The following is an 86,416-nucleotide window of genomic DNA, read 5'->3' as shown; positions in this document are numbered from 1 at the left end:
GTCGGCGGGCGGTTCCGCGCGTCAGTACAGGCTGTCGAGCGTGTCCTTGAACCGCTTCTCGATCTCGCGGCGGCGAGGCTTCAACGACGCGGTCAGCAGCCCGTCCTCGACGCTGAAGTCCTTCTCCAGCACGGCGAAGCGCTTGATCGTCTCGTGCCGCGCGAGCTGGGCGTTGACCGCCTCCACCGCGCGGCCGACCTCGGCCTCGGCGTCCTTTCCGGACAGTCCGCCGGCGGTGTCCTCGTCGAGCGTCACGAGGGCCACGCAGTACTTGCGGCGGTCGCCGTGCACGATCACGTTGCTGATGTACGGCGACGCGGCGTTGATCATGCTCTCGATCCGGGCAGGCGCGACGTACTTGCCGCCGGAGGTCTTGATGAGTTCCTTCTTGCGGTCGGTGATCCGCAACCGCCCCGCGTCGTCGAGCTCGCCGATGTCGCCGGTGTGCAGCCACCCGTCGACCAGCGTCTCGGCCGTCGCGTCCGGCCGGTTGTGGTAGCCGCGCATGACGCCCGGCCCCTTCAGGAGCACCTCGCCGTCCTCGGCGATCTTGACCTCCATACCGGGGATGGGCGGCCCGACCGTGCCGGCGCGGATCATGCCCGGCCGGTTGAAGAACGTCGCCGCGGACGACTCGGTGAGCCCGTAGCCCTCCAGGATCGTGATCCCGGCGCGGGTGAAGAACTCCGCGATCTCCGGTGCGAGCGGCGCCGAGCCGGACACGAAGTACCGGATCCGCCCGCCGACGCGGTCGCGGAGCTTGCGGTACATCAGCCGGTCCGCGAGCCAGGCGGTCGCGGGACCGTGCTCCCGGTCGGCCCACCGGAAGACCTTCTCGGTGAGCCCGCCCTTCTCCCGCGCGCCCGCGACAATCCGGCCGTGGATCTTCTCGAAGATGCGCGGCGCGGCGGCCACGATCGTCGGCCTGAGCTCGCCGAGGTTGTCGACGATCCGCTCGACGCTGCCGTCGACGGCGGTCGGCACGCCCGCGGCGATCATCGCCATCGTCAGCACCTTGCCGAACGCGTGGGACAGCGGCAGCCACAGGAAGTGCAGGTCGGTCTCCTCGAGGATGCCGAGCGACGCGATGGCCTCCGCCGTCGTCAGCCAGTTCTCGTGGGTGAGCTCGACGCCCTTGGGCGTGCCGGTCGTGCCGGAGGTGTAGATCAACGTCGCCAGGTCGCCGAGCCGGAGGTCGTCGACCAGCGCGTCGTAGTCGCCCTCGCCGCCGGGCACCCGGCCGAACCGCAGCACCTCCACGCCGTCCGGCACCAGACCCGCGTGCTCGTCGGTCTCGACGACCACCACGCGGCTGCCGGAGTCGCCGATGATGTGCGCGACCTCGGACTCGGTGCTGTTCGGGTAGATGGTGGTGGTGGCACCGCCGGCCGCGAGCACGGCGAGGTCGGTGATGATCCAGTCGATGCTTGTGCGCCCCATCAGCGCCACCCGGTCGCCCTTGCGCAGACCCAGCTCACGCAGCCCGAACGCCTGCTCCGCCACCCTCCGCTGGAGCCCGGACCAGGTGAGCGAGGCCCAGCCGTCGCCGTCGCGGTACCGCATCGCCTCGGCGTCGGGCGTGCGCGCGACTCGCTCGCGCAGCAGGCCGGGAATCGACAGCGCCATTGCTCTCCCCTTCTCTGGAGCGTCGCTCCAGAGCGGTACTCTAACCCTCGTGGCCGACCGACGACAGTCTCTCCTCGACGCGGCGCTCTCGCTCGTCTCGGAGGGCGGGCTGGACGCCGTGACGATCGCCGCCCTGACCGAACGTTCGGGAATGTCCAACGGCAGCATCTACCACCACTTCGGCAGCCGGGCCGGCGTGTTCGCCCAGCTCTACGCCGACAGCTACGCCCGCTGCGTGGCCGCGATGCTCCCGGCCCTGGACTCCCGCCCAGCCCGGGACGCCGTGCGCGACCTGGCGCTGCGCTACCTCGACTGGGTCACGGCGAACCCGAGCCGCGCCCGCTTCCTGTACGCGGCCCCCGACCACGCCGACCCGGCGGCGAAGCAGGCGGAGTTCGCGCCGGTCCTGACGTGGTTCTCAGAGCGGACGGCGGCCGGCGAACTGCGCCCGATCCCGCCGTGGGCGCTGGAACCGGTGGCGATGGGCCCGGCCCACGAGTCGGTGCGCCGCTTCCTGCTGGGCGTCTTCGACCTGGAAGCAGCCCGCGACCTGGTCGCCGACGCCGTGTGGGCCACGCTGTCGCCGTAGAACACACGTTCGATTATGCTGCGGTCCATGCGCCAGGGATCGCTGTTCGACCTGGAAGCGGAGCCCGAGCTGGCCCCGCTCGCACCGCGTCGCACCCGGCTGGACGACGGCGCGTGGATCGACGTGCAGCCGGGCTGGCTCTCCGGCGCCGACGCCCTGTTCGACGACCTGGTCGACCACGTGCCGTGGCGCGCCGAACGCCGCCAGATGTACGACACCGTGGTCGACGTGCCGCGCCTGCTCTGCTTCTACCCCGGCGCGCTGCCGTCCGCCGTGCTGACCACGGCCCGGTCGATGCTGTCCTCCTTCTACGCGGCCGAACTGGGCGAGCCCTTCACGACCGCCGGGCTCTGCTACTACCGCGACGGGCGCGACTCCGTGGCGTGGCACGGCGACACGATCGGCCGCGGCCAGACCGAGGACACGATGGTCGCCATCCTGTCCGTCGGGACGCCCCGCGCGTTGCTGCTGCGGCCCCGCGGCGGCCGCGGCGAGACGCACCGGTACGCGCTGGGGCACGGCGACCTGCTGGTGATGGGCGGGTCCTGCCAGCGCACGTGGGAGCACGCGATCCCGAAGACGTCGAAGGTCGTGGGACCGCGCATCAGCATCCAGTTCCGCCCGCACGGAGTCCGCTGACCGGCGCACGTGGCCGTCAGGCGGCCCGCACCCCGACCAGTTCCTCGGACTTCTCCCACACGCGCCGCGCCTCCTCGACCGACCGCAGCCGGCTGTACAGCTCGACCTCGGCGGGAGGACCGCCGAGACCGGCCAGCCCCTTCGGCCCGAAGAACACACCGGGCTCCCGGGAGGTCGCCGCGAGCACCGCCGGCAGCTGCGCCGACTCGACCGTGCCGACGACGATCCCCCGCGCCGACAGGAACCGGATGACCTTCACCCCCAGCGTGTCGGACGAGCGGGCGATCTCCGGCCGGGCCGCGAGCAGGTTCGTCGGCGCGATGCCGGGGTGCGAGAGGTTGCTGGTGATCCCCCACCCGCCCGCGGCGGAACGGCGGGCCAGCTCCAGCCCGAACAGGCCGAGGGCGATCTTCGACTGGCTGTAGGCCCTGCCGCCGTTGTAGGAGCGCTCCCAGTTCAGGTCGTCCCAGTTGATGGCGCCCTGGTTGGCGGAGATGCTGAGCTGCGAGGTCACGCGGGCGCGTCCCGCCTTCAGCAGCGGCAGCAGACCCATGACCAGGGCGAAGTGGCCCAGGTGGTTGGTGCCGAACTGGAGCTCGAACCCGTCGGCCGTGGTCTGGCGCTCGGGCGGGGTCATGACGCCGGCGTTGTTGACCAGGACGTGGATCGGCTCGCCCTCGTCCCGCATCGTCCTGCCCAGCTCGGCGACCGAACCGAGCGACGAGAGGTCGAGCGCCCGGAGGGACACCCTGGCACCGGGCACGTGACGGCGGATCTCCTCGACGGCCGCCGTGCCCTTGCGCTGGTTGCGGACGGGCAGAACGACCTCGGCGCCGGCGGCGGCGAGCCTGCGGGCGATGCCCAGGCCCATGCCGTCGCTGGCGCCGGTGACGACCGCCCTCTTGCCGGTCAGGTCCGGGACCTGGATGTCGAACTGCTTGCGGGCCATCGCACTCTCCTGCTCGTCGTGGGGTTGCCTCCACAGTGGCCGGACCCACCGATCCTCATCCAGGACCTGACGATCCGTGGCTACGGCGCCGCGGCAGCACTAGAAAGGGTGATGACACGGAGAGGAGGCCCCCGGTGATCGACAGAACGGGACTGGCGGAGTTCCTGCGGCTGCGCAGGGAGGCGGTGCAGCCGGAGGACGTCGGGCTGCCGCGCGGGCCGCGGCGCAGGACCAGCGGACTGCGGCGCGAGGAGGTCGCCGCCCTGTGCAACATGTCCGCCGACTACTACGCGCGGCTGGAGCAGGAACGCGGGCCGCACCCGTCGCCGCAGATGATCGCCGCCATCGCCCAGGGCCTGCACCTGTCGCTCGACGAACGCGACCACCTCTTCCGGCTCGCCGGGCACGAGGCGCCGTCGCGCGGCGCGCTCAGCGAGCACGTCAGCCCCGGTCTCGCCCGCATCTTCGACCGCCTGCGGGACACGCCGGCCGAGGTCGTCACCGAGCTCGGCGAGACGCTGCTCCAGACGCCGCTGGGCGCCGCGCTCGTCGGGGACACGACCCGGTACACCGGCCCGGCTCGCAGCCTCGGCTACCGCTGGTTCACCGACCCGGCCTGCCGGGCGCTCTACCACCCCGACGACCACGACTTCCTGGGCCGCATGTTCGCCTCCGGCCTGCGCGAGGCCGTGACGCGGCGGGGACCGCGGTCCCGCGCCGCGCACTACGTCGACCTGCTGCTGGCCGGGAGCGCGGAGTTCCGGACCGTGTGGGAGGCCCACGAGATCGGCCTGCGCCCCAAGGAGTCCAAGCGGTACGCGCACCCCTCGGTCGGAGCCCTGGAGCTGCAGTGCCAGACGCTCCTCGACCCCGACCAGGCGCACATCCTGCTCGTCTACACGGCCACGCCGGGCACCGAGAGCTACGAGAAGCTCCAGCTGCTGTCGGTCATCGGCACTCAGATCACGTCGACGAACACCGGGTTGGCGTAGAACCAGAGGTCGGCCCACGGGTCGGAGTTCGCGATCTCGTCGACCACCGGGTCACCGGCGGAGGTGAGGCGCTTGCCGTCGCTGCCCCGCAACCGCAGGTAGAACGACCGCTCGACGCCCTTGAACGTGTGCGTGAAGCGGATCTTGCCCTTGCGCGGCACCTCGAACGTCTTCGTGACGACCGTCTCCGGCGCCGAGAACACGTCGCGGTCGGCGGCGGGACCGGTGACGGGGCCCGAGATCAGGTCGACCTTCGCCGGCGACGGCACCGCGCCCGAGAAGTTCGGCCCGGACGCGCGGACGACCTCGATGGTCACCTCGACGTCGCCGCCGCGGCGCACGAAGGTCCGGCCGCCCAGCGTCACGCCGCGCAGGTCGTCCCGTGACCGCACGCGCAGCTCCAGGCCGTCGACCAGCCGTCCGTGCACGGTCAGGACCTTGCCGGACTGCAGGCCGCGCATGACGTCCACATAGGACCGCGAGCGCGCTCCCACGACGTTCGCGCCGTACTGGCCGGGGAAGAAGTCGCCGTAGCCGGTCTGCTTCACGCCCGAGTCGATCGGAGCGCCCCGCGACCCGGTCGTGGCGTGGTCCTGCCCGCCCTGCGTGAAGGTGTCGCCGAAGACCTGGTGCACGTCGGAGTTCGCGGTGATCCACCACGGCCGGCCCTCGGCGAGCAGCGAGTCCCACAGGCCGCCGACCTTCGCGGTCATCCAGTCGAAGCCGCCGTGCGTGCGGTAGGACTCGGCCGGGTAGGCGGGGAACGACTCGGGCAGCGGGGCGGCCGTGTCGTAGTAGCCGCGCGCACGGCCGGGGCCGCCCGCGGACTTGGGGATGCCGGCGGCCTGGTGGCCGGGCGCGCCCTCCATGCCGACCGCGACGCCGGGGGCCGCGTCGCGCCAGCCGCGGATCTCGTGCGGGCTGTCCACGCCGCGCCGGGACGGGTGGTTCGCGAACATCAGCGCGATCTCGGTCCGTCCGGAGAGGACCTGCGCCTCCAGGTACCGCAGCGCGGCCAGGGCGAGCGGTTCGGCGCCGCTCGCGATGCGGCCGTCGTAGGACAGCTCGAACGCCTTGAGGATGTCGACGGCGTGCTTGCCGGGCGGCAGGAACACGGTGGCGTGCTCCGCGCCGGGGATGTTCCACTCCAGACCCTGGTAGACCAGCACGTCGCGGTGCGCGCGGCGGGCGCGCTCGACGTCCGGCGTCACCTGGTCGATCGAGAACTTCTGGTGCGCGGGGCCGCCGTGGTCGGTGATGACGACCCAGTCGAGCCCGAACTCGCGGGCCTTCGCCACCTGCTGCTCGACCGTGTACTGGCCGTCGTCGGAGTACTGCGTGTGGATGTGGTGGTCGCCGGCGTACCAGCGGTCACCGCCGCCCCACGGGTTGACGGGCACGTGCGCCCGCGCCGTGCCCGTGCCGGCCGCGGCGGCCACACCGGCGGCACCGGCCGCGATGCCCAGGCCCGCCAGGAACCGGCGGCGCTCGACCGACGACGGGCGGTCGTCCCCGGCGTCGAGCCAGCTGCCCTCGACCGGCTCTACCTCGAGGTGGTGGTGCGCGTGATCACCGTGCGGGTGATCGTGTGAGTGGGACATGCGCCGATCTCAGCCGGTCGAGCTTGCCGGGCAAACGAACGGCGGGTGAACGCTCGGCCGGAAATTCACAGCCGCGTGGGAACGCTCACATCGCTTGGACGGCCAGCAGCGCGAGGTCGTCGTGGTCGTCGTGGTCGAGCCACTTCAGCACCGCCGCCTCGCAGTGCCGCGCGATCTCCTCCGCCGACAGCCCCTTGCACTCCTTGAGCACCGCCCGCAGCCGCTGCTCGCCGAACAGCTCGGTGCGGTCGGTGTGCGCGCGGGCCTCGGTGAACCCGTCGGAGTACAGCACCAGCGTGTCGCCGGGTGCCAGCGTGACCTGCTCGCCGGAGAACCGGACGTCCGCCAGGATGCCGACGATCGCGCCGGTCGCGCTGACCTCCTGGACGCTGCCGTCGGCCCGCAGGATCAACGGCACGGGGTGCCCGCCGGAGGCCAGCGACAGCCGCGCTCCCCCGGCCGCCAGCGGCACGAGCTCGCCCACGACGAGCGTGGTGAAGAGCTTGGACCCGGTGGCGCGCAACGACGTGTTCAGCAGGTGCAGCAGCCGCACCGGGTTCGTCTCGACGAGCGACAGCGCCTGCAGCGACTGCCGCACCCGTCCACTGTGGACCGCGGCCTCCAGGCCGTGACCGCAGACGTCGCCGAGCGCGAACGTGGCCGAGCCGTCCGTGCGCGGGTGCACGTCGTAGAAGTCGCCGCCGACCAGCGCGCGCTGGTGGGCGGGGATGAACACCGAGGCCAGCGACATGCCCCGCACCTCGGGCAGCGGCAACGGCAGCAGCGCCGACCGCAGGATCTCGATCGTCCGCTTCTGGTCGGTCAGCTTCGACGACGACTCCAGCGCCGCGGCGGCGTGCTTGCCGAACAGCCGGACGCGTTCGACGTCGTTCGGCGCGAAGTCGCCCTGCCGCAGCACCACCAGCGCGCCCCCCACCCCGAGCGGGACGGCCAGCGCGCAGCCGAAGTCCTCCGGCACGCCCCAGCTGCCTTCACCCAGAGAGGTGATCCTCGCGAACGTCGACTCGCCCGTCAGCACCTCGGTGATGGCCGACGCGCGGCGGGGCGTGCGGGTGACCGTCGGCTCGCCGCCGCCGCAGCGCCACCACTCCAGGCGGTCGCGGGTGGCGGGGACCACGGCGACGCAGTGCTCGCCCAGCAGTTCCGCGGCGAGCTGCACGATGGTCTTCAGGGTCGCCTCGCGCGAGGTGCCGCTCGCGAGCCGCAGGTGGGCGTGGTCGAGCGCCGAGTCGGTGAAGTACCAGGCGCTCCAGCCCTCGCCCAGGTCGTGCTGACGGCCCGCGACGTGCACGTCGAAGCGTTCGCCGAGGTGCAGGCGGGGGAACCGGTCGGCCGCGGCGGCGTTGCGGACGCGCACCACCCCTGCCGGGTCCACGACGAGGACGGCTTCGCGCAGCCCGTCCACCAGGCGCTGCCAGCCGTCCAGGTCGATGCCCACGGCGCTGCTCATCCGCTCTCGTCCTGCGCGGTCGGCCGGATCATCACGGCCTCCTGCGGGTAGTTGGCGTGCATCGCGGCATCAAGTTACCTCGCTCCCAACCTAACGTGGCAGGCTTGGCTGCGACCACCGAGGCACGGAGGCTTGGAGTGACCACGGCCAGCGAAGAGACGGACGCGACCCTCGACAGGGTTCTCTCGGCGATGAAGGACCTGCGTGACGGCAACTTCCGCCGCAGGCTGGTCGTGCCGGGAAACGGGCCCGTCTCCGCCCTCGCGGACGTGTTCAACGAGATCGCGGAGCGCAACCAGTGGCTCGCCGGTGAGCTGGGCCGGGTCCGGCAGGCCGTCGGCCAGGAGGGCAGGCTCACCGAACGGGTGGCGCCCGCCGGCACGGCCGGGGGCTGGTCGCTGATCGCGGACTCGGTGAACGGCCTGGTCGAGGACCTGATGCGGCCGACGACCGAGCTGAGCCGCGTGCTCGCCGCCGTCGCCGAGGGCGACCTGACCAAGCGCATGTCGGACCAGACGCTGCGCGGCGAGTTCGCCACGCTCGGCTCGACGGTGAACGGCCTGGTCGACCAGCTGTCGTCGTTCGCCGACGAGGTCACCCGCGTCGCCCGCGAGGTCGGCACCGAGGGCCGGCTGGGCGGTCAGGCGAAGGTCCCCGGCGTCGCCGGCACCTGGCGCGACCTCACCGACAACGTCAACTCGATGGCGAACAACCTGACCAACCAGGTCCGCAACATCGCCCACGTCGCGACCGCGGTGGCCAACGGCGACCTGACGCAGAAGATCACCGTCGACGTCTCCGGCGAGATGCTGGAGCTGAAGAACACGCTGAACACGATGGTCGACCAGCTGTCGTCGTTCGCCGACGAGGTCACGCGCGTCGCCCGCGAGGTCGGCACGGACGGCAAGCTGGGCGGCCAGGCGAAGGTCCCCGGCGTCGCCGGCACCTGGCGCGACCTCACCGACAACGTCAACTTCATGGCGGAGAACCTGACGACCCAGGTCCGCAACATCGCGCAGGTCACGACCGCCGTCGCGCAGGGCGACCTGACGCAGAAGATCACCGTCGACGCGCGCGGCGAGATCCTCGAGCTCAAGTCGACGATCAACACGATGGTCGACCAGCTGTCCGCGTTCGCCGACGAGGTCACCCGCGTGGCCCGTGAGGTCGGTTCGGACGGCCGGCTGGGCGGTCAGGCGCAGGTGCCGGGCGTCGCGGGCACCTGGCGCGACCTCACCGAGTCGGTGAACGTCATGGCGAACAACCTCACGACCCAGGTCCGCAACATCGCCCAGGTCACGACCGCGATCGCGCGCGGCGACCTGACGCAGAAGATCACGATCGACGCCCGCGGCGAGATCCTCGAGCTCAAGACCACGATCAACACGATGGTCGACCAGCTCAGCTCGTTCGCCGACGAGGCCACGCGCGTCGCCCGCGAGGTCGGCACCGAGGGCCGCCTGGGCGGTCAGGCGACGGTGCCGGGCGTCGCGGGCACCTGGCGCGACCTCACCGACAACGTCAACTTCATGGCGAACAACCTGACCAACCAGGTCCGCAACATCGCCCACGTCGCGACCGCGGTGGCCAACGGCGACCTGTCGCAGAAGATCACCGTCGACGCGCGCGGCGAGATCCTCGAGCTCAAGTCCACGCTGAACACGATGGTCGACCAGCTGTCGTCGTTCGCGGAGGAGGTCACCCGCGTCGCCCGCGAGGTCGGCACGGACGGCCGCCTGGGCGGCCAGGCGCGCGTGCAGGGCGTCGCCGGCACCTGGAAGGACCTGACCGACAACGTCAACCTGATGGCGGACAACCTGACCGACCAGGTCCGCAACATCGCCGCCGTCGCCACCGCCGTCGCGAACGGCGACCTGTCGAAGAAGATCACCGTCGAGGCGAAGGGCGAGGTCGCGACCCTCGCCGACACGCTGAACGGCATGGTCGACACGCTGCGCGCGTTCGGCGACGAGGTCACCCGCGTCGCCCGCGAGGTCGGTACCGAGGGCATCCTCGGTGGTCAGGCGCGCGTGTCCGGCGTCGCGGGCACGTGGAAGGACCTCACCGACTCGGTGAACTTCATGGCGGACAACCTGACCAACCAGGTCCGCAACATCGCCCAGGTCACCACGGCCGTCGCGAAGGGCGACCTGACGAGGAAGATCGACGTCGCCGCCCGCGGCGAGATCCTCGAGCTCAAGACCACGATCAACACGATGGTGGACCAGCTGTCGTCGTTCGCCGACGAGGTCACCCGCGTCGCCCGCGAGGTCGGCACCGAGGGCAAGCTCGGCGGCCAGGCCGAGGTCGACGGCGTGGCCGGCACGTGGTCGAAGCTGACCGACAACGTCAACCAGCTCGCCTCGAACCTCACCACCCAGGTCCGCGCGATCGCCGCCGTCGCCACTGCCGTGACCGCGGGCGACCTGACCAGGCAGATCACCGTCGACGCGTCCGGCGAGCTCGCCGAGCTCAAGGACAACGTCAACCAGATGATCGCCAACCTGAAGGAGACCACCCGCGCCAACCGCGAGCAGTACTGGCTCAAGACCAACCTCGCGCGGCTCTCGGGCCTGATGCAGGGCCACCGCGACCTGCGCGCGCTGGCGTCGTTGATCATGAGCGAGCTGACGCCGCTGGTCAGCGCCCACCACGGCGCGTTCTTCCAGATCGAGGAGGACGACTCCAAGCAGACCCTGGAGCTGACCGCCACGTACGGCTTCCGCCTCGACACCGCCCGCACCACGCACGTGGCGATGGGCGAGTCGCTGGTGGGCCAGTCGGCGCTCGAGAAGAAGACGATCCTGGTCAGGGAGGTGCCGGGCACCTACCTGACCGTCTCCTCGGCGCTGGGCGAGTCGGCCCCGGTCAACCTGGTGATCCTGCCGGTCCTGTTCCAGGGCGAGACCCTGGGCGTGATCGAGCTGGCGTCGCTGAACGAGTTCTCCGACGTCCACCTCGACCTCCTGGACCAGCTCAAGGAGGCCATCGGCGTCAACGTGAACACGCTGCTGGCCAACTCCCGCACCGATGCCCTGCTCGTCGAGTCCCAGCGCCTCACGACGGAGCTGAGGGCCGGTTCCGAGGAGCTGGAGGACCGCGCCCGCCAGCTGCAGACGGCGTCGAAGTACAAGTCCGAGTTCATGGCGAACATGTCCCACGAGCTCCGCACGCCGTTGAACTCGCTGCTGATCCTCGCCAAGCTGCTGGCCGACAACCTCGACGGCAACCTGAACGCGAAGCAGGTCGAGTTCGCCCGCACGATCCACTCGTCCGGCTCCGACCTGCTGCAGCTGATCAACGACATCCTCGACCTGACCAAGGTCGAGGCGGGCCACATGACCCTGCACGAGGACCCGGTCCGCGTGGACGAGCTGGTCCGCTACGTCGAGACCCTGTGCCTGCCGCTGACCGCGGAGAAGAACCTCGAGTTCTCCGTGCGGGTCGACCCGAACGTGCCCGAGACCCTGCGCACCGACGAGCACCGCCTGCAGCAGATCCTGCGCAATCTCCTGTCGAACGCCGTGAAGTTCACCCACGACGGCGGCATCCGCCTGCACGTGCGCATGGACGACCCGTCCACGGTGGCGTTCGACGTGCACGACACGGGCATCGGCATCCCTGCCGAGAAGCTCGCCGTGATCTTCGAGGCGTTCCAGCAGGCCGACGGCACCACGTCCCGCAAGTACGGCGGCACGGGCCTGGGCCTCTCGATCAGCCGCGAGCTGGCCCAGCTCCTCAACGGCGCCCTGCGCGTCCGTTCCGAACCGGGCATCGGCTCGACCTTCACCCTCTGCCTGCCGCTCGGCAAGGTCGTCTCGGAGGCGGTCGTCCTGCCCGAACCGACCCCGATCGTCACCCCGGCCCCGGTCCTCGCCGCGTCCGGCTCGATCCGCTTCCACGGCGAGAAGGTCCTGGTCGTCGACGACGACCTGCGCAACGTCTTCGCCCTGACGAGCGTGCTGGAGCTGGTGGGCCTGGAGGCCATCTACGCCGACAACGGCATCACGGGCGTGCGCGCGCTGGAGCAGTACGACGACGTGGCGATCGTCCTGATGGACATCATGATGCCGGAGCTGGACGGCAACGCCACGATCTCGGCCATCCGCGCCATGGAACGCTACTCGGACCTGCCGGTCATCGCCGTGACCGCGAAGGCGATGAAGGGCGACCGGGAGAAGTCGCTGGCTTCGGGGGCCACCGACTACGTGGCGAAGCCCGTGGACACCGAGCACCTCATCCGGTTGATCGCGTACTACCTGGGCGTGTCGGCGGAGGCGTGAGGGACCGCTGGCGGCCTTCGGCGGTCCGGCCGCGCTGCGGCCGGCCGTTCCCGCCCGTCCCAGCGCCTCGCCAGGGCCCTGAGGTCAAGCCCCGACCGCATCGCGACGAAGTCGCGACGAGCGAGCACACGCGGCTACGGCGCCACCGACTCCTGCACGGCCTCGTCCACCGACGAGTGCAGGCTCAACACCTCGGCCACGTCGGCCAGCTCGAACAACCGCCGCACCGGAGCCTGAGCCGAGGCGATCCGCAGCTGCCCGCCGGCCTCGGCCAGCCGCCGGTGCCAGTCGAGCACGAGCGCCAGCCCGGTCGAGTCCATGAACTGCAGGTGCGCCAGGTCCAGCACCGCGTGGGCGCCGCTGACGTCCGAATCAAGCCGTGCGGACAGCACGGGGACGGTGTCGATGTCCAGCTCACCGGCGACGGCGAGCACTCGCCATCCCCGCTGGACCTCGCTGTCGACGTTGAGCTCCATCGTCGCCGTTCCTTCCGCCACGCCCGACTCGTGCGACCCAAATCGTGCAGCACGACGTCCGGGCATGCGACCACCGGGGGGCTGAAAGATCCGAACGGGGCGCCGGATGTGCGACGATGCGCCTTGTGCTGAACGACCCACTGGCTGAGGTGCGGGTGTCCCTGACCCGCGAGGGCGGGTCCTGCGCACGCGCCAGGAAGGCGGTGCGCGACGCCGCCGGCTCGTGGGGGTTGTCCGACGACCTGGCCGACGACGCGCAGCTCGTGGTCACCGAGCTCGTCTCCAACGGGATCGACCACGGCGAGGGGGCGATCAGCCTCGCCGTGCGCCGCACGACGGGCGGGATGCTCCTCGAGGTGCACGACGAGTCGCCGAAGCAGCCCGTGCTGAGACCTGTCGACCCCGGTTCGGCGCGCGGGCGGGGCATGCAGCTCGTGCAGGCCCTGAGCGTCCGCTGGGGCACTACGCCGGACGGCGGAGGAAAAGTGGTCTGGGCTCAGCTAGAAGGCTGAAAAAGGGGGTACCTCACCCCGTATGACCGCAACCCCTCCTGACCCCGACCCGCTCCGCACGCCCGGCCTGGAGCCCGGTGGCGGGGTCGCGCCGGGTGACACGCCGCCCGACTCCGGGTCGACGACGACCGGGCTGACGCACCACGAGCAGAAGCCGCCGAGCAAAGCCGCGTCACGCATTGTGATCGGGCTCATCGTGCTGTTCGCCGTTCTGGTGGCGGCGATGTTCGTGACCAGGGCTTTCCTGCTGGGCTGAGGCCCGGGCGGAGGCCGCTGCGCTTGTGACCGTCACGGAAAGACGCGTACGGTCGGTCCGGACGGGAGTCCTATGAACGAGCTTCGACAGAGAACGACCTATGTCCAGTCCATCCCGATCGTCTCGCTGACCGGCGAGATCGACATGATGTCGTCGGCGCCGGTGACCAGCAGGCTCGCCGAGCTGCTCGACCGCAAACCGCCCGCCCTGGTCGTCGACCTGCGGGAGGTCCGGTTCTTCGGGTCGGAGGGCATCCGCGCCCTCGTGGAGACCCAGGCCCAGGCCGACGAGCTCGGCGTCCGGTTCGGCGTCGTCAGCGACACGAGAGTCGTGTTGCGGCCGCTCGAGATGACGGCCGTCGACCAGGTCCTGCTGCTGTTCGCCGACGTCGACGACGCCGTCACGGCGCTAGGCGGCTGACTCGCGCCGTCCGCGCGACCGCTCGACCAGTTCGAGCAGCAGGCCTTCCTTGGTGGACCACGGCGAGATGTCGACGACGTCGTGTCCCGAGACCTTCATCAACCCCTCCGCGACCACCGCGCCCGCCAACGACTGCTGGGCCCGGTGGCGCGAGATCCCCGGCAGCGCCGCGCGTTCGCGCACCGAGAGCTTCGCGAGCCGGGGAATCCACTTCTCCAGGTCCTTCAACCGCAGCTGCCGCGGCCCGTGGACGCCGTTGCGCGCGCCGGCGAGCCGGGCGAGCTGCTCGAACACCTTGGAACAGCCGACCGCGCGAGCGCTCTCGTCGCGCGGGAAGGCTTCCGCCAGCCGGTCGCGGACCTCGGCCCGCATCTCGTCCACGGCCAGGCCGCTTCGCGTCAAAGTCCTCGCGCCCAACGGCAACGACAGCGCGAACTCCGGTTCCGCGCCGAACCCGGCGGCCAGCTCCACGGTGCCGCCGCCGACGTCGAGGACGACCATCGGGCCGGCGCTCCAGCCGAACCAGTGCCGCGCCGCCGCGTACGAGTAGCGCGCTTCTTCCTTGCCCGACAACACCTTCAGGTCCACGCCGGTGCGTCTGGCGACCTTGCGCATGACCTCGGCGGCGTTCGAGCTGTCGCGCACCGACGACGTGGCGAACGGCAGGAAGGGGACGTCACCGGCCTTCTTGCGGGCGGCCCGGACGGCGGCGCAGAGCGACTCGACGCCGGCGGCGGTGATCGCGCCGGTGGAGTCCAGCTCCCGGTCCAGGCGCAGCCTGACCTTGTGGGACAGCAGCGGGCGTGTCAGGTCTCGTTCCACGACCACCAGGTGTGCGCTGAAGCACCCGACGTCGAGAACCCCGACCGCCATCCGCCACTCTCCTTCTCGTCAAGTTCCCTTTACCCCATCGGCACCATTCTGCGGGAACAGAGCACCCGATCAGGCGAAGTCGGCCTGATGAGATGCGTTACAGTCGCCCGATGTCACTGGTGGAGATACCTTCCCGGCTCGAACACGCCCTCAGCAAGGCTCAACGCGGCGTAATCGTCCTGGCCGTGGACGGTCTCTCGTCGGACGTGGCCAAACAGTCGTGGCTGGCCGCCTCCCTCTCCACCCTCTCCTCCACCGTGCCGTCGACGGCCGCGACGGCCTGGCTGACCGCGCTGACCGGTGTGCCGGCTGACGTCCACCGCGTCGCGGGAACGGTGTACCGCAACGGTTCCGGACTCGTGCACGCCATCAACGGCACGCCGGCGATCCCGGACCTGCCGACCGTGCTCGAACGGCACGGCGCGACGGTCCTGGCCCGCGAGATCGACCTCCTCGAGGGCACCTGGGCCAAGGCCCTGCTCCGGGGATGCACCCGGTTACCCTCGCCCCCTCGGCACAAACTCACCGCCCAGGCGGAGGATCCGCCCCTGCTCGTCGCGAACGTCGTGGCGGACGTGGACAAGGCGCTGCCCGACGCCCGGCTGCTCTGGACGTACGTCAACGTGGACGACCACGTGCACGCCAACGGGTACGACGAGTCGGTGCACGAGGCGATGCTCCGCCTCGACGCGCACGCTTCCCGTTGGGCCGCACAGGGTTGGACCGTCGTGGCCCACTCCGCGCACGGCCAGGTCGCCGTCGACCCCGACCCCGGCCTCGTCGAGGCGTGGGACGCGATCGTGCGCGAGGAGTGCGCGATCCCCTCCGGCGGCGCAGGCCGGATGCGCTGGCTCTACCCGGAACCCGGCCGCGAGGACGCCGTTTTCGACCGCGTCGCAACGACTCTGGGCTCGACGGCCACGGTGCACCACGCCACCGACCTCGGGCTTCCGCAGCCGGAGGCGGGTCCCGTCGTCGCGGTGGCGGCGTCGCCGGCGTTCCCGATCGCCGACCCCTCCAAGAAGTTCGAGCACGGCGGACTGAGCCGCGACGAGGTCGACGTCCCGTTCGCGGTGTGGCACAACGTGGAGTAACCGCACAAGCGTCGTTTTCTCAAGCCGCACAAGCAGAACCGCGCGCGACCCGACGCCTTCGCCCTTCTTCTCCGGACCGGGAACCGTTCATCCACATGAACTCTTCCCGGTCCCTTTTCGCTGTTCAGAAACATGAACGAAGCGGTGAGAACGAATTCTTGTCAGGCTTGCGACCACTCTGGCACTGTGGCCGTGGGCGCAAGGACATGAAAGGGACTGGACAGTCTCGTGAACCTGTCTCGACGCACCCTGCTGGCGTCTGCCGCGGCCACTCCCCTGCTCACCGGAACCGGAGTCGCGCTCGGCACCGGGGAAGCCGCGGCCTCCCCCGCGCGGCTGCGCACCGCACTCGACTACGCCCTCGCCAAGCTCGGGGCGGTCGCACCGGGCATCATCTCGTTCCCGGAGATCACCCGTGCCGAGAAGTGGACCTACGTCGCCGACGGCGGCTGGGTCGGCGGTTTCTGGCCCGGCACGCTGTGGCTCGCGCACCTCGACAGCGGCGACGCGCGGTTCCGCGCGCTGGCCGAGGCCGCGAACGACCGGCTGGCACCGCGCCGGCTCGACCCGCGCGACCACGACCTGGGTTTCCTGTTCTCCCCGTCCTGGGTCACCGCGTACCGGCTCACCGGCGACGCGAAGTGGCGCGACGGCGCGGTGGAGGCGGCGAACACGCTGACCAAGCGCTGGAACGCCGCGGGCAGGTTCATCCGCGCGTGGGGCGCGATCGGCACCCCGGGCAACGCCGGCCGGGTGATCATCGACACGATGATGAACCTGGACCTGCTCGCGTTCGCCACCGAACAGACCGGCGACAGCAGGTTCCTGGACATCGCGATCGCCCACGCCAGGACCACCCGGACGCACTTCCTGCGCGCCGACGGCTCGACCCCGCACGTGTTCGACTTCGACCCGGACACGGGTGCCCCGGTCGGCCAGAACACCGTCCAGGGCTACAGCCCGACGTCGTGCTGGGCACGCGGCCAGGCGTGGGGCATCTACGGCTTCACGACGATGTACCGCCGCACGGGCTTGAACGAGTTCCGCGACACCGCGCGCAAGATGGCCGACTTCGCGCTCGACGCCCTGACCCCGGACCACGTGCCGGTGTGGGACTACCGCTCGCCGTTGGGCGCCAACGACGTCAAGGACTCGTCGGCGGGCGCGATCATGGCGTGCGGCCTGCTCGACCTCGCGAAGGCGACCGGCACCGACCGCTACCGCGACCGGGCGCTGCGGATCCTCGACGGACTGGTGGCCACCTGCCTGACCACCAGGTCGACGCGGGCCGAGGCAGTGCTCGCGCGCGGCACGCGCAACCGGCCGGCCGAGGACGGCGTGGAGGTCTCGCTGCCCTACGGCGACTACTACCTCTTCGAGGCGATCCTGCGGGTGCTCAAGCCGGCACAGGTAGCGAAGGCCATCGGCCTGTGATCACTGCTCGATGACGCGCGCCGTCGGCCCGTCCGCCCAGGTGGCCTCCAGCCTGGACAACCGGCCGGCGGCGGTGCGGAAGTTCACCACGAGCGGCCCGCCCGGCTGCTCCACCGAGACCGACCAGCCGTCGGCGGGAGTCGCGGACAGCGCCGCCACCTCCCCGGTCGGGCGGTACCGGGCCACCACGTCACCGCCACGCAGGTGGAAGGCGTGCACGTAGGATCCGTCCGCCTGCCATTCCCCCTCCTGCGGTTGAGCCGTGGACGGACGCGCGTCCGTACTACTGGGAGGAGCCGGAACGGACGAGCTGACAACAGGAGGCCTGGTGGTCGTGGGCGTGGACGTGACGGGCGGGGTGCCGATCGAGGGCCCCGACTCGGGGACCGGCACGGTGAGCGAGGTGACGGTCGGCAGCGGCAGCACGGCGGCCCCGAGCGCCGGGTCCGCCGGGACCACCGGCGCGGGTTCCATCGCCGACCGGATCCCGAACCAGGACAGGCCGACGGCGACCGCGGTCACCACGGCCCACGCGGCCAGGTATCCGATCGCCCGTCTCACCTCGAAAACCCTCCTCTGACATGGCATCGGTACTTCTCGTCGAAGACGACCCGGTGGTGCGGGCGGCGGTCACGCGCGCCCTCACCGGTCAAGGCCACATGGTGCACGGTGTGGCGCTCGCGATCGAGGCTTTGCGCGAAGTCACCGCGACCGCGTACGACGTCGTGGTGCTCGACCTGGGACTTCCCGACCTCGACGGCGGCGACGCGCTGAGGATGATCCGCGGCGTCACGAACACCCCCGTGGTGATCGCCACCGCCCGCGACGACGAGGCGGAGATCATCCGCCTGCTCAACGCGGGCGCGGACGACTACCTCGTCAAACCCTTCTCCAGCGAGCACCTCGAGGCGCGGCTGCAGGCGGTGCTGCGGCGGGCGCGCGACACCAAGCAGCTCGTCGTCGGCGGCCTGGAGATCGACGTCAGCTCGCGCAGGGCCTCGGTGGACGGGCGGGAGCTCTCGCTCACGCACAAGGAGTTCGAGCTGCTCTCCTACCTGGCGGCCCGCCACGGCGACGTGGTGCCGCGGGCCGAGATCCTGGCGAGCCTGTGGCCGTCCAACCGCGACGACCAGACGCTCGACGTGCACCTGTCGTGGTTGCGCCGCAAGCTCGGCGAACGGGCCGCGCAGCCGCGTTATCTGCACACCGTGCGCGGGGTGGGTGTGCGACTGGTCGCGCCGAGGTGAGGCGGTCACTGGTGCTGGTCGCCCTCGCGGCGACCAGCATGGTGGCGCTGGCCTTCCTGATCCCGCTCGCGATCGTCGTCAAGAACTCCGCGTACACGCGGGCCCTCAGCGAGGCCGAGAAGCAGGCCAACGCGCTCACCCCGGCCCTGGTGATCACCAGGCGGCCGCAGGAGATCCGCCAGGCCATCCGCAGCACCCGCTACGGCGGCCAGCAACGGCTCGCCGTGCACATCGCCTCCCCGGCCGGCACCTACGGCACCTCGCACATCACCGCGGAGGACCTGGAGGAGGCACAGAAGCTCGCGACCGCGTCCACGGTCGAACGCCCCGACGGCGTCGCCTACCTCCAGCCGCTGGCCACCAGCGACAGCGGCATCGCGATCGTCGAGGCGTTCGTGCCGCACGAGGAGCTCACCCACGGCGTGATCGGCACGTGGTGGGTGCTCGCGGGCGTCGCGTTCGGGCTGGTCGCCGGGTCGGTGCTGGTCGCCGACCGGCTGGGCGCGCGGGCCGTGAAGGCCACGCGGGCGTTGGCGGAAGGCGCGCGGCGCATGGGACAGGGGGACATGTCCGCGCGCGTTCCGGTCAAGGGACCTCCCGAGGTGGCGGAGGTGGGGAAGGCGTTCAACGCCATGGCCGAACGCGTCCGCCACCTCCTCGCCGCCGAACGGGAGGTGGTGGCCGACCTCTCGCACCGCCTCAGAACACCCCTGACGGCCCTGCTGCTGGACGCGGACGCCCTCGGACAGGGGTCGGGTGCGGATCGCATCCGCACGGCCGTGCAGGGGCTCGAGAGAGAGGTCGGCGAGATCATCAGGGCCGCCCGGTCGGGTCTGCAGCCCAGCGAGCGCGCCACCGACGCGGCGGACGTCGTCCGCGACCGGCTGGTGTTCTGGTCCGCGCTCGCCGACGACCAGGAACGACCGTGGACCGTGCGCGGCGCCGACCGGCCCGCACACGTGCCGATCGCCCGCACGGAGCTCAGCGCCGCACTGGACTCGTTGCTGGGCAACGTCTTCCGCTACACGCCCGAGGGCACGCGGTTCGCCGTGACGCTCGTGCACCAGGCCGACCTGGTCGCGCTCGTCGTCGAGGACGCCGGTCCGGGCATCACGGACACCGCACGCGCGGTGCGCCGCGGTGCCAGCGGTGGTGGCTCCACCGGCCTGGGACTCGACATCGCCCGCCGTGCCGCCGAGGGCACCGGCGGTTCTCTCCACGTCGACCGCGGGCCGCTGGGGGGCGCACGCGTGCAATTGAGGCTCCGTCGGGTCTAGGTCGGTGGCGGCACCGCCACCGGGGCTCTTTCGGGAGAGCCGGGAAGAACACCGCCGACGGCGTGCGGACCGTGGGACTGGTCCGACGCCGCCGGCGGGCACCGGCAGGCCGCGGCGCACCGCTGCCGCACCACCGGGCTCCGAGCAGGAGGGAGGAACCCGGTGAGCAGTGCGCGCTTGCCTTTTCCCACACCGGTGAAACGAGGTGGATCAGCCGGGGCTCTCGGCGTTGGTGTGGGGGTCCGGCGTATTCAGCAGGGTCTCGGTTCGTTTCTCGATCTGACACAGAAGTTAGCCGACCACCCCCGGCCGCCAATCCACCGTTCAGACGATTAATCGGACTTAAATATCTTTAAGCTCGGCCGCCGAATCGGCGGCGGCTTAATTCGATTTAAGATTGCGGCGTTGATTCCGCGCCGCGGGGGCGGCCCCGGCCCAGGAGCACCCGCGCCGGCGTCCCGACGCCTCGCGACGTGGCATACCGCACGGAACGTGAACACCGCAGCCGTTGCTTCACGAATTCGTCGAAGCGGTTCGCCGGACGGCGATGCAGACCCGAAACGATCACCGGGAGCACAGGACGCTATACTCACGGTGAGCAGAATCAAGCGGTATCGTAACTCGGACGTGACTTTTGACGGGTGAGTCAACCGGGGCATTGCTTCCCGCGTATACCCATGTAGATTCCCGCTCACCGCGACGGCCATTCGGGTGACCACCGCGGATCGCGCGCCGCACGCGAAACGGAGGCAGCATGCAGGCGAACGCCCAGACCGCCCAGGTCGACGACCTGACACTCATCGCGCTGCCCACCGCGGTGAACTGCGCGGATCTGTTCGTGCGCTTCACACTCGGTGAGTGGCGTCTGCGCAACATGATCGGGGAGTGCTCGGCCGTCGCGTGCGCGCTGGTCGAAGCCGCCGTCGAGTCCGCGGACCCCAAGACCTCACGGCTGATCACCCTGCGCCTGCGGCTCAGCGGCGACTACCTGGTCGTCGAGCTGGAGGCGGCGCGGTTCATCATGCCGCCCACCTCCCCCGACCTGCGCACCGGCGAGCTCCAGCTCGCGGGCGGCGTCAAGCTCATCTGGTGCGAGCTCCAGCTGCCGACCGGCGTGAACGCGACCGCGGTGCCGCTGCCCCGCCGCGAGAAGCGCCGTTCGCCCGCGGCCGAGCAGCTGGGCGACGAGCCGGACGTCGACCCCGAGCTCATCCAGCGGATCCTGTTCGGCCTCGGCGGCTCGATGGGCGGCGGCGGTCACCGCTAGGTTCCCCCTCTTTCACGACAAAGGCGCGTCCAGCGATGGACGCGCCTTTGTCGTTCCGGCCCCGCGGACGCTTTGTCAGCGCATTTCCGCGGAATGGGGCTCGCGGTCAGATGTTCTGGTTCGCGAAACCCTTGGTGGCGATCTTCGACAACATGCCCTGCCAGACCGACGAGCTGGAGTGCGGGTCGCCCGTCACGCCGAGCGCCGACTTGAGCCCGTTGAACGCGGCCGTCGTCTTCGGGCCCCAGATGCCGTCGATGGTGAGGCCGGAGGCGCGGAAGTTGTTGCAGACGGCCTGGACGAACTTGGTGTCGGACTCGGAGTCCTGCACCGCGCGGACCGGCATGCCGCCGAAGTCCGAGTGGATGTGGTCGGCGTGGTCGGCGTTGTACCAGCCGTCGAGCACGTACCGGAACCGGCGGCGGCACACGGCCTCCGTGGCGAGGTAGCGCTTGCGGACCGACGCCGTGCCCGAGGCGTGCGCCTGGTCGAGCGGCGAGACGGTGTTGCCGCCGGACCAGCGCACGTGATCGAGGTCCATCGCGGTGCCGGCGCCGTGCTGACCCGCCTTGTCGACGTAGAACCCGGCCGAGACGATGTAGCTGATCGAGCCGTAGCTCGACGACAGCGAGCGCAGGTCCCGGATCCACGCCACGAGCGCGTTGTAGAACGCGTCGGTCGCCTGCCAGTTTCGCGCGGTCGTGTTGCCGCGGTTGGAACGCCAGTAGTAGACGGGCGTGCCGTCGATCTTCTGGAACGTCATCATCGCCAGCGCGCCGACCTCGGCGGCCCGGATCTCCGCGTCGGTGTGCCGGTCGCTGGTCTTCGGGTCTGCTCCGGCGAGGCCGGGCGCGACGGTGGACAGGCCGGCGAGACCGGCGACGGCCGCCGCGCCCGTGACGAAGCCGCGCCTGGTGACGTTGTTCTCGAACACCCCAGTACTCCCTCTCGAGTCCGCGCCGGAGCGGACAGGGGCAAGCCTGCCCCAGCACCCGGCGCGAGGGAGTCTATGGATGTCGTCAGGCCCGGGGAATCGGGCCTGACCTGCTTTTTTCCGTTGTCTTTACCGGACGGGCCCGAGCACGCGGACGAGGCTCTTCTCGGTGTCGTTGCCCAGTTTCTCGAGCGCCAGCTTCGCCACCGGTGCCCCGAGCTTCGCCAGTCCGGTGAACTCGAGGTGGGCGTGGTAGGTGATCCGGGCGGTGCCGGGCGTGGCTCCGGCGGTGACCGTGATGTCGTCGGTCGCGGTGGCGGTGTCGTTGCGGCCGACGAACTGGAGCCCGGTCGGCTCGTCGCGGGTCAGCTCGTAGACGAGCTCGGTCTTGCGGCCGAGGAACATCGACACGTTGCGCCAGCGCGAACCGACCCCGACCGGTCCGTCGTCGAGGCGGCTGCACGACACCGTGCCGGGGTCCCACTGCTCGGTGCGGGAGAAGTCGCGCAGGTACTCGACGACGCCCTCGGGCGGGGACGCGACGGTGAAGGTGCGTTCGACGTCGACGCCGGACACCTGCGGCGAGTGGAACGCCTTCGGCACCTGGCGCACCCGGTACGCGTCGACGAGCTCGGCCTGCTCCGCGGCACGGCGGCCGAGCCGCTCGAGCCGTTCCTCGTCGAAGCTCCGCAGCGTGCGCAGCGTCCGCCACATCGCGGCCTTGGCCTCGATGACGACGCGCAGCCCCTCCTGTTCGAGGACGTCGCTGAGCGGTGAACGGCCGAGCACCCTGCCGTTGAGCTTGAGCCTGCCCGCCTTCTCCGACAGCCAGCCGAGCGCGGCCTTGTGCGGGCGAGCCTCCACGCCGACCTCGCGCATGAAGTCGAGCAGCTCCTTGCGGTCGGCCTCCAGGTCGTCGGCGAGGACGCGCAGCTCGGGGTGCGTGCGGCTGATGCGGCGGGCGAGCTCGCTGCCCGCCGTCGCCCCGGCCAGGTGGTCGTTGATGTAGATGCCCAGCAGCTCCGTGTTCACGGCTCCCGGTTACCCAGCCGTGCCGCTACTCAGCCCCTTTCGCGCGCATCGGCTCCAGGATGATCGGCTGCGCGCGGCGGCCGGTGACGATGTTCCACGCCCACTGCGTCAGCACCGCGACCCGGTTGCGCCACCCGACGAGGAACGCGATGTGCACGCCCGCCCACGCGACCTTGCCGACGAGTCCCCGCAGGTGCAGCTTCTTGATGTCGGCGACGGCGTCACCGGGCGAGATGGTCGCCATGGTGCCGAGGTCGAGGTACTTGAACGGCTTGTGCGTCCTGCCCTCGAGCCGCGCCTTGATCACCTTGGCGACGTGGTGGCCCTCCTGGATGGCCGGCTCGGCGATGCCGGGCAGGTCGTCGAGGTTGACCATGTCGCCGATCGCGAAGACGTCCTCGGTGACCGAGCAGTCGGCGGGGTTGACGATGATCTTGCCCTTGCGGTCGACCTCGGCCCCGGTCGCCTCGGCGAGCTTGCGCGACAGCGGCGACGCCTGCACGCCGGCCGCCCAGATGATCGTCCGCGCCTCGACCCGGTCGCCGTCCTTGGTGGTGAGGCCCTCGGCGTCGATCGACTGGACCATCGCGCCGGTCATGACCGTGACGCCGAGCTGCTCCAGCTTGCGCCGGGTGTGCTCGCGCAGCTTCTCGGGGAACGGCGGCAGCACGTGCGGCACCGCGTCGAGCAGCGTGATCCGGATGTCGCGCGGGTCGATCTCCCGGAACTGGCCCTTCAACGCCCGGCGCGCGAGGTCCGCGAGCTGCCCGGCCAGCTCGACGCCCGTCGGTCCCGCCCCGACCACCGCGAACGACAGCCACTGCTTGGGGTCGTCCGCCGCCACGGCCGTCTCGAACGCGCGGAGCAGCCTCGACCGCAGGCTGACGGCCTGTTCGAGGGTCTTCATCGGCGGCGCGACCTCGGCCCACTCGTCGTGGCCGAAGTAGCTGTCCTGGGACCCGGCGGCCACGACCAGCGTGTCGTACTCGACCTGGCGCGACGACCCGTCCGGCAGGTCGACGGACACCTTCCTGCCCGCGGTGTCGAAGCCGGTCACCTCGCCCAGCAGCACGCGGGCGTTGCGCTGCTTGCGCAGCACGGCCCGGAACGCCGGCGCGATGTCCCCGGTCGGCAGCAACGCCGTCGCGACCTGGTAGAGCAACGGCTGGAAGAGGTGGTGGTTCGTGCGGTCGATCAGCGTGACGTCGACGGCGGCGCGCTTGAGGCCGCGCACGACGCCCAGGCCACCGAACCCGCCACCGACGACTACTACCCGGTGCTTGCTCATGCGGGTCGCATACCCACAGATCGGCCGAGGTATCCGGCAGACGCCTGATCGTGGCCGACGGCACGCCCGGTCCCACCCGCCACATTCACCCCACGTGCCCGCATGGACGCGCACAACCCGGGTACACGGGCGCCATGACCACCACGGCCGACCAGTCGCTCTGGCTCTCCGCGCTGCCCGCGAAGCCACGTCCCCCGCTGACCGGCGAGCACAACTTCGACGTGGCCGTCGTCGGCGGCGGCATCACCGGCCTCACCACCGCGCTGCTGCTCAAGCGGCGCGGGCTCGACGTGGTCGTGCTGGAGGCCGAACGCGTGGCGTCGGGCGTGTCCGGCAACAACACGGCCAAGGTCACCGCCCTGCAGTCCACTGTGTACTCGCAGGTCCGGCGCGCGCACGGCCTGGCCGCCGCCGTCGACTACGCGACCGCCTCGCAGGCCGCGGTGGACCGGGTCGCCGAGCTGGTCAGGTCCGAGCGGATCGACTGCGACCTGCGCCGCTCCCCCGCCGTCACCTACGCCTACACCGAGGACGAGGTGCGCGACGTCGACCACGAGCTGATCTCCGCGCGGCACGTCGGCCTGCCGGTGCGCAGCGGCACGACGGACGTCGACCTGCCGTTCCCCGTGCACGCGGCCATCCGGCTCGACGACCAGATCGCGCTGCACCCCGTGAAGTACCTGCAGGGCCTCGCGAACGCGGTCGACGGCGACGGCAGCGTGGTCTGCGAGAACAGCCAGGTGCTCGACGTGACGGGCACGCGGCTGTCCACGAAGGACGGTGTGGTCAACGCGTCGCAGGTCGTGATCGCCACGCACTACCCGATGCTCGACCGCGGCCTGTACTTCGCGCGCCTGGAGCTGACCCGCGCGTACTGCATCGCCGCCCGCGTGAAGAACCCGACGCAAGCGCTCGCCATCAGCACCGGCAGCCCGTCGTGGTCGATCTCGGCGCACGGCGACCAGCTGGTCCTCGCCGGCCAGAGCCACCCGACCGGCAAGCCCGTCGTGGAACCGTTCCGCCGGCTGGAGGACTTCGCGCGGCAGCACTGGCAGGTCGAGGAGGTCACGCACCGCTGGTCCGCGCAGGACCCGACCGCCTACGACCACCTGCCGATGATCGGCAGCTACACGCCGGGCAGCGACACTCTGTTCACCGCCACCGGCTACATGAAGTGGGGCCTGACCAGCGGCACGTTCGCGGCGACCCTGCTCGCGGACCTCGTCACCGGCAAGCCGAACGACCTCGCCGACCGGTTCAGCCCGCACCGGCTGTCGTTGAGGTCGCTGCCGGACCTGGTGAAGAAGAACGCCGAGGTCGCCGCCCAGATGGTCGGCGACAGGATCGCGCCCGCCGACGCCACGTCCAGCGAGGACCTGAAGCCGGGCCACGCCCACGTCATCCGCGACGGCCTGGGCAAGACCGGCGTCTACCGCGACACCGACGGCAAGCTGCACGGGGTGTCGTTGCGCTGCACGCACCTCGGCTGCCTGGTGCGCTTCAACGCCGCCGAGCACAGCTGGGACTGCCCGTGCCACGGCTCGCGGTTCGACGTCGACGGCTCGGTGCTGGAGGGGCCGGCGACGCGGCCGCTGCCGAAGAAGGAGCCCCGCTAGCGGGGCGCGGTGGCGTGACCCGCCAGCGGGCCACGCCACCTGTCGTCAGCCGCAGGACGTGGTCTTCGCGAAGTCCTCGGCGGACATGTTCTCGTCGTGGAAGCGCACCTTCCCACCGGCCAGGTCCTCCGGCGTGAAGTCGGCGCCGAGCTGCACACCGCCTTCGAGGGTGATGCCCACCCACACGACCTGACCCGGCTCGATCTTCGCGTCGATCACGAAAACCTTGTCGTGCACCGGTTCCACGTGGTCGACGTGCCAGATCCGGGGATCGCCGTCATCGATCGACGCGTCCTGCGACGTCACCGCTTCGACGCGGACGATCGCCGGTGTGTCGCAGTCGGTGTACACGATCTCCACAGACCCGGTCGCGGTCTCGCGCACCGCGACCGGCGGTGGCGGCGAACAGCCGGCGACTGCCGCCACCACCGCGGTCGTGACCACCAGGAGGCGTTTCACGTCAACACCTGTACCCGCCGTCGCGCAGTCCCGCCATCCTCTCCCAGATGTTCTTGCATCCCCGCTGGAAGAGTTCTGTGAGGCCGTAGATGGCGCCGAACGCCGGCCCGAAGAGCGACCACTGGGTCGCGTGCACCGACTCGTGCCGAGCGACCGGACCGCTCACCGACCTGGACCCGGTGAGGAACGTGTTGCCGATGGTCATGCCCGCACGTGCCCCGTAGCCCCACCTCATCCGGGTGCAGTGGACCATCAGACCGGGCGCCCAGTTGCACTTCCCTCCCCACATCCGCGCCCACCTCACGGACGCGGCGGTGAGCGGCAGGTTCACCACGAAGCGGCCCACGTGGAACAGGCGTCGGGCGACGTTGCGCACGGACGGCACGCGCCAGCGCCACCTCAACGACCACTGGCCGTCGAGGTCGGTGTCGTTGACCGGGTTCGCGCCCACGTAGTCGTAGTCGTTGGCGGAACCGCCCTCGACCGGGTCCATCGCGAGGAACCGGCCCAGGACCGGGCTGTAGGGCCGGGCGCCCATCTGCACCAGCGCGAGCGAACCCGCGTGCTCGTACGCGCGCTGGTGCTGGCCGAGCCAGCCGTAGTCCATCCTGCCCGGCAGGTTGTCCGGCACGTCGTTCAGCGGTTCGCCGAACGGCGTGTAGCAGCGCAGGTCACCGCTCTGCCTGCCGGCCGCGTCCGTGGTGAGGACGAGGTCGCCGCGCACGGACGGGTGGTCCCAGGTCACCTGGGCCGCCGCGGTGTAGAGGACACCGCCGGGGAGGCTGACCGTCGTCGAGATCAGCTTCTTGGCCGCGTCCAGTGCCAGGTCGGCGGAGTCGCCCGCCGCCGTGTAGCTGTAGAGCACGGACGCGACCGAGTCGCCCAGCGTCGTGTCACGGCGGGTGATCCGGTTGGTCGCGTCCCGCAGGTACGCGACGGTCGCCGGGTCGGGACCGGTGCTGCGGGCCTTGGTGTTGCGGCCCGCACCGTCGTAGTCGAGGGTCGTGGTGTTCGTTCCCGCGGTGTACCCGGTCGTGTTGCCCTGCTTGTCGTAGGTGAACCCGGTGAGCGCGCCGGCGCCGGTGGTGGCGAGCAGCCGGTCCTGCGCGTCGTAGCAGTAGCCGGTCACCGCCGGGCCCGCCGCCGACTCGTCCGCCAGGCGCACGCGGTTGGTGTTGAGACCCGCGTTCGCCTGCGCGCCCGACGGGCAGCCGGTCACCGACGTCGACGTGAAGTCGTAGGTGTAGTGGTGGCCGGGCACCCAGGCCTGCGTCAGCCTGCCTGCGGCGTCGTAGACGTAGTTGGCGCCGTTCGGGTTCGGGTCGGTCCCGCCGAGTGACTCGTCGACGATCGTTCCTCTCTTCGTGCGGGTCACGGCCGACACGATCTGCTTGCCGTCCGCGGTCGCCCACGTGAGTGATGTGGTGCGGCCGGCCTCGTTCCTGCCGATGGCCGCGAGCTTCGAGCCGTTCGCGTAGTCGACGGACGCCAGTTCGCCCGCGGTGTCGTACGTGCTGGTGGCCAGCACGGTCGTGCCCACCTTCGTGGTGACCGGCCGGTCCGCGTCGTCGTAGGTGTAGGTGGTGACGATCGGGCTGTCGGCGGGGTTCGGAGGTGTCGTCGTGGTGGTGACGACCCGCCCGTTCCGGTCGTAGGCCGTCACGGTCTTCGTGCCGTGCACGTCGGTGTGCCCGACGGTCCGGCCGAGGAGGTCGACCGACGCGGTGACGGTGCCGTTGTGGTCGGCGGTCGTCGACGTCAGCGGGTCACCGTTCACGCCATAGGTGTGGGTGACGGTCCGCGCGCCCTCGGTGGCGCTCGCCGGGAAGGTCTGCTTGACCACCCGGTCCCTGCTGTCGTACTCGGTGCACTGCCAGTCGCCCGCGACCGCCTTCGCCACCACGCGTCCGGCGGCGTCGTAGACCTGCTCGTCGGTGCGCGCCGAGGTCGTCAGCCTCACCGCGCCCGCCTGGTTGACCGCGGGGCTGCCGGGGACGCAGGGGTTGGCCCTGGTCTCGGCGTCCCCGTAGTAGGTGTTGGTCGTCTTCGCACCGCTGGGCCTGGACCTCGTCAGGATCCGCAGGTAGCCGCCGCCGGGCGCCTCGAACCCGGTGCTCTGTCCGAGCGCCAGGCCGTTCGGGTCCGCGACGCTCGACGTGGAGAGCCCGTAGACCGGGTCCAGGCCGCCGTCGTACTTCACGGCATCGACCTTGTCCTGCACACCGGCCGACTCACCGCCGGTCGTCGTCGTGGCGAGGCCGTAACGGGGGCGCAGCAGGTTGCCGGGCACGAGCTCCTGCGTGCCGTAGGGGTTGGTCCAGTGCAGCTCGACCTTCGAGTAGCCGACGTCGTTGAGGTAGTCGATGCGGATGCGCTTGACCGCGCCCACCTCGGGGCTGGTGGTCTTGGCCGTCCGCCACGTGGCGGTGTCGACGTGCTTCCAGTCGTCGATCACCAGCGCGTCGTCGATCCACATCCGGATGCCGTCGTCCACGAACGCGCGCAACGTGTACTCGCCGCCCGCCGGGAAGACGATCTCGCCGGTGAACCGGGCGGAGAACACGTCACCGGGCATGTTCGGCGGATGCCCGCGTTCCCAGCCCCAGTTGCCGGCGAGCGACCCGTCCGCGGTGCCGACACCGGTCGTGACGACCTTCGGCACGCCGGACAGCGAGGTGTTGTCGTAGAACGCCGCGCTGAGGCCCCGCATGCCCTCGTCGTACCTGGTGGTCGTCGCGGGCACCTTGTCCCAGCACTGGCCGGTCGGGATCTGGCCGGCGAAGCACGACGCGGGTGCGGGACCGTACTGGCCGACCGGCCGGTCGGCGTAGTCGTACTCCGTGGTGGACAGGCGGCCGGCCGTGTCGGTGGACGACGTCGGCTTGTCCTTGGCGTTCCAGGTCTGCCGGGTGGTCCTGCCGGTGCCGTCGGTCGAGGTGAGCAACCGGTCGGCGTCGTCGTAGGCGACGACGTTGGGCTGGGCGTGGCCGGCGATGGTGACGGACGTCTTCCTGCCGGCCACGTCGTAGCCGTAGGCGTGGGTCGCCCGCGGCTCACCGGGAGTCGCGGCCGGAGCCGTCACCCTCGTGGCCTTGGCCTTGCCGGCGGACTGGTCGTACTCGATCTTCGCGACGACGTCGGTGAGACCACCGCGCGCGGTGGAGTCGGCCGCCACCCAGTCGTTGACCAGTGGTGTCCGCACCTGCTCGAGCAGGTCGCCGGTGTAGCCGTAGTCGGTGACCTGCGAACCGGGGTCCTCGATCCGCGACAGGTGCCCGCCGTTGTACCAGAGCCGCGTCTCCGAACCGTCCCAGTAGGACACCCGGCAGAGCATCTGCGCGGGAGGAGCCGGGTCGGCTCCCGGTGGGGGCGTGGCGCCGCCGTAGCAGTCGTCACCGGACCTGTTGTAGTGCAACACGTGCGCCCGTCCGCTGACCGGGTCCTTGACCTGCGTCAGCCGCGCCGGGGTGGCACCGTCGTAGACGTTCTGCAGCGTGGCCGGTTTGCGCGAGTCCGCGACCGAGTACTGGGTGTCGAGCTTGCCGTCGGCGCGGAAGGTGAAGATGCTGCCCCCCTCGTTCAGCGTGACCAGCCCGGCGGTGTCGAGCGAGAGCACGCCGTCCTCGCCGTCGGGCGCGGTGTAGCCGCCCGCGCTCTTCTTCGTCCACGTGTGCTTGCCGCCCGAGGCGTCGGTCAGGACCACGTTCTGGTCGGTGACCTGGGCGGAGGTGTAGCTCACGCCGGTGCCGTCGAGGTCGGAGGAGAGCGTCCAGCCCTGCGGCAAGGCGGGCAGGTCGCTGCTGAACAGCCAGTCGGCCGGCACGATCTGCGGAGGTACCGCCTCGGCGGTCGTGCTGCGGACGAACAGGCGCATCTGCGACGCTCCGGTGATCTCCTGGAGCTCGACCTTGATCGGCACGCGCTGACCCGCGGTCAGCGCGACCTCGGTGCCCGCGGCCCAGTTCACGTCGCTGGCACTGTCACCGTCGTAGACCTTGGCGCCGTTGATGAACACCTCGGCGCCGTCGTCGTGCAGGCCGGCGAACTTGTACTTGGCCGTGTAGGGCGCCTGGAAGAACCCCTCCCAGCGCACCACGAACCAGTCGGTGCCCAGCGCGGGCGCGAACGGCGACTCGGTGCCCCAGGACACGTTGACCTGCGGCTCGGTCCGCACCAGCACGGGCTGCTGGCCGGGGTTGATGATGCCGTTGTGGCTCAGGTCGGTGAAGTACTGCGCCCGCAGGCCCTTCGCGTCGCGCTGCTGCGAGTTGTACTTGAACGTCAGGCCGGCGTTGCCGCCGACCGCGACGAACGTCGGTGTGGCCTCGGACGTCTGGACGTTGCCGTTGGCGAGGTTCACCGCGATCGGGCCGACGGTGTCCACAGGGGACGGACCGTGGTCGCCGATCCGCTGGTCCACCTTGAGGTGCCCCACCCACGACGGCGTGACCGTCGTGGAGCCGGAGTAGGCGGAGGCACGCCAGGTGTAGTTCACGCCGTCCTGCAACACGCCTGCGGGCACCTGCCAGTCCGGGCTCGGCAGGCAGCCGGAGTCGACGACGACGCCGGACTGCGCGTCCGAACCGGTGGCGATCTTGAAGCAGTACCTGACCGCGTCCCCGTCGGGGTCGGTGACCGGGCTGACCGACAGGGTCGGCGTGAGCCCGGTCAGCACGCTGCCGTCCGCGGGTGCCTTGAGGGCGGGCGCGGGCGGTGCGGTGCCGGTGTCGACCACCAGGGTGGCGTTGAGGTGCTTGTAGGTCCACGTGCCCGCCTGCTCGGCGCCGGTCAGCATGAACGCGACGTTGAGGTCGCGCGCGTCGACCCGCGAGCGCAGGAAGTTCGTGAAGTCGTTGCTGCTGAACGAACCCTCGTCACCGACGAGCGCACCCGCCAGGTACTGGCCGAGTCCGTTGATGTTGCGGTCGCTCGCGTGGTACAGCCCGGCGCCCCAGGTCTTGATCGAGCCGTTGGTGCCGGTGTCGCGGGTGACGTCGAGCCGCGCGCCGACGACGGTCTTGCCGAAGAGCGGCGAGTAGTCGATGAAGAACCAGCTGCGGTTGTAGGTGTCGCCGTTGGCCTGGCTGTTGCCGATCCGCAGGCCGCAGTTGTCGCAGGTGTAGCCGTCGGAGCGGTAGGTGTGCGCCTCCTTGACCCCGTAGGTGAAGGTCGGGTCGACGCTCACCGGGTACACGCGTGCGGGATCGGCCAGCCACTTCTCGTCGACGCCGACGGTCAGCCACCAGGCGTCGCCGTCGCGGTCGAGGGTGTAGGTGCCGCCGGTGGTCGCGGGGGCGCGGTCGTCCTTGCCTGAGGAGTCCCAGGTCTCGACCGGCGGGATCACCAGTTCGACCTCGCCGGCACCGTCGCTGAGCAGCACCGCGCCGTTCTCGACGCGCGGGGTGAGACCGCCCGCGGTCAGCCGGAACCGCCACGACGACCTGCCCGGCCGCTTGACCTTGATCGTCTCCTTGACCTGGCCGGACTCGACCTCGTAGTCGAGGTCGGTGTCCGGGGCGACGTCGGCGTAGCTCACCCTGTCCCCGTCGACCTTCGCGGTGGCGGCGACGGCCTTGTCCATCGCGAGCCCGACCTCGTGCTCGCCGACCTTCACGGACAGCACGGCGCCGTCGTCCGCCCTGTCCGCGAACGACGGGTCGAGCGGGTGCAGCTTGGCCTGCGCACGCCGCGACCTCGCGTCCACCTGCAACCCGGTGTCCACCGGCTGCCACGCGCCGGAGGCGTCGCGCACGTTCATCGGCGCGGTCGACCGCTTGACGGTCCGGGTGCCGTCCGGGTTCTCGTACTCCTCGGCGAACATCGACCGGGAGACCAGCTTCGACCGCTTCGCGTCGAAATGACTGGATTTGTTCGTGGACAACGGTGTGAAATCGGCCTGCTGCTTCACCGGGGGCTGGTTCTTCCCCGCGGTGCTGTGCAGCAGTGCCATCTCACGTGGATTTCCGGCGACCGGCGCGGCGGTCGCACCGGACGGCGCGAGCACCACCTCGGCCGACGAGAGCAGCAAGGCCGCCACCACGGCGACCACGACTCTTCTTCTCATGAAGCCCCCTCTTCAGGGCATGCGCGTGTGCCGGGCACACGTCCATGCCGAGGTCCTGGCCAGACCTCGTGGGGGAACCTAAAATGGTGATCTTGAACAAACATTGAACGGGGACGGCCGTGCGATTCGGTCTCCTGGGCGAGATTCGAGCCCAGAACCAGGATGGAAACGTAGAAATCGGGCATGCCCGGCAGCGGTGCGTGCTCGCCGTGCTGCTGATGCGCGCGAACACGCCGGTGACGGCGGACCAGCTCGTCGACCGGGTGTGGGGCGACCACCCGCCGATGACCGCGCGCGGCACGCTGTCCTCCTACCTCACCCGCATCCGCAAGGCCGGCATCGAGGTCGGCAGGCAGTCCGGCGCCTACCTCCTCGCGATCGACCCCGACGACGTCGACGCGCACCTGTTCACCCGGCTGGCAGGTGAGGCCAGGACCGCTCCCGACGCGCAGGCCGCCGAGCTGTTCCGGCGCGCGTTCGGCCTGTGGCGCGGCGAACCCCTGTCCGGAGTGGACACACCGTGGGCGCGAGGTGTGCGGGAGTCGTTGCTGCGCCGGCGGTTCGAGGCCGAGCTGGACCACGCCGACGTGCTGCTGCGACTGGGCGCACACGCGGAGCTGCTCACCGAGCTGCCCGCCCGCGCAGCCGAGCACCCGTTCGACGAACGGCTCGCGGGCCAGCTGATGACCGCACTGCACCGCGCCGGCCGGTCGAGCGACGCCCTGGCCCGCTACCGCGAGTTCCGCACGCGGCTGGCCGACGAGCTCGGCACCGATCCCGGTCAGCCGTTGCGCGAGCTGCACCAGCGAATCCTGTCCGGCGACCGGCTCACCGGGAGCGGGGTGCCCCGGCAGCTGCCGGCCCGCCCCGGCCTGTTCGCCGGCCGCACCGACGAGCTGGAGGCGTTGTCCGCCAGGCGGTCCGGCACGGCCGTCATCTCGGCCATCGGCGGCGGTGGCGGGATGGGCAAGACGTGGCTCGCGTTGCAGTGGGCGCACGACAACTCTGCGGACTTCCCGGACGGCCAGCTGTACGTGAACCTGCGCGGCTTCGACCCGAGGACGGAGCCGCTGCCACCGACCGCCGCGCTGCGCGGGTTCCTCGGCGCGCTCGGCGTCGCGGCCGACGACCTGCCCGCCGCGGCCGACGACCAGGCGGCGCTCTACCGCAGCCGGATCGCGGGCAGGCGGATGCTGGTGCTGCTCGACAACGCGGCGGAGACCGCGCAGGTCCTCCCGCTGCTGCCCGGCAGTCCCGGCTGCGTCACGCTGGTCACCAGCCGGCGGCCGCTCACGGGGCTGGTCGCGACGCACGGCGCGTTGCCGGTGCCGCTGGACGTGCTGTCCGACGACGACGCGGTCGCGTTGCTCGTCGGCCACCTGGGGGCGGCGCGCGTCGCCGCCGAACCCGGTGCCGTCAAGGAGCTGCTGTCGCTGTGCGCCGGTCTGCCGCTGGCGCTGGGCATCGTCGCCGCCCGCGCGGCCGTGCACCCGTCGCGGTCGCTCGCCTCGATGGCGGTGGAGCTCCGGTCACACCGCCTCGACGGGCTGGACGCGGGCGAGACGGACCTCAACCTGCGGGCGGTGCTCTCGTGGTCCTACCGCGCTCTGCCACCCGACGCGATCACGCTGGTGGGCCTGATGGCCCTCGCGCCCGGTGACGACATCGGCCAGGACGCCCTGGCCGCGTTGTTCCCGTGTCCGGCCGGCGACCTCACGGCCGCGAACCTGGTGACCCGATCGCCCGACGGCCGCTACCGCATGCACGACCTGGTCCGCCTGTACGCGGCCGAGCGCGCCGCCCGCGAGCTGGCCGAGGACGTGCGCACCGGAGCGTTGCGCCGGGTCGTGGACCACTACCTCAGGACCGCGCATGCCGCCGACAAGCTGCTCGACCCCGGCCGTCCCGCGGTCGAGATCGGGCCACCGGTCGAGGGCAGCCGCCCGGTCCCGCTGACGGACGCGCTCGGCTGGTTCGCGGTGGAGCACCGCGCGGTGCTCGCGTCCCAGCGGCTCGCGGCCGAGCAGGGCTGGCACGCGCAGGCCTGGCAGCTCGCCGCTGTGCTGGACACGTACCACCACCGCTGGTGCGACGCGGACACGCACATCGCCGCGCTGCGCACCGGGCTGAGCTCCGCCCAGGCCGTGGGCGACCTCGCGATCAGCGTGCGCGCGTTGCGCAACCTCGGCCAGGTCTGCGCCCGGGCGGGCCAGGCCGACGAGGCCAAACGGTTCCTGACGCACGCCGTCGAACTCGCCGGAGAACTGGGCGACACGATCAGCCAGGCCCACGCCAACATGTCGCTCGCGCAGGCCCACGGCGGCGACGACCTCCTCGCGGCCCACCAGGTCGCCACCGCGGCGCTCGGTCAGTACCGCGCCGGCACCGAACCGCACTGGGAGGCCAGCGCGCTCAACCAGCTCGGGTGGATCTCCGCGTTGCTCGGCTGGTACGACGAGGCACGCGCCCACTGCGTGGCGGCGCTGGAGCTGCACCGCCGCCACGGCATCCGGATGGGCGAGGCGGAGACCCTCGACAGCCTCGGCTACATCGCCCACCGCGCCGGGCGGCTGAGCGAGGCCGTCGGCCACTACCGCGCGGCCGTGGCCCTGTTCGACGAGCTGGGCCACAACAACCACCTGGCGCTCACGCTGGAACGCCTCGGCGAGGCCCACGCCGAGGCGGGCGAACGCTCGGAGGCCGAGGAGGCCTGGCATGAGGCCGCACGGCTGCACCGCGCGCACGGCCGCACGGCCGAGGCCGACCGGGTGGAAGCGCTGCTGGGCTAGCTCTTCGCCACCAGCGTCAGCACGTCGTAGCGCGCCACCGACTCGCCCTTCTGGTTCGTCACGTCGGCGTCCCAGCGCACCTCGCCGTAGTCCTGGTCCTCGCGCGGCGTGATCTGCTTGACCGTCAACGTCACCGTCAGCCGGTCGCCGGGGAACGTCGGCGTGACGAACCGCAGGTTCTCCAGCCCGTAGTTCGCCAGCACCGGGCCGGGCTCCGGCGAGACGAAGAGGCCGGCGGCGAACGACACCACGAGGTAACCGTGCGCGACCCGGCCGCCGAAGAACGGGTTCGCGGCGGCGGCTTCGGAGTCCATGTGCGCGTAGAAGGTGTCACCGGTGAAGGACGCGAAGTGCTCGATGTCCTCCAGCGTCACCTCGCGCGGGCCGGCCACGACCGTGTCGCCCGGGCGCAGTTCGGCCAGCGTCTTGCGGAACGGGTGCACGTCCTCCTCGCGGCGGGGAGCGCCCGTGACCCAGCGGTTGGTGATGGCGGACAACGCGCGCGGGCTGCCCTGCACGGCCGTGCGCTGCATGTGGTGCATCACGCCCCGCATGCCGCCCATCTCCTCGCCGCCACCGGCTCGTCCGGGACCGCCGTGCACCAGCATCGGCAGCGGCGACCCGTGGCCGGTCGACTCGGCCGCGTCCTCGCGGTCCAGCACCAGCAGCCGGCCGTGCCACGGCGCGACCCCGATCACCACGTCCCGCACGAAGTCGGTGTCCGCGGAGACGATCGACCCGACCAGCGAACCGGAGCCGCGCGCCGCCAGTTCGACGGCGTCGTCGGCCGAGTCGTACGGCATCAGCGTCGACACCGGGCCGAAGGCCTCGACCTCGTGCGGCTGCACGGCGTCGGCGGCGGCGCGCAGCAGCATGGGCGACATGAACGCGCCGCGTTCGGCGTCGGCGTCCACAAGGGACAGCCGGCCGTCGCCGTAGACGACGGAAGCGCTCTCCCGCAACGCCTTGAGCGAGCGGAGGACCTCCTCGCGCTGTTCCAGCCCGGCGAGGGCGCCCATCTTCACCGACCGGTCGGCGGGGTTGCCGATCACGACCTGGCCGAGCTTGGCGGCGACCGCCTCCCCCACCTCGTCGATCAGCGACGAGGGCACGAGCGCGCGCCGGATCGCGGTGCACTTCTGGCCGGCCTTGGTGGTCATCTCGGCGACCAGCTGGTCCACGAACAGGTCGAACTCCGGCGTGCCGGCGACGGCGTCGGGGCCCAGGATCGAGCAGTTGAGCGAGTCGGCCTCGGCGTTGAAGCGCACCGACGACCGGATCACGGCCTGGTGCGTGCGCAGGTGCTGGGCGGTCGACGCGGACCCGGTGAACCCGACGAGGTCCTGCGGCGTCAGGTGGTCGAGCAGGTCGCCGGCGGACCCGCAGACCAGCTGCAGCGACCCCTCGGGCAGCAGGCCGGAGGCGAGCATCAGCTCGACCATCTTCTCGGTCACGTAGGCGGTCTGGGACGCGGGCTTGATCAGCGACGGCACCCCGGCGATGAACGCGGGCGCGAACTTCTCCAGCGGCCCCCACATGGGGAAGTTGTAGGCGTTGATCTGCACCGCGACACCGCGCAACGGCGTGCAGATGTGCTGGCCGACGAACGTGCCGCCGCGGCCGAGGGGCTCCAGCGCGCCGTCGACGAACACCTTGTCGTTCGGCAGCTCGCGCTTGGCCTTGGACGCGTACCCGAGCAGGACGCCGAAGCCGCCGTCGATGTCGATCCATGAGTCGGACTTCGTGGCGCCGGAGCGCGCGGACAGCGCGTACAGCTCGGCCTTGTGCTCCTTGAGGTACAGCCCGAGCGCCTTGAGCAGCTGTGCCCGCTGGTGGAACGTGAGCTCGCGCAGCGCGGGCCCGCCGACCTCGCGGCCGTACCGCAGCGCCGCGCCCATGTCGACGCCCGCGGACGAGATCCGGGCGATCTCCTCGCCCGTGACGGCGTCGTGCAACGGCGCGCCCTCCGCGGACGGCGTGTGCCATCCCCCCGACACGTAGCTGCGCAGCAAGCTCATCGCGCCACCCTTCTCGCTGGGCGCTGGATCTTCAGCGACCCGACCACCCGGCAACGTATCAGGGCGGGAGAGAGCGGCGCAGAATCCGGGGCGGCGCCCGCGCGACGTGCCTGACAACGTTGTCAGGCACGTCGCGGCACCGGGTCAGCGCGTTCCGAAGTCCTGCGTCCAGTAGTGGCCGTAGGTGGTGCCCTGCCGGTAGTGGTAGCCGACGCCGATGTCGCGCAGGGCGCAGTTGAGGATGTTGGCGCGGTGGCCCGCGCTGTTCATCCACGTGCGCACGACGTCGGCGGCGGTCTGCTGGCCCGCCGCGATGTTCTCGGCGGCCCTGGTCCAGCGGGTGTAGCCCGCCCGTTCCATCCGGACGACGAAGGTGCTGCCGTCGGAACCGTTGTGGCTGAAGAAGTTGCGCGCGGTCATGTCCTCCGAGTGGCGTTGCGCGGCCGTGCCGAGCGCCGGGTCCTGGCGCAGGGCGGGACAGCCCGCCTTGGCCCGTTCGGCGTTCGTGCGGGCGATGACGTCCTCCTGGACCGTGGCCGCCGTGGCAGGGGGTGCGAGAACGGCGGCGGCGGTCAGGGTCACCGCGGTGAGCAGGGAAATGCGTGACGCGATCATCGTTGTGCTCCTGTGCAGGGGTTTCTGCGACGCGGGGATCAGACGATCTCCCAGGTCACGGTGATGATCCCGACCGAGGTGTTCGCCAGCTGCGCGAACGCGGGCTGACTGAGGTCGATCTTGTCGGTCGGGCAGCTGGGACACTTGTCCTTGATCGGAACGGTGATGGTGCGGCCGTTGTGGGTGACCCGGATCGACTTGCGGCACAAGGGGTCGTTGTTCGGGTTGGGTGTCGTCCACAGGCCGGCGGGGGCCGCGACGAGCAGCTGCGTCGCCGCGTTGATCTGCGTGCCGCACGCGCCGTAGCCGGCGTCGTTGTAGTAGCTGGCGGTGCCGCTGACGGCGGAGGCGGTGCCGGAGAAGACCACCGAGATCGCCGCGGCCGACGCGAGGGCGCCGAGCGCTCTGGCTGTGCGCTTCACGGTTTTCCTTTCTCAGGCGACGGAGCTGAACGTGACGGTGAAGCCCGTGCAGTTGCCGCACTGGAACACGGTCTGGTTGCCGGGCTCGGTGTCCTGCTTGGACCACGCGTAGGCCTTGGGGCACCGGGACTTGATGGTGTTGCTGTAGTCCGTCTGCGCGTCGCGGTTGGGGTTGACGCAGTTGACGCGCTGCCCGTTGGCCCCGTACTTGACGTAGGCGGGGTTGCAGAGCGGCAGCAGATTCTCGGTGCACCCGGCGGTGCCGCACGACGTGGAACCCGGTGGCACCACGGCGTTGACCGGGCTGATCATCACCGGCACGGAGAACGCGTTGACGTAGCTGACGTTGTACCAGGGTGCGAGGCCGTCGCGGGAGTCGAAGTTGAACTCGGCGAGGCTGGCGGGCTGGTCGCCGAGGACGCACCGGTCGGCGTAGACGCCGCAGTCGCCCACGGCGCAGCGGAAGTTCTGGCCGGACGTGCCCGTGCAGCCCGTCCTGGCGAAGAACTTGCCGCGCCAGTGGCCCGGCGAGGCCGTCTCGGGGATGGTGATGGTCGCGGACTGGCCGTTCGCGATCGTGGGCAGGCCGGTCAGGGCGCGCGAGCCGTCCGCGTTGACGGTGGCGCCGACCCAGATCGTCTGGCCGGTCCGGTTGACGAAGGTGACCTTGTGGTCGATCGCCGCGGTCGCCACCGGTGCGGTGACGCCGGCGAGGGCGAACACGAGCGCGAACAGAGCGGTGACCCAACGACGTGATCTTGCGGCCATGTGTGCGGGCTCCCTCCTGCGAGACCGGTGCGGGCGCACCGGAGCCGCTCCCACGGTCACGCGGCGGAGTCGGCCGGCGCTTCACGGTGAGACCGCAAAGTTTCAGCGGGGGTCGTCCCGGACCGGGAACCACCTCGTGACCTGGAGCTCCCGCCGGCCGGCCAGCCCGAGCTTGCGGTAGACCCTGGTCAGGTGGAGCTCGACGGTCCGCGTCGCCATCGCGAGCCGGGCCGCGATCTCCCTGTTCCCCAGCCCGGTCCGCACGAGCTCGGCCACCTCGGCCTCGGCCGGGGTGAGCGCCGGCGCACGGGACGCGGCGACACCGCCGATCGCCTCGTCCGCGCGGCGCACGAGAGCCGTGGCACCGACGTCGACGGCCGTGGCACGTGCGCGCGTGTAGATCTCGTGTGCCGCCACCTGCTTGCCGTGCGCGGTGAGGCGGTCCCCGTAGTCGCACAGGACCTCCGCGAGCTCCACCCTGGCGTGCGCCATCTCCAGCAGGCGGATCGCGCGGTCGCAGGCGGCGAGGTCGTCGCCGCCGGGCGGACTCGCTCCCGCGACCGCCGACAGGCTCACCCCCAACACCCCCGGTTCGCCCCACCGGGCCGCGGCCGCGTGCTCCTCCGCCGCCAGCCGTGCGGCTCGGTCGCGGTCACCGCAGGCCAGCGCGGCGCGGGACGCCCGGGAACGCCACGGCAGGACCGCGGGGTTCACGACACCGGCCGCGGTCAACGCCCGCCCGCACGCCAGGTGACCGGTCAGGGCGTCGTGCGGGCGTCCCGACGCCATCGCCAGCACCGCCTCAGCAGCGACCAGCAGCGGGTGCCCGCCGTCGTGGACCGGCAGCAGGGCCTGCGCGGCGTGGAGATCTCCTCGGGTGACGAGGTCCTCGACGGTCCAGAGCAGCACGACCGGGCGGATCCCGTCCGTGCTGCCGTCGTGCCGCAGTCCGGTGAGCAGCGCGGAGCACCTCGCCAGGTCGCCGGTGCGGCGGGCGACGGCCGCGCGGGCGAGGGCCGCCCGCTCCGCCACCTCGCCGGTGCTCTCCTCGAGCAGGGCGAGGCTGTGCGCGTCCGCGGCGACCAGTTCACCGGCGCAGACGAGCGTCGCCAGCGCACGCGACACGCACAGCGCGTTCTTCCGGCACAGAGCGGCCGCCAGGGCCCGTTCGGCCGCTTCGACGGCGCCGGTCCAGTTCTCCCCCGCGACGAGCAGCCCCGCCGCGACCGCCGCCGGGCACTCGTGGCCAGGACCGCCGGGCCGGCGCTCGGACAGCTCGTTCACGCCGTGGGGACGAACGCCCGGCGCAGGCCCGGCCTCCCCCGCACCCCCATCTTGCGGTAGACGGTGGTGAGGTGGAACTCGACGGTCCGCGACGTGAGCCCGAGCTCGGCGGCGATCTCCCGGTTCGACTTCCCCGCCCTGGCCAGCACCGCGATCCTGCGCTGCTGACCGCTGAGAGCCGACTCGCCGTCGTTGCGCAGCAACCGGTGCGCCAGCTCGTCCGCCATCCGGGTCCACTGTGGACAAAGAGCTTCCTCGCGCAGGCAACGGACGTGTCCGCGGGCCCGTTCGACCTCACCTCGCGAAAGCAGGAGCTGCGCCAGGTCGTGGCGCGCCCGCAGCGCCTCGCCGCCGGCCGAGGCCCGCCCGAGGCAGGTGACCGCCTCCTCGAGCAGGACGTCGTCACCGCCGCGTGCCAGCGCCGAGGCGTGCAGGGCGAGCCCGAGCGCCCTCGGTCCACCCCAGCGCCGTGCCGCGACCAGGTCCTTGTCCGCGCAGACCCGCGCCAGCACGAGGTCTCCCGCGCCGACGGCCGCCAGTGCCGCCGACGACCGCCACGGCAGCACCGCCGGGTTGACGACACCGAACCGGTCGGCGCGCCGCCCGCAGTCGAGGAACTCCTCCAGCGCCGCGGCGTCCCGTCCCCCGGCCAGCAGGACCCGGCCCCGCGCGAAGTGCAGTTCCGCCGCGTCCGGGTGCTCCGCCGTCGCACGCTCGGTCTCCAGCACCGCCTGCGCCCTGGCCAGGTCGCCGGTCTCGACGAGCGCCAGGGCCAGCCACGCCGCGGCGACGACCCGCAGGCGCGGGCGAACGCCCCGGCCGAGTGCGCCGTCCAGCAAGCGCACCGCCGCGCGCGCGTCGCCGCGGCGCACCAGGATCCGCCCGCCGAGCAGGTCGTGGACGTCCCTGCCGTACCTGTGGGCCGAGCACGTCCAGTGCCGGTGCGCCAGGGCGATCTCGTCGGCGTGGACCAGCACCGTCACCGCCTGCCAGAACGCACTGGCGTCGAGCGACTCCGCCCACGTGAGCACGTGCCGCGCGGTGCCGGCCGCCTCCGTTCGTCCGGTGCCGCGGTTCGCCGCCTGGACGGCCCGGAACACGAGCACGCCGGGAACGGACCAGCCGGCCTCGGGGCACCCCGGCACGTAGGCGAGGTCCGCCGGGTCCGGTCCGGGAACCGGTGACGCGGTGACCGCGCGGGCCACCGCCTCACCGGCGAGCAGGTCCGCCTCTTTCCACCGCCCGTCGCGGATCAATTCGATCCGCGCACGGCGAACGGCGTCGAGCGTGTTGTCGCGCGTCACTTCGACGGTGCCCTTTCCCTGCTCGGATCACACCGGAAATCCCGGACCGCCAATTGATACGCGGTGCGCCTTCCGTTCTGCGTTGCCCCTGCACAGAGCCCGTTCAGCTCAACCACAACCGTATCGAACGGACGGCCTTCTGGTCTGGACCATACCGCCAGAAGCCCGGCTCGTGAACCGGGAACCTCGTTTCCGGGGCGTCCTGCGGCGATGATTCCGGAGGAATTCGTGAGAGCGCTCCCGCGCGACCACCGCATTTCCGCGAGAACGGAAAGGGAATGTCTTGTTCTGTCAGACCGCCTGACCGGGACCGAACAGCGCGGCACAGTGCTCGGCGAACGCCTGCGCGCGGCGCGTCAGCGGTCCGCTCGCCCAGCCCAGCACGACGGGAGTGGTGGGCACCTCGTCGCGCAACGGCACGGTGACCACCTCCAGCCCCTCGTACGACCGGCCCAGCGCGGGTTGCTGGACGGTGATCGAGTAGCCGATCCCCCGCGCCACCAGCGACCGCGCCAGCTCGAAGCTGCGCGCCCGGTGCGCGACGACCATCTCCACCCCGGCGGCGGCGAACACCGCCCGGAAGTAGCGCTCGCTCGGTGCCACGTCGAGCAGCACGAACGGGTCGGCGGCGAGCTCCGCCAGCGCGACGGCGCGACGGCGGCGCAACCGGTGGCCGCCGGGCAGCAGCACGCGGGGCGCCTGGTCGTGGAGCGTCCGCGTCTCGATGCCGGGCAGCAGGTCCTGGTCGTAGAGGAACGCGATCTCGCACCGCCCGGCGACGAGGTCCCCCGCGATCTCGGGCAGGCTGCCCTCGACGAACCGGACGGACACGTCCGGGTGCGCCTGCTCGAACGTCGCGATCGCCGCCGGCAGGTGGAACGGCGCGATCGGCGCGTAGCAGCCGACCGTCAGCACGCCGCCGACCCGCAGGCTGAGCCCGCGCGCCTCCGCGCCGAGGTCGCCCATCGCGCCGACGACCCGGCGGGCGTCCGCGAGCACCTGTGCGCCCGCCGCCGTCAGAGCGGCGCCCCTGCGCGGCGACCTGACGACGAGCCGGAGGTCCAGCGCGCGTTCCAGCTCGGTCAACGCCAGCGAGATCGCCGACTGCGACACGTGGCACCGGACCGCGGCGGTCGTCAGCGACCCGGTCTCCGCCACCGCGATCAGGTACTCCAGTTGCCGCACGGTCACGTTGGGCAGGTTCACGAGCCGAGCTTATGACTGGCTTGAGAAAGTTGAGCTGGTCCAACAAGCCGGGACCGGGCATCGTCCGGACCGTGACACGACCGCACCGCCACCCGTTCGTCCCGTACACACCGCCGCGCCTGCCGGTCGAGGAGTCGCTCGACCGCGGCCGGGCGTTCCACCGGCTGCTGGACGCACGCCGGTCCGTGCGCTGGTTCTCGTCCGATCCCGTTCCGGCACAGGCGATCGAGCTGGCCGTGCGGGCCGCGAACACCGCCCCGAGCGGCGCGCACCAGCAGCCCTGGCGGTTCGTCGCGACGCGGGACCGCGACCTCAAGCGCCGCATCCGCGCGGCGGCCGAGGAGGAGGAACGCCGCTTCTACCACGAGCGGGAGATCCCGGACTGGCACACGGCGCTGGCGCGGCTGGAGACCGACGCGACCAAGGAGTTCCTGGAGACCGCGCCGTGGCTGGTGGTCGCGTTCGCCCAGAAGCAGCAGAACGGCCAGAAGACTTACTACACCAACGAGAGCGTCGGCATCGCGTGCGGTTTCCTCATCGCGGCGCTGCACTCGATGGGCCTGGCCACGCTGACGCACACGCCGAACCCCATGACGTTCCTCGGAGACCTGCTGGGACGGCCCGGCGAACGGCCGTACGTCCTCTTCCCCGTCGGCTATCCCGCCGACGACTGCGAGGTGCCGGACCTGCGCCGCAAACCCCTGGCGGACGCGCTCACGTTCGCGGGCGAGCTTGCCTGATCGTCCCACCGGCGGGAACGATCGGCGGCGTGGACGAACTACGCGCGCTGATCGCCAAGCACGCCCGCCCCGACCTGACCACGGCCATCCCCGACGTCCTGGTCTCCAGGACGACGGTCGGCGGTCCACCGGCGCCGGCCATGACCGGCACGATCCTCGCGTTCGTCGCCCAGGGCCGCAAACGCATCGCGCTGGGCGACCGCGTCCACGACTACCGCGCCGGCCAGTACCTGGTCGCGTCGATCGACATGCCGATCACCGGCAACTACGTGGACATCAGCCCGTCCGAGCCCGCGCTCGGCCTCGGCCTGGTCCTGCGCCCGCAGCAGGTCGCGGAACTGCTGCTGGGCAACGACCTCCCGAAGCCCGCGGGCACGCCGCGGGGCCTCGCCGTCAGCGACGCCACGCCGGAGCTGCTCGACGCCGTCACCCGGCTCGCCCGCCTGCTCGACCGGCCGCGCGACGCCCGCGCGCTGGCGCCGCTGGTCAAGCAGGAGATCCTCTGGCGGGTGATGACCGGCGACCAGGGCGCCGTCGTCCACCAGCTCGGCGTGCGGGACAGCAGCCTCAGCCACATCGCGAAGGCGGTGAGCTGGATCCGGGAGAACTTCGCCGAGTCGTTCAAGGTGGAGGACGTCGCGCGGATCGCGGGCATGAGCGAGTCGGCGTTCTACCGCCACTTCCAGGCCGTCACGGCGATGAGCCCGATCCAGTTCCAGAAGCAGATCCGCCTGCAGGAGGCCCGTCTGCTGCTCGCGACCACGCGGGACGTCACGAGCGTCAGCCACCGCGTCGGCTACGACAGCCCGTCGCAGTTCAGCCGCGAGTACCGCCGCCGGTTCGGCGCGCCGCCCAGCAGGGACGTCCTGCTCAGGCCTGAACCTGCTCTTTGACGTTCAGGTACACCGCACGGACTTCCAGCGTCCGCTCGACCTTCTCCAGCACGGGCGCGAAGAACTGGCGCCGGTGCTCGGCGTCGCTCATCGAGATCACCGAGAAGTACATGCTGCCGAACGCGGCGAACAGCGTGGCGTTGCGCAGCATCGCCGACGGCACGCCGGGGATCAGCGACTCCACCGGCGGCGCCCCGATCCACTGCTCGGCGATCGCGGGCGTGACGACGATCAGCCCCAGCAGCACGAAGAACGCGAACAGCGCGAGCCCGACCACCGCGGCCTGCACGAGCTGCCGGATCGCCAGCATCACGAGCAGGTTGCGCAGCTGCCTGCCGTTCAACCGCTTGGGCGGCAACGGCTCCGCGATGTCCACATCGGACAGCGGAGTGCCCTGGCACGCGCCCTTGAGGATCTCGGGCCGCAGGTCCTGCTCGACCCGGCCGATCTCGTCGCGCAGCCTCGCCGCCGCGGCCAGCACGGTGATCGAGGCGAACAGCAGCACGACGAGGCTCACCCGCGGCCACCGCAGCTGGTTCATCGCCTGCCACAGCTCACCGGTGAAGAACAGGAACAGCGTCACGAACAGCATCGGCGGCAACGCCCTGCCGAGCAGCTGCATGCTGTTGCGCAGGTCCGCGATCACGTGCCGGATGGCGCCGCGGGTCAACGACCCCAGCCCGTAGGTGGTGGCCAGCATCGTCGCCCAGAAGGCCAGCCCGAAGAAGATGACGAACAGCACCAGCGCGCCCCACACGGAGTCGGGCTGTTCCTCCGTGGCGGGCGCGGTCACCTTGCTGTCGATGGCGTACTGCACCGACGGCGTGATCACCGGCATCGCCGCGTACGCGACCAGCACGAGGAAGGTGGTGCGCGGCGAGAAGTTCGGCATCCGCCGCACGAACAACGACAGCACGACCCACGCAGCCACCATCACCGCGACGATCAGCCCGAGCAGCACCCACCGCGACAGCCCCGACGACTGCTGGAGCACCAGCCACGCCAGGCTGCCGACGGCGACGAACGCCAGCGCGGGCATCATCCGCGGCAGCACGTGCGACCGGAAGCCGTAGCCCTCGATCATGGTGGGCGCGCCCTGCCGGACGAACCACTGCTCGGTCCGCCGCACCACCTCCGGGGAAGCCATGGCGTGGATCATGCCTCACTGCTCGAACAGGCGCGCCATCACGCTGAAGTAGCGGGTTGGGGCGATGCGGGCGAGGGCGTCGAACACGTGCGCGTCCGGCCCGACGAGGATCCGCGCCCTGCCGCGTTCGACGCCGCGGTGGATGATCTCGGCCGCCCTGTCCGGCGTGGTCAGCGCGACCTTGTCGAAGTCCGCCGCGATCTGCTCCAGCGAGCGCCCCTGCTCGTCGAGCTCGGCGTGCATGCGGCCGTTGCGGACGATGTTGGTCTTGATGCCGCCGGGGTGCACGGTCACCGCCGAGACGCCGGTGCCGCGCAGCTCCTGGCGCAGCGAGTCGGTGAAGCCGCGGACGGCGAACTTCGAGGCGCAGTAGGCGCTCTGCTTCGGCATCCCGAGCAGCCCGTAGACGCTGGACGTGTTCACGACGACGCCGTAGTTGCGCTCGACCAGCTGCGGCAGGAAGGCCCGCGTGCCGTTGACGACGCCCCAGAAGTTGATGTCGAACAGCCAGGAGTCGTCCTCCGGCACGGACTTCAGCACGGTCGTGTGCGTGGCGACGCCCGCGTTGTTGAACACCGCGGCCAGCGGCAGCGAGAGCCAGTCCCGCGTCTCCCGCGCGAACCGCCGCACGTCGTCGGCGTCGCGCACGTCGAGGACCCGGCTGAGCACCGGGCCCTCCAGCGACGCCGCCGTCTCCGCCAGGCCCGCCTCGTCGACGTCCGCGATGGCCAGCGGCGAACCGTGCCGGGACAGCCGCCGCGCGAGGCTGCGGCCGATCCCCGACGCGGCTCCGGTGATCACGGCGGGACGTCCGGAAAGCGTGCGCTGCATGGAGGTGCTCCTGTCGTCGTCGACGGCGGCACCTCACGTTAGCCGCGCAGCTCCGGGAACTGGTCGTCCCGCCACTCCTGTGGCCGTTCGACACCTTCCTCCTCGCGGGTGCGGAGGTCGACGCGGCGGATCTTGCCGGACACGGTCTTGGGCAGCTCGTAGAACTCCAGGCGCCGGATGCGCTGGAACGGCGCCAGGTGCTCGCGGGCGTGCCGCAGGATCCGCAACGCCGTCTCGCGGTCCGGCTCCCACCCGGCGCTGAGCGCCACGTACGCCTTGGGCACGGCGAGCCGCAGCGGGTCCGGTGACGGCACGACCGCGGCCTCGGTGACCGCCGGGTGCTCGATCAGGACGCTCTCCAGCTCGAACGGCGAGATCTTGTAGTCCGACGCCTTGAACACGTCGTCGGTCCGCCCGATGTAGAAGAGGTAGCCGTCCTCGTCGCGGCTCGCGATGTCGCCGGTGTGGTAGTAGCCGCCGGCCATCGCCTCGGCGTTGCGCTCCTCGTCGCCGAAGTAGCCGACCATCAGCGACATCGGCCGCTGCCCCAGGTCGACGCAGATCTCGCCCTCCTCGGCGAGCTCGCCGGTGAGCGGGTCGACCAGCACGACCGGCACGCCCGGCAGCGGCGTTCCCATCGAGCCGAGCTTCACCGGCGCGCCGGGCACGTTGCCGACCGACAGCGTGGTCTCGGTCTGCCCGAAGCCGTCCCGCAGCGTGAGGCCCCACTGCTGCCGGACCTGGTCGACGACCTCGGGGTTGAGCGGCTCACCGGCCGCCACGACCTCGCGCAACGACCCTGGCCCGCCGCTGAGGTCGGCCTTGATCAGCATCCGCCACACGGTCGGCGGCGCGCAGAACGTCGTGACGCCCTTGTCGCGGATCTGGCCGAGCAACGCGGCAGCGTCGAACCGCGCGTAGTTGTAGACGAAGATCGTCGCTTCGGCGATCCACGGCGCGAAGAAGCAGCTCCAGGCGTGCTTGGCCCAGCCGGGCGAGCTGATGTTGAGGTGCACGTCGCCGGGCCGGACGCCGATCCAGCGCATGGTCGTGACGTGGCCGACCGGGTACGAGACCTGGGTGTGCTCGACCAGCTTCGGGCGGCTGGTGGTGCCGGAGGTGAAGTACAGCAGCAGCCGGTCGCCGGCCTTCGTCTCCGGGTGCGGCAACGGGTCGTCCGACGCCCGTCCGGTGTCGGTGTAGTCCAGCCAGCCCTCCGCGGTGCCGCCGACCGCGACCAGCACCGGGCCGCTGTCGAACTTCTCCGCGTCCTGCGCGCGGGCGATGACGTGCCGCACGGAGCCGCGGTGCAGCCGGTCCGCGAGGTCGGCGCGGCCGAGCGCGGTCGTGGTCGGCATGATCACCGCGCCGAGCTTCATGACGGCGAGCATCGACTCCCACAGCTCGACCTGGTTGCCGAGCATGATCATCACGCTGTCGCCCCTGCCGACGCCGTGCGACGCGAGCCAGTGCGCGACGCGGTTCGACCGCCGGCGCATCTCGTCGAACGTGTAGGCGCGCTCCGACCCGTCTTCCTCGACGAGGTGCAGCGCCGTCGTGTCGTTGCCCCGCGCGATGACGTCGAACCAGTCGTGCGCCCAGTTGAAGCTGTCGCCCTCGAAGTCCGGCCAGGCGAACTGCTCGGGATCGGTGAGCATCAGGTCGCGGGCCGCGCGGTAGGTGTCGTGACTGGACATTCCCCGAGGGTGAGGAGGGCGGGGCCGCCGGTATACCCCCGTCCGGGGGTGTACCCCTTTTCGAGGGTGCGGACGTGGGTGAGACTGCGGGCGTGTTGCCAGAACGTTTCCACGCGCTGCTGCCGCAACGCCTGGACGTGCTCCGCCGAGCGACCGGGCTGCCCGTCGTGTTCGGCGGTGCCGTCACGCCCGGCGGTCTGGTGCTGAGCAGCTTCCTCGGCACGCACGGCAGCTCGTTGCACGGCCTGCGCGTCGGCACCGGCCGCGGGCTGGGCGGCACGGCGGTCGCGATGGGCACGGCGGTGCGCGTCAACGACTACGCCTCGACCCGCGCGATCACCCACGAGTTCGACCGGATGGTCGTCGTGGACGAACGCCTGACCTCGGTGTTCGCCTACCCGGTGATGGTGCGCGGCACGGTGCACGGCGTCCTCTACGGAGCCGTGCGCGGACAGACGACCGTCGGCGACCGGGCCATCAGAACGGCCGGTGCCATCGCGCAGGGCTTGGCAGGGGACCTGGACATGCCTTCTCTTCACACGCAGGCCGCACTCCGCGAGCTCTCGGAGGTCGCGAAGCTCGTCCGCGACCCGGTGCTGCGCGAACGCCTGCGCAAGGTGCACCAGGACCTCGGCGGCGAGGTCCCGGTCGCCGTCCCCACGGGACTGACGCCGCGGGAACTCGATACGCTCCGCCTGGCCGCGGTCGGTGCGTCCAACCGGGAGATCGCCGCCGAGCTCGGGTTGAGCACCGAAACCGTCAAGGCCTACCTCCGCGGCGCGATGCGCAAGCTGGGGGTGCACAACAGAACCGCCGCCGTCCACGCGGCGAGGTCGACGGGAGCTCTCTGAATGTCGTGGCAGCAGAAGGCCGTGATCGGCACCGACCGCCTGTTGTACAAGCTGACCGGCGGCAGGATCGGGCTCGTGGGGTTCAGCGGGCAGACCGGTCTGACGCTGATCACCACCGGGGCGAGGTCCGGTGAGCGACGGGAGAACCAGGTCCAGTACGTGGCCGACGGCGAGTCGATGCTCGTGGTCGGGTCCAACTGGGGCAAGCCGCACCACCCCGCGTGGACCGCGAACATCCTCAAGAACCCGGACATCCGGGTGAACGTGAAGGGCGACGTCCGCGACGTGCGCGCGACGCTGCTCGAAGGGGCCGAGCGGGAGGCCGCCTGGCGCAAGATGGTGGCGGCCTGGCCCGCTTTCCAGGACTACGTCGAACAGTCAGGCGGCCGCGAGCTGCGGGTCTTCCGCCTCACTGCGCGCTGACTCCCACGCCAGCCACACGCAGCCGACGGCGAGCAGCACGCCGTGGGCGATCCGCGCGACAGGCGGCAGGAAGAACTGCGGCAGGAACAACGCGAACCCGGCCGCGAACAGGATCGACGGCAGCGTGCGCAGCTTCAGCGCGGCCACGACGGCGGCAACGCCCATCGTCACCAGCCCGACGCCGAAGGTCGTGACGGCGAACGGGGTGTACCGCACCGCCTCCGCCAGTTCCAGCAGGTTCGGCTGCGCGGCGAGCTCGTGCAGCCCGAAGTCCTCGGCGCCGTAGTAGGGCAGCGTCAGGCCGGCGCCGACCCAGAACGTGATCGCGGCGGTGCGGTGCACCTCCAGCAGCGCGATCGGCACGAGGATGAAGCCGATCATGGCGAACAGGTGCGACAGCACCCACGCCTGCGACCCCATCGCGGCGGCGGCGCCCGCCGCGGTCGTCTCGTCCTCCCACGGTCTGACCGCCGGGTAGAGCAGGAACAGCACCCCGGCCGCGGTGAGCGTCCACTTCACGATTTCCCCCTGAGATCGTCGAGATACATCCGGATCAGCTGGTCGTACGTCTCGTCGAGGCCCTCGGGCAGCCCGAAGCCGCCGCTGGACTCGATCGACGCGAAGCCGTGCGCGAGCACCCGGAGTCGTCGCGTGGCATGCACCGCCTCCGAGCCCTCCAGGCCGTAGCCGCGCAACGCCGCGTACAGGACCTCCATGAGCTTCGCGCCGGCGGCGCGCTGGAGGTCGTCGTGCAACGGGTCCATCGGCGCGACCGAGTAGCGCTTCGGGTACTGCGCGACGTACGCCCGGTAGGCGTGCATCAGCGCCCGCACCGCCTCGTCGCCCGACAGCCCGAGGATCGCGTCGGTGAACCGGTCGGTCATCTGCTCCAGCACCCGCAGGCCGACGTGCCCGCGCAGCTCGCCCAGGCTCGCGACGTGCTTGTAGAGCGACGGCGTGGCGACACCGGTGCGCGCCGCGACGGCGGCGAGCGTCAGCCCTTCCGCGCCGTGCTCGTCGAGCAGCTCGAGGGCCGCGTCGACGACCTTGGCGGTGGTGAGACGTATGCGAACAGCCATAGCTCAAAAGCTAACGTCATTAGCTCACCGAGTCAAGGCGGCCCGCCACCACGGCCTGCACGAACCCGGCGCGCCGACAGTGGTCTGAACCTGTGTTATGGCGTTTTCGACCGCAAACCGTGCTACTTCCTGCTGAATTCGCTGGTCAGTACCTAGATCGCTTGAGAGCGCTCTCATATGACAAAAAGATGAAAACCTTTACACGTTGACCGTGGGTCACGGCGTGGCAACACTTCTGAACCACTGGGCGCAACAACTAAACACCCGGAAAGGTCGGTTCGATGCTTCGACGCATCGGGACGGCCCTCGCCGCCGCCTTCATGGTCGCTGCGGGGATCACCGTCGCCACCACCAGCCAAGCTCCCCCTGCCAACGCGGCGGTGACCTGGGCCGACGAGTTCAACGCTCCCGCCGGCACCGGTGTCGACGGCAGCAAGTGGCAAATGGAAGTCGGGAACAACAACGGCAACAACCGAGAGTCGCAGTGGTACCAGGCGGGCACCTCGAACGCGGTGCACGACGGCCAGGGCAACCTGGTCATCACCGCCAAGCGCGAGAACCCCGGCAACTACAACTGCTGGTACGGCCGGTGTGAGTACACCTCTGCCCGCATCAACACCGCGGGCAAGTTCACCCAGACCTACGGCCGGTTCGAAGCGCGCATGAAGATGCCGCGCGGACAGGGCATCTGGCCCGCGTTCTGGATGCTGGGTGCCGACATCAACAGCGGCAACCCGTGGCCGGGCTCCGGCGAGATCGACATCATGGAGTTCCTGGGACACCAGACGAACACCGTGTACGGCACGATCCACGGTCCCGGTTACTCCGGTTCCGGCGGCAAGTCCCACGCCTACAACGGCCCGAACTTCTCGGACGGGTTCCACAACTTCGCGGTTGACTGGAAGCCGGGCGAGATCACGTGGTCGGTGGACGGCAACGTCTACGCCCGCAACACGCCGACGGACGTCAACGGCAACCCGTGGGTGTTCAACAAGCCGTTCTTCATCATCATCAACCTCGCGGTCGGTGGTGAGTGGCCGGGATACCCCAACGCCAGCACGACGTTCCCTCAGCAGCTCGTGATCGACTGGGTGCGCGTCTCCAACGACAGCACCACCCCTCCCCCGAGCGGTGGTGGTTCGGAGATCCGCGGCGTCGGTGACAAGTGCCTCGACGTGGCGTGGGCGAACACCGCCAACGGCACGCCGGTCCAGGTCGTCGGCTGCAACGGCAACGCCGCCCAGAAGTGGAGCCGTCCCGGTGACGGCACGATCCGCGCGCTGGGCAAGTGCCTCGACGTCAGCGGAAGCGGCACGGCGAACGGCACGGTGGTGCAGCTCTGGGACTGCAACGGGACCGCTGCTCAGCAGTGGGCCGTGAGCGGGGCCCAGGACATCGTGAACCCACAGGCGAACAAGTGCCTGGACACCGTGGGAGGTTCCTCGGCGGACGGCACGAAGACGCACATCTGGCAATGCCTCGGCGTCGCCAGCCAGAAGTGGCGGGTCTGAGGTCCCTGCCTCACCCCGCTTGACGAGAACGCCGGCCACGAACCCCTCCGGGGGATCGTGGCCGGCGTTTTCTCATGCCAGCAGCCGTGCGACCGCCCAGTCCTGCACCGCCACGCCCACCGACTTGAACACCGTGCGCCCCTGCCGCAGCGGCGGGTTCCCCAGCGCCGCACCGAGCTCGACCAGCGCCTCCAGCCGCAGCACGCCGGAGTTCACCGCCCGGATGATCTCCCCCGCCTCGCTGAGCGCGGCCTCGACCTGGTCCACCACCACGACCTCCGCGGTCGCCAGCAGCTCCTGCGGCAGCTCCCGCATCACCGGCCGGTACGACCCGATCGCGTTGACGTGCACCCGTTCCTTGAGCGCGGCGCACGAGAACAACGGCACCGTGGACGCCGTCGCGCAACACACGACGTCCGCGCTCTCCACGGCCTCCTCGGCGCCGGCCGCCACGTCCATGACCGTGTCCGGCAGCTCGTCGCGGAGCCCCTCCAGCAACGCCTCGGCCTTCTTCGCGTTCCGGTTGAACACGACGAGCTTCTTCAACGGCCGCACCGAGTGCACTGCCCGCACCTGGTCCGCCGCCTGCGCCCCGGCCCCCAGCAGCGCGAGGTGCGAGGCGTCCTCCTCGGCCAGCAGGTCCGTCGCCACCCCGACCACCGCACCGGTCCGCAGCGTCGTGAGCGGCACCGCGTCCGTGACGAACTGCCCGTCCGGGTGCGAGAAGACGACCGTGCCGGCGATGACGGGGTCCCGCTCGACCTCGATGCTGACCACCTTGACCGCCGTCGACCCCGTGGGCCGGTGGTGCACCGCCATCACGAGGGACCGGCTGTCGCTGAAGGCGTGGCGCGGCGGCAGGTCGAACTCGCCCGCGGTGAGCCCGATGAACGCTTCTCTGACGGCATCGATCGCTGCGGGCATGGTCATGGTTCGGATGGTAACGACCGGGCGACCCGCTCCCCCAGCGGGCTTGTTCACCGATTTCCGCGCTCCGATAAAGACACACGGCCGTTATCTAACAACGCGCGCACGGCAATCTCTCGACAATGCGCCGCGCATTGAACGGCCATTCCTGCATCACTCCGGGTGAATCGCCCCGGAAACACCGGCCGAGGTGGATTGGCCGGGCTCCAAGCAACAAAATGGAAACCGTGAAGTTTCGATGGGCGCCCCAGGAGGGGCAGCGTCACGCCATCCCCGACGAGCTGGCCGGGGAGCAGCTCGTGGAGACGCTGTGCGGTGATCCCTTCATCCCGCGGCAGGTCAGCCTGTGGCGGGACAAGAACGTGTGGCCGACGTGCCGGGACTGCGACGGCATCTGGCGCGAGAGAGAGGGGATTCTGCCGTGGCCGCGGAAATCCTGACGGAGGACCTCCTCCGGATATCCCTGCAACGACTTTCGCGGGAGGTGGTGAAGACTTATCCACAGTTCGGCGAGGTGCTCGCGCGGAACATGCTGCGCACGTGCGGCCTGGTTCCCGATGTGGAACGCGCCGAGCACTACCGGGAGCTCGGCACGTTGCTCATCGACCTCGGCCGCCTCTACCTGGCGGAGGCCGACGCGCTCACGACGGTCGAGGCGCCGCGGCAGCCGTGAGACTCTTCTCCACCCGGCCGGCCCAAGTTCCGCTCGGTGCGAAAACGTTGCGGCGAAAGCGAAGAAGATCCGGACCGCCTGTGGCCCACGCGTCGCGGAAACCGGTTTCCGCGAACCGGTCCGCCGCGGGACCTGTTGAGGGGAGCAGAAATGTGAGAACGAGCACGGCTGTTCGGACCATCCCGGCACGACCGGCCCGATCTCACGGCGCGTTACACGACGTCCGGCGCTTTCACCCGTCCGCCCGATAGACACGGATCGCCCGCGAGAGGGCCGTGTACGTGGTCTGGGTGAGTGGCATGTCGGGCGGTGGGGGAAGATGTTCGCCATGACCACCGCCGACAACGGTTTCGCCGACCTGGGGCTGCGGCCCGACATCCTCAACGCACTCACCACGCTGGGCTACGAGGAGCCGACGCCGATCCAGAGCGAAGCGATTCCGCCGCTGCTCGCGGGCAACGACCTGCTCGGGCAGGCCGCCACGGGCACGGGCAAGACGGCGGCGTTCGCCCTGCCGCTGCTCGAACGCATCGCCGACCGGATCGGCAAGGGCGAGAAGCCCCTCGCGCTCGTGCTCGCCCCCACCCGCGAACTGGCGGTGCAGGTGTCGGAGGCGGTGCACCGCTACGGCCGGCACATGGGCACGCGGGTGCTCCCGATCTACGGCGGCCAGCCGATCGGGCGCCAGCTGCGCGAGCTGTCCCGCGGCGTCGACGTGGTGGTCGCCACCCCGGGCCGCGCGATCGACCACCTCCAGCGCGGCACGTTGCAGCTCGGCGACCTGAGGGTCGTCGTGCTCGACGAGGCCGACGAGATGCTCGACATGGGCTTCGCGGAGGACATCGACGCGATCCTCACCGAGACCCCGGCCGAACGGCAGACCGTGCTGTTCTCGGCCACGATGCCGCCGCGCATCGACCGCATGGCCAAGAGCCACCTGCGCACCCCCGTGCTCATCCAGATCGAGCGCGAGAAGACCGAGCCCGGTGAGGCGCCGCGCGTCCGGCAGACCGCGTACCTGGTGCGCCGCGAGCACAAGCCGGCCGCGCTCGGCCGCGTGCTCGACGTCGAGGCGCCGACCGCCGCCGTCGTCTTCTGCCGCACGCGCGACGAGGTCGACCAGCTCACCGAGACGCTCAACGGCCGCGGCTACCGCGCCGAGTCGCTGCACGGCGGCATCAGCCAGGAGCAGCGCGACCGCGTGATGTCCCGCCTGCGCGGCGGCACGGCGGACCTGCTGGTGGCGACCGACGTCGCCGCGCGCGGTCTCGACATCGAGCAGCTCACGCACGTCGTCAACTACAACGTGCCGTCCGCCCCCGAGGCGTACACGCACCGCATCGGCCGCGTCGGCCGCGCAGGCCGCGAGGGCGTCGCGATCACGCTGGTCGAGCCGCGCGAGAACTCGATGCTCAAGACGATCGAGCGCGTCACCAAGACCAAGATCCCGATGGAGAAGGTCCCCACCGTCGCCGACCTGCGCGCGCGGCAGCTGGAGCTGACCCGCTCGTCGCTGCACGAGTCGCTGATGGAGGACGACCTGTCGCGGTTCCGCGTCGTCGTCGAGACGCTGGCCGACGAGTTCGACGTCATGGACATCGCGCTGGCCGCCGTCAAGCTCGCCCACGAGGCCTCCGGTGCCGCCGCCGACGAGGAGGAGATCCCGGAGGTGCGCCCGCGCGAGGACCGTCCGCGCCGCGACGGTGCCCCGGCGGGTCCCCGTCGCGAGCGCCGCGGCCCGTCCGAGGGCATGACGAGGCTGTTCCTGGGCGCGGGCCGGTCGTCCGGCATCCGCCCGCAGGACATCGTCGGCGCGATCACCGGTGAGACGAGCCTGAAGGGCCGCGACATCGGCGCGATCGAGATCGCCGACCGGTTCTCGCTGGTGGAGGTGCCCGGTCCGGCCGCGAACGACGTGATCGAGCAGCTGCGCGACGCCACGATCAAGGGCAAGCGCGTCACCATCCGCCGCGAACGTCAGCCGCGTTGACGCCGATGAGCTTCCAGTACTTCGCCTGGCTGTCCGAGGACAAGGAGTCCGTCGAGGACGCGCGCGAGATCGCCAGGATTTGGACGCGTCCCGACGGGCACACCGTCCAGGAGCGGTACACGGCCGAGTCGGGCTGGATCGGGACGCAGCTGGTCGACGACGTCCAGGACCTGCGCAAGCAGGGCTGGCTGAAGACGATCACCCAGCAGGACGTCGACCTGTACAAGGTGATCCTGGCCCGGCGGCTCCACCGCAACTGACCGTCACGGCTTCCCGGCCTCCACCAGGAACCTGGTCGAGGTGCAGACGAACTCACCGTGCTCCTGGATGTGCTCGTGCATGTCCAGGAGCCGGTCCCGGTACCGCTCGACGGTGAAGCCGGGCACGGTCCACAACACCTTGCGCAGGAAGTGCACGACGGCACCGACGTCGAAGAACGCCACCTTCAGCGCCGCGGGTTCGAGCCGCAGCACCTCCAGCCCGGCCGCCTCGGCCTCCGCCCGTGCCCGCTCCGTGCTGCGCGCGCCGCCCACCGGCTGCGGGCCCATCATGAACTCCGTCAGCTCTCGGTTCGTGCCCTCGCCGATCTGCTGCGAGAAGTAGGTCCCGCCGGGCTTGAGCACCCGCGCGACCTCGTCCCACGGCGTCACGACGGGGTGCCGGCTGATCACCAGATCGAACATCGAGTCGTGGAACGGCAGCGGCCCCTCGTCCGGCACCCGCACGACGAGCGCGTCCGGCAGGTTCCGCACCGCCACGGCGGCGTTGGGCGGCCACGACTCGGTGACCGCGAGCAGCGGCGGCTTGACCGGCGCGGACGCCGTCACCTCTCCGCCGCCGGTCTGCAGGTCCAGAGCGGACTCCACGGCCGCGAGCTTCCCCGCGATCAGCGACGCGTAGCCCCACGGCGGGCGTTCCTCGGTGGCCCTGCCCTCGAACCAGGAGAAGTCCCAGCCCTCCAGCGGCACCGCGGCCCCCTCGGCCACCAGTTCCTCGAAAGTCCCCATGGCCACGGATCGCACCACAGGCGGCACCGGGCGGCCACCGAAAATGACGGCACCCGCCCGGTTCGCGAGACGCCGCGTCCAGTCCGTCTCGCGCTCGACGGGCGGGTGCCGCCGGTGATCACAACGAACGAGTCACCGCCCGGTTACGCCGAAGCGACCAAGCGGTGGCGCCGTTCGGCCGAAGTCATGCCCCGCGGTAGGTCCCGAAGCTCCACCGGTTGCCCTCCGGGTCGGCGACGGTGAAGCCGCGCGACCCGTAGTCCTCGTCGCGCAGCCCGCGGACCTCGACGGCACCCCGGGCCAGCGCCCGCGCGTGGATCTCGTCCGGCCGGTCGGTCACCACGTAGACGGACCCGGCGCCGGCCCCGGTCGCCTCGACCTCGCCGACGGAGCGGACGACGGACCCCAGCATCACGCCGCCGCCCTCCGGCCAGACCAGTTCGCAGTGCACGACCTCGCCGTCGGCCTCACCGGGCACGACGAGGTGTTCGGAGAAGCCGAAGGCCTCGACCAGGAAACGGATCGCGGCCGGGGCGTCCTGATAGGACAGGGTCGGCCAGCAGGTGGGTGCGGGAGTCATGCGACCACCTTGCGCCTCAGGAGCCCGCGCCGCCTTGTACGAATGGAAGCTCGGCCGCCATCCACTCGGTCGGGGTCGCCCCGCACAGCGCGCGCCAGTCGCGGTTGAAGTGCGCCTGGTCGGTGTAGCCGCACGCGGCGGCCACCTCGGTCAGCGCCGGGCGCCGCTCGCCGCGCAGCATCCGGTTTGCCCGCTCGAACCTCATCACCCTGGCCGCGACCTTCGGCGTCAGCCCGTACTCCGCCGCGAACCGCGCGCTCAGGTGCTGGCGGGACCACCCGACCTCGGCGGCGATCTCGCCCACCGGCACCCCGGCCGCGAGCCGTTGCCACGCCCACGCCACCTCGGCCTGCTGCCGGACCGGCCGCACCAGACGGCCCAGCACGAGGTCCATCAACGCGAACCGGTCGGTCCACGTCGCGGCTTCCCGCAACCGCTCCCGCAGCTCACCGGCGGGCGCGTCGAGCGCGTCCAGCCCCACCGTCACGCCGGAGAGCTGACCGGCGGGCATGCCGAAGAACGCGCGCATCCCCAGTGGCGTGAGGTCGCACTGGACGCCGTGCTGGAACCCGTCGTGCGTGATGATCACGGCCTCGTCGTGCAGGCCGCCGCACAGCGCGGCGAACCGGCCATCGGCGAGGTCGACGGTGCCGTCCAGCGTCACGACGAGCGTGAGCGACCGCGACGGCAGGCCGCGGTGGATGCCGGGCTCGGTCCGCATCCGATACCCGGAGTACCGCGTCACGAACGGTCTCAGCCGCGGGTGGGGCAGACCGACGACGTGCTCGACGTCCACACCGCCGATGCTAGAACAGCTCTCCCAGGACCAGCAGCCCCGCGCCCACCGGCACCAGGTCCGGCCCCGCCGACGTGACGCTCACGGGCACGTCCGGCATCGCCCGCAGGTACAGCTCCGGCGACTCCAGCACCTTCCGTCCACTGAGGACGATCTGGCCGACGTCCAGCAGCTGCACCAGGTTCGTCACCGCGACGGCCAGCACCCGCGCCGCCTCCGCCCCGGTGGCCGCCGCGTGCACCGCCTCGACGCACCCGCGCCGTCCGCACACGCACAGCGGGCCGTCGAGCTGGATCGTCATGTGCCCGAACTCCCCGGCGCCCGACCGCACTCCCCGGTGGACCTCTCCCCCGAGCAGCAGCCCGGCGCCCAGGCCCGTACCGACGAACACCAGCGCGGCGTCCTCCAGCGGGCGGCGCCACGCCTCGGCGAGCACGGCGGCGTTGGTGTCCTTGTCGACCACGACCGGGAGCCCGAGCCGTTCCTCCGCCAGCGCCCGCAACGGCACCGCGCTCCAGCCGGGCAGGCCGTTCGGGGACACGACGCCCGCGGGGAAGTCGAGCGGGCCGGCGATCGCGATGCCGAGCCCGAGCACCTTCTCCCCGGCCGGCACCAGCGGTTCCAGCTCGGCCAGCACGTCGTCCGGGGTGAACATCGGCGCGAGCGGCACGACGGTGGACGACACCACCTCCCCGGTCAGGTCGAGCTCGACGACGCGCAGCTCGTCGCGGTCGACGTAGGCCCCGTAGGCGCAGGCACCGCCCGGGGCGAGCTGCAGCGCCATCCGCGGTTTGCCGCGGCCCCCGTCCCGCACCGCGCCGGTCTCCTCGACCAGGCCCGCGGCCATGAGCCTGGCCACGATCTTCGACACGGCCTGCGGCGTCAGCCCGGCCTCCGCCGCGATGGAAGCCCTGCTCAGCGCACCGGAGCGGACCAGTCGCAGGACCGTCCGGTCGTTGTGCGAGCGCAGTGAGGTGAGGTCCACCCTCGCAATTATTCAACAGCGTTGTTTTAATCGGAAGCATGAGAGTCGGACTTCTGGGCTACGGCATCGCGGGACGGGTCTTCCACGCCCCGCTCATCGCCTCCACAGCGGCCATGGACCTCGTCGCGATCGTGACGGCGAACCCGGAGCGGCGGGCGCAGGCCCGTGCCGAGCACCCGGACGCGGCGATCGTCACCGCGGACGAGCTGTTCGCCCTGGACCTCGACCTGGTCGTCGTCGCCACGCCGAACCGCACGCACGTCGAGCACGCGAAGCGGGCGATCGCCAAGGGCGTCGCGGTGGTCGTCGACAAGCCGTTCGCGCCGACCTCCGCCGAGGCCGAGGAGCTGGTGGCCGCGGCGGAGGCCGCCGGGGTGCTGCTCACGGTGTTCCAGAACCGGCGCTGGGACAGCGACTTCCTCACCGTCCGCGAGGTCCTCGGCAAGCTCGGCGAGGTCCGGCGGTTCGAGTCCCGGTTCGAGCGCTGGATCCCGGAGATCTGGGACAACTGGCGCGAGCTCGGCGACCCGCGGGAGGCCGGCGGCCTGCTGTACGACCTCGGCGCGCACCTCGTCGACCAGGCGCTCCAGCTCTTCGGTCCGGTCAGGACCGTCTACGCCGAGCTCGACCGGCGCCGGCCGGGCGCACAGGTCGACGACGACGTGTTCGTGGCGCTGACGCACGCGAACGGCGTCCGTTCCCACCTGTGGGCCAACGCGCACGCGGCGAACCACGGACCCCGGTTCCGCGTGCTCGGCAGCGAGGGCGCGTTCGAGGTCGACGGCCTCGACGGGCAGGAGGACGCGCTCGCCGCGGGCCACCGCCCCACCGGCTACGGCTGGGGCCACGAGGACCGCACCGGCCGGCTCGGCGTCCTCGGCGACACGACCGAGATCGCCGTCGAACCCGGCGCCTACCAGAACTTCTACGCCGAGCTGCGGGCCGGGCGCGTGCCCGTCGACCCCGCCGGTGCCGTCGACGCCCTGCGCGTCATCGAGGCCGCGTTCACGTCCGCACGCGAGAACAGGGTGGTGGAGCTGTGAGTCCGACCAGCGAGGAGCTGCTCGCCCAGGAACGGCGGCTCCAGTTCACGCGCTTCGGCAACGACGTCGCGATCGAGCTCGGCCTGCACCTGCTCGACGCCGCCCGCGCACAGGGCCTGCCGATCGCGATCTCCGTGCGGCGCAACGGGCACCGGCTCTTCCACGCGTCGCTGCCCGGCACCTCGCCGGACAACGACAGCTGGCTCGAGCGCAAGGCCCGCGTCGTCGAACGGTTCGGCCACAGCTCGTTCTACGTCGGCACCACGTTCCGAGAGAAGGGCGGCGCGTTCGAGGACGAGACCCACCTCGACCCGGCGCTGTACGCGGCGCACGGCGGCGTCTTCCCCGTGATCCTCTGCGGCACCGGCCCGGTCGGCACCGTCGGCGTCTCGGGCCTGCCCCAGGCCGACGACCACGAGTTCGTCGTCACCCAGCTCGAGTCTTTCCTGGACTCCCGCGAAGCGTAATAGCACGAATAGGCGTCGGCACAAAATCCGGACGTCGCCCCCGCACGACACGGCGGGCAATGCGGCAGTTTTCGCGCACACCACTTCGAGTGGATTCAAGTCCACTCGAAGTGGTGCCGTATAGCACCGATGCACACTCTCCAATTTCGCACCAAAGAGTGATCTTACTGGGCCAAACGAGTGGCCTATTCTCGAATTCAGTGAATAGTGCACGATCACTCACCTGGGAGCCCGAGGGCGGGCGACTACGGCAGAAGTTGCACGCTAAGTAGCAGCAAGAGGCGTAAACCACCCACCCGAATGTCGCCTTCTTGGCCCCTTCACAGTTCTCAATTGCGCGAACTAACGTCCATTCCGGCTCGTCGGATTGGTCCATTAGCGCATTGAGACAGGTAGGTGTGGGTTGTGACCGTGACGGATTCTGACCTCAACGAGGGCCGTCAGCAGCTGAGCTTGGGTACGGCCGCCGCTCGTAATCTGGCCACGACCACGAAGTCCGTGCCCCAGATGCAGGGAATCACCTCGCGCTGGCTGCTCAAGGTGCTCCCCTGGGTCCAGGCCGCGGGTGGTGCGTACCGCGTCAACCGCCGCCTCACCTACACCCTGGGCGACGGCCGCGTCTCGTTCACGAACATCGGCGCCGAGGTCCGCGTCGTGCCGATGGAGCTCACCGAGCTGTCGCTGCTCAAGGGCTTCGACGACGAGGCCGTCCTCTCCGCGCTCGCCGGCCGCTTCACGCAGCGCGAGTACGGCATCGGCGACGTCATCGTCGAGAAGGGCCGCCCGAAGGACCAGGTCGTCCTCATCGCGCACGGCAAGGTCGACAAGGTCGGCACCGGCGAGTACGGCGGCGAGACCGTGCTCGGCAACCTGGCCGACGGCCAGTACTTCGGCGAGACCGTCCTCGCCGGGCCGCAGGGCGAGTGGGAGTACACCGCCAAGGCCGTCACGCCGGTCACCGTCCTCACGCTGTCCTGGGAGGACTTCCAGTCCCTCAACGGCGAGGCGGGCGGCCTGCGCGCGCACATCCAGCACACGCTCAACAGCCGCAACAAGCCGCAGGACGAGCACGGCGAGGCCGAGATCGACCTGGCCGCCGGCCACGACGGCGAGCCCGTGCTGCCCGGCACGTTCGTCGACTACGAGCTCACGCCGCGCGAGTACGAGCTGAGCGTCGCGCAGACCGTGCTCCAGGTCCACACCCGCGTCGCGGACCTCTACAACCACCCGATGGACCAGGTCGAGCAGCAGCTGCGGCTCACGATCGAGGCCCTGCGCGAACGCCAGGAGCACGAGATCGTCAACAACCGGTCGTTCGGCCTGCTGCACAACGCGGACCTCAAGCAGCGCATCCACACCCGCTCCGGCCCGCCCACCCCGGACGACTTCGACGAGCTGCTGTCGATCGTGTGGAAGGACCCCGGCTACTTCGTCGCCCACCCGCGCACGATCGCCGCGTTCGGCCGCGAGCTCAACAAGCGCGGTCTCTACCCGCAGCACATCGACTTCAACGGCCAGCAGGTGCCGGCGTGGCGCGGCATCCCCGTGCTGCCGTGCAACAAGATCCCGATCTCGGACACCCGCACGTCGTCGGTGATGCTGATCCGCACCGGCGAGCAGAACCAGGGCGTCATCGGCCTGCACCAGACCGGCATCCCCGACGAGTACCAGCCGGGCCTGTCGGTGCGGTTCATGGGCGTCAACGACCAGGCGATCATCAACTACCTGGTCAGCGCCTACTACTCGGCCGCCATCATGGTGCCGGACGCGATCGGCGTGCTGGAGCACGTCGAGCTCGGCCGCGAGGGCTAGGAGCCTTGTCCTCCTTCACCATGCCGGAGTTCTACGTGCCGCACCCGGCGCGGATGAACCCGCACCTCGACCGCGCCCGCGCCCACTCGACGCAGTGGGCGCGGGACATGGGGATGCTCGACACCGGGGTGTGGACCGAGGAGGTCCTCGCGGGCGACGACTACGGGTTCATGTGCGCGTGGACCCACCCGGACGCGCCCGCGGACGTCCTCGACCTCATCACCGACTGGTACGTCTGGGTCTTCTACTTCGACGACGAGTTCTTCGCGGAGTTCAAGCAGACCAAGGACGTGGCGGGGGCCAAGGCCTACCTCGACCGGCTGCCGGCGTTCATGCCTCTCAACGGCACGGACCCGTGGCCGGAGCCGCAGAACCCGACCGAACGCGGTCTCGTCGACCTGTGGCAGCGGACGATCCCGCTGATGTCGCAGGACTGGCGGCGCCGGTTCACCACGAGCACCCACAACCTGCTGCTCGAGTGCATGTGGGAGGTCAAGAACATCGAGAGCGGCACGGTCGCCAACCCGATCGAGTACATCGAGATGCGCCGCAAGGTCGGCGGCGCGCCCTGGTCGGCGAACCTGGTGGAGCTGTCCGAGGCCGCGGAGGTGCCCGCGTCCGTCGCGGGCACCCGCCCGCTGCGGGTCCTCTCCGACACGTTCTCCGACGCGATCCACCTGCGCAACGACATCTTCTCGTACGAGCGGGAGGTGCTGCGGGAGGGCGAGAACTCCAACGGGGTGCTCGTGTTCGAGAAGTTCTTCGGCCACGACACGCAGACCGCGGTCGAGGCCGTGAACAGGCTGCTGACCTCGCGCCTGCACCAGTTCGAGAACACCGTGTTCACCGAGCTGCCGCAGCTGTTCGCCCACACCGCGCTCGGCCCGCAGGAGCAGGCGCGCGTGCTCAAGTACGTCAAGGGGCTCCAGGACTGGCAGTCCGGCGGGCACGAGTGGCACCTGCACGCCGGCCGCTACACCAAGGTCGAGGGCGGCGGGACGGGCAACAGCGCCTTCTTCCGCACGATCCTGCGCGGGCCGACCGGCCTGGGCACGTCCGCGGCCTGGCCGGGGGTGGCCCGTGGTTGAGATCCCCGCCTTCGACATGCCCTTCGCCGCACGGCTCTCCCCGCACGTCGACCGCGTCCGGCAGCACAGCAGGCAGTGGGCGCGGGACATGGGCATGCTCGACGGGCAGCTCTGGACCGAGGAGTACTACGACCAGTCGGACTTCGGGTCGTTCACCCCGCTGGCCCACCCGGCGCTCGGCCTGGACGCGCTGGTCCGGATCAGCGACATGCACGTGTGGGCCTGGTACGTGGCGGACCTCTTCTACGACGGGTTCTTCCGCAGCCGCGACCTCGCCGGTGCCAAGGCGTTCGTCGCCCGCCTGAAATCCATTGTGGACAACCCCTCCCCGGCCACGTGGACCGTCGTCGAGCGGGGTCTCGCGGATCTGCTCACGCGGGCCCCGCTCGACGCGCGGGACAAGGCGTCGCTGTTCGACTACTTCGACTCCCTGCTGTGGGAGGTGCACTGCAACGCCCTGGGCAGGGTGCCCGACCCCGTCGACTTCGTCGAGATGCGGCGGCACACCGTGGCCGCCGACCTGTCCGCACGGCTCGCCGCCGGTCCGTTGGCGGACCGGCTGCCGCCGGACCTGATGGCGAACTCCACGATGCGCGCCCTGGTCGACGCGTTCGCCGACATCACGAGCCTGAAGGCGGACGTCTTCGGCTACGACAGGTTCGGCCCGGACACCGGCATCGTCACCAACGCGGTGCAGGTCGTGCGGACCTTCTTCGACTGCGAGCTGCAGCAGGCGGTGGACATGGTCGCCGACCTGGTCAACGCCCGCATGCGCCAGTTCGCGACGTCGGTGGAGCACGACCTGCCGTACCTCGCCGACCAGTACGGGCTCGACTCCTCGCAACGGACCGCGCTCAAGGCGTACGCCGAGACGCTGAAGTCGTGGCTGGCCGGAGAGCTGCTGTGGACGCAGCGCACCGGCCGGTACAAGCCCTACCCGATGCCGTCGCCGGCTTCGTTCCGACGTCCCACCGGACTGGGCACCTCCGCCGCACTGGTCCGCTAGTTCCCTCCCGTTGAACAAGATTGGCAGGATTCGCAGTGACTGTTACCGATCCGGGCCTTGGGGTCGAGGACCAGCAGCTGAGCCTCTCGCGGGCCGCCGCGCGCAACCTCTCGACGACCACCAAGTCCGCACCGCAGATGCAGGGGATCTCGCCCCGCTGGCTGCTGCGATCACTGCCGTGGGTCGAGGCCAAGGGTGGCGCGTTCCGGGTGAACCGGCGGCTCAGCTACGCGATCGGTGACGGCCGCGTCACGTTCACCAGCGTCGGGTCCGAGGTGCGGATCGTGCCGCAGGAGCTGGCGGAGTTCGTGCTGCTGCGCGGGTTCGAGGACGAGGCGGCCCTGACGGCCGTGGCGAACCGCTTCGAGCAGCGCGAGTACCAGCCCGGTGAGGTGATCGCGGAGCGCGGCGCGTCCGTCGACGAGATCATCGTCATCGCGCACGGCAAGGTCACCAAGACCGGCCGCGGCGAGTACGGCGACGACGTGGCGCTGGGCACGATCGCGGACGGCGAGTACCTCGGCGACGAGCCGGTGCTGTCCGGCACCGACAAGCAGTGGAGCTTCACCGCCCGCGCGGTGACCCCGACCACCGCCGTCGTGCTGACGCGCGCCGCGTTCCGCCAGCTCAACAGCCAGATCGGGCCGTTGCACGACCACATCGCGCAGCAGCTGGCGAACCCGACGAACGCGGCCAACAAGCACGGCGAGGCCGAGATCGACATCGCCTCCGGCCACGACGGCGAGCCGGCGCTGCCCGGCACGTTCGTCGACTACGAGCTGCGGCCGCGCGAGTACGAGCTCTCGGTGGCGCAGACGATCCTGCGCGTCCACACGCGCGTCGCCGACCTCTACAGCCAGCCGATGGACCAGGTCGAGCACCAGCTGCGGCTCACGATCGAGGCCCTGCGCGAACGCCAGGAGCACGAGCTCGTCAACAACAAGGAGTTCGGCCTCATCGCGAACGCCGACCTCAAGCAGCGGATCAGCACGCACTCCGGCCCGGTCACGCCGGACGACATGGACGAGCTGATCTCCCGGCGCCGCAACACCAAGCTCATCCTCGCCCACCCCAGGGCGATCGCCGCGTTCGGCCGCCAGCTCAACTCGCGCGGGCTCTACTCCCCGACCACCGAGGTCGAGGGCCGGCAGCTGCAGACGTGGCGCGGCATCCCGATCGCGCCGTGCGACAAGATCCCGGTCAGCAAGAACGGCACGACGTCGATCCTCGCGATGCGCCTGGGCGAGGAGAAGCAGGGCGTCATCGGCCTGCGCCAGACCGGCATCCCCGACGAGTACGAGCCCGGCCTCAACGTGCGGTTCATGGGCATCGACGAGCACGCGGTGCTCAAGTACCTGGTGTCGACGTACTACTCGGCCGCGATCCTCGTTCCCGACGCCCTCGGCGTGCTGGAGAACGTCGAGGTCGGTCTCTGAGCCATGACAGCCGAACTGACAGAACCGCTCGCCGCCGGTCGCCCGGCCGGTGACGTGCTCGCGTGGAGCCGCGGCCTCGTGCTGCCGGCTCTGCGCAGGGCCGTCGACCAGCTGCCGCCGTCGATGCGCACGGTCGCGGAGTACCACCACGGGTGGCGTGACGAGTACGGCAACCCGGTGCTGGAGAACGGCGGCAAGGCGATCCGCCCCGCGCTGGTGCTGCTGGCGGCCGAGGCCGTCGGCGGCACCGCCTCGGACGCGGTGCCGGCGGCGGTCGCGGTGGAGCTGATCCACAACTTCTCGCTGCTCCACGACGACGTCATGGACCGCGACACGACCCGGCGGCACCGCGCCACGGCGTGGACGGTGTTCGGCGTCAGCGCGGCGATACTGGCGGGCGACGCGTTGCAGGCGTTGGCCGTCGACGTCCTCGCGGCGTCGGGACATCCGCGCGCGTTGGAGGCCATCAGGACGTTGGGCGACGCCGTGGTGGCGTTGCTCGACGGGCAGGCCTACGACCTCGACTTCGAGTCGCGGTCCGACGTCGTGGTGCCCGAGGTCGAGCTGATGGCGCGCGGCAAGACCGGCGCCCTGCTGGGTGCGTCCACGGCGCTGGGCGCGTTGTACGGCAACGGTTCGGACCTCCAGATCGAGGCGATGCGCGGGTACGGTGCGGAGCTCGGCCTGGCGTTCCAGCACGTGGACGACCTGCTCGGCATCTGGGGCGACCCCGCGGTGACGGGCAAGGCGGCGCACTCGGACCTGGTGAACCGCAAGAAGTCCCTGCCGGTCGTGCGCGCGCTGAACGCCGGTGTGCCCGCGTCCGCCGAGCTGGCCGCGTTGTACTCCGGCTCGCAGGAGATGGACGCGGAAGCGCTTGCGCGGGCGGCGTTCCTCGTCGACGCGGCCGGTGGCCGGGCGTGGAGCCAGACGCAGGCCGACGAGCTGCACACGCAGGCGCTGGTGCACCTCGGCGAGGCCTCACCGACCGCCCGCGCGGCGGTCGAGCTCGGCACGCTCGCCCAGCTGGTCACCCACAGAGACCACTGAAAGGTCACTCGATGACGGATCACCCGCCGCGTTCGGTCCTGCTCGCCTCACCCCGGTCGTTCTGCGCCGGCGTGGAGCGCGCGATCGAGATCGTGGAACGACTGCTCGACCAGCGCGGCGGCCCCGTCTACGTGCGCAAGCAGATCGTGCACAACGTCCACGTCGTGCGGTCGCTGGAAGCCCGCGGCGCCGTGTTCGTGGAAGAGCTCTCCGAAGTCCCCGTCGGTGCCACGGCGGTGTTCTCGGCGCACGGCGTCTCTCCGGCCGTGCGCCGAGAGGCCCGGGAGCGGTCATTGGACGTGCTGGACGCGACCTGTCCCCTCGTGACGAAGGTGCACGCCGAGGCCCGGCGCTTCGCCGAGCGCGGCGACACGATCGTGCTGATCGGTCATGCCGGGCACGAGGAGGTCGAGGGGACGCTGGGAGAAGCACCCGAGCGGATGGTGCTCGTCGAGACCGTCGACGACGTGCTGGCGTTGGAGATCAGCGGCCCGGTGTCGTACCTGACGCAGACGACGCTGGCCGTGGACGAGACGGCCGAGGTGGTCGAGGCGCTGCGGCGGAAGTTCCCGCAGCTGCGCGGGCCGGGTTCGGACGACATCTGCTACGCCACCACCAACCGGCAGGTCGCGATCCGCGAGGTGGCCGAGCAGTCGGACCTGGTCCTGGTCGTGGGCTCGCGCAACTCGTCCAACTCGGTGCGCATGGTCGAGCTGGCCGCCCGCGGCGGGACGCCCGCGTACCTCATCGACGACGCGTCCGAGATCGATCCCGCGTGGCTGGACGGGGTGTCGTCGGTGGGGTTGTCGGCCGGTGCCTCCGCCCCGCCGGAGCTGGTGGACGAGGTGGTCAGCGCGTTGGAGGCGCTGGGGTCGGTCTCGGTGTCGACGCACACGACCGCGACGGAGACGATCGCGTTCACGTTGCCGCTGGCGGTGCGCCGTGCTGGCTGACATCACCTCACCGGCGGACGTCCGCGCGCTCTCGTCGTCCGAGCTGTGCTCGCTGGCCGGGGAGATCCGGTCGTTCCTGATCTCCAAGGTGCACCGGACCGGTGGCCACCTCGGCCCGAACCTCGGCGCCGTCGAGCTGACCATCGCGGTGCACCGGGTGTTCTCCTCCCCCGTCGACGTGGTGCTGTTCGACACCGGCCACCAGTCGTACGTGCACAAGATGCTGACCGGCCGGTGCACGGACTTCGACTCGCTGCGCCAGGCGGGCGGCCTGTCCGGCTACCCGTCCGCCGCCGAGTCGGCGCACGACGTCATCGAGAACTCGCACGCCTCCACCGCGCTGTCCTATGCGGACGGCCTGGCCAAGGCGTTCGAGCTCGGCGGCGCCGACCGGCGCGTGGTGGCCATCGTCGGCGACGGCGCGCTGACCGGCGGCATGTGCTGGGAGGCGCTGAACAACATCGGCGGCTCCTCCCGGCCGGTCGTGGTGCTGCTCAACGACAACGGCCGCTCCTACGACCCGACCGCGGGCGGGTTCGCCGCGTCGTTGCTGAACGGTTCGGCCCGCGGCCTGTTCGAGGCGCTGGGGCTCGCCTACATCGGCGAGGTCGACGGCCACGACGTGCACGCCGTCGAGAACGCGTTGTGGGAGGCCAAGTCCCTCGGGCGCCCGGTCGTCGTGCACTGCAAGACCGTGAAGGGCAAGGGGTACGCCGCCGCGGAGTCCGACGAGGCCGACCGCATGCACGCGGTGGGCGCCTCCGGGGCGTCCGGCGGGAGGACCTGGACCGACGCGTTCTCCGACGAGATCGTGCGGCTGGGTGCCGAACGCCCCGACGTCGTCTGCCTGACCGCGGCGATGCTGGAACCGGTGGGGCTGCGGCCGTTCGCGCAGCGCTTCCCGTCGCGCACCTTCGACGTCGGGATCGCCGAGCAGCACGCCGTGACGTCGGCCGCGGGCATGGCGATGGGCGGCCTGCACCCGGTGGTCGCCGTGTACGCGACGTTCCTGTCGCGCGCGTTCGACCAGCTGCTGATGGACGTGGCGCTGCACCGCCTGCCGGTGACGTTCGTGCTGGACCGCGCCGGCGTGACCGGCCCCGACGGCGCGTCGCACCACGGCATGTGGGACGCGTCCGTGCTGCCCGTGGTGCCCGGCCTGCGCCTGGCGGCCCCGCGCGACCCGGCGTCGCTGGGCGAGCTGCTGCGCGAGGCCGTCGAGGTGTCGGACGGCCCGACGGTCGTGCGGTACCCGAAGGCCGCCGTGGGGCCCGACATCCCGGCACTGCGGCGCGTGAACCACTTCGACGTGCTGCGCGAGGTCCCGGACGCCGAGGTGCTGCTGGTCGCCGTCGGTCCGTTGGCCGCGCCGTGCCTGGCCGCCGCCGAGGAACTGGCCGGGCACGACGTCCGCGTCACCGTCGTCGACCCGCGCTGGACCGCGCCGCTGGACCCGCACCTGGTCAAGTACAGCGGCCAGCACCGCCTGGTCCTGGCCGTGGAGGACACGACGTCGACCGGCGCGCTGGGCGCCCGCCTGGGCCAGGCCCTGGCCGGTTCCCCGGCGTGCGTCGCGACCTTCGCCCTGCCGCCCCGTTTCCTGCCGCACGACTCCCGCAACCGCATCATGCGGGCGCACGGCCTGGACGCGGCCGGCATCACGACGAGCGTGCTGAAGCGCCTCGGCGTGAAGTGACGAAAGGGCCGCGGGACCGGGAGCCGGGTCCTGGCGGAGGTGTTGCCGTCGCGGGTTACGGCCTGTCGCCGGTGTAGACGCCCATCGTGCGGAACCTGAGCCCCGGCTCCTTGTACTCCTCCATCGCGTGCGCGATCCACCCCACGATCCGCGCGATCGCGAAGATGGCCTCGCCCGCGTCGGGGCGCATCTCGTACATCAGGCCGAACTGGGCGAGGGCCAGGTCGATGTTCGGGAACGTCTTCTTCTGGGTGTCGATCACCTTGTCCGCCACCAGGTCGCCCTCGCCGCGCAGCAGCGCCAGCAGGTGGTCGGCCCTCGGGTCGCGGGCCTGGTAGACGCGGTGGCCGAAGCCCGGGATCGGGACGCCGGAGCGGAGGTGCTCGGCCACCGCGCCCATCGGGTCGGACTCGGCCTGCGCCAGGAAGCGGTGGGCGATGGTGGCGGCGGTGCCGTGCTTCTGGCCCTCCATGGCGCCCAGGCCCGCGGACACGACGGCGTACGGGTGGGCGTGGGCCGAGGCGGCAACCCGGGCCGCCATCGTGGAGATGGCCAGGTCGTGGTCGGCGAGGAGGATCAGGACCGCGTTCATGAGGTCCGGCCTCGGTTCGCGCGGGGACAGGCGGGCCCACAGGCGGTCGGCGATGTCCGTGCCGTGCGGGCGGCCGACCAGGGGCAGCGACTCGACGACGTCGGCGATCAGGGCCTTGGCCGTGGTGACGCCGCGGTCGAGGTCGAAGCGCAGCGGGTCGCCGGCTCCGGCGAGGGCCACGGCCACGCGCACCCGGTCGGTGAGGGTGGCGCTGTCGGGCAGGGCCATCCAGATCTCCTGGCCCTCCGGGAACTGCAGGCCCGTGGACTCGATCCCGGTCCACAGCCAGTGGGCGACGTCCTCGAAGCGCCGGGTGCTCGCGAGCTCGGGCACGGACCGGCCCCGGTAGAACAGGCAGTCGTTCTCCAGCAGGGAGATCCTGGTGCGGATGCGATCCGTCACAGCGGCCACTGCTCCGCGGGCACCGGTGCGCTGTGCCAGCGCCTCGACCTCGGCGACGCCGAACATGCTGGAGCGGTTGACCTTCGTGCTGGTCAGGAGGCCGCGGCTGACGTACGAGTACACCGTCGCCGGTTTCACTCCGAGGCGGCGGGCAGCTTGATTCGTCGTCAACATTGATTCCATCAACGTTGACTGTACAAGACGTGTTGACGGACCCTCTTGTCCATGTTGATTGATGCACCCAAAGGGCTTAAGGACGTAGTCGTGACGACCACCCGGATCGGGGACGTCAACGGCGCCGCGGGCTACTACCACTACCGCGAGCACGACGCGGTCGAGCTGGCCAGGACGCGGTCGTTCGAGGACGTGTGGTTCCTCTTCGTCGAGGGCCGGCTGCCGAGTCCGGACGAGGCCGCGGAGTTCGCCGGGCGGACGGCCGCGTTGCGCGAGCTGCCGGCGTCGATCAAGGAGGTGCTGCCCGCGATCGCGCGGTCCGGGTGCACCGCCCTGGCCGGGCTGCGGACCGCGTTGTCGATGCTGCCGTCGCAGCCGATGTGGGACGCGCCGATGAGCACGCGCAAGGAGGACGCGCTCAGGGTCAGCGCGATGACGCCGACGATCCTGGCGGCACTGCACCGGATCAAGTCCGGACTTGATCCCGTCGACCCCAGGGTTGATTTGTCGACCTCGGCGAACTGGCTGTCCATGTTGACCGGACAGGAGCCGTCGACGTGGACGAGTCGTGCGGTCGAGCAGTACTTGATCGCGACGATCGACCACGGGTTCAACGCGTCGACGTTCACAGCACGAGTGGTCGCGAGCGCCGGGGCGGACGTCGTGTCGGCCGTGACGGCGGCGATCGGGACCTTCTCCGGACCGCTGCACGGCGGAGCGCCGGACCGGGCGCTGGAGGCGCTCGACCTCATCGGGTCGCCGGACAACGTCGACGCCTGGGTAAGGCAGCGCATCGAGCAGGGCGACCGGATCATGGGTTTCGGCCACGCCGTCTACAAGACGGAGGACCCGCGGGCGCGCCTGCTCAAGCAGATCGCGCAGGAACGGCCCACCGAGCTGACGGAGTTCGCCGTCACGGTCGAGCAGCGGGTGACGGAGCTGCTGGCCGAGCTCAAGCCCGGCCGGCAGCTGTACGCGAACGTGGAGTTCTACGCCGGCGTGGTGATGGAGCAGTGCGGCATCCCGCGCGAGATGTTCACGCCGACGTTCGCGTGCAGCCGGGTGATCGGGTGGTGTGCCAACGCGCTCGAGCAGTCCGAGGACACGAAGATCATCCGCCCGGTCGCCCGCTACACGGGACCGGAACCGCACATCGTCAGGTGAGGTACCGCAGGTCGTTGCCCACGCGGACGCGGTCGCGGTCGATGACGTCGGAGGAGCCCACCAGGCCGGCGTTGCGGTCGCGGTGCCGGTCGAGCCAGACGGAGAGGCCTGCCACTGTGAGGACGATCGCTGCAAGAGTCATGTCAGTAAGTTTGCGGTCATCAACATCCCGCCAACAGTGGCAGATCTGACGGTGCGCGCTAATATCCTGCCATGCTGCGATCGGTGGCGGTTCCCCTCATCGACGGCGTCGCGCCGTTCGAGTTCGGCCTGCTCTGCGAGGTGTTCGGCGTCGACCGGACCGAGGAGGGCGTGCCGCTCGTCGACTTCCGCGTGTGCGGCGATCTCCCGAACGAGCCGGTGGTGACGAGCGTCCGCGGCGTGAGCATCACGCCGGAGCACGGGTTCGACGCGCTGCAGAGCGTCGACCTCGTCGCGCTCCCGGCCGCCCGCGTCCGCGACGAGTACCCGGAGAAGCTCGTCAAGGCGCTCCAGGAGACCGGTGCGACGCTGCTCAGCGTCTGCAGCGGGGCGTTCATCCTCGGCGCGGCCGGACTGCTCGACGACCGGCACTGCACCACGCACTGGCGTGAGGCGCCGCAGTTCAGGGAGCGCTTCCCGAAGGCGCGGCTCGACCCGGACGTGCTGTTCGTGGACGACGGCGACATCATCACGAGCGCCGGCACGGCCGCGGGCATCGACGCGTGCCTGCACCTGGTCCGGCGGGAGCTCGGCACCAAGATCGCCAACACCATCGCGCGCCGGATGGTCGTGGCACCGCAGCGCGACGGCGGTCAGCGGCAGTTCGTGGAGCTCCCCATCCCCGAGTGCAGCTCCGACAGCCTCGAACCGGTGCTGGAGAGGGTGCTCGACACGATCGCGGACAACCACACGGTGGCGTCCATGGCGAAGCTCGCCGTCATGTCCGAGCGGACGTTCGCACGCCGGTTCGCCGCGGAGACCGGCACCACCCCGAACAAGTGGCTGTCACTCCAACGGGTGCTCCACGCGCGCAGGCTGCTGGAGGAGTCGGACCTGGACGTCGACGCCGTCGCCGTCCGGTCGGGCTTCGGGACAGCCGCTCTCCTGCGGCACCACTTCCACCGCGTCGTCGGCATCGCACCCAGCGACTACCGCCGCGCATTCGCCGGTCGTTAAGCGCGTGAAGATCTTCTCGGAGATCTCCCGCAGCGCCTCGACCTCGACGTCGGTGAGCTGGTCGAACACCAGCTTGTGCACCGTCTCGGCGTGCGCGGGCGCGGCCGCCTCGATCGCGGACCGGCCCAGGTCCGTCAGCACGACGAACGACCCGCGCCCGTCGCTGCCGCAGCTCTCCCTGCGCACCAGGCCGCGCTTCTCCATTCGCGCGACGTGGTGTGAGATGCGACTCTTCTCCCAGTTCAACGACCGCGCGAGCGCCAGCACCCGCACGCGTTCGTCACGCGTGTCGGTGAGCTGCACCAGCACGGCGAAGTCGGCCATCGAGATCTCCGAGTCGACCGACATCTGCCTGCTCAGGTGCGCGTTCAGCTCCCCCTGCATGCGGACGTAGGCACGCCACGCACGCTGCTGCTCAGGTTCCAACCATCGTGTCACCGGTTCAGCATACGGGAATAGTTGACACATCATCCACGTTCCGGCAGGGTGAGTGACACTTCAACCAAATCGCGCAACCGAAGGACTGAACGCCATGACCACGGCCACCAACCTCACCGAACTGACCGGCGACTACGTCATCGACGGATCGCACTCCCGCATCGGCTTCGTCGCCCGCCACGCGATGGTCACGAAGGTCCGTGGTGCGTTCAACGAGTTCGACGGCAAGATCACCATCGACGGCGACAAGCCGGAGAACACGACCGCCGAGGTCACGGTGAAGGCCGCGAGCATCGACACCCGCAACGCCCAGCGCGACGGTCACCTGACCACCAACGAGTTCCTCGACGTCGAGACCTACCCGGAGATCAAGTTCGTCTCGACCTCCGCCAAGCAGATCGACGACGACAACTTCGAGATCACCGGCGACCTCACCATCAAGGACGTCACCAAGAGCGTCACCATCCCCTTCGCCTTCGAGGGCGTGGCCGTCGACCCGTTCGGCAACACCCGCGTGGGCTTCGAGGGCTCGCACACCATCAACCGCAAGGACTACGGCGTCAGCTGGAACGCGGCCCTCGAGGCCGGCGGCGTCCTGGTGAGCGAGAAGGTCGTCCTCGAGTTCGAGATCTCGGCGATCAAGCAGGCCTGATCCAGGCGGCAGCACCACCGCGGAAGTCCGGGCGCTCCAGCAGTGGCCCGGACTTTCCCGTTCACGTGGCTCACAACGACGCCCGATCGGCCTAGCGCGGCGCGTGCCGTTGGTCCCCTCGGGGCCGGTGCCTTGGGCTACCGTGACCTCCATGGCGACGCGCGTGTTCCTCGTCGACGACCACGAGATCGTCCGCCGCGGCATCGCGGACCTGCTCGGCGAGGAGTCCGATCTCGAGGTGGTCGGCGACGCCGCATCGGTCACGGAGGCCCTGGCGAAGGTGCCGGGCGCCCAGGCCGACGTGGCGGTGCTCGACATCAGGCTGCCCGACGGCAACGGCATCGAGCTGTGCCGCGAGCTGCGCAGCCGCCTGCCCGGCCTCCAGTGCCTGATGCTGACGAGCTTCGCCGACGACGAGGCGTTGTTCGACGCGATCATGGCGGGCGCGTCCGGGTTCGTGCTCAAGCAGATCCTCGGCGCCGACCTGGTCAACGCCGTGCGCACCGTCGCGGCGGGACAGTCCCTGTTGGACGCTCGCACGACGTCCGCGCTGCTCAACAGGATCCGCCGGGAACGCGAGGAGGGCGACCCGCTGCGCATGCTCAGCGAGCAGGAGCGCACGGTGCTCGACCTCATCGGCGAGGGCCTGACGAACCGGCAGATCGCCGAGCGCATGTTCCTCGCGGAGAAGACGGTCAAGAACTACGTCTCGCACCTGCTGGCGAAGCTCGGCATGCAGCGCCGCACGCAGGCGGCCGTGTTCGCGTCGCAGTTCCGCAAGGACGGCGAGAAGCCCCGCTAGAGCGGGACCCGCCACACCAGGCACGCGCCGCCGTCCTCGCCCGCCCTCACCGTGAACGTGCCACCGAACTTCTCCGCACGGTGGGCGAGGTTGCGCAGGCCGCTGCGCGAGGCGTCACCGGGAACACCGATCCCGTTGTCCTGCACGGTGATCACGATGTCCTCGCCGGCGTCGACCAGCACCAGCAGTTCGGTCGCCTGGGCGTGCCGCACGGTGTTCGTGACGGCTTCGCGCACGACGGCCTCGACGTGTTCGGCGAGCTCCGGTGGCACCGAGTTGTCGACCGTGCCGGACATGCGGATGGCCGGCTTCAGGTGCGTCGGCTCGGTCAGGCCCGCCACCAGGTCGAGCAGGCGGCGGCGCAGCGACGTGTTGTCCGTCGAGTGCAGGTCGAAGATCGACGTGCGGATCTCGCGGACCGTCTCGTCGAGCTGCTCGACGGCGGCCTGCAGGCGCGCGGCCACCTCGGGGTCGGCGACGCGGCGCATGGTCGCCTGCAACGTCAGGCCGGTGACGAACAGCCGCTGGATGACGTGGTCGTGCAGGTCGCGGGCGATGCGGTCGCGGTCCTCCAGCACGTCCAGCAGGCGCTGCGAGCGTTGCTGCTCGGCGAACTCCAGCGCGACCGCCGCCTGGTCGGCGAACGACGCCAGCACCGGCACCTGGTCGGGCAGGAACCTCGTCCCGCCCGCCTTGCGCAGCACCACCAGGACGCCCGTGACGACCGGCCCCGACCGCAGCGGCACGGCCAGCGCGGGACCGAACTCCGACCGCAGGTCGTCCACCAGCAGCGGCACCCCGGAGCGCACCACCTCGTCGAGGGCGTAGTCGCGCGCGGCGAAGTCGTCGATCTTCACGCCCGCGTTCGCCGCCACGGCCAACGGCGTGTTCCCGCCGTCGCCGAGCGCCACGAGCGCGCAGTCGGCGCCGGCCAGCTCCAGCGTCCGCTGGGTGATCAGGCGCAGCGCGTACTCGCCGGACGCGCCGCCGAGCAGCTCGGAGTTGACCTCGCCGATCGCCTCCAGCCACCGCTCGCGCAGCCGGGAGCGCTCGAACAGCCGGGCGTTCTCGATCGCGATGCCGGCGGCCGCCGCGAGCGCCTGGAGCACGGCCTCGTCGTCGGCGGTGAACTCGGCGGCGTCGATCTTCTCGGTCATGTAGAGGTTGCCGAAGACCTCGTCGCGCACGCGCACGGGCACGCCCAGGAAGCTGTGCATCGGCGGGTGGTTGGGCGGGAAGCCGACCGACATCTCGTGCCGGGCGAGGTCGCTCAGCCGCAACGGCGTCGGGTCCTTGATGAGCAGCCCGAGCAGTCCCTTGCCCTCGGGCAGGTGGCCCATCTTCGCGCGCGTCACCTGGTCGACGCCGACGTGGAGGAACCCGGCGAGGTCGTCGCGCGTGCCGAGGACGCCCAGCGCGCCGTACCGCGCGCCCACGAGGTCGACCGCCGCCTGCACGATGCGCTGCAGCGTCGGCTCCAGCTCCAGCCCGGACGCGACGGCGAGGACGGCGCCGAGCAGCTCCTGCATGTGGTCGCGGGTGGTGACGATCTCGTCCATGCGGTCGCGGACCTCGTCGAGCAGCTCTTCGAGGTCGCGGCGACCGGGCACGTCAGGCACGACGACTAGATTCGCACACTTTCCCGCATCCCACGGCCTCCCGATCGCACGGCCCTGCGAAGAGGGGACCTTCGACCGTGGCCGGATGGTCTGGACCCCCGCACAGTGTCACCATGACGATCGCCGTGCCCGACTCGCTGGGACTCGCGGGCGAGGACGTGCGCAGCGTCCTGGCGCTCGCGCGAGCCGCCGCTCCCGGGGTCCGGTTCGAGGTGCGTCCCGAGCAGATCGAGCTGCACACCACCCCGCCGCACAGCAGGGAGGCGCGGATCGCCTGCGGGGTCGCGCTGCTGAACGTCCGGCTGGCGTTGCAGGGGCACGGCATCCGTCCACTCGTGACGCTGCTGCCCGGCCGGAGCGCCGCCGACGCCGCCGCGGCCGTGCGGCTCGGTGGTTACCAGGAACCGGAGCCGGACGTGCTGGCGCTGCTGCACGCCTTGCGCACGAACCGTCGCACGTGGACGACGTTCCCCGAACCGGCCTCGTGGCGCGGGCTGCTGTCGCGGGCGGCCGAGGTCGAACGGGCGTGGGTGCACGTCACGGACCACTCCGAGCTCGTGCTGTGCACGTTCAACCAGGGCGCCGCGGCGGAGATCCGGGCAGGGCAGGCCATGCAACGCGTCGTCCTCACGGCCGGCACGGTCGGAATCCTGGTCGCGCCCGCGCTCGACCCCGTGAGCCTGTCGGCGTTGCGCTCGGACCTGCGCCCCTACCTCGGCAACACTCTGGTACCGCAGATGGTGCTGCGGCTCGGCTGACCTCCTTTGTGGAGTTTCAGCGCGACACCACCGCCTTCCACAGCAGCCTCGCGAGCTCCGGGTGGCAGATGTCGTTGTGCGCGCCCGCGATGCCGTCGATGCGGCGGATCACCGACGTGCAGTCGACGTTGTGCACCTGTCCCCTGGTCAGCTCGCCGGGCGAGTCGATCTTGTGGCCGTGGGCGTAGGTGCCCTGCACGCCGTGCGAGCCGAGACCGCCGTACGTCGGGTAGGAGTCGAGGTCGACCTGGCGGCCCGACCGCGCGGCCAGCGGGTAGAACCTGCCGATGGCGTAGTCGTTCGACGACGTGGTCACGATGATCGGGCCCGGCACGCGGCCGAGCACGCCGCGGAAGTAGCCGGCCCCCGCCTCGCCGGGCAGGTGCTCGGCGAACGACCACAGCGACATCGCTCCCTGCACGAGGGTCAGCGTCGCGGCCGGCACGACGTTGGCCATCGCGGTCGCGGTGATGCAGCCGAAGCTGTGGCCCATCAGGTGGACGCGGGCGTCCGGAGCGGCCTGGGCCACCTCGCGGGCGAGGCGGGCGGCACCGCTCTCGCCGAACACCCTCGCGCGCCGTTTCATCTTCCAGAACGTCAGGATCCTCAGCGGCGACAGCACTCCGCCCAGCGCCGGGTCCTCCAGGCAGGCCCGGTAGAGCTGCGCGGCGTCGAACGCCGACCCGTCCTCGCCCGGCAGGTCCGGCACCGAGCTCTCCAGGTAGTCGTAGGCCTGCCGGACCGCCGGGGACATCCGGCACGGGTGGTCCCGTGCCGCCTCGACGATCGTGCGCACGGCGGCGGTGCGCGCGGCACCACCGCCGAGCCTGTTCGCCTGCGCCCTGATGAACTCGTCGGACCGGACGTCCTCGTCGCCCCAGGCCTTCGACGGCCAGTGCAGGCCGACGAGCAACGCCTTGAAGCCGCCGGGAAGCCGGTGCGCCGCCTCACGTTCGGCGCGGCAGCCGGCCATCGTCGCGACCCACTGCCCGTACTGCTGACGGGCGGCCGGCACGTCGCCGTTCCACCCGTGGATGAAGAAGAACACGTCGGTCACGCCGCGACGGGCGTCGTACACGACGTCCGCGCTCTCGCGTCCCCGTTCGTTTCCGGTCTCGTCGAAGCAGACGAGGTGATAGCTGATGTCGTGGCCTGGCACGGGTTCTCGGGACATCGCGGATCACCACCACACGAAAAATGCGCCTCAGTAACCGGGTTATCGGAACGGCGGCGGCTCATGTGTAGGCCCGACGATCAGGAAAACCCGTTCGGACCAGGCGATTCACCCCGGTTGCGCCGGTAGTGGCGTGCGGCGCGGACCCTGTTGCCGCACGACGGCGAGCACCATTCCCGGCGCGGGTGGTCCTTCACGAAGTACAGCACGCAGCCCGGCGCGTAGCAGGCGCGCAACAGAACCCGGTTCTCGCCGGTGAACAGCGCGACGGCCTCCGCGGCGATCGACGCGCGCTCCCCCTCCGCGAGCGATCCCCCGCTTTCGTTGTGCCGCACCAGTTCTCCGCCACGGACGGCCAGCTGCGGCCACAGCGGCGCGCTCTTCGCCGCACGGTTGACCTCGGCCACCGCGCGGTCCAGGTCGCGATCCCGCGCGACCGCACGCGTGTCCTCGGTGAGCACGCCCGCGAGGTCGCGCAACGCCTGCCGCAGCGCGCGGAACGCCGCCAGGTCGGCCTCGTCCGCCGGCACGCCCAGGAAGTCGCGGAGCCCACCGACGGTGGTCAGGTCGTCGTGCACCTGCGACCGGTTGGCCCAGACGGTGTTCATCAGCAGGACCGGGCGGGGTTCGTCGGGCGTCAGCACGCCTAACGGTAACACGAGCTTGCATCCGTTAGACACACGTTCTAACGTTTACAGCGTCACCCAACCGTTGGAGGGACCCGTCGTGAAGCTCGTGCCCCCGTTCGACGCCGAGACCGCCCGGCTGAAGGTCCAGGCCGCCCAGGACGCCTGGAACACCCGCGACCCGCAGCGCGTCGCCGGGGCCTACACACCCGACTCGGTGTGGCGCAACAGGTCCCAGTTCGTCCGCGGCACGGACGAGATCGTCGCGTTCCTGACCCGCAAGTGGGAGCGCGAGCACGAGTACGTGCTGCGCAAGTCGCTGTGGGCGTTCAGCGGCAACCGCATCGCCGTGCGCTTCCAGTACGAGTGGCACGACGACGAGGGCCAGTGGTGGCGCAGCTACGGCAACGAGAACTGGGAGTTCGCGGAGTCCGGCCTGATGTCCCGGCGCGAGGCGAGCATCGACGACGTGCGGATCGCCGAGTCCGATCGCCGCGTCGACCCGGCGTCGACCGACGAGATCCCGGCGGAGTGACGGCCGTGCACGTCGAGGCGTTGTGGCGCTACCCGGTGAAGTCACTGGGCGGTGAGCCGTTGACCGAAGCCGTGTTCACGAGTGACGGCGTCGAGGGCGACCGGCTCGTGCACGTGCAGGGCCCGCGGGGCGTTCTGACCGGACGCACCCGCTACGGGCTGCTCACGATCCCCGCGACCACCGGCCCCGACGGGCCCCTCGTCGACGGGCACCCCTGGGACAGCTGGCAGGCGCACGAGAAGGTGCTGCCGTTCGGCGGCAGGCTGACCCGCTACTCCGGGCCGGAGCGGTTCGACGTGCTCAACGTCCTGGTGGCGACGGACGGGCAGGTCGCGGCCGCCGGGGTCGACGTGCGGCGGTTGCGGCCCAACATCCTGATCGGCGGCGTCGAGGCCGGCGCCGAGGACTCGTGGCCCGGACACGCGCTCGTCGTCGGCGACGTGGTGATCGGGATGTTCCAGAAACGCGCGCGGTGCGTCGTGACGACGATCGACCCCGACACGGGCGAGCAGGACCTGGACGTGCACCGGCGGATCCGGCGCGAGTTCGGTGGCGTGCTCTGCCTGGACAGCTGGGTGATCCGGCCGGGAGTCGTCCGCGAGGGCGACCCGGTCGAGGTGGTGCCGACCGGCGAGCTGCCCGGCCACGTGGGCGGGTGGATCGTCGGCCGGCCCTACGCCGTCTGAGGCTCAGATGTTGCGGCGGTACTGCCCGCCCACCTCGAAGAACGCCTCGGTGATCTGCCCGAGCGTGCACACCCGCGCCGCGTCCATCAGCACGGCGAACACGTTCTCGTTCGTCTGCGCGACCTCGCGCAGCCGGGCCAGCGCCTTCTGGGCCTCGTCGCGGTGCGCGGCCTGGAAGGCGCGGGTCCGCGAGACCTGCGACTCCTTCTCCTCCTCGGTGGCGCGGGCGAGCTCGATCTTCACGACCTCGTGCGTGCCGTCCTCCGGCAGGAAAGTGTTGACGCCGACCAGCGGCAGCGAGCCGTCGTGCTTGCGCTGTTCGTAGAGCATCGACTCGTCCTGGATGCGGCCGCGCTGGTAGCCCGTCTCCATCGCGCCGAGCACGCCGCCGCGTTCGGAGATGCGGTCGAACTCCGTCAGCACGGCCTCCTCGACCAGGTCGGTCAGCTCGTCGATCACGAACGAGCCCTGCAACGGGTTCTCGTTCGCGGACAGGCCCCACTCCTTGTTGATGATCATCTGGATGGCCATCGCGCGGCGGACGGACGACTCCGTGGGAGTGGTGATCGCCTCGTCGTAGGCGTTGGTGTGCAACGAGTTGCAGTTGTCGTACAGCGCGCACAACGCCTGCAGCGTCGTGCGGATGTCGTTGAAGTCCATCTCCTGCGCGTGCAGCGAACGGCCGGACGTCTGCACGTGGTACTTGAACTTCTGCGAACGCTCCGAGGCGCCGTAGCGGTCGCGCATGGCCACGGCCCAGATCCGCCGGGCGACGCGGCCGATGACGCTGTACTCGGCGTCCATGCCGTTGGAGAAGAAGAACGACAGGTTCGGCGCGAAGTCGTCGATGTCCATGCCGCGCGCCAGGTACGACTCGACGTAGGTGAAGCCGTTGGCGAGCGTGAAGGCGAGCTGGCTGATGGGGTTCGCCCCGGCCTCGGCGATGTGGTAGCCCGAGATCGACACCGAGTAGAAGTTGCGCACCTGCTGCTGGATGAACCACTCCTGGATGTCCGCCATCATGCGCAGCGAGAACTCCGTGGAGAAGATGCAGGTGTTCTGGCCCTGGTCCTCCTTGAGGATGTCGGCCTGCACGGTGCCGCGGACGTTGGCCAGCGCGAACGCCCGCAGCTTCGCGTACTCCTCCTCCGACGGCTCACGACCCTCGTCGGCGCGGAACTTGCCGACCTGCTGGTCGATCACGGTGTTCAGGAAGTACGCGAGGATCGTGGGCGCCGGGCCGTTGATCGTCATCGACACCGACGTGGTCGGCGCGACCAGGTCGAAGCCGTCGTACAGGGCCTTCATGTCGTCGAGCGACGCGATCGAGACGCCGGAGGTGCCGATCTTGCCGTAGACGTCCGGCGGGGTGTCGGGGTCGCGGCCGTAGAGCGTCACCGAGTCGAACGCCGTCGACAGGCGCGTGGCCGGGTTGCCCTTCGACAGGTACTTGAAGCGGCGGTTGGTTCGGAACGCGTCGCCCTCGCCCGCGAACATGCGCGCCGGGTCCTCGCCCTCGCGCTTGAACGGGAAGACGCCCGCCGTGTACGGGAAGAAGCCCGGCAGGTTCTCCTTGCGCAGGAACCGCAGCAGCGAGCCCTCGTCGTCGTACCGGGGCAGACTGACGCGCCGGACCTCGTTGCCGGACAACGTCTCCCGCGTCAGCCGGGTGCGGATCTCCTTGTCCCGCACCTTGAACACGAGCTCGTCGCCGGAGTACTGCTCGACGGTCGCGGGCCACGCCCGGAGCAGGTCGGTGGTGTCGCGGTCGAGCTTGCGCTCGGCGCCGGAAGCCAGCTCCGCGATGTCGGCGACGCCCTTGCCCGCGGCCTCCAGCGCCTTCTGCGCGGCGGTGAGCTGGGTGTGCGTGCGGACCGCGGCGACCTGCTCCTCGGTCCTGCGGTGGTAGCCGCGCACGGTGTCGGAGATGTCGGACAGGTACCGCGCGCGGGAGGCGGGCACGACCGTGGACGCCGACGTCGAGGTCTTGCCGGAGACGGCGGCGAGCGCGCCCTCCTCCACCGGGAGCCCGTGGTCTGCGAGGCCGTCGCGGAGGAACTGGTAGAGCGCGGTGACGCCGTCATCGTTGAACGTCGCGGCGGACGTGCCGAAGACCGGCATGTCCTCCCACTTCGCGCCGAACGCCTCGCGGTTGCGGACCATCTGGCGGGCCACGTCCCGGCGCGCGTCCTCGGCGCCGCGGCGCTCGAACTTGTTGATCGCGACGGCGTCGGCGTAGTCGAGCATGTCGATCTTCTCGAGCTGCGACGCGGCACCGAACTCCGGCGTCATCACGTACAGCGAGAAGTCGACGAACGGCACGATCGCCGCGTCGCCCTGGCCGATGCCGGGCGTCTCGACGATGACCAGGTCGGCACCGGACGCCTTGCACGCCACGATGGCCTGCTCCAGGCCGTCCGGGATCTCGCTGCCCGCACGGCGCGTGGCCAGCGAACGGAAGAACACGCGGTCGCCGTCGAGGCAGTTCATCCGGATGCGGTCACCGAGGAGCGCGCCACCACCACGGCGGCGCGTCGGGTCGACGGCGAGCACCGCGATGCGCAGCTTGTCCTGCTGGTCGAGCCGGAACCGGCGCACGAGCTCGTCGGTCAGCGACGACTTGCCGGAGCCACCGGTGCCCGTGATGCCCAGGACCGGCACCTTGCGGGTGGTCGTCACCGGCTCGGCGGTACCGGCCTCGATGTGCGTGATCGCGCGCGCCAGGGCCTCGTCGGCTCCCGTCAGCAGCGCGTCGTGGCTGAACGGCTCGGTGAGCGCGTGGTCGCACTCCTCGACCATCAGGTTGATCATGCGCGCCAGGCCGAGCGACTGCCCGTCCTGCGGCGAGAAGATCCGCGCGACGCCGCGCGAGTGCAGCAGCTCGATCTCCTCGGGGACGATGACGCCGCCACCGCCGCCGTAGACGCGGATGTGCCCGGCGCCGCGCTCGTTCAGCAGCTCGACCAGGTACGAGAAGTACTCGACGTGCCCGCCCTGGTACGCGCTGATGGCGATGCCCTGCGCGTCCTCCTGGATCGCGGCGTTCACGACCTCCGCCACCGACCGGTTGTGACCGAGGTGGATGACCTCCGCACCCTGCGCCTGCAGGATGCGCCGCATGATGTTGATGGCCGCGTCGTGGCCGTCGAAGAGGCTGGACGCGGTCACGAAGCGCACCGGGTTCGCCGGCTTGTGCAGAGGGGACGACGTCGTCATGAGAATAGTTTGACTTCCTACTATTGGACGTGCAACCGAGCGTGGTCCAGGTCTCTGGATCGAGCAGGAAGAAGGCCCTGCGCCGAGGCTCGGGCACACGGGTGGAGTCCCGGTGGACAGCGGGCCGACCCCTCACGCGGCCCGCGCCCGGTCACCTCGCGGCCGCCGCGCCCCACTCGTGCGCCAGCGCGGCCGCCTCACCGCGCGACCCGACGCCGAGCTTCTCCAGGATCTTCGCCACGTGGAACTTCACCGTGGACTCGCTGATGTGCAGCTCGCCCGCGATGTCGCGGTTGCGGCGGCCGCGGGCGAGCTGTCCCAGGACCTCCAGCTCACGGGCGCCGAGGACGGTCAGCGGGTCCTCGCGCGGGTTCTCCGGCGGGCCGAGCGGCACCTCGATCGTCACGGTCGTGCCCCAGCCCGGCACGGCGTCGACCTCCGACCTGCCGCCGAGCGGGCCCAGGCGTTCGGCGGCGTGGCGGCGGTCGAGACTGCCGCAGGTCAGGGTGCCGGGGCCGTCGTCGCGCACGGTCGCCCTGAGCGCGGTGCCGACGACCTTCCAGGCGACGTGGACGCGGCTGACGTCGCGCTGGTCGTCCAGCATCGCGTGCACGGCGGACCTGATCACCGCACTGGCCGTCGTGGCGACCTCGGCGGGGATGCGCCGGTCAGCACCCTCCTCCGCGCCGGGCGTGCCCAGGTCGAGCCGCACGCCGCGGCCGCGCAACACCCGGCGCAGCGACTCGGCGAGACGGCCGAAGGCGTCCCCGGCGCGTTCCTCGGTCAGCGCCCGCTCGATGTCGGCCCGGGACCGCAGGTCGACCAGCGCGGTGACGGCCAGGTCGACGGCGCGCGACCGTGCCGACGCGTCGTCGACGGCGCGGTCGCGCAGCACGGTGAGCAACGCCGTCAGCGCGGTCCCGTACGCGTCGCCCAGGTCGGACAGCGTCATGGCTCGCGCCGCGGCGGCCGCCCGCGACACCGCGAGCGTGGCGGGGATCGCCTCGTTGCGCAGGCCTTCCGCGTGCGCGGTCACGAGGTCCCACAGGGAGTGCGCCGGGGCCAGGACCTCCTCGGGCAGCACCACGTCCTCGGTCCGGACGAGCACGAGCAGCGAGCTCTGCTCGGGGACGTCGCTCACCAGCACCACCAGCGGGAGCTCCGCACCGGCCACGACCGCGCGCCCCTGCCAGGCGCCGCACGCCGGCACCAGCGACCTCAACGCGGCGACGTCGGCGATGCCGATCTGCACGCCGGGCACCTGACCGCGGACCTTGAACGGCGCGAACGTGCAGTTGGACAGCTCCGCGACGGCCCGGTGGGGAATGGTCTCGCCCAGCGCGGCGGAGAGCCGCTGCAACGTCTCGCCCAGGGGCGCCTGGATCACCTCGACGGCCGTCCGCAGGTCCATGATCCGAGCGTAGCGCCGCCCGGCGGAGTGACCGCCTGGTCTTCCGGCCAGCCCGGACTAGCCGAAGTACTGGCTCCGGCACGACGGCTCGACCGCCAGGGTTGACGTGTCACCCAGAGCGACGAGCACGGGAGCACGAAGATGAAGGCGATCACCTACACCGAGTTCGGCGGTCCCGAGGTCCTGCGCCTCGAGGACGTCGAGGCGCCGCACGCCGGACCGGGTCAGGTGCGGCTCAAGGTCGTGGCGGCCGGGGTCAACCCGATCGACTACAAGATCCGCAACGGGTGGATGCCGCACATGTCCGCGCCGTTCCCGGTGGTGCCGGGCATCGAGGTGGCCGGTGTCGTCGACGAGGTCGGCGACGGCGTGACGGGCGTCGCGGTGGGCGACGAGGTCCTGGGCTGGGCCACCACCGGTTCCTACGCCGAGCACGCGCTGGCCGCCGACTTCGGTCCCAAGCCGGCGGACCTCGACTGGGACGTCGCCGCCGCGCTGCCCGTCGCCGTCGAGACCTCGGTCCGCGTGCTCGACGCGCTCGGCGTCGGGGAGGGCGACACGCTGCTGCTGCACGGTGCGGCCGGAGTGGTCGGCGCGGTCGGCGTCCAGCTCGCGGTCGCACGCGGTGCCACGGTCATCGGCACCGCCTCCCCCGGCAACCACGACTACCTGCGGTCGCTGGGCGCGGCCCCGGTCGCCTACGGGGACGGGCTCGCCGACCGGGTCCGCGCGATCGCGCCGCAGGGCGTCGACGCCGTGTACGACGCCGCCGGGCAGGACGTGGACGTGCTGATCGGGCTGAGGGGGAGCACCGACCGGATCGTCACGATCGTCTCCGCCCAGGCCGCCTCCGAACTGGGCATCACGTTCTCCGGTGGTGGCGGTGGCGCCCCGTTCGGTTCCCGGCTCGGCGAGTACGCCCGTCTCGCCGCCGACGGCGGGCTGACGGTGCGCGTCGCGCAGACGTTCCCCCTGGCGGACGCCGCCAAGGCGCAGGAGGTCAGCGCGGACGGCCACGCCGCCGGCAAGCTCGTCCTGCGGCCGTAGCCGGGGTCAGCCGCCGGTCGGCTGGACAGGCACGACGGGGATGCACCGGGCGGTCGTGAGGGCCGTCGCGAGCACGGACAGGTCGGTCGCCTCCCCCACGCCGGCCTGCCGCAGGTGGCCGAGGGCTCGGGCGTGCAGCAGCTCCGCCTGCTGCACGCACCACCTCCGCCCCGCCTCGACGTCGGTCCCGCCGACCGCCGCCACCACGACCGGAAGCCCGCTCGCCGGTTCGTCGTGCGGCGCCAGCGCGTCGTCCACGTGCTTGCGCGCCAGGCCGATGTCGTCGCCGAACTCCCGCAGGAGCTCCACCCGGCTCCTGGTCGCCCCCGCGGCCAGCGCGCCGAGCTCGCACGCCGCCGCCGTCAGCGCGCTGTGCTTCGCGGCGGCCACGCCCAGGTGCCCGGCCAGGTCGGCGTCGTCCCCGTCCGCCATCGCGATCTCCTGGACATAACCGTCCACAACGGACATCAGGGCGA

76 protein-coding genes and 2 pseudogenes are annotated in these 86,416 nt (G+C 71.1%); 40 read left to right on the top strand and 38 right to left on the bottom strand.

The annotated features are described in order from the left end of the window. Positions 1 to 21 precede the first annotated feature (21 nt). The gene (locus VF330_RS34195) at positions 22 to 1,626 is read right to left on the bottom strand and encodes an AMP-dependent synthetase/ligase (protein WP_330855856.1); all 1,605 of its coding nucleotides are present in this window, start codon (positions 1,624 to 1,626) and stop codon (positions 22 to 24) included. 49 nt (positions 1,627 to 1,675) lie between these two features. On the opposite strand from VF330_RS34195, the gene VF330_RS34190 reads away from it, so the two are divergent. After that, on the top strand, positions 1,676 to 2,215 hold the full coding sequence (locus VF330_RS34190) for a TetR/AcrR family transcriptional regulator (RefSeq protein WP_330855855.1): 540 nt from the start codon (positions 1,676 to 1,678) through the stop codon (positions 2,213 to 2,215). A gap of 27 nt (positions 2,216 to 2,242) precedes the next feature. After that, positions 2,243 to 2,854, top strand: a complete 612-nt coding sequence (locus VF330_RS34185) for an alpha-ketoglutarate-dependent dioxygenase AlkB (protein ID WP_330855854.1) — start codon at positions 2,243 to 2,245, stop codon at positions 2,852 to 2,854. 16 nt (positions 2,855 to 2,870) lie between these two features. On the opposite strand, the gene VF330_RS34180 is transcribed toward VF330_RS34185, so the two are convergent. After that, positions 2,871 to 3,803 carry an SDR family oxidoreductase gene (locus VF330_RS34180; RefSeq protein WP_330855853.1) on the bottom strand — a complete coding sequence of 311 codons (933 nt, stop codon included), beginning with the start codon at positions 3,801 to 3,803 and terminating at the stop codon, positions 2,871 to 2,873. 134 nt (positions 3,804 to 3,937) lie between these two features. On the opposite strand from VF330_RS34180, the gene VF330_RS34175 reads away from it, so the two are divergent. Next, positions 3,938 to 4,795 (top strand): helix-turn-helix transcriptional regulator, encoded by an 858-nt coding sequence (locus VF330_RS34175; protein WP_330855852.1) that lies wholly within the window; start codon positions 3,938 to 3,940, stop codon positions 4,793 to 4,795. Here VF330_RS34175 and VF330_RS34170 read toward each other — a convergent pair. Continuing rightward, on the bottom strand, positions 4,762 to 6,396 hold the full coding sequence (locus VF330_RS34170; RefSeq protein ID WP_330855851.1) for a PHP domain-containing protein: 1,635 nt from the start codon (positions 6,394 to 6,396) through the stop codon (positions 4,762 to 4,764). The genes VF330_RS34175 and VF330_RS34170 overlap by 34 nt on opposite strands. An 85-nt stretch (positions 6,397 to 6,481) precedes the next feature. Beyond that, complete coding sequence (locus VF330_RS34165) at positions 6,482 to 7,867, bottom strand: PP2C family protein-serine/threonine phosphatase (RefSeq protein ID WP_330855850.1); 1,386 nt, start codon at positions 7,865 to 7,867, stop codon at positions 6,482 to 6,484. A 137-nt stretch (positions 7,868 to 8,004) separates the two neighbouring features. Between VF330_RS34165 and VF330_RS34160 the strand changes: the two genes are divergently transcribed. Continuing rightward, the gene (locus tag VF330_RS34160) at positions 8,005 to 12,150 is read left to right on the top strand and encodes a HAMP domain-containing protein (protein WP_330855849.1); all 4,146 of its coding nucleotides are present in this window, start codon (positions 8,005 to 8,007) and stop codon (positions 12,148 to 12,150) included. Between the two features lie 134 nt (positions 12,151 to 12,284). Here VF330_RS34160 and VF330_RS34155 read toward each other — a convergent pair whose 3' ends face one another. Continuing rightward, a complete protein-coding gene (locus VF330_RS34155) occupies positions 12,285 to 12,647 on the bottom strand; it encodes an STAS domain-containing protein (RefSeq protein ID WP_330855848.1) in 363 nt (120 codons plus the stop codon). Positions 12,648 to 12,742: 95 nt separating this feature from the next. Between VF330_RS34155 and VF330_RS34150 the strand changes: the two genes are divergently transcribed. The 3 genes from VF330_RS34150 (at position 12,743) to VF330_RS34140 (ending at position 13,814) form a co-directional block, all read left to right on the top strand. Beyond that, positions 12,743 to 13,138, top strand: coding sequence for an ATP-binding protein (locus VF330_RS34150; protein WP_330855847.1), 396 nt, complete (start codon positions 12,743 to 12,745; stop codon positions 13,136 to 13,138). Between the two features lie 22 nt (positions 13,139 to 13,160). After that, positions 13,161 to 13,394 (top strand): DUF6480 family protein, encoded by a 234-nt coding sequence (locus VF330_RS34145; protein ID WP_330855846.1) that lies wholly within the window; start codon positions 13,161 to 13,163, stop codon positions 13,392 to 13,394. A 72-nt stretch (positions 13,395 to 13,466) separates the two neighbouring features. Continuing rightward, positions 13,467 to 13,814 (top strand): STAS domain-containing protein, encoded by a 348-nt coding sequence (locus tag VF330_RS34140; RefSeq protein ID WP_330855845.1) that lies wholly within the window; start codon positions 13,467 to 13,469, stop codon positions 13,812 to 13,814. Here the strand turns inward: VF330_RS34140 and VF330_RS34135 are convergent. Beyond that, positions 13,803 to 14,687, bottom strand: coding sequence for an exopolyphosphatase (locus VF330_RS34135; RefSeq protein ID WP_330855844.1), 885 nt, complete (start codon positions 14,685 to 14,687; stop codon positions 13,803 to 13,805). The genes VF330_RS34140 and VF330_RS34135 overlap by 12 nt on opposite strands. Positions 14,688 to 14,797: 110 nt before the next feature. Between VF330_RS34135 and VF330_RS34130 the strand changes: the two genes are divergently transcribed. Both VF330_RS34130 and VF330_RS34125 read left to right on the top strand, forming a co-directional pair. Further along, positions 14,798 to 15,781: a hypothetical protein gene (locus VF330_RS34130; protein ID WP_330855843.1), complete on the top strand. Its 984-nt coding sequence runs from the start codon at positions 14,798 to 14,800 to the stop codon at positions 15,779 to 15,781. A gap of 228 nt (positions 15,782 to 16,009) precedes the next feature. After that, complete coding sequence (locus VF330_RS34125; RefSeq protein WP_330855842.1) at positions 16,010 to 17,215, top strand: glycoside hydrolase family 88 protein; 1,206 nt, start codon at positions 16,010 to 16,012, stop codon at positions 17,213 to 17,215. On the opposite strand, the gene VF330_RS34120 is transcribed toward VF330_RS34125, so the two are convergent. Next, positions 17,216 to 17,776, bottom strand: coding sequence for a hypothetical protein (locus VF330_RS34120; RefSeq protein ID WP_330855841.1), 561 nt, complete (start codon positions 17,774 to 17,776; stop codon positions 17,216 to 17,218). It lies immediately after the preceding gene. A gap of 20 nt (positions 17,777 to 17,796) precedes the next feature. Here VF330_RS34120 and VF330_RS34115 point away from each other — a divergent pair, with 20 nt between their 5' ends. From VF330_RS34115 to VF330_RS34105, 3 genes are all read left to right on the top strand, one after another. Next, the gene (locus VF330_RS34115) at positions 17,797 to 18,462 is read left to right on the top strand and encodes a response regulator transcription factor (RefSeq protein ID WP_330855840.1); all 666 of its coding nucleotides are present in this window, start codon (positions 17,797 to 17,799) and stop codon (positions 18,460 to 18,462) included. After that, a complete protein-coding gene (locus VF330_RS34110; protein WP_330855839.1) occupies positions 18,459 to 19,739 on the top strand; it encodes a HAMP domain-containing sensor histidine kinase in 1,281 nt (426 codons plus the stop codon). The genes VF330_RS34115 and VF330_RS34110 overlap by 4 nt, the downstream gene beginning before the upstream one ends. A gap of 754 nt (positions 19,740 to 20,493) precedes the next feature. Next, complete coding sequence (locus VF330_RS34105) at positions 20,494 to 21,006, top strand: ATP-binding protein (protein WP_330855838.1); 513 nt, start codon at positions 20,494 to 20,496, stop codon at positions 21,004 to 21,006. A 106-nt stretch (positions 21,007 to 21,112) separates the two neighbouring features. On the opposite strand, the gene VF330_RS34100 is transcribed toward VF330_RS34105, so the two are convergent. The 3 genes from VF330_RS34100 to VF330_RS34090 all read right to left on the bottom strand — a co-directional run bounded on the left by VF330_RS34100 (position 21,113) and on the right by VF330_RS34090 (position 24,260). After that, a complete protein-coding gene (locus tag VF330_RS34100) occupies positions 21,113 to 21,940 on the bottom strand; it encodes an extensin family protein (protein WP_330855837.1) in 828 nt (275 codons plus the stop codon). A 129-nt stretch (positions 21,941 to 22,069) separates the two neighbouring features. Then, positions 22,070 to 22,972 carry an SRPBCC family protein gene (locus VF330_RS34095; protein ID WP_330855836.1) on the bottom strand — a complete coding sequence of 301 codons (903 nt, stop codon included), beginning with the start codon at positions 22,970 to 22,972 and terminating at the stop codon, positions 22,070 to 22,072. Positions 22,973 to 22,997: 25 nt separating this feature from the next. Further along, positions 22,998 to 24,260 (bottom strand): NAD(P)/FAD-dependent oxidoreductase, encoded by a 1,263-nt coding sequence (locus VF330_RS34090; protein WP_330855835.1) that lies wholly within the window; start codon positions 24,258 to 24,260, stop codon positions 22,998 to 23,000. A gap of 134 nt (positions 24,261 to 24,394) precedes the next feature. Between VF330_RS34090 and VF330_RS34085 the strand changes: the two genes are divergently transcribed. Continuing rightward, the gene (locus VF330_RS34085) at positions 24,395 to 25,876 is read left to right on the top strand and encodes an FAD-dependent oxidoreductase (RefSeq protein ID WP_330855834.1); all 1,482 of its coding nucleotides are present in this window, start codon (positions 24,395 to 24,397) and stop codon (positions 25,874 to 25,876) included. 45 nt (positions 25,877 to 25,921) lie between these two features. On the opposite strand, the gene VF330_RS34080 is transcribed toward VF330_RS34085, so the two are convergent. Together VF330_RS34080 and VF330_RS34075 are read right to left on the bottom strand one after the other, a co-directional pair. Then, positions 25,922 to 26,335 carry a hypothetical protein gene (locus VF330_RS34080; RefSeq protein WP_330855833.1) on the bottom strand — a complete coding sequence of 138 codons (414 nt, stop codon included), beginning with the start codon at positions 26,333 to 26,335 and terminating at the stop codon, positions 25,922 to 25,924. Position 26,336: 1 nt separating this feature from the next. Further along, positions 26,337 to 32,399, bottom strand: a complete 6,063-nt coding sequence (locus VF330_RS34075) for a PA14 domain-containing protein (protein WP_330855832.1) — start codon at positions 32,397 to 32,399, stop codon at positions 26,337 to 26,339. A gap of 200 nt (positions 32,400 to 32,599) precedes the next feature. Between VF330_RS34075 and VF330_RS34070 the strand changes: the two genes are divergently transcribed. Then, positions 32,600 to 35,188, top strand: a complete 2,589-nt coding sequence (locus VF330_RS34070; RefSeq protein ID WP_330855831.1) for an AfsR/SARP family transcriptional regulator — start codon at positions 32,600 to 32,602, stop codon at positions 35,186 to 35,188. Here the strand turns inward: VF330_RS34070 and paaZ are convergent. From paaZ to VF330_RS34035, 7 genes are all read right to left on the bottom strand, one after another. After that, on the bottom strand, positions 35,185 to 37,206 hold the full coding sequence (paaZ, locus tag VF330_RS34065; protein WP_330855830.1) for a phenylacetic acid degradation bifunctional protein PaaZ: 2,022 nt from the start codon (positions 37,204 to 37,206) through the stop codon (positions 35,185 to 35,187). The two genes, VF330_RS34070 and paaZ, sit on opposite strands and share 4 nt — an antisense overlap. A gap of 144 nt (positions 37,207 to 37,350) precedes the next feature. Then, complete coding sequence (locus tag VF330_RS34060; protein ID WP_330855829.1) at positions 37,351 to 37,821, bottom strand: CAP domain-containing protein; 471 nt, start codon at positions 37,819 to 37,821, stop codon at positions 37,351 to 37,353. A 38-nt stretch (positions 37,822 to 37,859) separates the two neighbouring features. After that, positions 37,860 to 38,243 carry a cysteine/serine endopeptidase inhibitor gene (locus VF330_RS34055; protein WP_330855828.1) on the bottom strand — a complete coding sequence of 128 codons (384 nt, stop codon included), beginning with the start codon at positions 38,241 to 38,243 and terminating at the stop codon, positions 37,860 to 37,862. Between the two features lie 12 nt (positions 38,244 to 38,255). Then, positions 38,256 to 39,011 (bottom strand): thaumatin family protein, encoded by a 756-nt coding sequence (locus VF330_RS34050; protein WP_330855827.1) that lies wholly within the window; start codon positions 39,009 to 39,011, stop codon positions 38,256 to 38,258. Positions 39,012 to 39,113: 102 nt separating this feature from the next. Next, the gene (locus VF330_RS34045; protein WP_330855826.1) at positions 39,114 to 40,295 is read right to left on the bottom strand and encodes a helix-turn-helix transcriptional regulator; all 1,182 of its coding nucleotides are present in this window, start codon (positions 40,293 to 40,295) and stop codon (positions 39,114 to 39,116) included. After that, positions 40,292 to 41,599: a LuxR C-terminal-related transcriptional regulator gene (locus VF330_RS34040; RefSeq protein WP_330855824.1), complete on the bottom strand. Its 1,308-nt coding sequence runs from the start codon at positions 41,597 to 41,599 to the stop codon at positions 40,292 to 40,294. The genes VF330_RS34045 and VF330_RS34040 overlap by 4 nt, the downstream gene beginning before the upstream one ends. A gap of 291 nt (positions 41,600 to 41,890) precedes the next feature. Further along, complete coding sequence (locus VF330_RS34035) at positions 41,891 to 42,805, bottom strand: LysR family transcriptional regulator (protein ID WP_330855823.1); 915 nt, start codon at positions 42,803 to 42,805, stop codon at positions 41,891 to 41,893. 71 nt (positions 42,806 to 42,876) lie between these two features. Here VF330_RS34035 and VF330_RS34030 point away from each other — a divergent pair, with 71 nt between their 5' ends. Together VF330_RS34030 and VF330_RS34025 are read left to right on the top strand one after the other, a co-directional pair. Further along, complete coding sequence (locus VF330_RS34030; protein WP_330855822.1) at positions 42,877 to 43,545, top strand: nitroreductase family protein; 669 nt, start codon at positions 42,877 to 42,879, stop codon at positions 43,543 to 43,545. 29 nt (positions 43,546 to 43,574) lie between these two features. Further along, positions 43,575 to 44,438, top strand: a complete 864-nt coding sequence (locus VF330_RS34025) for an AraC family transcriptional regulator (RefSeq protein WP_330855821.1) — start codon at positions 43,575 to 43,577, stop codon at positions 44,436 to 44,438. On the opposite strand, the gene VF330_RS34020 is transcribed toward VF330_RS34025, so the two are convergent. From VF330_RS34020 to VF330_RS34010, 3 genes are read right to left on the bottom strand one after another with little or no spacing between them, the layout of a single operon-like run. After that, entirely contained in the window at positions 44,416 to 45,585 is a 1,170-nt protein-coding gene (locus VF330_RS34020; RefSeq protein WP_330855820.1) for a hypothetical protein, read from the bottom strand. The genes VF330_RS34025 and VF330_RS34020 overlap by 23 nt on opposite strands. 15 nt (positions 45,586 to 45,600) lie before the next feature. Further along, positions 45,601 to 46,416: an SDR family oxidoreductase gene (locus VF330_RS34015; RefSeq protein WP_330855819.1), complete on the bottom strand. Its 816-nt coding sequence runs from the start codon at positions 46,414 to 46,416 to the stop codon at positions 45,601 to 45,603. Between the two features lie 38 nt (positions 46,417 to 46,454). After that, positions 46,455 to 48,113, bottom strand: coding sequence for an AMP-binding protein (locus tag VF330_RS34010; RefSeq protein ID WP_330855818.1), 1,659 nt, complete (start codon positions 48,111 to 48,113; stop codon positions 46,455 to 46,457). Between the two features lie 92 nt (positions 48,114 to 48,205). On the opposite strand from VF330_RS34010, the gene VF330_RS34005 reads away from it, so the two are divergent. Together VF330_RS34005 and VF330_RS34000 are read left to right on the top strand one after the other, a co-directional pair. Continuing rightward, entirely contained in the window at positions 48,206 to 48,964 is a 759-nt protein-coding gene (locus VF330_RS34005; RefSeq protein ID WP_330855817.1) for a helix-turn-helix transcriptional regulator, read from the top strand. Beyond that, positions 48,965 to 49,387: a nitroreductase family deazaflavin-dependent oxidoreductase gene (locus tag VF330_RS34000; RefSeq protein WP_330855816.1), complete on the top strand. Its 423-nt coding sequence runs from the start codon at positions 48,965 to 48,967 to the stop codon at positions 49,385 to 49,387. On the opposite strand, the gene VF330_RS33995 is transcribed toward VF330_RS34000, so the two are convergent. Beyond that, on the bottom strand, positions 49,343 to 49,906 hold the full coding sequence (locus VF330_RS33995; RefSeq protein WP_330855815.1) for a hypothetical protein: 564 nt from the start codon (positions 49,904 to 49,906) through the stop codon (positions 49,343 to 49,345). The two genes, VF330_RS34000 and VF330_RS33995, sit on opposite strands and share 45 nt — an antisense overlap. Continuing rightward, a complete protein-coding gene (locus tag VF330_RS33990) occupies positions 49,903 to 50,466 on the bottom strand; it encodes a TetR/AcrR family transcriptional regulator (protein WP_330855814.1) in 564 nt (187 codons plus the stop codon). Before VF330_RS33990 ends, VF330_RS33995 begins: the two co-directional genes overlap by 4 nt. A gap of 281 nt (positions 50,467 to 50,747) precedes the next feature. Between VF330_RS33990 and VF330_RS33985 the strand changes: the two genes are divergently transcribed. Continuing rightward, entirely contained in the window at positions 50,748 to 51,977 is a 1,230-nt protein-coding gene (locus tag VF330_RS33985) for a family 16 glycosylhydrolase (RefSeq protein ID WP_414675521.1), read from the top strand. Positions 51,978 to 52,049: 72 nt separating this feature from the next. Here VF330_RS33985 and VF330_RS33980 read toward each other — a convergent pair whose 3' ends face one another. Beyond that, positions 52,050 to 52,907, bottom strand: a complete 858-nt coding sequence (locus VF330_RS33980; protein ID WP_330855813.1) for an ornithine cyclodeaminase family protein — start codon at positions 52,905 to 52,907, stop codon at positions 52,050 to 52,052. Positions 52,908 to 53,131: 224 nt separating this feature from the next. Between VF330_RS33980 and VF330_RS33975 the strand changes: the two genes are divergently transcribed. From VF330_RS33975 to VF330_RS33960, 4 genes are all read left to right on the top strand, one after another. Beyond that, positions 53,132 to 53,344, top strand: coding sequence for a zinc finger protein (locus VF330_RS33975; RefSeq protein WP_330855812.1), 213 nt, complete (start codon positions 53,132 to 53,134; stop codon positions 53,342 to 53,344). A 47-nt stretch (positions 53,345 to 53,391) separates the two neighbouring features. Beyond that, complete coding sequence (locus tag VF330_RS33970) at positions 53,392 to 53,577, top strand: hypothetical protein (RefSeq protein ID WP_330855811.1); 186 nt, start codon at positions 53,392 to 53,394, stop codon at positions 53,575 to 53,577. Between the two features lie 328 nt (positions 53,578 to 53,905). Continuing rightward, positions 53,906 to 55,567 (top strand): DEAD/DEAH box helicase, encoded by a 1,662-nt coding sequence (locus tag VF330_RS33965; protein ID WP_330855810.1) that lies wholly within the window; start codon positions 53,906 to 53,908, stop codon positions 55,565 to 55,567. 5 nt (positions 55,568 to 55,572) lie between these two features. Continuing rightward, positions 55,573 to 55,827 carry a hypothetical protein gene (locus VF330_RS33960; protein ID WP_330855809.1) on the top strand — a complete coding sequence of 85 codons (255 nt, stop codon included), beginning with the start codon at positions 55,573 to 55,575 and terminating at the stop codon, positions 55,825 to 55,827. 3 nt (positions 55,828 to 55,830) lie between these two features. On the opposite strand, the gene VF330_RS33955 is transcribed toward VF330_RS33960, so the two are convergent. The 4 genes from VF330_RS33955 to VF330_RS33940 form a co-directional block, all read right to left on the bottom strand. After that, positions 55,831 to 56,574, bottom strand: a complete 744-nt coding sequence (locus tag VF330_RS33955) for a methyltransferase domain-containing protein (RefSeq protein ID WP_330855858.1) — start codon at positions 56,572 to 56,574, stop codon at positions 55,831 to 55,833. 184 nt (positions 56,575 to 56,758) lie between these two features. Continuing rightward, on the bottom strand, positions 56,759 to 57,154 hold the full coding sequence (locus tag VF330_RS33950; RefSeq protein ID WP_330855808.1) for a VOC family protein: 396 nt from the start codon (positions 57,152 to 57,154) through the stop codon (positions 56,759 to 56,761). 16 nt (positions 57,155 to 57,170) lie between these two features. Continuing rightward, positions 57,171 to 57,950: an AraC family transcriptional regulator gene (locus tag VF330_RS33945; RefSeq protein ID WP_330855807.1), complete on the bottom strand. Its 780-nt coding sequence runs from the start codon at positions 57,948 to 57,950 to the stop codon at positions 57,171 to 57,173. 10 nt (positions 57,951 to 57,960) lie between these two features. After that, on the bottom strand, positions 57,961 to 58,935 hold the full coding sequence (locus tag VF330_RS33940; RefSeq protein WP_330855806.1) for an ROK family transcriptional regulator: 975 nt from the start codon (positions 58,933 to 58,935) through the stop codon (positions 57,961 to 57,963). 38 nt (positions 58,936 to 58,973) lie between these two features. Here VF330_RS33940 and VF330_RS33935 point away from each other — a divergent pair, with 38 nt between their 5' ends. The 9 genes from VF330_RS33935 to VF330_RS33895 all read left to right on the top strand — a co-directional run bounded on the left by VF330_RS33935 (position 58,974) and on the right by VF330_RS33895 (position 69,486). Further along, positions 58,974 to 59,978: a Gfo/Idh/MocA family protein gene (locus VF330_RS33935; RefSeq protein ID WP_330855805.1), complete on the top strand. Its 1,005-nt coding sequence runs from the start codon at positions 58,974 to 58,976 to the stop codon at positions 59,976 to 59,978. Next, positions 59,975 to 60,445 (top strand): heme-degrading domain-containing protein, encoded by a 471-nt coding sequence (locus VF330_RS33930; protein ID WP_330855804.1) that lies wholly within the window; start codon positions 59,975 to 59,977, stop codon positions 60,443 to 60,445. Before VF330_RS33935 ends, VF330_RS33930 begins: the two co-directional genes overlap by 4 nt. Before the next feature lie 405 nt (positions 60,446 to 60,850). Continuing rightward, positions 60,851 to 62,257, top strand: a complete 1,407-nt coding sequence (locus tag VF330_RS33925; RefSeq protein WP_330855803.1) for a family 2B encapsulin nanocompartment shell protein — start codon at positions 60,851 to 60,853, stop codon at positions 62,255 to 62,257. A gap of 5 nt (positions 62,258 to 62,262) precedes the next feature. Further along, entirely contained in the window at positions 62,263 to 63,345 is a 1,083-nt protein-coding gene (locus VF330_RS33920) for a terpene synthase family protein (RefSeq protein WP_330855802.1), read from the top strand. After that, the gene (locus VF330_RS33915) at positions 63,338 to 64,351 is read left to right on the top strand and encodes a terpene synthase family protein (protein ID WP_330855801.1); all 1,014 of its coding nucleotides are present in this window, start codon (positions 63,338 to 63,340) and stop codon (positions 64,349 to 64,351) included. Before VF330_RS33920 ends, VF330_RS33915 begins: the two co-directional genes overlap by 8 nt. 35 nt (positions 64,352 to 64,386) lie before the next feature. Continuing rightward, on the top strand, positions 64,387 to 65,787 hold the full coding sequence (locus VF330_RS33910; RefSeq protein WP_330855800.1) for a family 2B encapsulin nanocompartment shell protein: 1,401 nt from the start codon (positions 64,387 to 64,389) through the stop codon (positions 65,785 to 65,787). Between the two features lie 3 nt (positions 65,788 to 65,790). Continuing rightward, positions 65,791 to 66,837: a family 2 encapsulin nanocompartment cargo protein polyprenyl transferase gene (locus VF330_RS33905; RefSeq protein WP_330855799.1), complete on the top strand. Its 1,047-nt coding sequence runs from the start codon at positions 65,791 to 65,793 to the stop codon at positions 66,835 to 66,837. A gap of 11 nt (positions 66,838 to 66,848) precedes the next feature. Beyond that, entirely contained in the window at positions 66,849 to 67,790 is a 942-nt protein-coding gene (locus VF330_RS33900; protein ID WP_330855798.1) for a 4-hydroxy-3-methylbut-2-enyl diphosphate reductase, read from the top strand. After that, on the top strand, positions 67,780 to 69,486 hold the full coding sequence (locus VF330_RS33895) for a 1-deoxy-D-xylulose-5-phosphate synthase (RefSeq protein WP_330855797.1): 1,707 nt from the start codon (positions 67,780 to 67,782) through the stop codon (positions 69,484 to 69,486). The genes VF330_RS33900 and VF330_RS33895 overlap by 11 nt, the downstream gene beginning before the upstream one ends. Before the next feature lie 55 nt (positions 69,487 to 69,541). Here the strand turns inward: VF330_RS33895 and VF330_RS33890 are convergent, their stop codons facing one another. After that, complete coding sequence (locus tag VF330_RS33890; protein WP_330855796.1) at positions 69,542 to 70,654, bottom strand: citrate synthase; 1,113 nt, start codon at positions 70,652 to 70,654, stop codon at positions 69,542 to 69,544. Between the two features lie 51 nt (positions 70,655 to 70,705). Between VF330_RS33890 and VF330_RS33885 the strand changes: the two genes are divergently transcribed. Then, complete coding sequence (locus tag VF330_RS33885; protein ID WP_330855795.1) at positions 70,706 to 71,818, top strand: citrate synthase/methylcitrate synthase; 1,113 nt, start codon at positions 70,706 to 70,708, stop codon at positions 71,816 to 71,818. Here VF330_RS33885 and VF330_RS33880 read toward each other — a convergent pair. Then, on the bottom strand, positions 71,811 to 71,960 hold the full coding sequence (locus VF330_RS33880; protein ID WP_330855794.1) for a hypothetical protein: 150 nt from the start codon (positions 71,958 to 71,960) through the stop codon (positions 71,811 to 71,813). The genes VF330_RS33885 and VF330_RS33880 overlap by 8 nt on opposite strands. A 71-nt stretch (positions 71,961 to 72,031) precedes the next feature. Here VF330_RS33880 and VF330_RS33875 point away from each other — a divergent pair, with 71 nt between their 5' ends. Further along, entirely contained in the window at positions 72,032 to 72,976 is a 945-nt protein-coding gene (locus VF330_RS33875; RefSeq protein WP_330855793.1) for a helix-turn-helix domain-containing protein, read from the top strand. A 135-nt stretch (positions 72,977 to 73,111) separates the two neighbouring features. Here VF330_RS33875 and VF330_RS33870 read toward each other — a convergent pair. Next, a pseudogene (locus VF330_RS33870) lies at positions 73,112 to 73,300 on the bottom strand (MarR family transcriptional regulator); the annotation flags it as partial. Positions 73,301 to 73,508: 208 nt separating this feature from the next. Between VF330_RS33870 and VF330_RS33865 the strand changes: the two are divergent. Next, the gene (locus tag VF330_RS33865) at positions 73,509 to 74,066 is read left to right on the top strand and encodes a YceI family protein (protein WP_330855792.1); all 558 of its coding nucleotides are present in this window, start codon (positions 73,509 to 73,511) and stop codon (positions 74,064 to 74,066) included. A gap of 151 nt (positions 74,067 to 74,217) precedes the next feature. After that, positions 74,218 to 74,868 (top strand): response regulator transcription factor, encoded by a 651-nt coding sequence (locus VF330_RS33860; protein ID WP_330855791.1) that lies wholly within the window; start codon positions 74,218 to 74,220, stop codon positions 74,866 to 74,868. Here the strand turns inward: VF330_RS33860 and VF330_RS33855 are convergent. Beyond that, positions 74,865 to 76,487 (bottom strand): GAF domain-containing sensor histidine kinase, encoded by a 1,623-nt coding sequence (locus tag VF330_RS33855; RefSeq protein ID WP_414675519.1) that lies wholly within the window; start codon positions 76,485 to 76,487, stop codon positions 74,865 to 74,867. The genes VF330_RS33860 and VF330_RS33855 overlap by 4 nt on opposite strands. A 113-nt stretch (positions 76,488 to 76,600) precedes the next feature. Between VF330_RS33855 and VF330_RS33850 the strand changes: the two genes are divergently transcribed. Continuing rightward, positions 76,601 to 77,245 (top strand): hypothetical protein, encoded by a 645-nt coding sequence (locus tag VF330_RS33850; RefSeq protein WP_330855790.1) that lies wholly within the window; start codon positions 76,601 to 76,603, stop codon positions 77,243 to 77,245. A 16-nt stretch (positions 77,246 to 77,261) separates the two neighbouring features. On the opposite strand, the gene VF330_RS33845 is transcribed toward VF330_RS33850, so the two are convergent. After that, the gene (locus VF330_RS33845) at positions 77,262 to 78,419 is read right to left on the bottom strand and encodes a hypothetical protein (RefSeq protein ID WP_330855789.1); all 1,158 of its coding nucleotides are present in this window, start codon (positions 78,417 to 78,419) and stop codon (positions 77,262 to 77,264) included. A gap of 80 nt (positions 78,420 to 78,499) precedes the next feature. After that, the gene (locus tag VF330_RS33840) at positions 78,500 to 79,063 is read right to left on the bottom strand and encodes a CGNR zinc finger domain-containing protein (RefSeq protein WP_330855788.1); all 564 of its coding nucleotides are present in this window, start codon (positions 79,061 to 79,063) and stop codon (positions 78,500 to 78,502) included. 82 nt (positions 79,064 to 79,145) lie between these two features. Between VF330_RS33840 and VF330_RS33835 the strand changes: the two genes are divergently transcribed. Both VF330_RS33835 and VF330_RS33830 read left to right on the top strand, forming a co-directional pair. After that, positions 79,146 to 79,580, top strand: coding sequence for a nuclear transport factor 2 family protein (locus VF330_RS33835; RefSeq protein ID WP_330855786.1), 435 nt, complete (start codon positions 79,146 to 79,148; stop codon positions 79,578 to 79,580). Then, positions 79,577 to 80,266: an MOSC domain-containing protein gene (locus VF330_RS33830; RefSeq protein WP_330855784.1), complete on the top strand. Its 690-nt coding sequence runs from the start codon at positions 79,577 to 79,579 to the stop codon at positions 80,264 to 80,266. Before VF330_RS33835 ends, VF330_RS33830 begins: the two co-directional genes overlap by 4 nt. Positions 80,267 to 80,269: 3 nt before the next feature. Here the strand turns inward: VF330_RS33830 and icmF are convergent, their stop codons facing one another. Together icmF and VF330_RS33820 are read right to left on the bottom strand one after the other, a co-directional pair. Further along, complete coding sequence (gene icmF / locus VF330_RS33825; RefSeq protein ID WP_330855783.1) at positions 80,270 to 83,482, bottom strand: fused isobutyryl-CoA mutase/GTPase IcmF; 3,213 nt, start codon at positions 83,480 to 83,482, stop codon at positions 80,270 to 80,272. A 151-nt stretch (positions 83,483 to 83,633) separates the two neighbouring features. Continuing rightward, on the bottom strand, positions 83,634 to 84,893 hold the full coding sequence (locus VF330_RS33820; RefSeq protein WP_330855782.1) for a helix-turn-helix transcriptional regulator: 1,260 nt from the start codon (positions 84,891 to 84,893) through the stop codon (positions 83,634 to 83,636). 141 nt (positions 84,894 to 85,034) lie between these two features. On the opposite strand from VF330_RS33820, the gene VF330_RS33815 reads away from it, so the two are divergent. Continuing rightward, on the top strand, positions 85,035 to 85,940 hold the full coding sequence (locus VF330_RS33815) for an NADP-dependent oxidoreductase (protein WP_330855781.1): 906 nt from the start codon (positions 85,035 to 85,037) through the stop codon (positions 85,938 to 85,940). 6 nt (positions 85,941 to 85,946) lie between these two features. Here VF330_RS33815 and VF330_RS33810 read toward each other — a convergent pair. Continuing rightward, positions 85,947 to 86,416 (bottom strand): annotated as a pseudogene (locus tag VF330_RS33810) (hypothetical protein); the annotation flags it as partial.

The organism is Lentzea sp. (genome assembly GCF_036380075.1).
GTDB lineage: Bacteria > Actinomycetota > Actinomycetes > Mycobacteriales > Pseudonocardiaceae > Lentzea.
This window is presented reverse-complemented; position numbering and strand designations above follow the sequence as displayed.

Bases quoted from the DNA above. Each gene is read 5' to 3' on its own strand.
- VF330_RS34195 (WP_330855856.1), bottom strand. From the start codon at position 1,626: ATGGCGCTGTCGATTCCCGGCCTGCTGCGCGAGCGAGTCGCGCGCACG.
- VF330_RS34185 (WP_330855854.1), top strand. From the start codon at position 2,243: ATGCGCCAGGGATCGCTGTTCGACCTGGAAGCGGAGCCCGAGCTGGCC.
- VF330_RS34180 (WP_330855853.1), bottom strand. From the start codon at position 3,803: ATGGCCCGCAAGCAGTTCGACATCCAGGTCCCGGACCTGACCGGCAAG.
- VF330_RS34170 (WP_330855851.1), bottom strand. From the start codon at position 6,396: ATGTCCCACTCACACGATCACCCGCACGGTGATCACGCGCACCACCAC.
- VF330_RS34165 (WP_330855850.1), bottom strand. From the start codon at position 7,867: ATGAGCAGCGCCGTGGGCATCGACCTGGACGGCTGGCAGCGCCTGGTG.
- VF330_RS34150 (WP_330855847.1), top strand. From the start codon at position 12,743: ATGCGCCTTGTGCTGAACGACCCACTGGCTGAGGTGCGGGTGTCCCTG.
- VF330_RS34145 (WP_330855846.1), top strand. From the start codon at position 13,161: ATGACCGCAACCCCTCCTGACCCCGACCCGCTCCGCACGCCCGGCCTG.
- VF330_RS34140 (WP_330855845.1), top strand. From the start codon at position 13,467: ATGAACGAGCTTCGACAGAGAACGACCTATGTCCAGTCCATCCCGATC.
- VF330_RS34135 (WP_330855844.1), bottom strand. From the start codon at position 14,687: ATGGCGGTCGGGGTTCTCGACGTCGGGTGCTTCAGCGCACACCTGGTG.
- VF330_RS34130 (WP_330855843.1), top strand. From the start codon at position 14,798: ATGTCACTGGTGGAGATACCTTCCCGGCTCGAACACGCCCTCAGCAAG.
- VF330_RS34115 (WP_330855840.1), top strand. From the start codon at position 17,797: ATGGCATCGGTACTTCTCGTCGAAGACGACCCGGTGGTGCGGGCGGCG.
- VF330_RS34105 (WP_330855838.1), top strand. From the start codon at position 20,494: ATGCAGGCGAACGCCCAGACCGCCCAGGTCGACGACCTGACACTCATC.
- VF330_RS34090 (WP_330855835.1), bottom strand. From the start codon at position 24,260: ATGAGCAAGCACCGGGTAGTAGTCGTCGGTGGCGGGTTCGGTGGCCTG.
- VF330_RS34085 (WP_330855834.1), top strand. From the start codon at position 24,395: ATGACCACCACGGCCGACCAGTCGCTCTGGCTCTCCGCGCTGCCCGCG.
- VF330_RS34075 (WP_330855832.1), bottom strand. From the start codon at position 32,399: ATGAGAAGAAGAGTCGTGGTCGCCGTGGTGGCGGCCTTGCTGCTCTCG.
- paaZ (WP_330855830.1), bottom strand. From the start codon at position 37,206: ATGAGCTTGCTGCGCAGCTACGTGTCGGGGGGATGGCACACGCCGTCC.
- VF330_RS34060 (WP_330855829.1), bottom strand. From the start codon at position 37,821: ATGATCGCGTCACGCATTTCCCTGCTCACCGCGGTGACCCTGACCGCC.
- VF330_RS34050 (WP_330855827.1), bottom strand. From the start codon at position 39,011: ATGGCCGCAAGATCACGTCGTTGGGTCACCGCTCTGTTCGCGCTCGTG.
- VF330_RS34020 (WP_330855820.1), bottom strand. From the start codon at position 45,585: ATGGCTTCCCCGGAGGTGGTGCGGCGGACCGAGCAGTGGTTCGTCCGG.
- VF330_RS34015 (WP_330855819.1), bottom strand. From the start codon at position 46,416: ATGCAGCGCACGCTTTCCGGACGTCCCGCCGTGATCACCGGAGCCGCG.
- VF330_RS34010 (WP_330855818.1), bottom strand. From the start codon at position 48,113: ATGTCCAGTCACGACACCTACCGCGCGGCCCGCGACCTGATGCTCACC.
- VF330_RS34000 (WP_330855816.1), top strand. From the start codon at position 48,965: ATGTCGTGGCAGCAGAAGGCCGTGATCGGCACCGACCGCCTGTTGTAC.
- VF330_RS33990 (WP_330855814.1), bottom strand. From the start codon at position 50,466: ATGGCTGTTCGCATACGTCTCACCACCGCCAAGGTCGTCGACGCGGCC.
- VF330_RS33985 (WP_414675521.1), top strand. From the start codon at position 50,748: ATGCTTCGACGCATCGGGACGGCCCTCGCCGCCGCCTTCATGGTCGCT.
- VF330_RS33980 (WP_330855813.1), bottom strand. From the start codon at position 52,907: ATGACCATGCCCGCAGCGATCGATGCCGTCAGAGAAGCGTTCATCGGG.
- VF330_RS33965 (WP_330855810.1), top strand. From the start codon at position 53,906: ATGACCACCGCCGACAACGGTTTCGCCGACCTGGGGCTGCGGCCCGAC.
- VF330_RS33960 (WP_330855809.1), top strand. From the start codon at position 55,573: ATGAGCTTCCAGTACTTCGCCTGGCTGTCCGAGGACAAGGAGTCCGTC.
- VF330_RS33955 (WP_330855858.1), bottom strand. From the start codon at position 56,574: ATGGGGACTTTCGAGGAACTGGTGGCCGAGGGGGCCGCGGTGCCGCTG.
- VF330_RS33950 (WP_330855808.1), bottom strand. From the start codon at position 57,154: ATGACTCCCGCACCCACCTGCTGGCCGACCCTGTCCTATCAGGACGCC.
- VF330_RS33935 (WP_330855805.1), top strand. From the start codon at position 58,974: ATGAGAGTCGGACTTCTGGGCTACGGCATCGCGGGACGGGTCTTCCAC.
- VF330_RS33905 (WP_330855799.1), top strand. From the start codon at position 65,791: ATGACAGCCGAACTGACAGAACCGCTCGCCGCCGGTCGCCCGGCCGGT.
- VF330_RS33900 (WP_330855798.1), top strand. From the start codon at position 66,849: ATGACGGATCACCCGCCGCGTTCGGTCCTGCTCGCCTCACCCCGGTCG.
- VF330_RS33890 (WP_330855796.1), bottom strand. From the start codon at position 70,654: ATGTTGACGACGAATCAAGCTGCCCGCCGCCTCGGAGTGAAACCGGCG.
- VF330_RS33885 (WP_330855795.1), top strand. From the start codon at position 70,706: ATGTTGATTGATGCACCCAAAGGGCTTAAGGACGTAGTCGTGACGACC.
- VF330_RS33880 (WP_330855794.1), bottom strand. From the start codon at position 71,960: ATGACTCTTGCAGCGATCGTCCTCACAGTGGCAGGCCTCTCCGTCTGG.
- VF330_RS33875 (WP_330855793.1), top strand. From the start codon at position 72,032: ATGCTGCGATCGGTGGCGGTTCCCCTCATCGACGGCGTCGCGCCGTTC.
- VF330_RS33865 (WP_330855792.1), top strand. From the start codon at position 73,509: ATGACCACGGCCACCAACCTCACCGAACTGACCGGCGACTACGTCATC.
- VF330_RS33860 (WP_330855791.1), top strand. From the start codon at position 74,218: ATGGCGACGCGCGTGTTCCTCGTCGACGACCACGAGATCGTCCGCCGC.
- VF330_RS33850 (WP_330855790.1), top strand. From the start codon at position 76,601: ATGACGATCGCCGTGCCCGACTCGCTGGGACTCGCGGGCGAGGACGTG.
- VF330_RS33845 (WP_330855789.1), bottom strand. From the start codon at position 78,419: ATGTCCCGAGAACCCGTGCCAGGCCACGACATCAGCTATCACCTCGTC.
- icmF (WP_330855783.1), bottom strand. From the start codon at position 83,482: ATGACGACGTCGTCCCCTCTGCACAAGCCGGCGAACCCGGTGCGCTTC.
- VF330_RS33820 (WP_330855782.1), bottom strand. From the start codon at position 84,893: ATGGACCTGCGGACGGCCGTCGAGGTGATCCAGGCGCCCCTGGGCGAG.
- VF330_RS33815 (WP_330855781.1), top strand. From the start codon at position 85,035: ATGAAGGCGATCACCTACACCGAGTTCGGCGGTCCCGAGGTCCTGCGC.